This window comes from Mucilaginibacter pankratovii (assembly GCF_014773265.1).
Classification (GTDB): Bacteria; Bacteroidota; Bacteroidia; order Sphingobacteriales; family Sphingobacteriaceae; genus Mucilaginibacter; species Mucilaginibacter pankratovii.
Map to the genome: position 1 here is coordinate 115344 of NZ_JACWMY010000005.1, position 111918 is coordinate 227261.

Genomic DNA, 111918 nt, shown 5'->3' on the forward strand with positions numbered 1-111918 from the left:
TGAATAAGCTTGCTTTAAATAGGCAATGCCAAACGCGGATTTGGGTTTTTAAATTGTATCTTCGCGCCCCCTCCGGGTTAGCCTGGTATTTTAAACGTTAATGTAAATTGATACGTTTTGTCTTTATCATTATTAGAAAAGAGAGTGATACATTGCTTTAAAAATTTTACGATTTAAACTAACATTGGTGAACAATTCCGCCGTTTAAGCATTAATCAATTCTCTATATATAATCCAACTACTACCGATGAAAAAAGCTCTAATCACAGGAATTACAGGTCAGGATGGTGCTTATCTGGCCGACTTTTTATTGAAAAAAGGATATGAGATACACGGTGTTAAGAGAAGAAGTTCTTCATTTAACACCGATAGGATAGATAACTTGTACAAAGATCCGCATGAAAATAACGTTCGTTTTAAGCTTCATTACGGCGACCTTACAGATTCTACCAATTTAATACGCATTATTCAACAGGTTCAGCCGGATGAGATCTACAATTTAGGTGCTATGTCGCACGTAAAGGTAAGTTTCGACACACCGGAATATACCGCAAACGCCGACGGAATAGGTACACTAAGGTTATTAGAAGCTTTAAGGATATTAGGTCTCGAAAAAAAGACAAAAATATATCAGGCATCAACATCAGAACTGTATGGCCTGGTACAGGCAGTGCCGCAATCCGAATTGACGCCTTTTTACCCGCGCTCGCCTTATGCTGTGGCAAAGTTGTATGCTTATTGGATAACGGTTAACTATCGCGAAGCATACGGTATGTTTGCTTGTAACGGTATTTTGTTTAATCACGAGAGCCCTTTACGTGGCGAAACCTTTGTTACAAGGAAAATAACCCGGGCCGTGGCCAAAATAGCACTTGGCCTGCAGGAAAAACTGTTTTTGGGAAATTTAAATGCACAGCGCGACTGGGGCCACGCCAAGGATTATGTAGAAGCGATGTACCTGATCTTACAACAGGAGGTTGCAGAAGACTATGTAATTGCCACCGGTATTACCACTGCGGTTCGCGAGTTTGTGCGACTTGCCTTTAATGAAGTTGGTATAGCCATTGAATTTAAAGGCGAAGGTGTTGACGAGAAAGGCTATATAGTTTCATGCTCCAGTCCGGATTATCAGGTTGCCGAAGGAACCGAAGTAGTAAGTGTCGATCCACGATATTTCAGGCCGACCGAAGTAGAATTACTGGTTGGCGACCCAACCAAATCTTTTGAGAAACTTGGATGGAAACCAAAGTACGATCTGCAGGGGCTTATTAAGGATATGATGCAAGGCGATACAGACCTGTTTAAAAAAGATGCTCTTTTAAAACAGCATGGTTATGTTGTAAAAAACCAATTTGAATAATTACATTCATGGCTTTATCGGGCGGTGTGCAATCAAAAATATGCGCGCAACAAATGATATAAGCCTGGTTATAGCGAAAAAAGGTTAATGAGCCTAAGCAAAAGAGCGGTATCCGGATTATTGTGGACCTTTGCGCAGCAATTTGGCGCGCAGGCCATAACATTTATTACGTCGGTTATTTTAGCGCGTATATTATTACCATCCGATTTTGGTTTGATAGGTATGCTTGCGTTATTTATGGGCGTTGGCAACGTTTTAATAGACGGGGGATTAACCAATTCTCTGATCCGGTCGCAGGATGTAGACCAAAGCGACTATTCATCTGTTTTTTTCATAAATATTATCGGCAGTGTTGTAATATACCTCATAGTATTTTTTTGCGCCCCGTTGATATCTGGCTTTTATCATCAGCCTGTACTCACCGGTATTATACGTGTTTATACGCTGTCATTTATAATAAATGCCTTTGCAACGGTGCAAACTACGCGGCTTACGCGCGAGCTGAAATTTAAACTGCAAATGCTGATGCAGCTGCCATCACTCATTATTAGTGGCACCGTAGGTGTTATACTGGCGCTAAAGGGTTTCGGTGTATGGAGCCTGGTTTGGTTAAATATTATTAACAGCATTATATTTGTGAGTTTACACTGGTTGCTTAGCGGCTGGTATCCTCAGTGGATATTTAATAAGAAAAAGCTTTTGGTGCATTTAAACTTTGGTTACAAGCTTACCTTATCGGGTACCTTAGATATTGTTTTTGAGAATATTTACAATATCGTTATCGGCCGTTTTTTCCTCGCAAGCAGCTTAGGATTTTACACCCGTGCGCAAACAATAAGCATGCTGCCGGTGCAAAGTATATCGGCTGCCTTAAATAAAGTAACATATTCGCTTTTTGCAACCATACAAGACGACAATATCCGGCTTAAAAAGGCCTATAAAACCATTATGCTTGCGGTAGTTTTTTGGGTAACTATAGTAATGATATGCCTGCAGGTAGTATCCGAACCTTTGTTTAAACTGTTACTTACCACCAAGTGGTTACCTGCTGTGCCTTACTTTAAGGTGCTTTGTATTACAGCTATACTTTATCCGCTGCACTTGTATAACTTAAATGTGTTACTTGTAAAAGGCGAGGCGGGGCTTTATTTAAAGCTGGAGGTATATAAAAAAATAATAATTGTGATAGGTGTGATCACCGTAACGCAATTTGGCATATTTGGCTTATTATATTTTCAGGTCGTATTTTCGGTGATGGCATTCTTTTTAAACTCCTGGTACAGTGGCCGCTTAATAGGTTACCCGGTTAAAGAACAACTGAAGGACCTGTTACCCATTTTTATAACCGGCGTGGTTACGGCAGCCTTTTGCCTTTTTTTGCAAAACTTTTTTACAAGTTTAGCGTTGTTAAGCGATTTGGTTCGGATAATTATAATGGGCGCTACTTGCTTTGCTACTTATACGTGCATTAGCTACATTATTAAAATGCCTGCTTTATTTGATACTTTTACCCTGATTAATAAAACCGATAATACATGATACCAGTGACAAGGCCATTTTTACCCCCGAAACACGAATATGAGCAATATATAACCGGTATTTGGAAAAGGCAATGGCTTACCAATATGGGCCCGCTATCAAGCGATTTAGAATTAAAACTGAAAGATTACTTAAATCTTAAACATCTATTGTTTGTTACCAACGGTACGGTAGCGCTACAGATGGCCATAAAGGCGCTGAACCTTACCGGAGAAGTAATAACAACACCGTTCTCTTTTATTGCAACAACAAGCAGTATTGTGTGGGAGGGCTGCACGCCCGTTTTTGCTGATATCGATCCGTTATCGCTCAACATCGATCCAACAAAAATAGAAGCAGCCATAACACCAAACACCAGCGCTATTTTAGCTACCCACGTATATGGTAACCCCTGCGATGTTGTTGCCATTGAGCAGATAGCCAGGAAACATAATCTGAAAGTTATTTATGACGGCGCGCACGCTTTCGGCGTAAATGTTAACGGAAGATCGATTTTTGAATTCGGCGATATATCAACATGCAGCCTGCATGCTACCAAACTGTATCATTCAATTGAGGGTGGCCTGGTAATTACCAAGGATGAAAACCTGTTAAAAAAATTGGCGTATATGCGCAACTTTGGATTTGACGGCCCTGAGAATTTTGCCGAACTGGGAGTTAACGGGAAAAACTCGGAGTTTCATGCTGCGATGGGGCTCGCAAACTTAAAGTATATTGATAATATACTTACAAAGCGCGAAGAACTGGCACTGCACTATATACAAAGGATGAAAAATGTAAGGGTTACCATGCCGCTATGGCATAAAACAGCCACTAACAACTACGCTTACATGCCGGTTATTTTTGAGAGTGAGGAAGCATTGTTGAAATGTCAAAAAATATTAACGCTGCACGAGATCTTCCCGAGGAGATATTTTTATCCTTCGCTGTCTGCCGTATTGCCATATATCGATAAAGCCGCAATGCCTGTAACCGATGATGTTGCCAGGCGCGTACTTTGCCTGCCGTTTTATTATGATATGGATAACGAAGAAATAGACCTTGTTTGCCGCTTAATTTTAAGGGCTCAAAATAATTAAGAAATGGTTATTGCCGGTGCCGGCGGGCATGCCCGCGAAATAATAGATGTTCTTAAAGATAAACAACCTGATGCTGGGGTGTATTTATTTGAGGATACAGACGGTACCGCAAATGATTTGTATGGTTACCACATAATCAGAAGTATAGATGCGCTGAAGCCGATATTTAAAAACGATCCGGCTTTTGTGTTAGGAACAGGCACCCCCATATTAAGGCATAAATTAAAAGATTTACTGCAAGCAGCGGGAGGGGTACTTACCACCGTTATTGCACAATCGAGCTTAATAAGCGCTGTTAATGTGCAAATAGGCAACGGTTGCAACATAATGGCTTTTGCATTTATCAGCAATGCGGTTACTATGGGCGAGGGCTGCCTGATAAACGCACGGGCAAATTTGCATCATGATGTACAGATTGGCGATTACAGCGAAATTTCGCCCGGCGCAACCCTTTTGGGGTACGCCTCTGTTGGAAGTTTTACAGTAATTGGCAGTGGTGCCATCATTCTACCGAAAGTTAAAATAGGTAATAATTGCGTAATAGGCGCTGGGGCTGTGGTAACACATGATATTGCCGACAATGCGGTAGCCGTTGGGGTACCTGCAAAAGTTATAAAGATGATACCTGTGCACTAATTTGGCGCTGGTTACTAAACTAAAAAATATGGATAATGTGCCTGTGGTTTCGGTTTGTATGATAACCTATAACCACGAAAAGTATATAGCGCAGGCTATAGAAAGTGTATTGATGCAAAAGGTAAGTTTTAAATTAGAACTTATTATAGGCAACGATTGCAGTACCGATAACACTAACAACATTTGTTTACAGTATCAGCAACAATATCCCGATGTTGTTAAGCTATATACGCCGCAGAAAAACTTGGGCATGATGAAAAACTTTATTGCCTCGTTAAGCAATTGTACGGGTAAATATATAGCATTATGCGAGGGCGACGATTATTGGAGTGATCCGTATAAGCTTGCCAAACAGGTTGATTTTATGGAAAAGAACCCTCAGTATATGGGTTGCTTTCATAACACCGAAGAGCGTTATGAAGAAAGTGATACACTCGCATCCTTCCTTTATTCTAAATTTTCTTCGGCAAGGGCTATTGGCTTTAAGGAATTAGCTATAACCAATTACATGCCTACCTGCTCGGTATTAATTAAAAACTTCGATACCAAATTGCTACCTCCCTGGTATGAAACACTACGACTTGGCGATTGGACGCTGCATCTCATCAATTCGCTTAAAGGAGATTATTGGTATTTGCCAAAGGTAATGGCCGTACACCGCCTGCACAGTGAAAGTACCTGGATGCTGCAAGACCAAAAGAAAAACGACGGATATATTGTAGATGCCTACAACACAATGATCGGTAGCGGATTTTTCAGCGAAGAGCAAAACAAGCTATTGGAATTCAGGAAACAAAAATTCATGAACAAAGATTCGGCACTTGCTAAGGTAAAGCGCTACATGGTAAGCAAATTAATTAAAAACTAAAAGGCCGGCGCTGCGATGATCAGGTATATTAGAAATAAAGTACGGAAACTTATTTTTGACAGGCATGTTGAAGGGATAAAAAAATACATCAGCATTGGGAATTCGCACTTGTTTGAGAATTTCAGGCTCACGCTTATAAAGCCCCTTGCTGATAAAACCTTTGTGAAAATTGGAAACGATACCATACTGGATTGTAAAGTTATTTTCGAATCGGAAACCGGTCAGGTTATTATCGGCGACAAATGTTACATAGGCACCAGCAGTATAATATGCCGCACGAAAATTGAGTTTGGCAGCAATATTATGGTGGCCATGGGTTCTGTTTTTTACGACCATGATTCGCACTCCCTGAATTACCTCGAGCGGCAAAAAGATATAGAACAACAACTAAAAGATCATCGCGACGGAAACTTTTTTATTGAAAATAAAAGTTGGACGGATGTATCATCGCAGCCAATTAAAATAGAAGATAATGCCTGGATAGGCATAAATTGTATCATTTTAAAAGGTGTAACCATTGGCGAAGGGGCAATTATTGGCGCGGGCAGCGTGGTTACACGCGATGTGCCGGCATGGACAATAGCAGCGGGAAACCCTGCGAAAGTTATTAAAGAGATACCTAATGAACTCAGAAGAAAATAAAAAAACGGTACTGGTTACAGGCGCATACGGCTTCCTGGGGCGATATACCGCAAAGGTTTTTAATGACGCCGGGTACCACGTGAGTGGGATAGGGCATGGTAAGTGGCATAAGTATGAATATAACAAGTGGGGCATACAGGAATGGTACGAAACCACCATCACGTTTGAGGCACTTATTAACTTAAACAGATCGTTTGATGTTATAGTTCATTGCGGTGGTGGCGGCTCGGTGGCGTTTTCTTACCAAAACCCTTACGAAGACTTCCAAAAAAGCGTGCAAAGCACCTTATCGTTATTAGAGTATATCAGGCTGCAAGGAAAACCGTGTCATTTTATTTACCCATCCAGTCCGGCGGTACAGGGCGAACTGGGCAACAAACCCATTAAAGAGGATGATCCGTCTAACCCGGTATCGCCTTATGGTTTTCACAAAAAAGCGGCCGAGGAGCTTTGCCAATCGTACAGCAAAAGCTTCGATGTAAAAATCACCATTATAAGGTACTTCTCTATATATGGCGTGGGCCTGCAAAAACAATTACTGTGGGATGCATGCCTTAAAATTAAAAACGCCGAAAGTGATGTTACATTCTTCGGTACCGGCGAAGAAACCCGCGATTGGCTGTATGTTACCGATGCGGCGACGCTCATTTTATCGGCTGCAGATAATGCAACGGGCCATTTAAATATAATTAACGGTGGCACCGGTAAAAAAACTCCCGTGAAAGACACAGTTGAGTTACTGGTAAAATTATACAATAAGCCGGTTAATATCCATTTCAACCAATCTGTTAAGGAGGGCGACCCGAGATTTTACCAAGCCGATATTACTAAAGCTACAGCCTTGGGTTGGTCACCAAAAATTAATTTAAACGAAGGACTTGAACTGTATTTGCAGTTTTTTAAACAACTATTGAATGATTAAAGTAGCATTCCTGCTTAATTTTACTAAGGAATATAAAGGCGGAATAAACTATATAAAAAACTTGCTTTATGCCTGCTCTGTCAACAAGCGCAGCGATGTTGCTTTTTATTTATTCGTGCCCGCCGATATAGAGCAGGAGTATATAGATACTTTTTCGGCATATGCCACGGTAGTTAAAACCGGTATTTTAAAGCGGGGCACGCCAACCTGGTTTGTAGATAAAGTATTGGATAAGAAGTTTAGCGCAAGTTTTTTCCTGTTAAGGCTGCTCAAAAAATATAAAATCGACGTTGTATCGCACTCCAATTTTTTTAGCCGCTATAAAGGATTAAAAATTATTAATTGGGTGCCCGATTTTCAGATATTGCACTACCCGGCCTTATGGACCGATGCGGAAAGAAAACGCATACTTAACCAATACCGGGATATGGTTAAGTACAGCGATCTGATAGTGTTAAGCAGCAACGACGCCTTTAAAGATTACCGCACTTTTACAACCGAAAAAATTGATAAAGTGAGGGTGCTGCAATTTGTATCGCAGCCGGGAATTTTAACCAGGGCTCAATTTGAAAAAACACAGCAGGAAATAGTTGGCAAATACAATATTAACCGCAGCTTTTTTTACCTGCCCAACCAGTTTTGGAGCCACAAAAATCATATTACGGCGTTTAAGGCCGTTAATATTTTAAAACAAAAGGGGTTAACCCCGCTGCTTGTAACTACCGGCCACATGGCCGATTACAGGAATAATAAAGGGCTTGAGAGCACATTGAGTTATGTTAAAGATAATAACCTAACAAACAATATATTGCTGTTGGGCCTGATACCTTACCAGGAAGTATTGGTTTTAATAAAATCGTGTGCAGCGTTGATCAACCCATCCTTATTTGAGGGCTGGAGCTCTACGGTAGAGGAAGCTAAAAGCAGCGGTAAACAAATTATCCTGGCAGATATCCCTATTCACAGGGAGCAAAACCCCGAAAATGGGATTTATTTTAACCCGCTTGACGAGCACGAACTGGCAGCTATTATGGAGAACGTAATAAACCAAAATAGCGGAAAAGCCCTCGGCGAATATTGGGTTGATCAGCAGGTGGAAGATAACTTAATTAAGCGAACCAAATTATTTGCCGAAAAATACTACGAGATAATTGACGAAGCCGTTGCAGATAAAAGCTCATAATGAAAGATTTTATTGCAGTATTAGTATTATACAAAACCAGCTTACAGCAATCTGCAACCTTTACATCTATAACTAAGGGGTTAAAAAACAGCGGCCAGCATTTAAATTTGGTTGTTTATGATAACACCCCCGGCTATAATGCTGGCCTTACCAACGGCGATTTGCCAATGGAAGAAATAGGTGTAACAATTACCTATAGAGCAGATGCCGCGAACGGTGGTGTTAGCAAAGCATACAACTTTGGGGCAGCAGAGGGAAAAGCAAGAGGAAAGAAATGGATACTGTTGCTGGATCAGGATACGGAGTTCCCGGAAGGTGCCTTAAGCCGATACGCTGAAGCGGTAAGCAACTATCCGCATGATAAGTTATTTGCGCCCATAATGATGGCCAATGAGAAGATCATTATATCGCCATGCCGGTTTAAATTTATGCGTGGGTTTTCGTTAAATAACATAACGCCAGGCGTTAGCAGTTTACAAAACCTATCCGTAATAAATTGTGGCATGTGCATCCGTACAGATGCTTTTGAAAACAATAAGGGTTATAACCCGGCTATTAAATTAGATTTTAGCGATCATGATTTTATCTCGCGTTTTAAAAAAGTGAATGGCGAACGGTTTATAGTTATCGATATGAAGGTGCGGCACCAGTTATCTACTACTGAAAAAAATAGTGCAGAAAGCGACCTGCTAAGATTTGGCTACTATTTGCAAGGCGAGCGTAACATGACCGCCTCCGCGTACCAACGCGCGTTTTTAAAAACGAATGCTCTTATCAGGGCTGCTAAACTATCGTTTATCCATTTAAATTTGAGGTTTATATTAAAGCTGTTTAAATAGTGGATACACAACCCAAAAGCGTAACGGACGTAAATCCTTTTTTTACCTACATATTGGGGTTTTCCCTGGCGCTGCTGGTGTACCAGTTAGATTGGTCGTATCTGTATCCCGAAATCACCTGGCCTGTTATTATATTTCTCACATCCACTTTTCTCATCAGTGGTGTTATAGGCCTTTACATTTACCGGAAAAAAGTATTGCGCTTTTATGAGTTTAACAACAAGCTGAGCGTGATGAATTGGGTTATTGCCATCACTATAGGCTATATGCTTAATTTTGCTTACGCCGGTCGTATCCCCTTGTTTTCAATTGTAAATAACGACGATATAAACTATTTCGAGTTCGGCATCCCTACCTTTTATGTTATATTGGCAACCTTCACAAGCTTTTTCACTGTTTACCTGTTTAAATGTTACCTGGTTGAAAAGAAGAAAAAATACCTTTTCTTATGCTTTTACCTGCTCATTTTCCCAATTCTTGTTTTTAATCGCGGGGCGGTAATTCTCAATTTATCAAGCATGTTTTTTGTTTACCTGTTTTCTTACAAGAAGAACAAATTACGCGTTTACCTTGCCGTTGTGGGGATAGTGTTTGCCGTTTTAATGGCCTTTGGCATCCTGGGGAACATCCGAACAAGTAACCAGATAGACAAAAACGGCACACAAGAGCTTAGCCAAATTATGCTGAATTTAGGCGAGGCCAAGCCCGATTTTGTAAATTCGGCTATACCGAAGGAGTATTTTTGGTCGTACCTGTACATTTCATCGCCGCTGGCAAATATGCAGAAGAATATTGATGGACGGAATATTGACTACAGCGCATCAAATATTGCCCAGTATGTAAACGGCGAGCTCAACTTCGATTTCATATCCAAACGTATATTTTCATCTTTCAACATTGTTAAACCAGACAATAAGTTAATAGCCCCTTTTTTAACGGTTGGTACGGTTTACTCCACGTCGTACTCTTATCTTGGGTGGCTTGGCATGTGTATCACGTTTTTGTTTTTAATGGGCGTTACATTGCTTTACCTTGTTATTATGAAACCACGTAACCCATACTTTTCCACGGGCGTGGCTATTTTAAACACGTTTTTATTGTTCTGTATATTTGATAATATGTTTTTCTTTAGCGGCCTAAGTTTTCAGCTGGTATACCCGGTGTTATTGTCGCTCACCACAAAAAAAGCGGTAATTATATGAGTAAGATATGTTCGGTTTGCATGGCTACCTATAACGGGCAGGATTATATTTTTGAGCAAACTAAAAGTATATTGGATCAATTATCTGATAACGACGAATTGATCGTAAGCGACGACGGCTCAACCGATAACACGCTCAACATCCTGAATGCTTTTAATGATAACCGGGTAAAGATCTTTCACAACAAAAGAACCAAAGGCCCGGTAGGGAATTTCGAAAATGCGTTATTACACGCCAAAGGGGATATTATTTTCCTGGCAGATCAGGATGATAAATGGGCACCAAATAAATTAAGAAAACATCTTGAGCTGCACGAAAACCATGACCTTGTAATTTCAGATGCAGTAGTTATAAACGATGAGGGAGAGGTGCTATATCCATCCTTTTTCAGTCAAAGACAGTCGCGCGCGGGGCTTTTAAAAAACTTGTCGCGCAACTCTTATATTGGGTGCTGCATGTCGGTAAACAGGAGAATATTAAACCTTGCGCTTCCGTTCCCATCCTACATACATATGCACGATTGGTGGATAGGCCTTATTGCCGAGTTGAAAGGGAAGCCTGTTTTTTGTGATGATAAGCTTTTATACTATTTAAGGCATCAAAACAATGCGTCGCCTACGTTAGGGCAAAGTGGTTATTCAAGTTTTAAACGCATGAAAAACAGGGCACAGTTAGCTTTTGGCTTACTATCAATTTTATTTAAATAGCCGCTAATGATGTTTAATTTAAAGTCTCTGGTTTCTTTGTGCTTAACTTTAGCTTGGGCTTACAATGGTTTTGCGGTGTCAAAACTTAATGTTAAACAATGCGGGGCAAAGGGCGATGGCAAAACCGATGATACAGAGGCCATTATTTATGCAATAAGAAATGCCGATTCGGTAATTATACCCACCGGAATCTACATAGTAAGCAGGCGGTTGCATTTTTCGGGCTTAAGCAACAAAAACATCATTGCAACAGGGGCTGTTATAAAAAACACTGATATTACTACCGGTACGCTCCAATTTGAAAACGGTAAAAACATTAAAGTAACCGGAGGCATGTGGACGCGTACAAAAATTCCGGTGAAAGAAGGGAAAGGCGAAGAGCACACCTTCACATTTATAAAGATCAGCAACTTAACCGTGCAGGATGTTACCATAAACGGATCGCCGCAAATGGGCATTGCATTGATAGATGTAATTGAAGGGTATATAAGCCATAATAAAATAATTAATTGCTACCGCGACGGAATTTATGCCCATTACTCGGTTAAACTTACTTACATCAATAATTATTTAGAAAACATTAAGGATGATGCCTTGTCTATACATGATTATGGCCTCGCGGCACAAAAACAAGCAATTATAAAAGCCGGCTATTTACAGGCGGGGCAAAGCAAAGTACTCAACAATGTCGCCGTAAACGTATACCAGGGTTTTGCTTCAATAGGATGCGATAATATTACCGTTGCAAATAACAATTTTAGCAACACGGTTAACGCGGGTATTGCAATAGCCAATGCCGAAACACTTTTTAAAGGTGGCACAGCACGTGCAAGCAACATTGTTATAAAAAACAACGTGTTAAAATATAACGGTGGTTCGCAAACCATCATGAACGTTAGCTATAATAATTATGGGCAACTCACCACTGGCAGAAGCGCCTTGTTTGTGGGTGTGAGAGATAGCGAAAACTTAATTAATAATCCTAAAAGCAGGATAAAAAACATTACGATTACCGGCAATGCTATTTCCGGGTCGTTTGTAAACGGCGCATATATTGCACAGGTGGATAACATGGTTTTTCAAAACAATACTTTTACAAACTGTAACACCGATAATAGTGTTTACTGTGGCAAAATAGTTGAAATAAACAGCAGCACAAAATGCGCAATCGCGGGTAATACCGTAACCGATAACAGAGCGATAAAACATCATTTGATTGGTTATGAACTTAGAAACGTGAGCGGGACAACTAAAGGCTGGGCCGTTAACGGATATCTTTCCAGGGCAAATTCACTGGTAGGTTTACAAACGGCCTTTAAATAAAATTTATAAAAAAATACTTTGAACTATAGTTTACTAATACCAACCCTCAATGCAGGACCAGCCTGGAAAACTTTTTTAGAAGAGGTTGCTGTACAAACCCTTAAACCAGAAAAAAAGATCATTATTGATTCGGGCTCATCTGACGATACCGTTGTACTGGCAAAAGAAGCCGGCTTTGAGGTGATCCAAATCAGCAAGAATGAATTCAGGCACGGTGCGTCCCGTCAGCAACTTGTAAATAGTTCTGAAGGTATTGATATATGCGTTTTTTTAACACAGGATGCCATCCTGGCATCTCCCGACAGCTTGAAAAATTTGGTTCACAATTTTAAAGATATGGATGTAGGTTTAGCCTATGGCAGACAGCTGCCGCATAAAAATGCAACCACGCTTGAAACACATGCACGTCTTTTTAATTACCCCGACAGATCGGTAACCAGGTCGTTTGCCGATAAAGATACGCTTGGGTTTAAAGTATTCTTCTGTTCCAATTCGTTTTCGGCTTATCGCCGGTCGGCGCTGAATAGTGTCGGTGGTTTCCCTTTAGATCCTATTATGGGCGAAGATGCCATAGTTGCTGCAACAATGCTTAAGGCCGGTTTTAAAATCGCCTATGCTGCTGATGCTACCGCCTACCATTCTCATAGCTACACCCTTGCCGAAGAATACAGGAGGTATTTTGATACCCGCGTTTTTCACGAGCAAAATAATTGGCTTATAAAAGAGTATGGTAAACCAACAGGCGAGGGGTTGAAATTCGTAAGGTCAGAACTAAATTACGTTATTCGCCGGCAGCCGACGCATATTGTAAAATCAATATCATCTATCTTTGCCAAATGGCTTGGCTATAAAATGGGCGGTTTTTACAAGAAAATGCCGTTGGGCCTATTAAAAAAGTTATCTATGCACAAACATTATTGGAAATAATAGCTTAAAATGGCGCTAACTGTATGTACAACCCGCTGATGAAAAAGCATTTGTTACCTTGTAAAATATATGGATTATAAAATCAACAAAGCGATAAGGGTATTGGTAATAGGCGATATAATGGTCGATCATTATATATACGGTAATTGTAACCGCATATCGCCCGAAGCACCTGTGCCCGTTGTAGAAATTACAAAAGAATCTTATACGCTTGGTGGTGCGGGAAATGTGCTTAAAAACCTTATCGCGTTCCAGTCGCAGGCAAACATAGTTGCTGTTGTAGGCGAGGATGATAACGCTTCCATAGTGTTTAACGAACTTGCTTCTATAAACATAGCCAAACAGGGGGTTATAACAGACCCTAACCGCTGTACAATAATGAAAACAAGAGTGCTGGTAAGCAATCATCAGCTCATCAGGCTCGATCGTGAAGTTGCAACACCCCTGCTTCCACAAAAAGAGCAAGAAATGCTGGCTTATTTAAAAGATCATATTATGCAGCACGATATTGTACTGCTATCTGATTATGATAAAGGCTTGCTTACTCCGGTATTATTAAACGGCATATTTGCCATCTGCAGGGAGAACAACATTAAAACCATTGTTGACCCTAAGGGTGATAGCTTTTCAAAATACAAAGGCGCCAACATTATTAAGCCAAATAAAAAGGAGGCGATAGTTGCGTCCGGAATTAATATCACAGATACAGAAAGTTTAACAGCCGCCTGTGTTAAGATCAGCGAGACCACCGGTTGCGACAGTGTAGTGATCACAATGTCTGAAGCTGGTATGGCGATGTTTACCGACGGAAAACTTACCGTAATACCCACCCGCGCGCTTGGCGTGATTGATGTTACGGGTGCCGGTGATACCGTTTCGGCATCCCTTGGAGTAGCACTTGCGTCGGGATATTCGTTATACGACGCCTGTAATTTTGCAAATCATGCGGCCGCTGTAGTGGTAAGCAAGGTTGGTAGTGCAACAGCAACAGTTGATGAGGTTAACAAGCAGGTTATTTTAGGTTGATCTTGCCTTTTTTCAATGTATTTAAATAGTAACGCAACAAATGGCATACAATATCGCATCGGTTTTTGAAGAGCACCTGGAAACTACGAAGAATACGCTGGCCCGGTTAGCACCCGCTATAGCGCAAGCTTGCGAAACCATTATTGCCTGCAGCAAAAGCGGCAAAAAGGTATTGCTTTTTGGTAACGGCGGCAGCGCAGCCGATGCGCAGCATATTGCAGCGGAGTTTACAGGGCGTTTTGTGAAAGAACGCCGTTCTCTTCCCGCCATTGCATTAACTACGGATACATCCGCTTTAACAGCAATTGCAAATGATTACGGGTTCGACCGCGTTTTTGAACGGCAGGTAGAGGGCTTGTCTGTTGCGGGTGATGTACTGATAGGCATCTCTACCAGCGGTAATAGCCCAAATGTGGTAAAGGCGCTTTTAAAAGGTAAAGAGGCCGGCTGCAAAACTATAGGCTTATCCGGAAGGGATGGCGGCGAAATGAACAATTGCTGCGATATAAATATCGTAATACCTTCTAATGTAACAGCCCGTGTGCAAGAAATGCATATCCTGATAGGCCATATTATATGCGGTGCAGTTGACGACGCTCTTTAAGCAGGCATACGATGTTTGGCGTAATTAAGGTAGCGCCATTTTTTGGCTGGTTAAATATTCCTGATTGATATTTTGGCATTGTATTGGTAATATTATTGTTAACAATTATTAAGCAGGCCAATTTTTGTAATAAATTGTTATAAAAAATGTATTTTTGTGACATCTTACCAGGATAAATATCTATGACAACACGCTACTCTAAGCACCTCCCGGGGTTTGTTTTTTTGAGTGATCTACTGCTACTAAACATTGCACTGTACAATTCTCACTTTATTAAATTCAACACCTTTCGCCCGGAGAATACTTCTGTAACATTTATTTTATTAGTGAATATAGCATGGGTGGTGGTTTCAGCCTTGTCCAGAAGTTTTTATGTGTTCAGGCCCTTGCTACTGAGGGATAACATTAATAAATTTTTGCTTACCCTTATCTATCATCTGCTTTGCGTTTTTGCTATCATTTATTTCTTTAAGATCTTCAATATATCCCGTGCCGAGGTAATGCTTAGCTATACAATATTCTTTGCATTGGTAGTTGCGCAGCGGTCGGCACTGTTCTTTTTTCTGGACTATATTCGTAAAAAAGGATACAATCACCGCCAAATAGTGATCATCGGCGATCAAAATATTGCGCAAAGGCTCGTGAAATCTTTTTCTCAGCATCCGGAATATGGATACGATCTGAGTGATTTTATATCAGAAAAAGAAATGGCAGGCATGACAGAAGACGCCCTGGTACAACAACTCATAGAAAAAGCCCCTAACGAAATATTCATCTGCTATAAGCAAATGAATACCGAATTGTTAAACCGCCTTGTTAAAATGGGCGATACGTACCTGATAAAAATAAAGGTGGTATCAGATCTTATCCTGAGCAACAACTACGCACAGCTGGTAAATTACGATAATGTGCCGGTTTTGCATTTAAACTCGCACCCCGAGATCGGTTTAAAAATAAGACTTTTAAAACGGAGCTTCGATATACTGTTTTCCAGTACCGTAATGGTAACAGGTGCACCGGTATTTTTTGTATTATACATCGTCACCAGGCTTACCTCCAAAGGCCCGGCCTTTTTCAGGCAGGAGCGTATCGGTAAAAACGAAAAGCCATTTTACATTTACAAATTCCGCAGCATGCGCGTTAACGCTGAATTAGCTGGCCCGCAGCTGTCTAAAGACAACGACCCGCGCATTACCAAATGGGGTATGATCATGCGTAAAGCGCGGCTTGACGAATTACCGCAATTTTGGAATGTATTGAAAGGCGATATGTCGGTAGTAGGGCCGAGACCGGAGCGCCAATACTATATAGAGCAAATAGTTGAGAAAACGCCAAGCTACAGGAAACTGCTCCGCGTGAAACCGGGATTGACCTCTATTGGCCAGGTACACTACGGCTACGCCGAGAATGTTGACCAGATGTGCGACCGTGTGCGTTACGATCTGCTTTACCTGCAAAACATCAGCCTTAACTCAGACCTGAACATCATCCTGAAAACAGTTAAAGTGATGGTACAGGGGAAAGGTAAATAAACCAATGCCTGTATTTTACGACCAGCTAAACCGGGCTGTTTCGGTACCTGCTTTTCCAAAACGAATAATCTCGATAGTTCCGTCGCAAACGGAACTATTGTTTTATATGGGCCTGGATGCCGAAATAGCGGGTATCACCAAATTCTGTATCCACCCTGCAAACAAAGTATCGCTGGTGCCCAAAATAGGGGGCACCAAACAGCTCAACCTCGAGGTTATACATCAACTCCGGCCCGACCTGATCATTGCCAACAAAGAAGAAAACGAGCAAAGCCAGGTAGAAGAGCTGATGAAGCATTACCCCGTTTGGATCAGCGATATCCACGATCTGCCCGGCGCGCTGCAAATGATAAGCGGTATTGGGGCAATCACTGGAAGCGTAGAAGAAGCATCAAAAATTGATACAATTATTCAGCAACGATTTGATGAACTGAATAAACCTGTTATAATCACCCGCGCCGCATACCTCATTTGGCGCAAACCTTATATGGCAGCCGGCAAGGGGACTTTTATTGATAGCATGTTGCAGCGGTGTGGCTTTGATAACGTGTTCAGCGAAACCCGTTATCCCGAAATAAGCCCGGAAGCACTGATAGCCGCCAAGCCCGAATTACTGCTGCTTTCATCAGAACCATATCCTTTTGCCGACAAACATATAGCAGAATTTAAAGCATTATTACCCAACACACGGGTTTTGCTGGTGGATGGGGAGATGTTTTCGTGGTACGGGAGCCGCTTATTGGAGGCGCCGGCATATTTTACAGGACTTATAGAGCCTATTAACAATTTTAAAAGCTAACAAATGAGGCAGATAGCTAAAAAACCAAAATTGTGTTTTAATATTTATCAATAAAAGCTATCTTTGCACACTCTAAAAAACCAAAACGCGGAAGTGGCGTAATTGGTAGCCGCACCAGACTTAGGATCTGGCGCCGCGAGGCGTGGGGGTTCGAGTCCCTTCTTCCGCACATTACCGCCTTTACAGCAATGTAGAGGCGGTTTTTGTATTTATGCGTCACTATTTGCGGCACTGCCTGACAAATTCACACTGATAAAACCTGAAACCGGAATGCCTACTCCGCCTTACACTAAAGCCCACCTCGTTAACAGCCACAAGCCGGTAACAGAGCGCTGGTATATCGTTTTTTGGGTATGGAACGCGTTAACCGGAAAGAAGATCCGTAAGCGGGATTACAAGATCAATAACCACAAAACCAAGGCTACGCGCCTGGCCTTCGCTACAAAGCGGATAGCGGCTATAAACGCACTTTTGGAAGGCGGCTACCACTACAACCCTAAGAAGAAAAAAAACGAGCAGGTGGCGCTATACACCGACAAAAGCAAGCAATACACCATCCGGGAAGCTTTCAAGTTTATTTTGCCGGTGATCAAAAATAGTAAGCGCGGCGCTACCCATAACAGCTACAATTCTATAGCAAATCTTTTCCAGCAATTTTGTGAGGATGCCGGCTGGATAGACTGGAAGATCGACACGCTCGAAAAAACCGATATCATATCCTTTTTGGATTATGTACAGGCACCGCGCATTGATGCCGACAATAAAATCACGCCGGGCGTTAGCAATACTACCCGGAATAAATATAAAGATTACTTGGCCGCAATTTTTACGTTGCTGATCGAGCGCGGGAAAATGAAAACTAACGTAGCTCATGGTATAAAGAAAGTACGCCAGGATGAGGGCGGCAACACGGCTTACCTGCCAGAACAAATTGAGGTGCTTAAAGAAGCCATCACCGCGAAAAATAACCGGCTGTGGCTGTTTATCACCTTTATGCTATATGGGTTTATCCGGCCCGCCGAAATTGGCCGGCTACGTGTTAAAATGATCGATGTAACCGGGGGCATGATTCGCTTACCGGGCAGCATCACTAAAAACGGTTACGACCGGAACGTAAGGGTATCCAAACATTTTAAAGAATACATCGCCCAGCTCGAATTATCAAAATACAAATCCGAACATTATGTTTTCGGGCTTAATCTGGTCACCGGGCCAAAGCCGATACAAAAGAACCAGGCTAATTTTCTTCACCGACAGATTGCCCGGCCGCTCGGCTTTGGTGATGAGTACACGCTATACAGTTGGAAACATACCGGGGTAGTATTGCATTACCGTAAAGGGATAGATATTAAAACACTGCAGGCGCAAATAGGTCACCGGTCGATACAGGAAACCGATACCTATTTAAAATCGCTTGGTTTATATGAGAATACCGAAATAGAAGATAAAAGCCCGGCTATATAAACCACCGGTAATTTTTCTCAAATTCATTGGAAGGAACCCGATTTTCTCTTGAGGGCTTACCGTTGGTATAATGTGTTACAATGTAAACCTTTCCGCTTTTCAGCACTTTTGTCCGTATTAAACCAACGGTTTTTAAATACACCGCGTCGGGAGAGTTTTTGCCCGCTAAAGCATCTACATGTTTTCCGAACTTTTTCAAACTTGAGGCAAAAACTGACCCGTTCGCAGCTTTTTCACTTTTTTTAGTAGTAGCCATAGTTAATTTTGTTTTTGCTCGTTGCTTACGCTTACCTGGGCGGGCTTTAGTTCGTTTCTCATTTCAATGATGCTCACGCGCTTATCCAGGTTGTTATACAAAGCGCTATTGTTCTCCAGCTTGGATGTTAGCGTATTAACAGCATTGGTTAACCCGGTGATCATCATAGTCAAATTATCTACCTTGTAGCTGGATGATAAAAAACTCATGTACCAACCACCCAAAAAAGTCAATGCCGAAAAAATATACGGCAATACCTGCAGGAACTTATTTTGTGCTCGGGGCGCTACCATCGGTTACGGGGGTTGGTTCATCATCCTTTGTTAATTGCGCCACGGTTACCACGGTACCGGCTGCTAAACCGGCGTAACCGGCAACGGTAACCACAACTGCAGGAAGCGCCGCACCTGCCGTTATAATGCTTGCCGAAACCGCTCCGATTACCAAGGCGAGCTTTTGAACCTTTTTCCAAAAAGAGGGGGTGGGGGATGTAAGCCTGTCTACTACATTGCTTACGGATAATGTGTCTTTTTTCATATATAGTTTAAATTAATTAGGCGGTATTAGGCGATGGCTGTCCAGGCGATTGTGCAACCGATAGTCAACGGCGTATCTGTATAGTTATCAATGACAATATATTCGTTGCTATAATGTATTGTCGCGCTTTTAATTTTAGCGGCCCTTGCAGCCTCATTGCTTGCAGTCACACTAAAACTTTTGATCACAGTTCCAGCCGGGAAACCGATAGGAATAGAATAGCTGAATTGATCTGCTGCTACTGTGTATATCCCACCGGTGATCATCGATTTATCGACCAACTGAGTCCATGCAAACCAGCCATCGCCGCCCTCTTGGCCTGAACGGTACCAGGTAACGTTGCCATAAGAGCCATAACCATGCATCAGCTGATAAATAAGCCCGTTGGGCGCTTTAAAAGTGATCACCTGGCCCTGTACGGGGAATTGATCTTCACCACCAACTGAACCCGATACCATAAATTGGGTGACACCGGTGCGGTAATCCTCGGGTGCATCGGTACTGGCATATGGGTTTGCGCTCGCTATAGTATTAACAGCTGCAGGGCGAAAGATCTCGGGGAAAATAACATCAAAATAACGGCTGGCCTGCCACGCATAAAAAACCGATTGCGGGTGTACAGAATCGTTCATATAATCTGTGGCGTGCCGCGCATCCTGCCACATGGCATAGGTATCAAAAAATATACATTGATATTGCCGGGCCAAAGCTTTTAGCCCCCGGCGGTATTCTTCGATCCATATTTCGCCGCTCGGGTGGCTGGCGGTACTTTCCCGGTGTGTGTTGGGCGTACAAAGGATGATAGCCAGTTTATCGGCGGTAAAATCAGAATCGGCCCTGATAGATGCGAGCGCTGTATCTACTATATCAATCGAATCTTTCGGCGTTAACCCTGAATTGGCATCATTAATACCATAACGCAAAAGTAACAGATCGGGGTTTTGCGCCAGCTGGCCCGCCAAATACGTATCGGCCCAATCTTCATTGGTAGCACCCGGTTCGCCGGCACCTAACAGGGTTACGCCCGAAATATTGTGTTTTGCAATAAGCGAGGTTAAAAGGCTGGTTACATCGTAGCCCGCTTCCCCGCCATTGTAGGCCGAGGTGCTATCACCTGCAACTATGATTTTTACATCGGTACCCGCTATCAGTTTTTTATGAAATGATGACAAATATTCCAGGCCGAAAACATACTGGTACCTGTCAGCATCAGTATTTAGCTGTACCGGCTGGCCGCCAACATCCCCGGTTTTGATGATACGCACATCGCCATTTATCGGCGTTCCGTATTTATTGGTGGGTTCGGCTGATACATGAAAATCGCCACTATCTTCAATAACGCGTTCGGCCAACAAAGCGGTATTTATTGGCGTAAGGTCATCGGTTACCCCATCGCCGGCCGCCTCGTAGTCTACCTTAAAAGATGGTATTAGCCCGGATGGCTGAGGAATGAAGCCACTATCAACTAAATCTGAAATTTTTGCAAATCTGCTCATGTTATTCTATTTCTGTCCCTTCCGGGTAAATGATCACTGTAAAGCCTTCCTCCAAATCGGTTAGAGTGATATCGCCATCGCTGTCGATAATATCCCCGTTAACCAATAGCCTAACCGGTACCGGCGTGTAGCCATACACCGAATGCGTAATTATTTGCAGGCTGATATCGCCGAATGATCCGGGGATTTCCTTAACAACGTTCGGCACCAGGTAATCTATCAGGTCGGCGGTACCATCGGTAAGCTCGTAATAGCCCTTAATGGTGGCCTGTACGCTTATGGTTGAAACCGTTGGGCCGCCGCCGCCATCTATCACACAAGCGGCGTTATCGCCTTCATTGGCAAACGCCTGGCCCTCGGTATCAAACGCGGTATCGTTGGCGGCTTCCATATCGGCCGTTGCCTGGTCTACCGTGCTGGTATAGGTTTTTGTGAATAATACGCTTGTGCCATGGTAACCTTCGCCGCAAGTATTCCGGGTAAAGTTGTTACTGCGGGTGGCGGTGTACTCGGTTGGGGTTTCGGTTGTAATGTCCGGGTTATAAAAAGTATCGATGTAAAAGGGCTGCGTAGTTTCGCCGGCCGGTAAATTCAAACCATCCTTACTGAGCAGCTTTACATCGCCGTTTGTCTCGATCACCAAAAACAATTCGATGTTATTAGCGATAAGATATTTTTTGAGCTGCGCTTTTGGCCTGCTGTTAGCCGGCAGGGTGCCCAGGGTAATGGTAGTGCCCTCAAATTCGGCATCTAAAGAAAATTGCCCCTGCAGGTACGTAACCGCGCGGGTAGGGAAGGCCACCAAGTCGGTTTTAAAACAAAGCTCCAGCTGATCGACAATATCTTCGTTATAACTGCCGATAGGTGCCCATGCACCAAAGTTTCCTGATATCAGCTGTATGGTGCCGCTTTCGCCGCCGCTACCCGGTAAGGTGCTGCCGCCTGTAGCGCTGCCGCTTTGTACCCAGGTAACCAGGTCGTTTGCCAGTTTGTAGGTATTACCATTGGCGGTAACGTAGCAGGTCATCCCGGCTTCGCGTAGCCAATTGCCAATGTTATCGCGCTCATCCAGCGTAGCACGGGTATGGTGCCCGCCCTTTATTTCGGACTGGAAGGCCGCCGCGTATTCATCGTTGCTATCGTTGGGCCTTACCGGCGCACCTATTAAAGTTCCTTTATTTACGCCCATGGTTAGTTGATAATTAAGCTTGCGAGCGGTGAGCTATAAAAATTGTCCGAGATCCACACATCCATTACGATGGTAGCGCCCTCGGCATTTACAAAATTGCTGGCTGACCGGATTTTGGTAAAAGCGGTATTTGCCAGGCCATTGATAACGAAGCTGGGCGTACCAAAACTGGAAGGGAATGCAAATAATAAATATTCGCCATCGCCGCCAATGTTGGTGTAGCTTTTTAGTCGGTCGCTTCGCAGCTCGGAGCCGCTTAGCGCCAAAATATCGGCATCGGTTATGCCTGCGGTTTTGGAGGTATTGCCCCAAAACATACGCGGCAAGTAAGTTACCGTCGCGCTTTCGGTATCGCTCAATGTACCATCGGTAACGGTCATGCTTTTGCTATAGGTGCCGGTAGTGCCCGTCAGATCGCCGCTTTGTGTACCGCCCTGGCTTGCGCCGGTTGGGGCGATAACGTTGCCATCAACGGTAATGCCGGTAATATTGTTGGTTTGCTTTGTGGCCGCCCAGGTAAGCACGTAGGCAGGGTCGGCACCAATTTCCCGGATAGGGTTATTGAACGACAAAGCCGCGATAGGTGCTATGGCGGGGTAAAAAACATTCTCCAGCATTTCGATAACGGTAGTTGCGCCGGGGTTTACGCCAACTAAACCGGGGGTTTGCCGGCTGATAGGGCGCGATCCGTTAAAGGCTGCATCGCCGCCACTACCATCGCCGGCATTGCCCAGCTTAAGGCCTTCGTAAAGTTTTGATCTGACTGTGCCCATTACGCTTGACTAAAATATTGTACGTTAATTTTGTGGGTAAGCCCATCGGTAGTAATGATCCTGGTATTGTTCAGGTCTTCCATGCCCACAATTTCGATAACCGAGCCATGGTACATAGGCATACCGGTTACAGTGCCGGGCCATGTGCCATCGCTCCAAAATCGGCCTAATGCGGTAGACTTATCGGCACCTGGCGCGGCCTCCAGTACCAAAATTGCCGATTGTGCGCCTTGTGTAATGGTTGGCAGTGTAATGTTATCTGCCGGATCGAGCCGGCACGTACCGTTGCCTATGGCGCGTTTACGCACTATTGACAAAACACCCTGCGGGGTAGTGGCTGGCGCGGTTGGCGGTACCGGAAACTCCGGACCCGGGGTACCAACGGCTATTTCGCTATCATCTGTAGGTAATGGCATATTATCCGAATATATTTTGTAAAGTGAGTGTTACGGCCGGCTGCTCTGAATAAGCCAGGCCGTTTGTGTTTTTGCGGCGCTCCAGGCTTATCATTTCCCGGTCGTACTTTTGCAGATCGAGGCCTTTAATAATTTTAGAAAGCTTCAGCGCGTATTCATTGCGATCAGGCCCGGTATTATAGCCGGCCTTTTGAATTGCCAAAGCTTGCTCGAAAGGGGTGCGGGCTTTAAACACGCCTTTTAGCCGGTATAAGGGTTTTTTTAGAATATTGATGTGACCGGTTATGCAATCCTCTACGCTGTTGTAGATGCGCCAAAACCTACCGCCCTTAACCGTTTGGCCCGCCTTGCCCATATCCTTCCATTCTTTAGAGGCCATGTGCCCGAAAAAGTTTGTAAAGAGCTTAGCTTGCTTTGACTGGCCGGATCCGCTTTCCTGGATGGCCTGGGCTATTACCAACGAAGGAAACACCCCGGTATTTAAACAGGATGTTATTACACCAGGTGCAATTTCTTCGGCGAATGTTTTGGCTAAGGCTGACATCTTAATCTTTAAGTATATAGTAGGCGGCAATGGCGGCCACAATGGCAAGCGCTATTACAACTAAACTTTTTTTTTATCTACTGCAGGAAGCACCATACCATCGTACTGTTTAAGGTTGTAGGTATTAATGATGCTGATTATTTTTTGAGAATACAGCGGATCGGTAGCGTAACCGGCTGCCTGCAACGCTTTGGCCTGGGCTTCCGGGGTTGGCGCTGCAAATACACCGGCTTTGGCGTAACGCGGTTTTTTCTTTAAAAAGTTGATGCGATCTGCAAAGCCATCCAGTAAAGAACTATATGCCCGGAAAGATGCTACCACCTTTTTCGCAACGCCTTTGATGTATTCCGTTGTTGGCATAGCTGCTATACCACCCATCCAGCCGGTAGAGGCTTTAATGCCGAAATGGTTATTGTACTTCTTAGCCAATACGCTGGCTCCGTTGCCACTTTCCAGCGCGGCCTGGGCAATCATCACCGAAGCGAAAAGATTGGTACCAGCGGCAGCCCTGGCGGCTTCGGTGGCAATTTGTTTGATGTAGTTTAACCGTTGCGCATCCATCTTAGTGTTTTTTATAGTAGATATCCCAGATCAGGAAAACCACAACAAATATTAATACTGCGGGGGCGGCCAGTTTGTCTAATTGCTCGTTACTCATAGCTGTTGGTTTTAAAATTATACTTGACACCCGATACTTTCATCAGCACTTCGAAGGCGGCTATTGCCAAAAAGGCTGCTACCACCCAAAGAATTACCTTAAAAAGTTTATTGGCATCCATTATTTAAAAAGTTTATGGTAAATGATCATTACTACCAGGCCTGCCGCAATAAACGCGAAGGTGAGATCTACAACGGTTTTTGTGCTGAGATCAACTTTAACATTTACATCCGGTAGCTCTGTACTGCCGAATAAGCCGCCGAGTAGTGTTTTTGGTTTGTACATGGCTACGCAATGTTTAAGGAATACACCCGGTTAAAGAAATCTACTTTTTGATGTGTATCAAGCTTCGCCTTATACAGATTTGTTGAATACAGGTCTTTTGTGGCCCGTAATTCCTTCCAAGCTTTATAGGCCTGCCGGAAATCATTATCAGGTAGCGCGTTGATGGTAGTTAAAGTAGTATTGATAAACGCGGTAGTACCCAGGTTACTTAAAAATTCGCTTGCTTCCCTATCTGCCCGCTGGAGGTTACCAGCGTAAACCAAAATCTTATCAGCAAACTTGCTGGCAAAATCGGCATCGCCCGGGGTTTTATACTTCCCTTCGGAGCCGATTATCAATCCGATACCAGCTGCAATGCCATCGCGGATAGAGTTTTTTACTACGGGCGACAATTGCACCGGGCGGGGTTTAGGTTTAGCTTTGCTTTTTGCTTCGGCAACAGGCGCGGGCTTTTCTTCCAGCTTACTTTCGATTCCCTGGAATTTCTTCCAACCTAAGTACGCCAACGCGCCGGCCGCTGCCACAAAAAGCAAAGCCACTACACCGCCATTACCGTTATCTCCCTGGTACATGCGCTTATTTTTTTACGGCTTTATACTTTTTCCAAAGAAAATAGCCGCCAATTGCTACAACGGCTGCAATCAGAATGTACTTAGTGTTTTGTGACATGATCTGTGTTTTTATAGTTTATAATTAATTATTTGCAATTCAGTGATCGAAGCTTAGCTATCAGGGGCTTGCGTACAGAGGCACCCCAATTAAATACCAGCTCGCTATCTATCCATTTCGTCAAGGTCATACCGGCCTTTTTGCTGTACTTTTTATTGAATGTGTTGTAAACCAATACTTTCAAATCATCGTTAGGCAGATAGTACATTTTTTGGAAAGCATCTTCTTTCTCTCCGGGTGTGGCAAATGTTCTGTCGAGCACATCAAACAGCTCATCGGCCAGGAGATTAGGATTATAGCTTTTTGGTATTTCCTGTGTACCGGTTTTATAATCAACATCAGGGAAATCGGTTTTTCCCTCTTTTTTGCCACGGTAGTAAAGCCAAATGCCTACACCGATAACTGCCAGTACAATGATGATTGGCGTTTTATTTTCGGGCATAGGGGGATAGTACATAGCCATGATGTTAAATTTTTATTTTGTGAGATTTAACCAGGTAGAAACCGAGGCCCAAAAAAGCGGCAAGGGCTACCCATAACCAAATATTTGTTTTTGGCGGTTCGGGATCCAGCGCACCTGCAACTGCGGCCGCGGCATCCTGCCTCATTTGTGCATCTTCCTGGGCGGCCAGTAAATCTTCACGGTCGAAGCTGTTCTCATCGCTAAGGTTAGGCTCGTACTCCTGATCTTCGCCCAACTCGGGGTTCCAATTTTCATTATAGCTACCGGCACCGGCTCCCATGCCCCAACTCGGCGGATATACAACGCCGTTACTTTGGTCGGTAACCGTATCGCCTAAACCGGCCTGCGAGGCCAGCACTTTAAGCCCTAATTTTCCTGCAGCTAACACACCTTTGCCTAAAAGCTTAGCGCCCTTTCCAATGGTTTTACCGGTGAATACGGCGGCTTTACCCACCGCTTTACCTACCGCTTTGCCAACCTTACCAACTACTTTACCTACGCCTTTTATCGCCCCGCCAATTGCTTTACCTATCTTTTTGAAGTTGATACCCAAAAAATCGCTGTAGACTTCCTGCTCATACTCGCTTAAGCCATCAAAAAAGGCTTGATGCCTGGCAAGGTCTTCCGGGTGGATATCGTTAAAATTGGAATACTCATCCCCGGTATAGCTGCTGGCCTGTGTTTCGGTTAGATGTAAGTGGTATAGCTGATTGGTAAGAATGCGCGTAGGCACATGCAGTACGCCGCTTTCGGCCGCTTTTTTAAGGATGGCCGCGAAGTTTGGCGCTACCGCTTCAATATCGGTACCCATATAATCGCTAAAGTCATCATCGCCGGTATAATTATCTTTTGGAATGATAAAACCGAACGGTGAAACGTGCTTTACATAGTTTTTACGCGCTTTGCCTAACCTGCTGAAAATAAAATTACCGGCTTTGCCCAAATTTTTACCGAGGTTTTTAAAGTCGATGCCTAAAAAGGCGCTCTCATCTAAAATATCTTCATCATCCCAAAATATCGGCTCAAATTCGCTGTCATCATCAGCATCATAGTTATTGATCTTGCCAACAATACCGCCTTTGGGTACGGCGTAATTGCCTGTAGAGGCCATCGCTTTTGGCTCGGAAGGTATTTGGATGGTTGGGGCCTGCACTATTTGCCCAACATTGGGGATGTTTACCAGCCCCTGGGGCGTATCGTTGTTTGTTGGGTTTGCAAGCATGGTATTAAATTTTTGTGTTACCGTAATGTTCCCTGTCGTACTGCTTTGCCCTTTCGAGCTGGAGGTACATTCGCCAGGCGTGCTCCGGTTTTTGATCGTTCAAAATTTGGGTGAGCGCCTTTACCGAAGCATTAAGCGAGTAACCCATATCTGCATACTTATTAAAGGCCCAGTCATCTACCTGCGCCTCATCGGTACTTTGCAGTACCACGTGGCCCATTTCATGCAGCATGATAAACAACCGGTGTTCCATCGGCAAAGCCTTCATGTGCTTTACGCTAAGGAACATTTCGCCGGTGCGGCGGTTAACCCTTGCGGGGGTAGAACCTAAATCGGGTACCCTGGTAATTTTGGTGATCGAGGTGGCCCAGCCCTGCATTTATTTTTTGGTTGAGTACATGATAGCGGCCAAAAGCGCAACGCCGGCCAGTATCATAAATAAGGTTTTGTTAATGCCCAAAATGCGATCTGATCCGTAATTGTAATCATCGTAGCTATCCCTGTCGGCATAGCCTCGCGGGTCAACCTGGTAGCCGTTGCGGGTAGATAGCAAACGCTGTTTTCCCTGCACATCCCTTGCGATGTTACTGGCACCAAGGGCAACCCTGGATAGGCCATCAACTACACGGGTAAAGGTTACGGGGTTACCGTTGTCATCGTTAAAACCGCTTTGCTCGTTCAGGTGCATCAGGTCTAACATATCATCCACAAAAGGCCGGCGTATTACCGTAATGGCATTACCTACGTTTTTGGGGGTTGGCTCTGCCTGGATATCGTAGCGGGCAAATAACCGAGCGATAGCCTGGGGCTGTCGCTCGATAAATTCTATGATTTCCTGTATCATGTTTCAGCGGATTAACGGCCCCTGAAACTTGCTACTGCTGTGGCGGTTGTTTTAGCCCTTACTGCCTTAGAGCGTAATGCTTTGGCCGGGTTAAGCGAAGCGCCGAAGATCAAACCAATGTTAACCGAGGTTGAACCTAATACCTGGTAAGATATTTTGGTTTGGTTATCCATGTAGAAGCTTTCGCCAACGGTGATCAGCGTAGTGTTCGGGTTGGCTTCGCTTGCATAGATTGCAGGATTGATGATCTTGCTTTCATGCGTAGAGAAAGGGCTTTCCTTTTGGATGGTTAACACACACTCAAACTGGTTGATGTTTGAGGTAGATATTTTAAAGCCGGCTACCAGGGTAGGGTAGTTGCGGATAAAGTTGTTAAATATCAGGATGCTTTGCGGGTTACCGGTACCCGATAAGCCAGCACCAGCGCCACCGGCTTCGGCAAATGCACCATCGGCAATTAAGCCCAGGGAAGCGAAAACCAAACCAGGGCAAAGCAAAGCCGTACGGGTGGATGCATTGGCGTTGGTTAGGGTAAGGTTGAAAATTTTGCCTTTGTGGATGGCATCCATAAAGCTGCCGCTGTTTTCGCCGCTAAACTCTAAAAAGTCGTCGCCTTCGCCGGTGTAGCCGCTAAAGTTTGCACCGCCGCCACCGTAGTTAGATAATGCACCGGCTTCGCGTTCCAAATCTTCGGCGCTGTAAGCTGCACGGCCCATTGCCGCCATCGCTCCGCCTGAGTAACCTAAAATTGCCAGTGTTGATGCTTTTGAAAAGAGATTTTTCATGTTGATTTTAAAAAATAGTTTTTAATGTGTGGGTTGAAAGGGCTTTAGGGTGGGCTACAGGTTAGATATAGCTACCATCAACGCCGACATAATGGGCTACGCTGCCATCGGCTTTGGTTACTTTCTTTGTGAAATATTTAGTCAAAAAGAATAATGCAACCCCGGCCAATACGATGGTGAAGAATTGCTTTTTGTCAAGGAAATTGAACATGGGATTGGATTGAGTTTTGATTATTTAAACCCAAACTTATGCCCGGCCTAAAAGCGGCCTACCACTTAGGGATTGCAAAGGAAACCAACGGGTTACAACGGTAATTATTAGCGGGTAAGGCAAAGTATAAAGCACAAAAAAGCCCGGTTACCTTGGCGGGTACCGGGCCGATCTGCGCGAAAGTAGCGGCAACAAACGTAAGCGCAAATATTATTCTAACTGGCCGGCCAGCAGGAAGGTGAGGTATAAGTAGAGCTGCTCTCTCCTAATCAATTCTTCTTCCAGGGCTAATTTTATTTCGTAAGCGCCTCTGTAAATAAGGTTTTCGCCCTCTTCATAATTTATCAGGTAATAGACATAACCCAGCTTAGCCGGTTTTTGCAGATAGGTTAATGATCGCTGATATTTAAGATCGCCTTTTAGCCAGGCATCTTTCAGCGTTTTTATGGTTTCGATATGGGGTTGCTTGGTTTCGCTCATGGCTGGCCTAAATGGGTTACAATTTTTGCTACCTGGGCGGGTGTGTAGGCCTTACCTTCATACATACCCAGGTCGGGAATACGTTTGAGCCAGCTTTTAAAAGTTTTACAGGAAACCCCGTACCAATCCCGCAGCTCTTTTTTGCTGAGTGCTTTAATTGCAAATTCTTTGGTTTCGGGTGCTGGCATTTATTTTTCTGTTTTTTTAAGCTGAACAAAAGAAAGAATTGCTTTTAGGTGATTAAGTGCGAATAGTAATTTTTGCTCTTTAAGCGCGGCGCTGTATCTTGTCCAGTACGCCGTTTTATCGCACCGCCTTACTTCTTTTTGTATGTCATGTTCAGCCGAAAGCCCGTTTATCCTATCCATTAACAAGCCTTCAACCGTATCCGGCATTTTGGGAATATTTAATACCTCGGCAATTTGATCTAATACAATAGGGTTGGTAACGACCGATTGTATTTTAATAAAAATTTCTTCTTCAGTACTCATATCAATGTTTCTACGGTGATGCCGAAATATTCATCTTTGTGGCTTTGCACTTTCTCAAAGGCCTCGTAGATTTTCTTCCAGTTGGGCATTCTTCTTTTGTAAAAGCCCTGGTCAAATTCTTCCTGTGTTTTCAGGATGGTTACATAGCTTATCATCCCCCAAAAAAATGGCGGGACAAAGCGCAAAGCGTGGAAAGTAAATATCAGATCGCACTGGAACATCCGGTGATCTACCAAAAAGGTTTTGATTTCGGGCCGTACGTTACCTTCAATGTACTTAGTGCAATCCTCGAAAACGACCAGGCCACCGCGAAAATGAGTTGCAATTGCTATCAATGTTTCGTTGCTTGGCGTACCAACTAAGCGTACTACGCCCTTTTTAAGGCGCTTCATCTCATCGATAGTAACCTCTTTGAACTGATTGTACGCGGGAGATCTGTTTACATCGATAATGAGCACCTTGCTATCAGCAGGGTAGGAGGCGGCCACCTTTGCCAGCTTGGTGCTTTTACCGGTACCCTTACGGCCTACCATTAATCCCGAAACATGTAAATCGCGCGTTTTCGCCATTTCTTACCCCTGCTTTTGCTTTACATACAGATCGATCAGCGCCGGATCCTGTTTATTTTTCTTCCGGGCGGTTTTGTGGCCGGCTTTCTTCCAGGATGCCTCGTAGGCCTTTAGCTCATCGGTATCACCCGTATAGGTTTCGCAGTAATCGTACTGATGCCCGAACATGGTTACGGTTGCGGCGGGCTTGTTTTCGGCGTTATCTTCCATGAATGCTATTTTTTAAAAAGTCGTCAATTTCTTGCGCTTCCCGCTTCCAGTCCTCCGGGATATCTTCGCCCTGACACTGATACCGAAATATTGCTGCTTCAATTTCTTGCAGTCGATGTTCTTTGGCAATCCATTCGGGTTTTACACCCAAAGGCGGTTTTTTTGATTTGCGGAACACCTCTAAAAAGCTATCTATGCGCGTTTTCATAAAATCTTCTAACACGGATAGCTCATAGATCAGCAGGCCCTTTAGCCCGAAAACGCGGTGCATGATGATCAGCGAGATAATTAACGTTGCCATCGTAAATAGTAGAATTGCTTTTAATATCATGGTTTTACTTGCTTAGCTCTACATGGGGTTTGGTTTCGCCGGCCAGATCATCATTTTTGATGTTCTTTTCTTCCCACCACTGTATTAGCCGGTCGATATCTTCGGATAGCTCTGAGCGGCGTTTTCGGCGGTACAGCACTACGCCAACGGCCACAACCGCCAGTACGCCGGCTGCTATCAATAAAACTTTGGGCCGTAGCCAAACAGGGGTATTTGCTTCCATTAGTCGTTATCCCCCATAATGTTAAAGGCTCTGGTGCCCAGCACTTCGCTGTATGCCAGCAAAAGGCCCGTAAACGGACTAACCTTGATCTCGGTAGTGCGGGCGTAAATGATAGTTGCATCGGTTAGGCGCTGCTTTTCGCCGGCTGTAAACGGTAATTTGGCAACCGCCTCTTTGTGTTTACGGAACTTTGCCATCGCGATAGCTTCTTTGGTACCTGCCTGGTAAAGCGTATTCGCGCTGTGATCGAGCTGGTTTATCATTTCCAGTTCGGCGGCCTCAAATACTTTATTGCGGCGTACCAATGCAAACAGCGTGCTTTGCAGGCCATCCAGCAGGTTTACGCCGATAATTGCGAGGTCATCGGGCGAAAGGCTTTTAGGTTCCTGCTCGTACTGCTGTTCGTAATCGGGCTGGCTTGCCTGGGCTTGTGGCGCGGGATCGGGTGCCGGCTCAAATTCTACCTCGTTTACGGGCGCGGCTTCGTTAAATTCGGCTACCGGCACGCTGTTTACAACGGGGCGCTGTAGTACGCTCTCTAAACTTAGCGGCGATTCATCACCACCTGGTGTTTTAGTGCCTTTAGCTGTCATTTTCGTTAGGTTGAGATTTGTATTTGTTCATCACCGGCACTATGGCAGCTATTTGCTTCATACGCTCCGGATCTTTAATTAGATTGGTTACTACCGGTATGATGCTCATTAAGCCGCCACCGCCCGAAAACAACGCTTCCAGCCCGTTAAAAGTTGATACCAGGGTAATGATATCGGCTTTGTATTCCTCGCATTGGGCGATAAGCTTTTGCAGGTCATCAGTGTTTACAGTAGTGGTACCCGGAAAGGTTGGATAGCCAGGATAATTTTTTGGCAGATCGATATCATTTTCGAGTATTCCACCAAGTAAACCCGCAATTTCTTTGTCGGACATTTTATTTTTATCTTCCATCACTTAGTTATAAAGGTTTGTAAAAAATCATCCTCAATGTTATCCATCATATCCAGGCAAAAACGCACAATATCGTAGGTGGTACCTTCGCGTTTTCGGGCTGCCAGGGCGGCGTTTATGCGGTCGTATTCCTTTTGGGTAGCTCGGCCGGTAAACTGCTTGATCTTTGGCTCGGGCACCGAAACAAACTGATTTCGGGGTGTCGGTACCGGTGCAGGTTCCTGGGGAATCTCTGCTACCGGTACCGTTGGGGTTTCCTCTGCTATCTCTGGGTTGGGGTTATCGGTGATCATTAGCGCTTGCTGTTACGTTTGGCCCGTTGTTTCGCTTGTTTTCGGATGTGCAGGCGGTTGGTATGCGCCGCGTTTTTGTGGAACGCGGAAAAATTTGAGGTGGATGCAATTTTATGGGTAGCGTAGGGATGGTAAGGCCGCTCTGCTTTAAAAGCTACCTCCGTAGGAGCTTGTTTTCCGTAGTTTTCGGCGTTACCTGGGGCTGATCGCTCGGGTGCCGGGCTGTGTATGCCTGGGGGCGTGGCCGGTGGTGGAGGTGGCGGGGTATGCATAACAATAGTTTAAATTAATCGGGCGAATTTAATTTGGCGGTAAAAAACCACGTTTTCGGTACGTAATCAATAGAAAATCAAATTTAAAGGGATGCTACCGCCATGGTTACCCATTTATCCGACATATAAGAGCGACAAATGAGGGGGTAGGTCGTTTTCGGGTGATTTCGTTGTTCCGTTGTTCCAAATATTGATTATCAGCGCTTTATATCTTTTTCCTTATTCCGTAGTTGTTCCTGATATATTGCTTTAGCACCAATTTTTATTTTTGATAGGAATTATCAGGAAGTATTACGGAATAAGCTCGGAACAAGCAAGAAAAATGTAATCCGCTATCTCTCTTATATTTATACCCTTTTAGGAACTACGGGAGAACAAATAGTAATTAAGTGGGAAGTAATAAATTTAAGATGGGGGCAAAAAGCAAAAAGAAATAAAAATTTAGTGCAAAAACTAAAAATATTAGTAAACTTTGCAGCATGAAGGGCAAGAAGCGGCGGTTTAGGAAGGTGTGGTTTGTGTGCTGCGATAACTCGGTAATGAGCGAATACAAGTGTGTAAACGCCTTCAGTACACAGGAGCATGCCCTACAGCAAGAGGCGCTCCGCAATCGGCAGGAAATGGATAACGCAACTAAGATGTGGAATCAAGGAAAGGAGCGCCGTGTACACAAGGCCCAGGGCTTCTACCTGGTGCATGAGAGCTTGTTTGATGAGATATTGAAGGCCTGGGCTAAAAAGCAATAAAAAAGCCCGGCCAAATGGCCAGGCTTGCGAGGTATGAGGGTAGTGTAGGGCTAAAAGGCGCTAAGCTGCTTACTTTCTATGGTATAGTTCATTACCAGTAGTTCGGTTTTCTTTCCCCTGGTCATTACATCATCAATGAAAGTGTGTTTTGCGGTACTGGTTTTTGTAAATTCTTTTTTAACCCATCCGTAGCGATCGATATACTCCTGCAGTACGGCATTCGGGAAACCGCTAAGCATAAATTTTCCCTTCATGTGGGCGCATGCTTCCAGTAAAGCCGTATATTTTTCGATGCTGTAACCGGCATAGTGGCCCTGATCGGTGAGGATGTACGGCGGGTCGAGCTGGAAGTAGCTGTGTGCTTTATCGCGGCTTTTGATCACCTTAATGGCATCATCGCACTCTATTTGCGTTAACTCAATCCTGCGCACCAATTCAGGCGAAAATAGCGCCTTTTTATTATGCATCGTTTGGCAATCCTTGTTTTCTACGCTATCATACTTCCAGCCGCCGTTAAGCTTGCCTACAAAGCTGAAATTGGCCAGGTACCAAAGCGCCCAGGCTTTCTTCAGCTCGCAATAGATCTCGGGATTTTTGTAGATGTAACCGGCTTTGCGGTGTATGCTGCGGGATGATAGCGAAGCATCAACCTCTGCCTTTAGTTCCGGGTACCGTAATTTCAGTACCCGGTAAAAGTTTACTACAAAGTCGTTAAGATCGTTGATCACCTCTATTTGTGATGGCGGCTTTGCAAAGTATACCGCCCCGCCGCCAAAGAATGGCTCACAATACAGCTTATGTTCGGGAATGAGCGGCAAGATCTCGCCGATCATATTTTGCTTACCACCGTAGTAGCTTATAGGGGTTTTACAGTTGATGGTCATTTGCGCTTTGTTTTTGCCTTAGATTTTGCTTTGGTGTAGGTGTCCGGGTCATCTGCGAAACCGTAACGCGAATAGTAGTATTTTTTGCCCTTTAATATCAAATAGCCGTAACCAGGAATACCGCGGCTGGTATCGGCTTTAAATAATGCTTGTGTTATTTGCGTAGCCAGGGCAAAGGACTTGCAGAAAACAGAATACCCGCCGAAATCATACCGGCCGATCTTCTTTTGTGCTATAGGGATTTTTGAATAGGTTGGCATGGTTATGGGGTTTTACAGTTGATGGTCATTTATATAAGCTTCGGTTATTCTGTCAATTTCTTTCATTACGCCATAAACAAGCTGAGGAACTACACCGTTTCCGCCGGCCCGGATACCTCCGTTTCGTACACTCGGAGCCAACCTTTCGGCAGCCCCATTAGCTTCTCGTAAAATTGCACGGATAGAGGTGTGCCCGGCTTTAATCCCAACTGCAGGAGGAGTGAAGGATTTCCCTGAAAGTTTCCCTTTACCCTGCTGATCTGCGATCCTGGTAGCAAAGAGTTGTTCGAATCTCCAGCCAGGGGCGTAGGCCACCAAAAGAACCCTTTCCCTTTGATGTATGGTGCCAACGGCAGCTCCAGGGATAAGTAGGGGCGGCCAGCAGGTGTAGCCTTCATTTTCCAAATCGCTGATCTTACTATCCAATATTCCGTTAAAAATTGAGCCTGGAACATTTTCGTTGATGATCCATGCGGGGTACACTTCTTTAACAATTCGTAGGTATTCCGGCCAGAGGTATCGAGGATCCTGCTTTCCTCTGCCTTCGCCTTGTAAACTACTTGGCTGGCACGGGTCTCCCCCTGAAATAATGTCAATTGTTCCATAAAAAGGTTTTGCATCAAATTTTTTAATATCATCAAATAATTGGGGCCCTGTGAAATTTCGTTTAAGCAAGCGTTTGCAATACTTTTCTTTTTCGACTTGAAATACATTTTTCCAGCCTAACCACCGGGCGGCCAGATCAAAGCCGCCATAACCTGTGAATGTTGATCCGTGCCTCAGCTTCATATATCAAAAGGCATTTTTTCGCCTGCAGGGCCTGTTTTCGCTTTTCTAAAGCACATCTCTATAACATCATCGCTCCGCTTTTCATCGTTTTCCTTGTTATAGGTTTCGAACTCGGGGTTGTATTTGGTATAGAGCTTTACCCACTCGCTAAATTTCTTTTGCTTAAAGCGCTGATCGTTTTTATAGTCCTCGTACCGGTTGCAGAAGTTTGTAAACAGATCTTTTTTATTGTACCATTCATCGAAAACGATCTTTAAATCGGTCATGTAATCAATAAACTCGGCGCTGGTAGTTTCTTTCAGCTTGCGGGCGTTAAGGTTGATGTGCTCGGGTTCATCCAGTATGCAATTAGCTTTAAAGTAATCTTCGATACAGGAGAACATAAACCAATCGTATGCCGCCCATCCCTCGGCATTCCAGTCCCTAAAAAAGCGGTGTTTAAATTCGGTAATGGGCGTATGGTTTCGGCTGAAATAATCGGAAAATTCAAACTCTAAAAACCGGGCCTTGGAGCTGTCGCCCTCTATTTTTATGGTTTTATTGGTGGTAAAGATCATTTTTGATTTTACCTTATAGGGGGTCATGTTCTTACGCTCTACGGTTACGCCCTCTGTGATATCGTTGTAAACACAATCTACATCGAAACCGCGCTTTAGATCGTTAAGGCAGATAATTTTTGTTTCGAACCCTACGAGCTGATATTTGTGCTTTTCCTTCGGGTCGAAATCCTTGCCGTTGATATCGATAAATGTTTTGATACCGGGGTTTTCGGGGTCGTTGGATAGCATGTAGCCCAGGGATTTGCAAAACAGTGTTTTCCCGGTACGGCCATTCGCTTCGTTATCCTCGGTGATTTTGCTATCGGTAAGTAGCAAGGCCCGCAAATCGCAGTCGGTATAGCTGTGCAGGTAATACCCAATGATTTTTTTTATGGCCGTTACGCGGGTTTCGATATCGGCCGATTTACTGGAGCATATTTTTGTTATAAAAATCTCGAAAGGGGAGCTTGCTTCGGGCTTAGCAAGGTAGTTACGCTTTAAAATTTCGCTTTCCCAAATGAAGTTTTGCAGCTGGCTATAATCATTAAAAACTATACCGGCCTTGCTGATCTGCACAAAGCCGTTTTTGTAGTAGATGTATTTGTTTTCGAGGGTGTCCCTGTTAAATTCTATCGGTGTTTCGGGCTTAAGCCGGTATAATTTATCCTCTTTAAAATAGGTACCTGGGGATTTTAAAAACTTCTCCTTTAGCATGTCGCGCGTGAGGGTTTCTTCATCATCCAGGTAATACTCCTTTTCATCCAGATAATCAAAAAAGGTATCAACTACTACGGTGATGGTTACCCGCTTTACTACGCGGCTGTTTTCTATCCGTACAAAAATGTGCGCATCATCAATATCGAGGCGGCGAAACCCCAAAAGATAAAATACCCTAATTAGCTTAAGGTAACTGATAGTAATGTCTTTTACGAACTTCTCGCCGGTCTCCTGGTTCTCCTGATATTTTGTTTTCCAAAATTTGATATCATGGGGGCCTTGGTTTGCTTCGGCTTCGGTTTCCGGATCCAGCAGCTCTATATCCTCAGTCATATTTTAAGTTAAGTCGGGGGTGTTATTGTTTATGTATTCATCTACGGCCTTTACCACGGTATCAAAATCGCCTGATAGTTTTAATTGCTCTATCACTTCGTATTTTAACAGGCGCTCTTTTAGCGAGCCGGCGTAGTCCTTCAAAAAATCGTTTTCGGCCTGGATGATCTTCAATTTTTTGTGTATCCATTCCAGCTCCATCATGTAGCCCCAGGCGAATTTCATAGCGGCCAGTATACCGCTGTAAAAATCTATCGCCTTTTGGTTTTTGGTGGCGTTTTGCTTCGCTGATCGAAGCGTTAACTCCAATTCGCCGATTTTTTTTAAAAGTAGATCGGGCGCATCGGTACTGAAAGAATTTAAGTTAGTGGGTGACTTGCGCTGGTTCATTGGTTAGCAGTTCGTTGGGGTTACAGGATAAAAATTCGGCGATCTTGTAAAACTGATCGGAGGGAATGCTGAACTTGCTTCTACGGTCGGTTTTAAGCCACCTAACGAGCGTTTTGTCGTTAATACCTACTGCAATACACATTCTGTAGCGGTTGGTTTGGTAGTCACCGGATAGGCGAAGCAACCTGTTTTTGATGTTGTACTTCAATTCGGGCATGGTTTATAATTATTAGTAGGGGTATTGGTTTATGCTATAGGCTTATTTGTTTGCGCTTCGGGATGTGATCTTCTTATTAAATTCTCATCGTAATTTCTTTCTTTACAAGCTAAACATCTGAAGGGCAAATGCCATTCAGAACCGGGTATAGGGTCGTATATAACTTTCTTCTTATTACAAAAAGGGCATATTTGATAAAGCATAGCGGCCGGCACCCCAGCCGCTTCCGGGTGTTCTGCTCATTTTTTACCAGTTTTTTTTATCCTCAAAAGTCCATACCGCCATTACGCGCACCATCCAAAGCACCGCGCCAAATACAACCGCAAAGGCAAGCGGTAAAATCCATAGCGGCCAGCGTAAAATTGCTGATACCAGGTAAGCGCCGTACACCAGGGCGGCCCAAATGGTTGGGGCGGCGAAGGCAGTAAGTAGTTTAAAGTTTTGTATGCTCATTTTCTTGGTTTGGATAGGTGTAAGGGTAAAAAAGTAGCGGGTCGATGCTAATGGTGCGTTTGAAGGGCTGTTCTATCAGGATAAAGCTTAGTAGCTGCGTGTCCCAATTAACATTTTTGTTTTTGTACATTTTATGAAAAATGCCTTTGCAGTCCTCCAGCTCGTAACCGGTATCGAGCATGGCCATAATGGGCGTAAGCTGGGCGAGCTTAAAATCTTTTATATCCCGAATGATACCAGGCCCTAAGCTTTTGCTGTTGATGGCAATATCGTACTGCGTGCCTACCTGGTACAAAAAATCGTTTTTAAGCCGTATGGTCGTAAAAAACTTACAGTAAAGCTTATTATTCCAGTCGTGAGAAAAATTGATAGTGTGGCTCATGCCGGTACCTCGCTTTCGATAAATTGCATATCGGCAAATGCTACGCTGTATTTTATTCTTTTGCCCATCAGAAAAGCATACATGTGCAAATAGTTAGCGGGCATCTTATCTATATTACCCATGTGTAAAGGCTGTCCGTGATCATTATCTTGAAAAACGGCCGACACCTTTTCTGCCATTGCGAAAGCTGAAAAAATCTTTTTTTTATCACAGCCCGATAAGGTGAATTTATGCCCGGCTAAGAAGCGCTCTTTATTGCTCATCTTTATATTCCTCCGGGTATTTCTCCATATCCTCTTTAATGGCTTCGGTACAACCGGTGCAGTAGGCGTTTCCTTGCTCCGGGTCGTATGATCCTTCCTCGCCTTCGATAATGTATGCTCCGCAACCCTCGCAACGGTCAACGCTTATGCTTTCCCCTTCATCGGGTACCATAAAGTCGGCGATATGGTTCGGGAAAAACTTTGAGGCCTCCGCCAGGGCTTCTTTTGGGTTTTCGGCCTCTACTTCTATGGAGAGGTTCCAACTTAGATCGATACCGTATTTCATGCTGTTATCTCCAATTCTTCTTCGTGAATGCAAAAACTATATTCTACCCATTTGTATTTAAACTGAACATTGTAAAACGGCCCTGTCTTGGTTATTGTAAGAAACATTTGATTTTCTCCGCTTTCAAAAGAACCTACACCATAATGGGCAACCGCCCTTAATATTTCGGGGTACAGATCATCCGTTGTGGGTAAAGGCTTATTCATTTCTTTACCTCCGGCGTTTTAATATCATCGTAAAAGGTTTCCATTTCGTTGGTGATGGCCCGGTAATCGGCGCGTAGCTTGCTTGCGGCAGCCTGGTCGGTAGTATCGGGTATTTGCTTCTCCAATAGCGTTTTTTTGGCAAGCAGCTCGGCTTTGCGGGCCTCTGTGCCGGGTTGGCTGTTAAACTTCATCGTGAGCGGTTTTATTGAACGGGAATAACTGGATAGGTACAGTAAGCAGATCGGCCTTTATGCCTTGCTCCAGGTGATGCATACCGGCCAGTAAAGCGGCCATGCGTAACAGTACCCGCTTTTTTTCGTAGGCATTTTCCGGGTAGTGCATATCTTCATCTGCCAGGTAGCGCTGGCAGCCCTCAAATTCCGATTGCATGAGGTGTATCTCGGCCAGGGCGGCGTTAATGTTCTCTGTCATGGCTATGCGTGGTTAATGGAAATACACACTACAGCACACTTTTGGGCCAATCGGGGCGGCCGGCTTTCAGTTTTTAAAAACTTTTTATTCCTTTGGTTGTAATAACCTCTGAAATAAGGGAACTGGGGTTTTCTCATTTTAAATTTATTTTTACAAAGGCAGCGCGGATCCGGCAAGATGGCGCTGCCTTTTTTGTTACTTACTTAGGTTGAACTCTGCGGCGATATCGCCCTGGTTATCATCATCCGGGCGGTCGGCAATAGGCCGTACATCCGGGGTGATGTTTTGCAGCTGGCCGGGTTCCAGGCTAAAAAATTGCTCCAATTTTACCACCGCCATGTGTGGGATATCCTGCACATCTTCTACCGTAATTGCCCGGTAATTATTAAATGTGGCGGTGCTTACGCCCAGCTCGTTCGGTAAAATTTTAAGGGCTTGCTTATTTTTTTTAATCGGCAAGCGATCCAACATTTCGTTGATACGGTACTTTTTATTGTTCATTTTCCTTGTATGCATTTAATTGATGTTTGGATGACAATTAATCATTAAACCTTTAATCCTAAAGCAATTCATATTGGCTTAAAACTTAACCTTTATGAAACACAATTACCTTTTCTCTACCCCGCCTTGCTCTATCTTTAATTTTTTAGTCGCCTTGACTAATATTTTTCATATTTTTATTAAAATATTATGATGCAATACTAAAATTTTATCAGTTAAACTGCAAATATTTTGATAGTAAAACTGATATGTATTGTATAACTAACTGATTACCAATGAAATTATTTTTTAACGATGTCGTTAAAACAAGCCGTAGAAGTGATATTAGCGGAGCAAAAAAGGAACCTTACCTGGCTTGCATCCGAAATGGATAAGACTTACACCGGGTTTAAGCTTAGCCTGGAGAATGAAACTATTAAGTACAGTGATATAAATAAGATGCTCGACATTTTGGAAAGCCCGGTTGAGCTAATTTTTGAAGAAAATGTAAGGCGATACTCTAATAAGGGTAGCGAGTCAAATATTGTACGGGAGCCGGAAATAGTCTATCACTCCCTGCGAGATCAAATAGAAATTTTAAAAAGCACTGTTAAGGACAAGGATAGAATTATAGAGCTGATGAGCAAAAAATAATAATTTTTATAAACCAATAACCTAATTAATCACATGAGAAAACTATTACTTACCGCTTTCGCGGCTTTGTTATGCTGCAATTTATTCGCCCAGGCACCCGCGCCGGCGGTTACTACCAAACACCTTTCCGAGGGTTCGATGCTTACCGTAGAGCTTATGCAAGCCCTTTCAAGCAAAACCGCAAACAGCGGGGATGTGCTTGAATTTCAAACCACCGAGCCGTTAATAGTAGGGGATAGGGTAATATTAAATAAAGGATTGAAAGTAAGCGGCCGTATAACCGAATGCCAAAAAGCGCGGGGAATGGGCAAGGCAGGATCACTAAACTTTAGCATCGATTTTCTTACCCTGGAAGATGGCCGTATTGTAAAGCTTACCGATGTGGATATCAAAGAAACCGGCAAAACAACTACCGGCGCCGCCGTTGCTGAGGCGGTGCTACTTACACCGTTTTTTCTTCTTAAAAAAGGCAAAAACATAGAGTACGCGAAGGGCAAAGTATTTAAAGTATTTGTAGCCAAAGATTACGAGATCTAAGCGCGTCACTAAATAGCGGATATCCAGGCAACAAAATAAGCGTCACCAACAAATTAAATGATAACAATATTGCCTTTTTGGGGCCTACAGGGCATATATGAAATTGTGCAAGTAAAGGCCGCGTTACTGGAAAGTTATTTTCCCTTCTTCCGCACGAAAGTTTAAAAGCCGTTAACTGTACAAGTTAGCGGCTTTTTTTTGTTAGCCTAAAACAATGGCTTAACCCTGACTTAACAATTATTTGCTTTTCGCTAAATTGCGCTCTTCAAAAAAGCAGGAGCCCTAAATGCAGCCTAAATTTAGATTAACCGAATACAAAGCACTTTTATACCGCCTTTTGTTAAGCTATCTTTTCTACTTTGTTGCAAGGGTATTGTTTTTTGCTTTTAACACCAACCTGCTGGCTGTTGATGACCCGGGCACTTTACTAAAACTGTGTTACTACGGGATAGCCTTTGATACCGCCGCGCTGATGTACATTAACGTGCTGTTTATCGTTTTAAGCATCCTCCCGCTAACTATTAATACCAGGCCGGCCTACCAAAAAGGGCTCAGCATTTTATACTTTGTTACCAATCTGCTGGCTTACGCTACCAGTTTTATTGATATTATTTATTACCGTTTCAGCCAGGTGCGCTCCACCAAAGCAACGCTGGATGTAGTATCGCAGGAAAGTAATAAGGAAGCCCTTGCCGGTCATTTTGCCTGGGCGTACTGGTATATAATCGCTATTTACTTTTTATGCTGTGTTTTGTGGGTTTGGCTATACAGGCGCGTAAAAATTAAACCAGTTAATGTAAAACCGGGCCTGGCTTATTTTGCCTCATCTGTCGCGGTACTGCTCATAACTATAGCCCTGGTGATAGGTGGCATACGGGGCGACTTTAAGCACAGTACGCGCCCCATAAATATGGTGGACGCCTATAAACATGTTACCGTGCCCAACCAGGGCGATGTGGTGCTGAATACGCCTTTCGCTATTTTTCGTACGCTCAACAGTAATAACTTTAAGCTGCAGCATTTTACCGATGATGCTTATATCGATACCAATATCAAACCTGTAAAGCAATACAACAGCCACCCCACAGCAAAACCAAATGTGGTGATCATTATATTAGAGAGCATGGCCCGCGAATACTGGGGCAGCATGAACCGTGGCACTGCAATACCGGGTTTTAAATCGTACACACCGTTTTTAGATTCGCTGAGCGATAACAGCCTCATCTTCACCAATGCCTATGCCAATGGCCGGCAGTCCATCCATGGCATGTCTTCGGTTTTGGCGGGGATCCCATCGTTTCAAACTGCCTTTACTTCTTCGCCCTATGCCAAGCAGAAGATAGCGTCCATCGTTTCGGTGTGCGATAGCCTGGGTTATCAAACTTCCTTCTTCCACGGCGCAGCCAACGGCTCGATGGGCTTCCAGGGCTTTGGCAGTATTTTGGGCTTTAAAAACTACTATGGCCGAACAGAATATAATAACGACAAGGATTTTGACGGTATCTGGGGTATTTGGGACGAGCAGTTCTTTCAGTTTATGGGTAAAACCCTCGGCACACAAAAGCAGCCCTTTATGGCCACGCTGTTCACGCTGTCCTCGCACGACCCCTACCAACTGCCCGATAAGTATAAAAAGAGGTTTGCCGGCGGGCCGCTGCCAATACATAAAACCGTGCAATATTCTGATAACGCGCTTCGCCTGTTTTTCAATTACGCCAAAGCACAGCCCTGGTTTAGCAATACCATTTTTGTAATAACTGCCGATCATACCAGCCAAACACATTACCCCGAATATAGTAAGGAGATCAACCGGTTTGCGGTACCGATACTGTTCTACAGCGCCAACCCGGCATATGGGCTAAAGGGCCGACGTACCGATCTCGCTTCTCAAATGGATATCTATCCTTCGCTCGCCGATCTGATAGGTTACAACAAGCCGTTCCGTTCGTGGGGACGCAGCCTAATAAGCAACCTGTCGGCAGAAACACCGCGGGTGATCAATTCCACCGGTAATATTTACCAGTTTATGCAGGGCAGCTATACCTACCTGTTCGATGGAAAGACCATCACCGGAATTTTTGCAGCTGCCGACAAAGGCCTTGAGGAAAACCTGGTAACTGGCCAGCTAACGCCAGAAATGCAAAAAGGCATGATGGATTGCAAAGCGTTCATCCAGGATTACGCCGATAGGGTGGTGAATAAGAAATTGAACGCCTCACGTTAATATCAAAAACATAATTGCGAAGTAACACGTCTATTGATTAAAACCAAGAGGCATACACCTTTGTTACAGTAGTCTATATCAACATTATGGAAAACGAAAAAAAGGCACCAAAAACTTTGGGAGCGACGGAGGGCGAAACCCTTTCGATAATGGGCGGTAACTATCGCGTGCTAATATCGGGCAAAGAAACCGGCGGGGCGTTTGCTACTATCGAAATGCTGGTGCCACCCGGCGGGGGCCCCGGTCCGCATGCGCATCCGCAGTTTGAAGAATCATTTTACATTGTAGATGGCGAAGTTGAGGTGAGATCAGAAGCATCTACCTACATCGCTACAAAAGGCGCGTTTGTAAGCGTCCCTAAAGGCGGTATAGTGCATGGCTTTAAAAACAAAAGCGATAAGATAGCTCATTTGCTTTGTATGGTTGTCCCTGCGGGCTTGGAGGAAATGTTTTTGGAAATGGGGCAGCCGGTAAAATCGGGCGAATTTTTACCGCCGCCGCCAATGGATCCGGAGACAGCCAAAAAGATGGCCGCCATAGCCGAAAAGTACGGGCAAAAGCTGTACCCGCCCGATTTTTTAGACAAGAAATAATTTTAGTTGGCTTTCATTACTTCCGCAAATATTTCATACGATCGCAGCCGCGCATGGTGATCGAAAATATGCGAGGTAACCATTACTTCGTCGATATTAGTTAATTCGACAAAAGCCTGCATCTTTTGCTTAATGGTTTCCGGTCCGCCAAAAATGGAATAAGCCAACATCTGCTCTACGGCTTCCTGTTCAAAGTAATTCCAAACGCCATCCATGGTATCAACCGGGGGAGGCAGTAGCTGCATTTTACCTGTTACCACACCCTTTATAAATTGCTGAACGGATGTTGCTAAGCGATTTGCCTCCGCATCGGTATCGGCAGCCACTACGTTGATGCAGCTTAGCACGTAAGGCTTATTCAAAAACTCCGAAGGCTTAAAGTTTTGGCGATAAAGTTCTATCGCTTCTAAAAAATGAGCGGGGGCAAAGTGGCTGGCAAATGCATAAGGCAAGCCTTTTGCGGCTGCCAAACGGGCGCTATCGGTGCTGGAGCCCAGGATCCAGATAGGGATCTCCAGTCCTTCGCCCGGGATGGCGCGCACTTTACTATCCGCATTATCTGCAGAAAAGTAGGTTTGCAGCTTCTCTACATCTCTGGGGAAGTTAAAGGCCGCGTTCATATTTTCGCCGCGGATGGCAAGGGCGGTAAGCTGATCGCTACCCGGGGCACGGCCAAGGCCCAGATCAATTCTGCCGGGATATAAGGAAGCTAATGTACCAAATTGCTCGGCTACCACAAGTGGCGCATGGTTGGGCAGCATTACACCACCCGAACCCACACGGATGTTTTTTGTACCACCGGCAATGTAGCCGATGAGTATAGTAGGGGCCGAACTGCCTACGTTCGTCATATTATGGTGTTCGGCAAACCAATAGCGGGTATAGCCCAATTGCTCGGCAAGCCGGGCCAGCGCAAGGCTGTTTGGGAAGGTAGCGGCGGGTGTTTGGCCTTCAACAACTGTTGCGAGATCAAGTACGGAGTAAGATATATTTGATAGTGTAGATGACATAATTTTTATTTATCAAATCAAAATTACATTTTACGGGTTGTACCAATTGTCAACAAATTATAAATGACTTTACATACACATAGTTAATAACACCGTGTGAGTAAATTATAAGTGTTTGTTTTACACTGTAACTACAAATCTTTGTGTATCTTCGCAGATTGATTTGGAGCAGCGAAACACAAACACTTCTTGATTTAGGTTTATTTATTAAACATTACAAAATTTTGCTCTTTTCGTTTATAAGTAGCACTTATCTCCGAATCGTTCAATACCTTATTTCTTTTTTATTTTCTTTTTTACCTGCCAATACAGTTTTACTATTGGCTTAACAGTTGAACATTTTTTTATATGAGACAGCTTAAGATATCACAATCCATTACAAATCGCGAATCGCAATCTCTGGATAAATACCTTACCGAGATTGGCAAAGTAGACCTTATTACCGCACAGGAAGAGGTTATACTGGCACAGAAGATACGCGAGGGCGACCAGGCCGCTTTAGAACGTTTAACAAAAACAAACCTGCGCTTTGTGGTATCCGTTGCAAAACAATATCAAAACCAAGGGCTTACCTTAGGCGATTTGATTAACGAAGGCAACTTAGGTTTGATAAAAGCAGCACGACGTTTCGACGAAACCAAGGGCTTTAAATTTATCTCTTACGCGGTATGGTGGATCCGTCAGTCGATCTTATCGGCTGTTGCAGAGCAAAGCCGTATTGTACGCTTACCACTGAACCAAATTGGTTCGTTAAGTAAAATAAACAGGTCTGCTTCAAAACTGGAGCAAACATTGGAGCGCCAGCCAACTCCTGAAGAATTGGCTGATGACCTGGAAACCACTACTGAGCGGATCTCCGATTCGTTATCAAATTCTGGCCGCCAGGTTTCTATGGACGCCCCATTTATTACCGGCGAAGAAAACACGCTGCTTGATGTTTTGCAAAGTACCGATGCCAGCACCGATAGCGAACTGATGACCGATTCGCTTTCGCAGGAAATAAAACGCTCGCTGAATATTTTGGCAGAACGCGACAGGCAGGTTATTGTATTGTTCTTCGGTTTGAATAACAATGCCGCTCATTCTTTAGAAGAGATAGGCGAAAAATACAGCTTAACCCGCGAACGTGTACGCCAGATAAAAGACAAAGCGCTGATGCGTTTAAGGCAAAATTCAAAAGCGAATTTATTGCAGTCGTATTTGTAATACGCGCCGCCAGATACCAAAAGCCCCGGTTTATTTTAAGCCGGGGCTTTTTGCTTTTTATACTTTCGCATCTAAAACATCAGTTTTATTTATTTAAATAACGCCAACCTATTGTTTTTAAAATAGTTATTCGTAAATTCATAAACCCAAATAAACCTGTTATTTTATGAAAAGCGTAAAACACATCTTAGCCCGTAAGGGTAGTGCGGTTATTGCCGTGCCTGCCGATACCACAGTATTAAATGTGCTGAAACTAATGGCCGAAAAAAACATCGGCTCGGTAGTGGTTACTGATAACGGCCAATATATAGGGCTTGTTACCGAACGCGACTACGCCCGTAAGATAATACTGATGGGTAAGCATTCCGACGAAACAACCGCCGGGGATATTATCAGCACAAACCTGCCGCATGTTACACCAAAATCATCGGTAGAGAGCTGCATGATCATCATGAGCGAGAACAATATCCGCTACCTGCCTGTATTTGACGAAGCTGATAGCCTTTGCGGTATCATCTCCATTAACGATGTGGTGTATGAAACCATCCACTCGCAGCAGGAAACTATAGAGCAGCTGCACAGCTATATACACCAGTAACGGGTATCCTTAACCGGGTATTAACTGCAATTGGGGGAGATGAAGAACAAATTCGGTGCCTTGCCCCAATGTACTATTGATGGTGATAGCACCACCGAGGCTTTCCACCTGCGTTTTAACCATAAATAAACCCATACCTTTTCCTTCCACACTGGTATCAAAGCGCTTATACAGGCCAAATATCTCGTTCCCGTATTTCGAGGTATCAATACCACGGCCATTATCGCGATAGCTGATGGTAAGCCGGCCGTTGGCTATCGCCGTTTTAATGGTTATCACCGGGTCTATACGCGGGTTGCGGTATTTAATACTATTGAGGATGAGGTTATAAAAAATGCTGTGGATAAAGCTTTTCAACGACCGGATCTCATCTTGCTTCAGTTCGGTAATTAGGGTTACGTGCTCCTTTTCAATTAAATGCCCTATACTGAATTTAATATCGGCCAGCAGCTGAGAGATCAAAATAAACTCGATATTTTCATTTGCTACCTGGCTTACCTGTAAAACGCGATTAAGATCGGAGATGATCTCGTCCAGCTTATCGGCAGACCGGCTGATGCTGCTGCTTATCTGCACTGTTTCTTCATCGCCTTCGGAAGCAATGCCCGCCAGTAAGGAGGACAACCCGATAATATTGGCCACCGGCGCCCTTAAATTGTGCGAGATGATATAGGTGAATTGCTCCAGCGCTTTGTTGCGCTGCAACAGGTCGGTTGTTATCTGCTCACGTTCAATTTCGAGCGCTTTTTTGTCGGTTATATCCCTAAAGGTACATATGTAGCCAAAGTCTTCGTACTCACGGTCTTTTATGCCGGCCCAGGTAACATCAAACCATCTTGTGGCCCCATTTATTTCCCGGCTTTCTTCGTAGTGCAGCGCCCGTCCGTTTTTGGTATTCTTCAATATGTCCAATACAATATCCTGCCAATCGCCTCCCACACAATCCAGTACCGACGATCCTTCGGTAATAGAGTTACCGGTTACATCCTGCGAAAATTTTTGGGCAAGGTTGTTAAAAGATACAACGCTACCGTTACTATCCAGCAGCATAGATGCCCTGTCGGTATTATTAAAAATAGTACGCAGGCTCGCTTCCGATTTACGGATGGATGCCTCATCAAGCTTTTGTTTGGTAATATCCCGCGAGAAACACGACAGGCCGATAACCTTATCAGTTTCCCAAATGGGGTTTATAGAGTAACTGAGGTATACATGTTCGGGGCCAAAAGTATATTTGTTTATAAACTGCTGCGTTTCGCCGTTTAAGGCCCTGGCATAAATTGCCTTCCATTTGGCACCCATTTCGGCGTCGAAATTACTGATCAGATCGAGGGTACTGGCGCCGGTTACAATATCGAAACCGTAAACATGCTTTATTGTATTTTTAAAAAGCTGGTTGTAGGTGATCACCTTCAGGTCACGGTCGAGCGAGTAAACCAGGTCGGTAGTGTTCTCAATAATGGCCGAGAGGTTTGCTTCGGAACGTTTTAAAGCATTTTCGTGCGTTTTACGCTCTGTAATATCTGTAAGCATAGCCAGCGTGCCTATATACTTTCCATCCGCATCAAACAGCCCGTTGGTGGCTACTATACAATAAACGCGCTCGCCCGCCTTGGTTATAAAGGTAGATTCGTGCGTTTCGGTAATGCCAAGCTTTCTTTGGCCGGTACGGGCAATGGTGCGTTCCCGCTCGGCCTCATCTTTAAAATCTAAATTGCTCCTGCCTATAATTTCTTCGGCGGGATAGCCCAGCAGGTCGCAGGTTTTTTTGTTTACAAAACTGGTTATCAGGTTATCGTCCAGTATCCAGATGCCTTCCTGGGCGGTTTCTACAATTTGCCGGTAACTATGCTCGGTAAGTACGGGTTTCTGCGCTGTCGCCGGTTTATTTAGCGCGGCAAGTACTGCGCCCGGCAGTGTATCTATATCCTCTTTTAAGATGTAATCGCACGCGCCTTGTTTTATCACCTGCACAATGGCAGACGTATGCGCACCGGCTTCCGTTAATACGATAAGCGGGATAGATAAACCCATTTCCTTGATTAACGACAGCGCTTCCAGGGCATTTAAACCAGGTAGGGCATCGTCGGCAATAATGAGGCCGGGCGAAAAATTTGCAAGGTCGTCGAGATAGGCCTGCCTGGTATTAACCGGCCGGATATCACAAAATATGCCCGCGCTAAAAAGGGCATTGTTCACCAGCATAGCATCGCCGGCGATATACGCAATGTGAAGTATTTTAATTTTAGCGCTCACTAATTAATATAGGGTAAAGGCAAAGCCGCTATACAATACTAAACAAAAAAAATCAATAAAAGGCAATTAAAAATAGCAGGAATTTGATGTTGATATCGACAGGCAGCCTTAATGCCCGATGGTGCTTAACTATATTAGGCACAGGTAAAATCTCCTTTAATTCATTAAAAAAAAGAGCAATAAATTATTGTAATTTTAGTTTTAATTATTGTAACTTCATCATTACCAATTATTAACATTCTTAAAAAGGAGGCATCATGAATATGGTCCAAAAAGTAGAACATTGGGGTGATCTTCATCACCCGAGATGGCTGGACATTGTACGTATTTTTCTGGGGTTGATCATTTTTTGTAAAGGTGTAATTTTCATCAGCAGTACGGGTGTACAGCAGGACTGGATCTTCCAGAACAAAACCTTTGGTGGTTTGGGGCTGATGGCCGTAGTGCTGATACACGTTATTGCCTTTGTGCATGTGATAGGAGGGCTGCTTATTTTAACAGGGCTGCTTACCCGCATGGTAGTGGTTATGCAGATGCCCATTGTTTTAGGCGCCATATTTTTTGTGAACATTACTAAGGGGCTATCGTTCTTAAATACCGAACTATGGCTTTCTATAATCGTTTTCCTGCTGCTGGTATTGTTCTGGATAGTAGGTTCGGGCAAGTTTTCGGCAGATAGCTGGATAAGGGAAACGAACGATCATCAGCACAGGCATAAATAAAATTTTCTAAATAGAATTAAAAACCCGGGTGCTAAAGCATCTGGGTTTTGTCTTTTTATTGTAGGGGAATCTTTGTCTAATTTGCCGGCTTCGTATGTTCAGCCTTTGATTTTGGTACAGCAGCGACAATCCGGAAATTACCTTGAACGTTATTTACTAAGTCCGTCAGCGTGGACGCTGACAAAATTTTACACTCAGGCGTGGACGCCTGAACCGGGCGGGGGTAAGCTTTATTTGTTGAAGATTTATTTGCTCTTGCAATTTATTGATTTTGCCTTGCGCTCTGAAGGAAGCTGCTACGTAAAAGGTACCTGCTATAGCGACAAATAAGCCTATTACTGAGCATAAGGCTTGAATCTGGTCAGGGTCTTTAAACCCGGTGAATATTTGGGATAAGGCTTGCATTTTTAAATATACGATTTTCCATTTCGTTTACGTGCCAATTGCCGTTTCGCAATTTTGAAACATGGCAATTGCATTCATCACTTAATAGCTCGCCAACTCGAATATTCGTAATATCTTAAGGATGTTCGTATAAAATCCACGATCAAAAAAACAAGTAAAATCGCGACGGGTGTAAGGAAAGATATTTTTAACAGACTAAATGGTAGTAGTGTTAGTAGCATTGTACTGAATTTTGTTATTAATGTACCTTACAAGGTGAACTATCAATCTGTAAAGGAGGTCCATTCTCTCATAATTGTAATCAACTGGCTTTTGTATATCTTTCAACATTACAAATCTCAAGCTGCCTTTTTCTAATGGGAATTTATCCGGATCGATAAAGGAGTGCCTATCAAAAATTCTATGTGCCAAGATGTTTCTATCATTGATACAAAATTCAAAATCTTGATACATTGAGTATTTTTTTTGCCTATCAGGATGGGGCCTTAGAGATTGGTAATTATTGCACCATTCTCTATCGTGTTTCTCGGCAATTGATTTAAATATTAGAGCCGAACTTCCTAAATTAATACGTTCATCCCCCGCGCCCGTTCAGGCGTCCACGCCTGAATGATTTAATTGTCAGCGTCCACGCTGACCGGACCTTTAACACCATGAAGGTACGTGCAGGGAAGCGTGATGCTTAAACCCCCACCTTCTCCACCCGCTTTATCACCCTAAAAACATTACTCGCCCCGCAATTTACCTCGTTGGCTATTTGCCTCACGCTTTGGCCCTGGGCATGAAGGCTGAGGATCTGTTGTTCGAGCATCCAGCGCTGCTGGTTGGTATGCACCAGCAGGTGAGGGGCTTCGCTACCCTGGCCCTCAAACACGAAGTGGAGCGAGCTGCCCTGTTTTACAATGCGGCAAAACTGAACCATGCCGGCGTTAAATGCGGGCTCGCCGCTGCGCTGTTTTACCTGTTTCAGGTAGCGCAGTCCCGGTGTAGCATGGCTTTCGCCGATGGCAAAGGCGCTGTCGGCAAAGTTCATCAGCATTTTGCTGCCCTGCAGGTCGTTGCGGCTAATGGGCCGCGCGGGGTTGCGCTTGGGTGTATGCGCCAGCACTAATAAGGATAGCCCCCAGCGGTTTTTGATGGTATTGAGGCTGCTCATCAGTTGCACGGCGGCGGCTGTGCTCTCGGTACTGCTGCGCAAGGCGGTAATGTTATCGATGATGACCGTACGCGAGCCGGTGCTAACGATGATATTCTCGAGGGAGTTGATGAGGTAATCGTGATAACTGGCAAATTTACGCTCGTTGCCTGCGTTGGGATTGATGATAACGCGGTAAAAATTTGGTGAGAAGCGGTAAAGCTCACCATTGGGACCGGTATACCGTTTGGCAAACTGGGCAGCGCTCAGCTCGAAATCGAAATACAGCACGGCTTCGGGTTGCTGCTGCACGGGCAAATCGCCCACGGCCGCGCCGCGACTGATGGCATCACCCAGCTGTACCGCCAGGATGGATTTCCCCACATTGGTATCGGCAAAAAGAATGCACAGTTCGCCTTTAAACCACAAACCACCAAAAAGCATATCGCCGGCAACGGTTTCGCAGGGAGAGAGGTAGAGCCAGTCGTCGGCCTTTTTAATGATAAAGGCTTCATCGGCAGTTATGGCGCTGGCCTCCTGTTTCTGTAATAGCTTGCGTTGCCTGGCGGTAAGCTTGGTACCTCTCGCCATCGAGCGTATAAGTTCAATTTCGGGCGGGCGTTCAAACGGCGGGCAGTCCGTTGATATTTGTGTCATAAAATTTTATTTATGAATGCAAATTAGCCAAATACAAGCAGGCAAATGGTGGCGATGTTTTGTCAGTGGCGGGGGATGGGTGTCCCACAAAAAGTGTTTCAGCGCTTTTTTATCAACCCAAGCAATTTTTGATAAGAATTTTATATTCAGATACTTGCATCGATTATTTAAACAATAGGGATGTCCCAAAGTGTTTCACTGAATTCGTGTAAAGCGTTGACAATCAACGCAAAGTAAAAAACAGGTGTCCCGCTTTATAAAATGGGACACCTGCAATAAAAAAAGCCTCAAAACTTTCGTCTTAAGGCTTTTAACCGTGACCTGGGAGAGGATCGAACTCTCGACCCACTGATTAAGAGTCAGTTGCTCTACCGGCTGAGCTACCAAGTCATATTTTTACCGGGCTGCAAATATACAGCTTTATCTGAGGTAACAAACAGGTTTTTGGTAATACTCAGCTAATACATTAAAACTATCTTGACTTTAAATTTCATTTGTTCTTCTGATTTGCAAACAATTTGCAAACAAGTGACCTTGTAAATAAATTAATAAACTGTTTAGCTAATCTAAGCTAATTCTGTAACTGTTGCAATCTGTTCTAACTTGTGTCTTCCATAGTGATTTTGATTAAAGGTGAATAATGAATTATGATGCCCATGCACGATTATAGCAATCAAGAGCAAGGAGGAACGGAATAAATGTAGGGGAGAGGGTGGGCTTGTGTTTATGCCGTAGTTCCTTGCCTCGCTACAGCAGCTATAATCGTAACTTTGCTCAATAATTCATTCCTCATCCTCCAATTCCAATTCAAGAATTCTTACTTTTTTACTTTTATAAGGGTAGTTAAAATTCTGAATTAGGTGAATTTGGTTTGAATAGTGTATTGGCATTTCAACCTGACTTCTTAAAAGGTAACTACTACAAGTGCCTAGCAAGGCTGTTTTCAAAAGCTTATCAGGCTTACCTTTTAAGTTGAGCAGCTGGGCTTTGTTATTACCATCCCCAATAATAAAACAATCTGCACAATGACTATTCAATACCATTTCTGTCAATTCAGAAAAAGTGAAGTTTCTTACTTTATAGAGGGTGTTTGATCCTGAATTACAAATGCTATTTAGAAATTGATAATTACACTCTTCCCTCATTTATTAAAAGGTACAGAAGAGTATTTACGGCATAATATGTAGTCAAATGACTTTTCTTAGCATTATTTCAAACAATACAGCTTCTTAAATTCGCAAAAAAACCTTCAGGTTTGTGTTTAGCATCTATAAAAACAGAAATTGGGTTTTTTACTTTAAATGCACTTTGCTTAGCACCGGCAGTTCGGAGGCTGTTTACTAATATGTTTCCTGTTATTAGTGCCAAAGGTAAAATAGATACTGGCTGGGCAACCATTACAGGTATGACCGCAGCACTGATTGTTAAATGCTGTCTAATTATTGACGACTCTTTTTTTATTGCCGTCCACTCACTTTCAGTTTTTCTAATTTCGTCCTTAAAGCTTTCATATAGATAACCTACTTTTTTCTCATCGATCTGATTAATTTGAAGTTGATTTAATTCGCTAAATAATTTTTTAAGTTCAGTTCTTACTCCAGAGAGTCTATCCTCTTCCCTAAGAGATAGCGCAAAGTCTGTGCTAACGTTGTTTAGAAAGGGAATATCCACTTGAGAGTATATATGATTGAGCTTCAACCAAAATTCATTTTTGTTCACTTCTTGTAACATTTTCCAATTCAACTTATTAGGTGTATAAATGTTACCGCCAATTAATTCTGCGATTTCTGTAATTGACTCAAGTGGTCCGCCACCTTTAGTAGTCATAATTTGAGAACCATTAAAATGTTTTGGCAAGGCTGTATATAGAGGGTTGACTTTAGGAATAGCATCTTTGATTTCGTTTGCAAGTCTCACTGCCTGATCTTCAGAAAACTTTGGATTTTCCATTTTTAAAAGACCAGCCTTGATTTCTTCTAAAGTATTCTCTTTGCTGTAAAATGCTGCCAACTGTTCTGCTATCTGTAATTCCACTTCGTTAAAAACAACATCATCTTTATTAATTGTCTCAAATCGCATTTTAGTTTGTTCGCTAATCCTTTTAAACCAGTCATCGTTGTATTCAAACGGGTTGATGACAAGTTGTACGATTCCTGCGCGAACCCACTTTTGAATCACTATATAAAAGTATATAGCGTTAATAAAATCAGGAATCCATAATTTAGGATTTCGTCCTGGATTCATTTGTTGATTAGTTATAGCCGGATTTTGCAGAGGATGAAAAACTATGATAGAATCAGAATATAACGAAAATCGAACGATTTCGTCTATTATAGTAGTTCCTTTAAGTGTTGAATAGTGTATGGTTTTAAATCCGTCTGGCAAAGATGATAATTCAGAAACATAGTCATCCCTTCGAGGGAAAATTTCAGCGAATTTGCGATAGATTAATTTTATTTTTAATTCGGTCAGACTTTTAGATAAATCATCCCATGTTCGTAGCTGACGAAGATTTAATGTATGATTTATGAAATCGAAGAACTCTAAATTACGTAGATGAAAACTTTTGACCATTTCTTTAATTCGATATCTGTATAAACATGTGATATATATAGGTGGATGAAAGTACATATTTAATTGAATAAAGCACGCTTAGGGCTTTAGAGTTAACTTGGTTCGTAAACTATAGGTGATATGTACTCAGCAGTACCTTTTGTTTGAATTCTGAATTGAGAACTGTAGTAGTTTAATAATTACCAACCTTCTTTATTTTTTAAAAGGTACATAAGCTAATTTAGAATTCTAAAGCATCAGTTAAAATATTCGCTACATTTACGTTATGACCCGCAAGTATCCACTGCTTAAAATACTTATTCCGACTATTGGACTAATCATCATTGCCATTATACAATTTTACCCATGGAAGCATAAAGAATCGCAGTTTAAGTTAAGTAACAAGGAGTATCATTTAGCGGGAACCGTAGTTGACGAATTAAATAACAATAGCATTAGTGGAGCTGACATAACTATTGTCGGTAGAAATGAACATTATTTTACAGAACACAATGGAAACTTTTCAATTCCATTTAAAGATTCTGTTGCCTCCGTGAGAATTCGAGTGTATAAAAAGACGTACAAGATTTTTGATCAATCTATTGACATTCCTATAAATAATTATGTCATACCCCTATCGTCATCTATCAAATAACCAATGAAATACATATTTGCAATTTTAATTTTCACAAATCTTAATGCCATTGCACAAGAACTGCGGATGCCTGGTCAAGTTTTAGATGACAAGAGAACTCCAATCGAAAATGTTTCTGTTGGAGTGGTCGGTGATAATTCGTTTGCCTTAACGGACGCTAACGGCTTATTTCTTTTAATACTCAAAAGCAGCTTTCGGCCCGCGCAGCCTATAACTTTGAGATTTAGCAAAACAGGGTATAAAACTATAACTAAACACACCTCAGTATCTTCAGTGGTACTGTCAACCTCACTTATAAAACAAAAAACAAATAATCATACTCCAACTACAACAAATAATGGAATCAAACCCAAAGATTCACTTCCGCGTCAGTCGAATGATGGAACTATTGTAGGAGACAATTCCCATAACATCATTGGTAACGGAAATAACGTTGGTGTTAATGGGGATTTGAATATTAACACCGAAAAGCATTTGCTTGATTTGCAAAAAGTGGAAATTTTAAATTTCATTGAAAATTTAAAAAAACAGAAAAATTCAACAACTAATTCATTTCAACTTTCTCTTACATCAAATTCTAATGGTCGGACCTTTTCTAACGAACTTGTCGAATTTTTAAAGTCGAAAGGTTACACTTTCAAAGGCTTCGGCCTCGTCTCGTTTGGAAACCCTACCCATGTTGTAATTAATATTATGAATGATACCATAAATATTTTAGTGGATCAAATTTAATAGCGAGTGAGCTACTAGGGGAATGCCCAATAAAGATCTTAACCTAATTTTATAAATAAGATTGTATAATCGTCTACTCTCTGAGCCTGTAGCAGCTTCAATTATTAGTGTCTTGTCTTCTAATAATGCACAATAGGCTGTGGTTCATGTTTCCATACCGCCGTTTTATAGGGAAAGAATGTACTCCCCTTAGAAGAGCATCTAAAAGCTAAATTCCTTTTATCTATAAATTTGAGTTTAATAGTATCATATTGATGAACATTTCCGTGCCGAACTACGGTTGTCGCCAATTTAACTGAATTGTATCCCATATTCCCATTTAAGCCGAAAATTCCATGAGTTTCAGTTGCCCATTCATTTACCTCAATCATACCGATTACAGACCCATCTTCCTCATCAACTGTTATATCCATTACGATATTGTGAGATTCTTCTGGACCGCCGACGCTACCTTCATTAATCCATCTTCCAGTTAGTAGCTGGCGATAGCGGTTTCGTTTGAATTTATACTCTTTTATTAAGAAATAAGCGCCTCCAGACACAATGGGTATGATTGTAATGATTGCGACTAAATCCTGTATTGTAATGTTTAACATTGCGATTGATGGGGTTAAAATCTAAAAGTACGACTTAGATTTCCAATTCAGAAAAATTGATATTTTCATATTTATACAGGACGTATAAATTCTGAATTTACATTTTCCAAAAAGTTGATTGAATTACCTTAGTATAGGAGTTTTACAAGAATTTGAAATTTTTTGGAACTTCCTTAAGCTACGGTTGAATCAATGATTAGCTTCCTTCTTTATAAAATGTGGTTTTAATTGTCGGAGTACTATTTCTAACTATTTATTTACAAGGTAGACTGCGCGGTGCCAGGTGAACTACTTAGCCTCCTATCGTGTCATGTACCTTTTAATAAATTAAGTCGGCCTTGATTTAAACTTTTCTTAAGTGGCGGGTTATATTGGGCTCTTTATCAAATTGTTTTAACAATTCATTGTAAAGGCTTTCATGAACTAAATAAAAGCCTTCAACTGTGAATGGTGGCGGCACAAAGGAAGGACTGTTTATAACGTACGGTTTATATTCATCTTCATGTGTTTTTTTTAATTGTTCAGCATCTTTTTTAAAAAGGAATGACGGTTCAGTCCTCGCACTAGATGAGTAAACCTGATTGTTTCTACATACAAAATAAACCTTCCTAAAACGATACTTCTTTGGCATGAAAATAATTGCTTAACGTGTTTCAAACTGAAATGCTTTTAACTGCTCTCCGCATAAACTGGATGCCTTTGGGATATATTGGACATATAAATCAGTCCCCAATATCGAAGTAAAGAAAAAATCAACTGCGCTCTTAAATACATCAAGTTTAACATTACATACGGGTATATTATCACTGTCTATCGCTTCGAATAGATAGTTACAATCTCTTACAAATGCTCCTTCCTCCTTGTAAAGTGTCGCTTCAATCAAAGCTGTATTGCGTTCTAAACTTACTTGCCTGTTCCTTTGCACAATCATTTTAAACATATACTCAACACTCTCAATTATTGTGCTTCCACCCTCCATTTGTACTGTATACCCTGACATAGCAATTGTTTTAGATTACAAATCTATGCTAATATTATTAGCATTTCAAAACACTTTTTGTTATTTTTGTTAAAAGAAGATTGTGATATGGATAGTTCTGTAGTAATTCAATTAAGCGCCTTCTCGGGGTTAGCAGGCGCACTACTCACTCAGGCATTGACAGGCACCTTTCAGTATTTCGGAGACAAAAGGAAAGTACATAACGAGCTTAAAAGCACTTATAGAAGTAAGCAGATAGACATTGCCGAAAGCTTTTACTATGTAACGGGTGAGAAGATGGCCATTATCAAAAAAAATATTGATTACTGGCAGAGCCGAAGTAATTTGATTAGTGAAGCGAGTTTAACTTTTCTCAACAAGGAAATGCTTAAGCTAAACGCTTATATCGAAAAACTTGATTCAGAGAATTGGAAATGTAACCTGGTAGGCCTCTATTTTGATATTACGCTTACAAACGACCAACTTATTGCCCACAATGACAAGTCGAAATCTTTATATCTGAAAGTGTTAGAGATTACGGATCAAATGCAACATTCTCTTCCTGAGTCTAAATTTGACCTGTATAAACTTTACGCTGACGCGGTAAACGAAATGTGCGCACATTACGAGATACTTTATAATAGAATGTCGCATGATATGAACATCGTCAAAAAAGGACTGGCTGCTGAGTTCGGATTAAAGTAATTTTCAAAAAAAGATATCGTTTGATAGGTGTACCGCTTCTTAACCTACTGACTATCATGCGTAAGAATCATCACTTGATATCCAAGGTTACTATTAACGCAATACGCGAACTTTATCTCGGAGGTAATTTCAATCATCGGGCTGCGGGACGCTCATTAAGGATAAGTCCTAATACTGTCTCCAATTATGTAAAGCAGTTCAGGAAGATGGAGGAATTGTATCCAGGCAAAATACGTAATAACCGATTCTTTCTTCCAAGCGAGATTAAACTTCCTCAGCCTCCAGAAAGGAAATTAGTGCTTCTTGCTCTCTTACCCGACTTGGTTAAAGCTGACATTAATAAACGACTGACCGCTGTTAACTTATGGCGAGCATATAAACTCATCCACCCAAATGGGTATTCTGAGCCGGGGTTTAATTACATTTATTCAAGGTGGCGCGCCCTTAATAAGATCAATGTATTTGCAAATAGTAAAGTGCAGCACTTAACTGCCGATGAACTAAGGACATTGGAATCCTGGAGGCACCACAATATCAGAAGATACTGGCAGCAGGCAATTGTGATTAAAGGGTCTTTTGAAGGTAAAACACCTTTTGAACTTGCGGATAGGACGGGTTGTGCTATAGAAACGGTTGAGGAGTGGATAGCCTTATTTAAGGCAGAAGGGCTAACGGGAATCGAACGAAAAAGTAACTCTAACAAAGAGGAGGTGGCTGCAAAGGTGACAAGGCGGATTGATAATCTCATTAAAATACTACATCAAAGCCCATCGATATTTGGGATAAACAGAACGTCCTGGTCACTGGATACTCTTGCATCAACATTTGTTAGTGAATACAAGGATAATATGTCAAGTGCTACAGCCCAGGCTTACCTGAAAAGTAGAGGCTATGGATTTCGAAAGGCCAGGGAAGTACTTACGAGTCCCGATCCTAACTTTAAAGAAAAATTAGACAAGGTTATTGCAATTGTATCAACATTAGGGACTAATGATAAGTTTTTCTCTATAGATGAAATGGGGCCATTTGCCATAAGAATAAGAGGTGGTAGGTCAATTATGAAATTGGATAACAGGAAAACGATTCCTGCTCATCCCATACCGAAAGGGTATCTAATCTGTACTGCTGCCCTTGAGCTTTCAACTAACCAGGTTACCCACTTTTATTCCCCAAATAAGTCAACATCAGAAATGATTAAATTAATGGATCTGTTGATGATCCAATATCGAACGGCTGATAAACTCTACCTATCCTGGGACGCAGCAAGCTGGCACAATTCAAAAATACTAAAGGATCACATTAAAGAAGTAAACACAACTGAATACAGGGACATAAATCATACACCAATAGTAGCTATAGCACCGCTTCCGGTCTCCTCTCAATTTCTCAATGTTATAGAATCGGTATTTGCGGGGTTAGCTAAATCCGTTTTACATAACAGCGATTATGCATCGACGGAGGATTGCAAACGGGCGATTGATAAATATTTCGAAACAAGGAACGCTCATTTCATTGCAAACCCTCATAAAGCAGGCAACAAGATTTGGGGAAAGGAAATCGTTAAACCTTCCTTTTACGAAGCGCACAACTGTAAGGATCCGAGAGTAAGATAATCAATGCTAAATATGTACCTGCATTAATTTCAACAAATGCCAATCAACCAAGCCTGGGTTTTCTTGTATATTTGGATATGACCTTATACGAATTCAGAATGTTAAACGATGCTGAGCAAGCAAACGCAACTTGGGCTGGTACTTTTCTTGGTTACTGCGCAGCGCCAGCTGAATTAATTAGCTTCCTATTGTGCCAGGTGCCTTTTAATAAAATCAAAACATGATCGTATCTTTTACAACTTTGGTCAACCTAAACCAGGAACATAAACACAAAGATATCAAGTAAAGAGCCATTATAGCTCATATTTTTCATATTGCGTCTTAACGGCGAAAAGTACCTATTGGAATACCCTACCTAATTATTGAAATTTAAACCGATCGATAGCAAGCCGAAAAGGCGGCTTCTATTGTTTACAGTGCCCAAATCGTATCCTGCACCAAACATTATTAAATTGTCAAAAAAGCCTATTGTTGTCGCATATGACAAATTTATAGGCGTACTCGATGACAAATTACCATTAATTAATACTGTCAACGGAGAGAAACTAAACGTAGAATGCCACTTATTCTTCTTTTCATCCCAAGTTAGTTTTTCATAGGTAAGCCCACCGCCAACAGATGTTAAAAGCAGTGCATCTACTTTAGTATTAGGTAAGTCAGACCCTACAATTTTCAATGCAGGAATTACTACTGATGGCCGCCAAGCTGTAGTAGTTTCAGGAGGTGGAATTACTGAAGGACCATCTGGTGTACCCGTTTTAAACTCGTTTTGAACTGTTGGTCTCGGGATTGGTGAGAAAAATTTACCCAAGCCAGTTTTTTGAGCTTTTACAACGAAGGGAATTAAGCAGAGGAGGACGAGAAAAAAATTTTTCATGTTGAATAATTAGGGTTTATGATTAGTTTAATATTAAGTCGAAATGCATATTGAATACCAATTAAATTGAAATCATCTATCAATGCTACTAAGCCCAATTGATTTTGAATATCGGATTGCTACTAAATGAACTAATTGGCAATTGAAATTAAAGTAACTACTGTTGCTTTACTGATTGAGGATCGGTTGAGCAAAATCATTTACAAATACCGCAGGTTTTGCCATCTTTAGCACATCGCTTACAATATTTACAATTCTTGCAAGCTTTACAAGGACTATCGCCAACGCAAGTTGCTACAGTTTTTCGAGATTTAACAATCGGTTTAACATTGTGAGCACTGACAAGCGTACCTGCAGCCAGGAATAAGAGTAGGATTGATTTCTTCATGATGTGGTTTGGTTGAGCTATAAAGCTACTTATTATTTTCAAATATTAAATAAATAAAAACACCTGTTCTTGAACTGCTTAAACGAGCTATCTTTGTGTAACGCTAATTGATTTGAAAAGACTTACTACAATGCTGATACTAGTTGCTACAACATATGTGTGCAACGCCCAAGATATTACTAAATCCGACCTCTGTCCGAACTGTGTGGTTTGGGTTAATAAGTATTACATCAGTATAGCAGACACCGCAAAGCATAACCCAATCTTAGTATATCATGTTATTACAAGGCGACAGTTAGAAATGTCTGACAGTTTAAAAGCTAATAAGGCTACAAAGATTGATAGAGCGAAGTATCCATTTAAACCTGTAAAAGGATATCCAAACGAAACTAAGCTGTACAGCATCGCCAATAAAATTTATAAGAAGCTTAATCCAAAGAATGTTATAGCAAAAGGCCATATTGCCTCTGCAGATGATTACTCTTGGTCAAAAGGTGGAATGGACACATCAATGCGATATACATTTAACCTTGCAATGGAATTTCAAAGCCAAAATGCCGGTACGCAGTTAGGTACTGAATATATGTGTAGAGCAATGGCAAGGCAATATGATACTGTTAAAGTTTGGGCCGGTACTTGGGGTAGTCAAGGCACTGTTACTGATGGTAAGATTACAGCTAACTTTCCGGCTGTGTATTGGAAAATTGCAGTTTATAACAATCAGGTGCATTGTTATTGGATGCCAAATAGTGATGAAGGGGCAGGGCAAGCTAACTATGCTAGGTTCGAAATAACGCTAATCGAGCTAGGGTCAAAATTGGGCTTTAACCCCCTTGAAGTCATAATGGGAAATGTAGATCGTGCAGCGAATTGAGCTTCCGTATGACAACTTATTTTAAGCGCTTGGAAACATGCTATATATAGTTAGAAGAGGGTGTCGGCGAACTGTTTTTTTGTAGACAAGGGCAACTGTGACTTTCGAAGTACATAATGCTTTGGAGCGATTTCATCTTCTTTCCATACAATATCTTTTAGTACATCAATATACAACTCACGGAAGTTACGAACAAAAGTATTAAACCTCGTTATTTTTTCTTTTCGAATTGACGCTGGGTCACTATCCCTGATTGACTGTGCGTTTGTTATTGAATCGATGGAGATCGTAAACCAACTTGAGTCGGGATGAGCTTCCATTGACTGTATACCTTTTGACTCCCTGTACATAGATTTCCATTTTCCCCAGCTATTCTGATGTTCAATTAAGAAAGTACTTGTAAGTTGCGATTCTAAAAGTTTTTCTGCCTTACTGGCTGCTGCTATTCTATTTGTCGACATATAATTGCCAGTAAAAAGCCCACCGCTGGCATGGGTTAAATCTCCCATTAGTGATACAGTGTATTTAAAATTCAGAAATGCTGCTTTTCGTGATATCTTTCGGAACTGATTGCTTACTGCTTGTTCATCCGCTAAAATCGTCACTTGCCTATTCAGCAATTTTGATTGGTTGACCAATTTTGTGTTGGTGCTTTGGAGTTGAATAAGTCCACTATCGCTTAATTTATTTTGAAGTTTGGTTTCTTTAAGAATAAGTTCAAGTCGTTCCAGTTGTGATTGCTGTTGCAATGCAATGTTTGTAAGTATCTTTATTTGTTCTGTACTTTCCCCAAACCTATACGTCAGAGCAAGTGCCCAACACGCTAATATGATTGACGCAATGCCTCCGGTAGATGATATAACTAGGTTTAGATTTTGCATTGTATTTCCTGGCTTACGTTTCCACCAAGAAATCACAGCACCTTGACGCTGTCTCCTATCAGTATTAGCCATAGCGATTTTTATCCGATTAAGATAGTAATTCTTTTCGAACGACCTGCCACTTAGTAAAACGTCTGTTAAAGGAGATCCGAGAGGTGGCTTGAAATACTGCTTGAATGTATGTTATTGAATTGGTAATAATGTTAATGATGCTGGACAAGCGAACTGTCCAAAGTTTCAGGTGGCTCTTGACGAATTGGCTTTTAAGATAGGATTTAATCCCGAGAAGTTATTAAAGGCTCAATATGATCTAGTTTGAAACAAATTATTTCAACGTAAATAAACTCGCGACTATGAGGAATGTTGCGGAATGTCAGTAAAGCTAATCCTTCCCGTTGAAGGTGAAGCATTATCAGCATATACTACCCATGTAATCAAATTGATTTCTTCTAAGAAGTTACTGTTTAATTTAATTTCATTCCGCAAATTCATAACGGTTTTAGCAAGTATTGGGACATACCTTGCAGGTCCATATATTGGCATAGGTTCTAACATTCCACGCAAGTCAACATCTACAACGTCTCGATACGTATTGTCTAAATTGAATGTTTTAGCTGAATTGCCAACTTCACCATTGACCTCTAAAAGGCACCTTTTAGGAATGGTGATTGCACACATAATGTAATTCGCGTAAACTTCACCTTCATTGTGAGCCATAACCGTTAATTCATAAACACGTTCGTTGCCCAACAATGTGCTTTTAATGCCGAACATCAAATTTATTAAAGGATGCTTGGTTCTATTTAAGATGTCTCTAATTTCATAATCATACATAGGCAGTATATTGAAATTGTGTCTTCGATAGTAGCGTTGATCATTTGACTGATGTGCTGTGTTACTTTTTGGGACGTCAACCACATAGACTACTTTTTGCTTGCTGCCATCGATTTCAATAGGGTGGATGATCACACCCTCAATACGAGGCTGAATAGAGGTTTGAATAATTTGTTCCAGCCATTCCTTACTAATATCAATTCTTTCTAAATAATCAATTTCTGACACAATGTGTCTATTTGATACATCTTCTTTTAAACCATATATAATTATGCCTCCGTCTGAATTGGCAAAAGCTGCCACATCTTTGGAGATGCTATCCTTGGTTTTATTTAGGTTCGCTTTGTCAAGCGCTTTAGCAGCTTTGTAGTCGAGGTGTAGGTTTTCTTCAACTCGGTCCGCAATAAGAGTTTCTAGGTAAGTTTGTGTATATAACATGGTTAAGCCAAGGTACGAAAGGCATAGTTCAAAACAAGCTACCTTGAACACCATTAATAGGCTGTAATGCCCGAACCGGTGCAAATGGCGTGTTAAACGTTGATTTAGCTTTGTTACCTTTTAAATCATGTAGACAGATATAACTTAAATCAGGATCTGTAAATTCTGTATAGAATGGCATATTGTAACCATTGATAATCGTTGTAGCAGTTCTGTAACCTGTGTAGAAATCATTGCTAAGTGTATTCATGTGGGCAATTTCGCCAGTCAGGGAGTTGAGCATCATGTTTACTAAAGCCATTTTGCAACATGTACTATCAAGGTCAGCACCGTAAAAATGCATGTGCCGGTTTAGTTTAGCTGCAGCTAGCAGCATCCTTCCAGAGCCACAAGCCGGGTCGCAAACCGATTGGGCAGGTTTAGAATTACTATCAATATTGAATGCAGCAAGCATGTCGCAAATCGGTGTAGGAGTGAAATACTGGCCGTTGTGACCGTTTGATATTGCTTGCATGTATAATTCACCCAACGGATCATTAAAGTCCTCTGAAAGGTTGCCAATGATGTTAATCAGGGTTACAAGTTGGTTGACTTTTGGATGGGATTGATATGTTTCAAGTGCTTTGGACTGAAGTTCAGCCTTGTCCCATTTTTTAAAAGGTAACAAAGTCCAATCAAGAAGTTCAACAAACGCAGTGTGCAGTGATTGTCCATAGGCAAAACGCTCAAATGAAGTAAGTAGCTGTTTACTCTGTAGCATAGCAATAAGATTTAATGTCGAGTGAATTCTCGAACAGACTCACTGCTGAACAGCAGAATTAAAGGCAAGGTGGAGATATAAAAGCTGCGGAGGCTCCCGATAGGGATACCCTGGTTTTATATACTACCTTGAAACGAAGTGGCTGTATTATTGCTGTGAAGCTAACTTTGTGGAGAGAATGCACAACAACATCCTTTGGTTTTTTAATGATATATAGCAACAGGATGATAACTCTTTACTGCTATCGGTGTTAGTTCTAACATATTTTTGCTAAATAAATCGAGACCATTCGTTCCAATTATTTCCAGTAAACTGGCCAGAATCCATGTCATTGATAAGTTTATCGTCAATCACAGCCTTTAATTTATCAGAATATATTTCCAAAGTCCACCAAAAAGCCTTCCCCAACCCTGAACCTTCCAATTTGACTCCTTTGAAATATTTTGCGATTGGACGTAAAGTGGGAACTTGCCATGATATTTTACATAATAATCCTGTTGTCAATGCACCAATAGACTTAAAATCTGAGGCAGATTTGCTATACTGTCTCATGTAGCAAGTTGATGGTCGACTGTCCTTCCCAAAAACTTTCAAAAAACCCTCGTATTCAATTGAGCCTTTTTTAAACTGTCTCAAGCCGGAAGAAGCTACCTTGTTTACAGTCCAGCAGGATAAATTTGCTATACAAATAAAATCGGGAAGATAGACTGGGTGGTCAGAGGCAGAATGCCCTTGATTTATCGCTTCCTCAATAATTTCTATCGGCTTTGATTTTAAACCATTCCAAGAATGAGAATGAGCCAATAGGCCATATATTATTGGACTTTGCAGTTCCTTATATGGTGTTCCAAGTTCATACTGCATCCTTGATTTAACTTGCTTGGAGTTGTCAAAGAATGCCTTTAGATGTTTCGATTTCAGGGTCAGCTTACACTCAAACGCAGCTAAGACACCTCCCGCAAGATATAGTTTCTCGTTCTCCAAAGAAGGAGGATATTCTGGTCGCAATATAATTACATCAACTTGAGGGCTTGCAACTCCATCTATACCTACAATACGCCCCTTTGTGACAATTTTAAATGTGCTTGGTAGCCATTTACGTAAGAGTTCAGCCCAATTTTCTTCCCCTTGGTCGCCTGCTGTTCCGGGGTCCTCCAATGCTCTTTTTTGAATCCTGTTATATTCTGCCGACATCTCATCGGTTGCGGACTGCATAAAGTCAATTAAATCATTTGTTGGCATCGGTATTCAGTTTATTTAGGTTACTATCAAGGCAATGTCGCTCGATATTCTTACAGTTACATAACATACAAATAAGCATGTTCAGCACAGTGTTGTACCACAATATCGAACCATGTTTGATACCAATACCACATCTTATCAATTTGTACTCCGTATGTTTTACCTTTAGCTTTTGCATTTTTATCTTTCCATAAAACCGTATGATGGTGGATTTTAAACTTTACGAATCCCCTTGTTTGCATTTCGTTACAAATCTGGTGAGGTAGGTATTTCTTTTTTTCTGAATCTTTTAAAAACACATATTCTGTGTTCAACTTCTTAGCTTCGGGCGAATCTGCCTTTATGAACTCGATAACACGATCTGCCTGGCCTTTATTATTTACTGTTTTGGGTAGAAATAACACTCTGTATGAATATCTAATATCGTTAAAGTCTGTATCTGATAGATCGTTGTCAAATGCATTGATGTAAGATGCTATGTTGGGAGGTAAATCCTCGAATGTCCTTAACTGTCTCACATGGTCTTCGCATATGGATGAAAATTGCAATGAAAATGAAAGATGTTTGTCAATCCCGTATGTAGGGTCAAACAGTTCCTTAATCTCAGTATTGTAATTGACACAACAAGCTTGGAATCTTGCACTTAAATAATCGTCAATTTTGCTTGTCATTTGATGCTCAATTTCATGCCTTAATCCTATTAGAAACTTCAAGTTTGCTTTAGTTATATCGTTTATTGTGCAATTATTGTCATCCAAGCAGCGCTCTAACTCCCAAAATTTAAAGGCACCCCGCTTTGTTTTATCAAACCGCTTTCGATTATTGTTAATCTTGTGGTACCGATATTCTAGTTTTCTATCTCTATAATAAGCGTGGAGAAGGTACGTCCAGGCGATTACAGAAAGTACAATAAACGATTCTGATTTAAATTTTATGTTGGGATTATTAAACGTTTGCACTGCATTGAGCATTGCTTCCCTCGATTTAGTTAGCAATTCTTCTTTAATCGACCAAACTCGCTTTAGTTTAGACATTGCAATTGGTTTAGATTCCCAAGGTAACTAAAAAAAAGAAGCTTTCAGCGAACCGCCTGCGAACTGAGGCCGTTGTCTTTCAAAAAGAGCGCGATTAAAAGAACAGATTTTAAACGTTTCTTATATAATACTTTACGGCTAAAAGTTCGGCCTGTAGTCCCAAACAATTAGGTCATTTATAGATGTTCTACATTTTGTGGCTTTCGTTCTTGCACAAATCGATTCAATTGTGTTGACAATGCGTCAAGGTCTTGATATATTGTATATTCGTTTACTGAATATAATTCTAAAGCATCTCGAAATTTCTTTATCGATTGATACTCAATAACTATTTTGATAAAAGTATTGTTAGGTAAAAGTTCATTCAGCGGCGTAGAGGGCATATGAGAAATCGTGAAAACCCCTCTTTGACTAATTACTCTTGCTGCCAAACCTTTGGGATAAAACATACCGCTACTAATTATTTTGAACGGATCATATAACTCTGTAGTTATGGGTTGGTTGTTAAAGTCTAATATATATATACACGTATCTCTATTTTCGACAGGATGTTCAGTAGCAAAATAAAGTGCCACCAGTGGATTTCTAGTCCAATCTAAAAGTCTTGTTGCTAAACCATGGTGTTGAGCAAGGGTAAGCCAATCCCAATTGTCTATCGGCTGAAGTTTAAGATGAGGCTGACTGTACCTTTTCCAAGATTCTAGAACTGTCTGCTCATTCATGTTGGGGCGATAAGCATCATGAAATTCGGGTCTACCAGCTTTTGGCAAAAGTTTCCATTCAGTATCAGCGTGACCTCGATAGACATAATTGGTGGTATTATGCTTCGTAACTAATACGTGAAACTCTTCAAAACTGTTTATCTTGTATTCTTGCATAATAAGTTTAAGGAAGTTCCTTCTCCAAAGTTAACTTAAATTGGCGCACGCCTGCGAACTAAGAAAGGGTCTGTAACGAGTGAATTGGCTCCGTTAGTTAATTCTTCTACGTCTGATCAATTTGCTGTGAGCAGATGCCAGAGCGCGCTCATTTAAATCATAATATGTCGTTTCGCCTTCCATGATTGAGGCATTATGGTTAAGTTGCAAAAGATAAACTGTGTGACCAATCTCTCGGTCGTCGTCTATAATAGCAATTAATGATATTAAATCACCTTCTTTCCTTCCTTCTATATTGAATCGACGATAACCATGCTTTTTTTCAGGTGGACAGGTTGGTGAATCCTCGCCTATGAGGTGGCCGGTAATGCGCTCTCCTGTTTGTTTCAAACGGAAGGTTAAAATTTGTTCTTGACCGTTCTCTGGAAAATCTTCAGGAATATACCCCTCATCCCATGTATCGGTTAAAATACGGTCTTCTTTACTTAAGTACCGATATTCCTTAGTTATATTTTGTAAATAAGTGATTAATGCAGTAGTTATCAAGCCTCCCAATATTCCAAATAAGACATTTATGCCCTGTTCCTTGAAAAGGTTGGGAAATCCTGTTTCATTCCCTTTTCCAAAAATAACACCAACATAAAAACAGCCTATAATCAGCCCTAATATTAATATAATAAGCGTGACACGTCTTATTATTTCACGTACTCTTTTACTCATATATTCAATTTCTTAAAGATATTAATTTATAAATCGGTTTATTATTCTGTTTGATATTTCCTGCTCACCGCCTGCGAACTGAGGTCGTTGTCTTTCAAAAGGAGCGCGTTAGCGCGATTGAAAGAATGCTTCACAAAGGCTTGGCGTTGGTTTTGAATACTGGCCAGTGTGATTAGTTCCTCAAAACCTATGACAAGCCTGAAGCAACGGCCGACACGCAGGTGAGCCAAATTATAGATTAGCGACTGAATTTAGATCTGTTGAGCGTTGCAAGATTCACCTGGGCGACAGCCCAAGTGAGGCGCAGCATTAGTGAAACGAATCTAAATGCAGAGACAGCTAATGTGAAGTACGAGCAAGCGAAGTGGCAAGCAGCATGACAAGCCGGACGAAGGACGGTTAATCTTCAATATGCTTTGAAAAAGCTTTTTGAAGTTAACGCAGCTTGGCGGGTTGATTGACGAGCTTCCGAGGACGCAACACCTTTCTTCCTCGTCTTCCATTTGCAGAGCGGCTAAGAACACATTTCACCATACCCTCTTAAACAACTCTTGGGGGTTATGGTGAAATATGGTTCTGGTTGCAAGTTTTCCTAAAGTTAACTATGTTTTCGTTGAGATTCGAATACGTAGGCTTTAAATAGCTACTTGTCATAGACAACCATTGTTTTAGAAAAAATATCAACTGCAGTCCGCTTGTCTTTTTCTATAAGCATCCACATATGGCCTAATTGAAGCGTAAAAAAATTAAGAAGCATGAATACTCCTCGAATAAATCCAAGTTCATAATTAAGGTCGCCTTTTTCTTTTGTAACGACTTTGAGGCCAAGAGCACTCATGCCGGGTGTAGCACTGTTAGTACCTAACGAAATGCAATAATAAAGGAGGTATAATGCCAAGCAGCCTGCATCGTAGGCTGCATCCGTAAGCACTCCCAAAATGGATAATGACAATTGTAAAAGGTAGCATATCCCAAAAAACGCTAAATGGTCGATAACATACTGGCAGAGCCTGGCAACAAAAGAGGCTGGAGAATGTATTCGTGGTTGGTTTGCTACGTTATTTTTTGAGGACAAATAAGCAGTGTCGTAGCTGTGCAGTTCTACTTCTGACAAACCTCGGTCCAATAGAATTTCTCTAATTATAGGCATAACGCCAACTTCGTAATCATTTTGGCTGGTTGATAATATTTTGATAAGCTGGTCGTCAGTCTTCTTTATTAGACTTTGTTTGATGGCAGGGAGGTTGAGTGTGGACATTATAGGATTTATTTAGGTATTTAAAGGTACAGACTATTTAAATACTTAAAGAGCCTACCGAAGTAGGCTCTTTAAGTAATCATTGAAGTTTACAATACGCTGCTTGCTAAAATCGCTTTCCTGTAATAGTGTAATTCGCTGTTTGATACGGTGACTTTATTTGACGCACCCTCCAAGTAAATGTTGCTGAAGTCATTACAAAAGCCGTTTTTGTAACTGTAAGAGAATAAGTGTAACTTTCAGTTTGGTCTGTATTGTATGTTGTGTTTGAGTAGACGCTGTCGGAAACTTTTTGGAGATACACTAACTGCTCAACGCCAACTTTTACAGATGCGCTGTTATCGTATATTGCAATGACCATCGACTTACCTAATGTTCTTGGTGCGTGGTTGTCATAAAGCTTTTGTACCGATGCCTCTAATCCTGTTATCTTCAAAGTCTGTGAAAATGACGTTAACCCAATAAGCATCGATGCGGCTAGAAAAAAAAGTCCTTTCATAAGTAATCTTTTAGTTAAAAGTTTTGTTAATTTAATAATAGTGTGAATATGGATATGCTTAAGTAACTGGTTTAGGTAATCGCAGCTCAGTCGAATTACAAGCAGGGTACTTCATGCGAATATAAGAAATACTTAGTTATTACTAAGCAATAATTGGGCTTTGTTTTTCTTCTTTCGTTGTTTGATGGGAGCGAACCAGAAAACAGCTATTGAGGCTTACGTAATCGATAAGGTCAAAGAAAAAAGGGAGGAATTGGGTTTGTCCCAAGCTGAACTTGCTGCTCAATTAGATGTGTCTAATGGTTTCATCGGACAAGTTGAAAGTTCAAAATCGCCTACCAAATACAATCTTAATCACTTAAACAAGCTGGCAATAGTATTCAAGTGTTCAGTCAAAGATTTCATACCTGACAAACCTTTAAAGTAGGAGCCGAAGCTCCCACTAACTAAGCCACTGCAAGTATTAGTTTTCTCCTCGCTGCTGTCACTTTATATTTTATTTGTTTAAAAGTGTGGTGTTTATTCCGCTCTTCAATGTATTCATAAAGTTCAGAGCAAGAGTTAATAAGCCAGTCGGTTTTTACGCAACGTTCTATATTGATACCGGTTGCTTCCTTAGCTGTGTGCTTGTAAACCAACCTTATCAGCTTTGAAGTAATTGCGCTAAGGCCCTCTTGGTTGGTAACTTGTTCAATACCAAAGTGGATGCTCAAAACGTCCTCATTGCTGCATTCCAACCGCAAATAAATTAAGGGATTAACGAGTTCATGAATTATAGCGCCTGCTTGAGAAGTAGCATTGTCTTCGCGCTCTAATGTGTAGCGTAATTCTTCCGGCTCCAGCGTAGAAAGCATTTGTTTGGCTTGTTTAAGCACAACGAAGTATGCCAGCCCAACTGACTTATTATAAGTTAACTGGTTCTTTTTGAGTTTAGGGTCGTGTTTCATTTTGAATATTGTTAAAGGGTTTATGATTTGTGATAAAATGAAAAATGCCTGGTAAGGGACTTACCAAGCATTTTGAAATTGATTTGTAGAGGCAACTGTAGCAGTTACCTTTTAATGAGTTAGTGGGCCGCAGCCACTACTCCCTAACAGTCTTTGCAATGAGGTTTGCTTTTGGATCATTTTTGACCTCAAACAAGCGCTTAGCCGGCACAGCGTAATACCGATCCTGAAATTCAGAGTCGTAAAACTCGTTGTGCATTAAACACTCCCGCTTGAACCAGGAATAAGCTTGCAATTCGTTTGCTTCTGCCCACTGCACGTAAACGTATATGCGTTCTTGCGGTAACTCGCCTATAAAAGCTAATAATTGTTTATCCATGATTTATTTGAGTTAAGATTTTGTGATGATGTATTTAGGGTCTTGGTATGCAACCACGCCTTTAAAATATGCAGCTAAATCGCGCTCTTTTCGAGTTACAAATTGAGTTAAGTGAAACTCTTCGAATAGTAGCCAAATCTGCTGCTCGTATGGGCAGTTGTTAAACTCATATTCGAGTACCATTTGAAAGTCAAGTGTGCATTCAATGCACCACATAAATGTTGGCGAAATGAAACTGTAGATTTTGAATGGCTCCGAACCATCATCCTTGTAGTTCCCGAAGAAATAAGCACTGCCAGGCTTTATGTATAGTTCTACAACTTTGCGTGTAACCTCTTCATAAAATGAGATTTGAGCTTCAACGAGGGCTTGGTAGTTATTTGGATGCGTGCTGTTTGAGATAGCTTTCCAGCGTTTTTTGATGAATGATTTTTTAGACATAGTAGTTGTTGGGTTTTAATTGAAAAGTGATGAGGTGGCTTGTAATAGTTTTATAGAGGCGCTTTAGATGCACAGGAGATAGAAAGAGCCCGATTTTGGGTCGGGCTCTCAATTAGAATTTCTGAATGGATTGGGAACCAATCCGCAAAGTGCAAAGGGTAAAGAACTTAGGTAAGCTTCTTAGGTAAGTGGTTTCTTCGGCGTGCACGCTTCGCGGCAGCGAGGCGATTAGCGCTCTTATTTGCTGTTCAAGTGGGCAATTCTCGAACTGGAAACTTATTGCAAAATCCCAGCATTCATCGCAAGCGAGAAACCATCTGAAATCACGGGTAATGAAGTGGTGAATGGGATTGCCGAATTGAGATTCCTTATGGTCAACATCAAAATAAGCTGTGCCTGGTAATTGCTGATAGAGTTCTTTAATGTGGTTGAGCACAGCGAAGTAGTGCTTTTCCCGGATGGTATTGCGCCTCTTTTGCTGGGTCGACGTATGGTTAGTAAGCTTAGCTTTCTGATATTTCGATATCAGCTTTTGGTCTGTTTTCGGTTGTGTTTGCATGGTTTTGGTTTGATTTGGTGATAGAAATTGTGATGTTTTGTAGCCACAGGCTAAAGTGGCGACCTGAATTGGGCAGCATTGCTAATGGATTTCAAGTGGAATTTGAACGCAGTTCAAAGGGCATGCAATCTGCCCGATTGGGACAGTCACTGTGCTTGAAGGCTATAGAACATATCGAACTCCATCGGACACAGGCAAGGGGGTAATGTTTGGAACGATCAAATCGAGCGCAAGCCACTCAAAAAAAAATATATGTAGTAAAATTTGTGATAGAGCCATTTAATAGGTTATTGTTCCGTTATTCCGAATGGGAAGGGGAGGTTCTAAATTTCAGGTAGCTGTCCTGGTTACCTTTTAAATGAATGTATTGAACTTGGCCCAACTCTCGAATTAAAAGTCAACTTGTAAACGATAATTATAAGTGACTATTTAGTATCAATCTCGGCAGAAGGTCAGAAACAAAATAGGGCTACCGAATGGTAACCCTATTGCTTAACTCAAGATTTTATCTACCTGTATAAAGCATAAATTTTAAGAAATTCTGAATTGATAGATAGATAGATAGATAGATTCATTTTCCAACTCAGGTTTTTAACTTCCTATATAATATTAAAACTCAAAAAAACTGATTTGACTCTGCATACTCAAATTTTCGATCCCGGAGCTTATATACGTTTTTCTTTAACTCTGTAGACCGATCCCCTTCAAAGAATAACAGAATATGCTGACCAACCACTTTGCGTTTTACATTTGCATTTTGATAAGCTTGGTGCATTAGCTCAACTAATTCCGTTTGAACATGTGTATGATAAGGTTCAATCAACTGGTAGATATGAGGAGCTAGCGCTTTAACTTCTTTTAGATCTTTTGCCTCTGAAACAGCTTTTTTAATTTTCGAGCCTACAAAGTCGGTTTGTTCGAGGGTGGATTCGTCTAGATTGTCTACACCTAAGGCTATATCTGAAAACTGCTCACGTAATTTTGAAATTATGTTTGTCGGCTTAAACAAGATAAAATGAAAATGAGATTTAATCTTGTACCTATACAGCATCCTGGCAACTTGCTGATGCATCTCTTTTTTAGATGTGCTATGTTTCAAATCAAATAGGTCTTTATCGCCGGCATCAAATATATCTTCTGAGTAAGTGCTAACAAAGTATTTGCTTTGTTCTGCATATGCCGACTTTAAGTTACTTACATCTTTATAATATTCTTTTACCCTTTCTTCGTGAATAAAATTGTCTACCATAGCATCATTAAGGTTTCCATTTTCATCATAAAATGAGTGTGCCTTAGAGTCTGTAATTGCTTTTTGTAATGCATCCCTTTCGCCCAAGTTGGTTGCCCTCTTGTAACTTTGAACAAATCCTTGATAAGCATCTAAATGTCCATTAATATAAAATCGTGCCTCTTTTGGTGTTTTTGCCTGTAGATTAGGGTTGAAATTGGTAATGTGGGTATAACTGTTGATTCCGTTTCGGAAACGACCAGCAATCTGAATTATCTCTGTCTTAGGGTCAAGAATGCTGTGTGCAGCGAAAAAAACATCAGTTATAAGTATTACGTCAGGTTTATAATCGACCTTAATATCTATTGCAGAAAAGTACCTACTTGTAAAGAAATTTGATTTAAGCATCTTATTGACGTGGAAGTCGTCCGTTGCTCGTTCAAAAGGCACCCCATCTCTAATTAGTTTTACAACGCTATCCTCTGAGCAGAATGCCATATAGTTACTCTTTAGGTTTAAGGCTTTAACAATTGCATTTATTCCTTTAGTTGAATTAAAGAATATACTTACGTGGTCACTATTTAACTGTGCAAGTCTCATTTTTAAAGATTCAATTACATTATTCGTGTTCAAAATATTTATATCAACGGAATAGTCAAATTGTGGCACAATGATGTAGTTTTTAAACGGATTGAACCGCAGGTCACTAAACGGTAGGGTTGTCGCCGATACAAGCGCCCTTCTCTTGAAATAAAAAAAATGATTTAACGGTGCGGCAATATCCCCTCGGTAGGATACGTCAGTAACTATACGTTCAGATTCATCAATCAACATGAAATACTCGGCATACAATACCGCTAGGTCGCCATATATTTCACGGAAAGCTTCTACAACTTTATAAATAAAGCCCTCGGGGGTTGTAACTATTTTTTTGTATTTAATATCCGATAACAGGTATGCTTTGATTTTGGCTATGGTAACTCCTTGGTAGACAGCAATCACGGGCCGTTCAGGAAACAATTCATTATGCTCTTTCCCTTTAGCTTCAACTACCGGTCTGTTAGGTAATGTCTCTATCAAGTTACTTTCAAAATAGCGAATTGCAAAAGTTGTAATACCTACACCCGGAACTGTTTTATGATATTGGCTATCTGTGTCAATTCCTTGGCTTTTAAACGGTTCTATTTCACTTAGGTATTTTCCTGATGGGAGTTTTATTATGATGGGTTCCATATATTATAATTAGATGGTTAATAAAAAACCCGACAACTAATAAGCTGTCGGGTAGTGTGTTAAGCTTTTTCGGCTTCTTTTGCCAAATCCTCTAATGTAAAATTTATGGTGAAGAGACCCAAATGGTAGTCCCTAAGGAATTGGTCCATATTATCCAAAAGGACAACCTTAAAGCCCTCTGGTCCATTAGATTCAAGTACGCTAATATACTTGTAGTTTAAGCCGCCCTTGTCTTGGCGCACTTTACGAGGGAAGTTGTACTTTCCGTTTTCGTTGAGTTTAACGATAAACTTGTCCAAATCAGACACATCGTCGAAGCGTCCCACATCGACAAAATCGAGAAGTGTTTTGGGTTGGATGTACTTAGCCAAACACATCGCCGCAGTTAAGACGGATTTGTTACTTGTTGCAGAGGCGTTTTTGCCTCTGCGTTCATTTATAAAAGACATAACCGAATTCAACCTGCTTTAAATGATCAACAACATTGTTTCTCATTAAGGTTTGGTCAAATGTCGAAATGCTAATGCAAGTAAGAATTCAAAAACGTTTGGGTACCTTACTGGGCAGGCTTATCTTCACGAGTTAATAATTCTCTTAACCTTTCTTCTGAAAGAAACTTGCGAGATTTAGTTGAGGCGGTTGTAGGTATACGTTCATGCGTTGTAAAGTCGTCCATCTTAAATTCTTTTAAAATGTTGACGTAAACTGTTAAATGTGGTATTGTTATGTTATTAACATTAGGGGATGTATAATGACAGAAAACTTTATGAAGTTCCAAACAAAATCGCCGAGTTACTTTGCGTTTTGCATTAACAAAAACAGGAGGGTTGGAATTAGACAAATCTTTTAATTGCGTTAGAGCTTCGCTATCGGTCGAGTTATTTAATTTAGAAATGATATTTTTCAATTGTACACCATAGTAGTCAGTAGATATTGGTAATTTGTTATTAAGGATACTTTCAATCAATGACTGCAGAACCCAACTCGTTAGGATTGGGTCATTCTGAATATGAGGTTTATGATTTGAAATAATATTGATTTCCGCAGGAGCTTTACCTGATTTGTAATAACCATAAAGCAAGGTACTTATATATTTAACTTGTTGATGGGCTCTATAATAATGGGGCTGCTTTCTGAAATCTAGGTCACGAATGCTGTTATTCACTGAGACAGTACCCGCAAAATCAGTTTCATACGCATCCCATAGTTTATCATACAAAAAGAGCGTAGCAAATAGTAAGGTATCAAAATAATGAACTAGTTGGGATCCCAATTGCGACGTTGGGTTAATACAATTCATGAATGTATCCCTGATTTTATCGCTTATTCGTTTGTTGAGTTCACGGAGTGCTTCGCGATAACCGATTAAGTCACGCTCTGTCTTATTTGAGCTGGCATATTTATGATATATTTCATTATAATCTAGCAGTTGAGGGTCATGATTAACGATGCTTGACGGAAATTGAATGTCAAGACAAGTTACTTTCACTCCATTCAAAGTGAAATCATCTCTATCCAGATCCTTATACTCAGGATTAATTAACGTAAATATTGCCAAATCAACGTTTAGCAGGTCTATATAGGGAGTGGGGTCTATGAAGTCTATTACTGGTTCTGACATTGGCACCAAGATAAAAAAAGCAGGGCAGTTTCCCACCCTGCCGATTATTAAATTAACGTGTACAGTGAAATTTAATTGAGCTCAAATTGATGTGTAAACTTATTCGGTTAGGCTCCTTCAACACATATTTGCCTTGATAAACCACCCGTTTTGGACATGGTATCACGCTAGTTATAACCCTATCGTTCATATCTTCAATTAAGGTTTGGTCGAATTCATCCAAGTAGATGTTGGTGATTTTGTTTCCGTATTCGTGCCCCATACCTTCCGCAATCAGCTCATTTGAATAACCGAGACGCTTTGCTATAGTAGCCCAGGTATGACGTATAACATATGTTGTTATGTTACCGCCAACTTTTGATTGCTCTGCTATACGATTAAGATACTTATTGGTGGTCTTAATCCACTGACGTGTTATCTTTTTTGATTCCTCGCCATCCTCAATCATGCCTTTAGGAAATACCGGTAGGAGGTACCCGTTCTCGCCATTTTCATATAGCTTTAAGATGTTTAAAGCAACTGGATGTAGCCTTATATTATACAGCTTTTTAGTTTTCCTTCTACGGTAGACTACGCAACCGTCTTTTATGTTACCCGGTTTCAGGTATGCTAAATCAGTGAACGATATACCTCTCAATGTAAAGCTTAAGAAGAGGTAATTAGCTGCATGCCATTCTTGAGAGTTGGTCTTTTTAGGATAATCATAAAGCTTAGATACCTCATCCGCTTTGATAGCGCGCTTAGCCGTCTTTTCAGTTTTTATAGGGATATCATTAAAGGGGTAAAGTTCCCGAGACACTATCTTTGCTTTGATAGCCTTGTTGTATAAAGCCCTTATCGTGCGAAAGTAGTTACCGACACTGTTCTCTTTTAGTCCTTGTTGGTAAAGACTGTTTTTGAACTTTTCTAAGAACGTATAATCTATTTTACTAAACGTTATTGCCTCATCATCGCAATAATCTATCAAACGGTTCACGGCTGTTTGGTAAACGTATGCACCTCCAGTTCGCATGACCTTTTTCATATCGTTCATCACATCGTTCGCGAACTCTTTAAAGGACTTTTCTTTCATTTTTTTAACTTGCGTAGGGTAGAGGATATCCTTTAGTGCATCAAATGTGAATTCCCCTTCACTTTCAACTTTTAGGATTGCTTTTTGAATTTTGAGATATTCTTCTGTTGCTTTACTACTCAAAGCGAGTGCATTTGTGTTTGCTTTCGTAACCTGTAGAGCGAATTTGTCCCAGTGCTCTGTTTTGAGGTAGATACCGGTTTGATAAGCGTTTACCTTTCGATTGAAGGTAACTCGTACAACTAAAGGAAATGTACCATCTTGTTTAGCCCTACGTTCGTCGAGGGCCAATTTATAAGTAACCATAATGATTGAATTATGGTCAACTTCATTTGCAAACAGTGTGCAAACAAATCAGAAGAATCAAGTGGAAAATAGCTCGTAAACATCAAATTCAGACGTTTAACAACGGCTTTAACTGATTAAGAGTCAGTTGCTCTACCGGCTGAGCTACCAAGTCATATTTTTACCGGGCTGCAAATATACAGCTTTATGTTATTAAACAAATAGCAAATGCTAATACTCCGCCAATACATTAAACCCAACACCGGCAATTCCTTCTTTTTCCCATCCTGCCTGGCTGGTTTCGCGCGAGATAACGGCGCTGCTAAACAAACTCGCCGAAAACATAATGCCATGTCCGCGCGCATTTTTTATCCACTCCAGGCTTACAAAAAACTTATCCTCTACCACTATTAAATAAGGCTCAAGGTCTACAGTTATTTTTTTGTCGCCCTTTTTAACGGCAACAAAAATGCTTTGTAGCTGCAGGGGCTTATCGGGCAAACCGTCTTTCACGGTATAAAAGTTAAGGCGCAGCTGTACCGAATCGGTTACATCGCCGGCTATGGAAGCATTGAACTGTTTAAGATAAGTTGGCGCACGCTTTATTTTAATAATGGCTCCTATCTCATTACCCAGCTTATTACTGGTGAACCCCGCGTTGGTAGATTGCGATTTAGTTGTATTGCCCAATACAACCTGTTTCCATTTGTGGTTGGTAACACGCACCTCCTTTATTTCGCGCAGATCCGGCTGTAGGCTGATGCTTTTATAGGAGCCGTATCCTTTTCTGAAATCGGCAATTAAAAACGATTGCGGGCGATAACCGATAATCGAGATTCGCAAGCTATCGGCATCGTGGCCGGTTAAAGAAATACTGTATTTACCATCCGCATCAGAAACGGTACCAACCGCCTTGCCAATAATGCCTACGTTAACGTAGGGCAGGGGCTGGTTGGTTTTCGCATCTTTTACAATACCATCAAATACCTGCGCATGGGCAAATAAGGCTGTAAAAATAAACAGGGCAATAAAAACTAAATACTTCATACCTGCAAGACGGATAAATACAGCCTTTAGTTACGCCGTAGCGTACATTTCTTCGCGCTGTTTTTGTACCACATCGCTGTTGATATACTCATCGTAAGTCATCAACTTATCAATTGCGCCGCCAGGGGTTATCTCAATAATGCGGTTGGCAACGGTTTCTACCAGCTCATGATCCCGCGAGGTGAACAAGATGGTGCCACGGAAGTCTTTCAAGCCATTATTAAGCGCTGTGATCGATTCCAGGTCGAGGTGGTTGGTTGGCTCATCAAATAATAAAAGATTGGCTTGTTGCAGCATCATACGGCTAAACATGCAGCGCATTTTTTCGCCGCCCGATAATACATTACTTTTCTTCAATACTTCTTCGCCGCTAAACAGCATACGGCCTAAAAAGCCACGGATAAACTGATCGTCCTTTTCGCCGGGCGAATACTCGCGCAGCCAGTCTATCAGGTTCAAGTCCTTGCCTTTAAAGTATTCGGCGTTATCAATAGGGATATCTGCCGCGTTAATGGTAACGCCCCATTTAAAGCTGCCTTTGTAATCTTTATCGCGCCCGGTTAAAATATCATACAAGGCTGTTGTAGCCAAACTGTTGTTTGATAAGATAGCTATTTTATCGCCTTTGTTAACCAGCAGGTTTACATCGGCAAATAACACCTCGCCGTTAAGGCTTTTGCTCAGTTTTTCAACCTGCAGTATTTGGTCGCCAGCCTCGCGGCCCAGATTGTTGAAGATAATGCCGGGGTATTTACGGTTTGATGGCTGTATCTCATCCAGGTTTATTTTATCCAAAGCCTTTTTACGGCTGGTGGCTTGTTTTGATTTTGAGGCGTTTGCGCTAAAACGGCGGATAAATTCCTGCAGTTCTTTCACGCGGTCTTCGGTCTTCTTATTTTGGTCGCTGCGTTGTTTCAGGGCCAATTGGCTCGATTCGTACCAGAAGGTGTAGTTACCGGTATAGATGGTCATCTTAGCAAAGTCGATATCTACCACGTGGGTACACACGGTATCCAGGAAGTGCCTGTCGTGCGATACCACCAAAACAATGGCCTCGTACGATGCCAGGAAATCTTCCAGCCAGGTAACGGTATGGATATCCAAATCGTTGGTTGGCTCATCCAGCAGCAGGATATCGGGTTTACCAAACAAAGCTTGTGCTAATAATACGCGCACCTTTTGTGTATTATCCAGGTCTTTAACCAACTGGTAATGAAATTGCTCCTTAATGCCCAAATTGCTCAGCAGGGTAGCGGCATTGCTTTCGGCGTTCCAGCCATCCATTTCGGCAAAAAGATTTTCCAGCTCGCCGGCTCGTTCGCCATCGGCATCGGTAAAATCCTCCTTCAAATAGATGGCATCTTTTTCCTTCATTACGGCGTACATCTCTTTGTGCCCCATCATAACGGTTTCCAAAACAGTGTACTCGTCAAAAGCATAGTGGTTTTGGCTTAATACAGCCATGCGCTCGCCGGGCGTAAAACTCACCGATCCGCTGCTTGGATCGATCTCTTTTGATAATATTTTTAAAAAAGTAGACTTGCCCGCGCCGTTTGCGCCGATAATACCATAGCAGTTACCCTGTGTAAACTTAAGATTGACGTCTTCGAACAGCGTGCGTTTGCCATAACGAAGGGATAGATTAGAAACCGTGATCATTGCACTTATAATTTCCGCAAAAATACGGTTAAATACTTAATTTATTAGCATGAATATACATAGTGTATTGCTAACATGAAGAGATTTTAATACGTGTGAAAAATACACTTTTTATTTCCGTAAAAATTTGGCTAAAAAACCTCGCATTTAGCATTAAAATCCTCTATAAATTGCCAAGAAAAAAGTTTTTGGTAGCAATAACTGAAATTCCCCAAAAAGTAACGATTTGTGTGTAAAGTATTGCACAAATTAGTTTCAATATTGGAAACTAAATGTACTTTTAGGCCGTTAATAAACACATAAACCAATTCTACCTTTTTGGAACAGCCTTTGACTTGATATTTGTAAGAGTGTACTTTAATTTAACCGATTTTATTCAAAAGTTATGGGATCTGTCATTATCTGTTTAGTTGTCATCAACATTGTGATGGCCTTGCGCAACAATCACGAACGAGAAGTATATTAAGATATATAATACACTTTGTGCCCCCAAGCAAGCCCAAAGATCAGCTGAAAATCTCAGTTAGTCTTTGGGTTTCGTTTTCTGTAAGCTTTTGTAACGAGCCCGACGCCATCATTTTCATCAGCATATTAAGGTTAGCCGTTAAAGTAAAGGTAGCTTCGGTATCGGCGCCGCTCTCGGCAAGCACCCATTTCAATTCCATATCGAACGGTGGTTTTTCGGCAGGAATGATGATAATTTCTCTGTTGGTTATCCGGTGATGTATTTTGAGGCTAAGTTTGGTGATGTTCTGGATCTCGAAACTCGCCACATCGGCGGTTGATGTCCAGCCAATAACGTTTTCGGGCATTAGTTTGCCATGATTGCTCATATCTGCCAGGAAAGCGTAAACTTCGCTCACCGGTTTTTTTACGAGCACTTTACTTTCAAATACGCTCATATGTTATTGTCCCCAGGTTGAAGGTTCTTCACGCCATTTTTTCAGTATTTCTATATCACTTTCAGAAATGTATTGTTTTTCTTCGGCGTACTTAAGCAAGGCGGTATAGTTAGACAGCGTTACAAACGGGCATTTAGCATTTTTAAAATTCTCTTCGGCCAGGTCGAACCCGTAGCTGAATATGGCGGCCAGGCCGGCAACGTTGTAACCGGCATCGCGCAGGGCGGCAACTGCCTGTAAACTGCTTTTACCGGTAGAGATAAGATCCTCAATTACAACCACACGTTTATCGGTAGATATTTCGCCCTCTATTAAACTGCCGGTACCATGTTCCTTTGCCTTAGCGCGTACGTAAATAAATGGCAAGCCCAATTCCTGCGCTACCAATGCACCCTGGGGAATCCCCGCAGTGGCAACGCCTGCAATACAGCCAACAGCGCCAAATTTCTCCTGTATAACAGATGATAATTGCTGCCTGATGTAGGTGCGGATAGTAGGGAATGAAAGCGTAATGCGGTTATCGCAGTAAATTGGCGATTTCCAGCCCGAAGCCCATGTAAAAGGATTATTAGGTTGTAATTTTATTGCTTTAATTTGCAGCAGGAACTCGGCAACCTGCTGTTCGGTCTCACTATTGGTAAACATGGCTCAAAAATACAGAATTTATATTAACGAAAAAGTGATTTTGCTAACCGCCGAGGCGCCAGAGCAAATAGAAAAATTTCAACGGATTGATGCTGAGCATTTTGATCTGAAATTAATTTATCCGTGGGTAGATAATAGCCCCGGGCAATATTTTTTTGTATTGACTGATGACCCTAAGGATTTCCTGAAAAAAGCCACCAAAACCGTTAAGCTGGTTGAGGCCGCGGGTGGCCTTGTTCAGCATGAAGATGGTACGCATCTGTTTATCTACCGCAACGAAAAATGGGACCTGCCAAAAGGTAAGATAGAAAAAGGCGAGAAAACCAAAGTTGCCGCTGTACGCGAGGTAGAGGAAGAGTGCGGCATAAAAGTAAACAGCCTGGAGGATAAGATCTGCAAAACCTACCATATGTACCAGTGGAAGGGCAAAACCGTGTTAAAGAAAACCCACTGGTATTTAATGAAACACAAAGGCAAAGCCAAACTGGTACCACAGATAGAAGAAGGCATAACCGCCGTACGCTTTTTTAACCGCGAACAGGTGGCGGCCATTATAAGCAATACTTTCCCATCTATTATGGATGTGCTGGAGAAAGCGGAGCTGATTAAAGAAAGGGAAGCGCCTCTTTAGGCATAAACTGGGTAACATCGCCATTGTAGCGGATAATTTCTCGCACGATGCTGGAACTGATGGAAGAATAGCCCGGCTTGCTCACAATAAAAATACTTTCAATTTCGGGTTCCAGAGCGTGATTCATCTGGGCGATGGCTTTTTCGTATTCAAAATCGCTTACGGTGCGTATTCCGCGGATCATATAATCGGCACCGATGCTTTTACAAAAATTTACGGTAAGCCCCTCGTAGGCTATAATATGGATGCGCTCGTCATGCGCGAAAACCGCACGTAGCATATCTTCGCGCTTGCCTACGCTCAGCAGGCCCTGTTTACTGGTGTTTACGCCAATGCCGATGTAAAGTTTATCAAACAACCCTACACTCCTTTTTACAATATCCACATGGGCCTTGGTAACAGGATCGAACGAACCGGGGAAGAGCGCAATTTTCATATAGACGAGGGATATATCTACCCAAAAGTAACTAATGATTTGTAATGTGATACAGCTTAAGCCAAATTAATACGAATTAGCCTAAGCATTTAAAATCTCCTCCAAACTATAATAAACCTTCAAGCCCATATCTTCAGCAAACTTCACATCGCCATCGGCCCCTTTTGATGCACCTTCTATGCGAAAAATGGCATCGCAGCGGGTAATTAAACGGCGGGCGATGGGATAGGAGATCTCTTCATAAATTTCATCCCCGGCATATTTGCAGCCGGCTTGTTTTAGTAATGGCAGTGCAAACCATTCGCCAATAATAGGGATGTGCCCGGCACGGAATAAGGGTAGGGCAACTTCTTCCATACGCTGTAAATTTTGCGCCATCAGGATGGGGTCGTCATTTGTGCCGGAGCGGTAGGGGCCTGCGATGAGAATTGTTAAAGATTTTTTCATGACACTAAATTGTTTATTTGTGCGTGTTGTAAAAGCATAATGGTTTTTGCATCGCGGATCTCCCCGGTTTTTATCATGGCGATGGCATCTGCAAAAAGCAGCTCCATTACTTCGATGTTCTCGTGTTCATCGGCGGCGCCTCCGCCATCGTTCACCTTCATACCACTGGCGTATTCGGCCACAAAAAAGTAAAGGATCTCGGTTACCGAGCCAGGCGACATATACACCTCAAACACCTTTTGTACCGATGATAATTTATACCCGGTTTCCTCTTCAGTTTCCCGCCGGATGCATTCCTCCGGGTTATCATTATCCAGTAAGCCAGCACAGCACTCTACCATCATGCCATCTTCATTTCCATTAATGTAGGTCGGGATCCTAAACTGTTTGGTAAGTATAACCGTACCCTGCAGCTTGTTATAAAGCAGTATGGTAGCGCCGTTGCCGCGGTCGTATGCTTCGCGTACCTGCGTAATGGTTGTCCCATCGTTTTGGGTGGCCTCGAACGTCAGTTTTTTAAGCGTGTACCAGTTGTTGGAGAGGATTTCGGTTTTTAGTATATTGATATTTTTCATCTATATAAATGAACGAATTTGATTATTATTGATTATATTTGAACAAATTAAAGCATAATAAAATGAACTTTCAAAAAAGGAAGCAAAAAATATTAGCGGAGCTGGATAAACAGGGCGAGGTAGATATAAAAAAGCTGGCCACAGACCTGGCTATCTCGGAAATTACCGCCCGGCGCGACCTTAACCAACTGGCTGCCGACGGCCTGCTTTACCGTACACATGGGGGCGCTGTTAAGGTAAACCCAAATGAGAAGCCGTACACCTTTGCCAACAAAACCGCGCAGAACGCGGCCGTAAAAGATGCTATTTGCCGCGTAGCAGCATCACAGATACAGGATGGTGACATTATTTTTATGGATTGCGGCAGTACGGTATTCCGCCTTTGCCAGTTCATTAAAAACAAGAAGATAAAAGTGATAACAAACTCCCTTCCTGTAATTTATGAGTTACAGGATAGCACGGTTAGCCTCAATATTATAGGAGGCGAACTGGATGCCGAACGACAGGCTGTACACGGCACCACCGCCAATGAGCACATTGCAAAATACCGGGCAACCAAAGCTTTTTTAGGGGTTGATGGGATCTCCATTAACGGCCTGTTTGCTAATAGCGAGAAAGAAGCGGGCATTACCACCGCCTTCGCTACCCATAGCGCCTATACTTACATGCTTTGCGATGCGGCAAAGATCGGTAAAGAAACCTACCTAAACTTTGCCGGGCTCAACCTTATTAGTGCCGTCGTCACCAACGCAAGCGCGGATAAACTCGTCGGGTTCGAAGAGCAGGGCGTAGCGCTGCTCTTCGCCAAATCTTAAATCACAAAAGAATTGTTCCCTGCTTTTAATGGATATGTTTTCGCCTTCCACACAAATATTCCCGTTGTGGCTTTCGGCAGGCTGATGTTTATCGTCCACTTGCCCTTCTCCAGCTTATAACCGGCTGCTACTTTACCGTTGGGGTGCGGGATATCGCCGCTGATATTAGTAAGCGTACCCAAATGCGGTTCTATCTTCACTTTACTAAAGCCCGGCGCATAGCTGTCTATTCCCAATACCGTCCTGAAGAACTCGATGTTCGGACTTGCGCCCCAGGCATGGCAATCAGAGCGGGAAGTGTTAACATCCGAATACTCGGCCCAGGTAGTAAGGCCCATAGCGATGTTTTCGCGATAGATGCCCAGCCAGTTCATATAATCGTTACCCAGGCCTGCTTTTACCAATGCCTGGTTTAGGTAATATTTAAAATAAACCGAGCATTGGATCAAGCTGGTATCCTTCAGCATCCCGCTTGCTACAGCTTTCATATCCGCGCCGCTCACCACGCCGGTTAGGATAGCCAGCGAATTGGCGTGCTGGGAGTAACCATTTTTCTCTTTGGTATCCGCGTACAGTTTCTTAACCGGGTCCCAGTACTTACGTTGTATGGTTGCCTTTAACTGCGCAGCCTTTTGGTTATATAGTTTCGCGTAATCCGGCAGGCCAATTTTTGCCTCCATCTCTGCCGCCCACTGGTATGCCCACAGCAATTGCAAATCATAAATAGCTGCGGTGCCATCTTTCGCGTCTACACCACCTGCAAAATTGCCCGACCAATCTACAAAGGCCCAATACGGGGTGTTCTTTACCGAGCCATCTGCCTGCTGATACTTGCTAAAGAAATCGAGCACGCCGCGTTCGCCAAGCAGTTTGTTCCTGATAAAATCGTTATCGCCGCGGTACATCCAGTAATCGTGCAGCATACCGATGTACCATAGCGAGAATGGCGAGATCACCTGCGTGCCGCGCGACGGGTAACAACTGGCTGTTATGCCTTCGGGTAAGCGGGAATGATCCATTTGGTTGAGTGCGTTACGCGCCAGGCGGTCGTCGCTGGTGTTGTAGTACGATACCATGGCCTGGATGCGAGTATCGCCAATGTATTGCAGCTGTTCGTAGTACGGGCAGTCGGTATAGGTTTCCCAGGCGTTAAGTCTCGCTGTAAGCCAGCCGATATCCAGCATTTGCGTCATTTCGGTTTTATCGGTATTCAACACCGCGGCGCGTTTAAATGGATAACCGGTGAAAGTACCGTAAAGGTCATCTATAACCAGTGGCTCATCTTTGGTTCTTACGATAAGCCTGATGTATCGGTACGTACGAAAGTTTAATGTGGTGAATGTTTGTCCCGCGCTGCCATCGGCTGTGAGGCTGTCTATCCTCGCTACAAATTCTTTTCCGTCTACATCGTCGCGGTTACCTTTAATAACGCCATTACTGCCTTTTTTGTAAAGCGATTCGGCATAGCCAAGAGAGATGCCGGCATCTTTGCCACCGCTGAAGTTTAAGGTAACATAAGCATTGGTTAGAAAAGTTTGATCAAGTATTAACGTAGCAAGGGTATTTGCCGGGATGGTTACCGGCACCTTTTCCGCAGGGAACGCTTGTGGCCTGTTTACACCAGCTGCACGGCGTACCTTAACCAGGCGCTGGTATACCATATCCCTTGCAGGCAGCGACGATGGTACCAATGCCCATTCTATTCCCCAGGCCGTGCCTTTAGGTCTGCCATCGGCCAGCTTAGATGTCGATGGCCAGGCAGTGTCGTCAAAACCAGGGGCGGTCCAATCGCCTTTAACCGCTTTGTTCATATCTACCATTTCGCCTTTGCTGGCGGCAAAAAAGTAACCCGGGACCGGCTGATGACCAATATCGCGGATGCCTTTCCAGGTATCGTTGGTGTTTAATATTTCTTCTGCCGGCGAATTCCCCTGTAAAATAAAACCTGTGCGTACGCTTATCTGCGCGGCGGGACTATAATTTGCCTCGTTCCAAACCAGCGCGGCTACGGTATTTTTCCCTGCGGAGAGATATGGCGCAAGATCTACCGTTTCATAGTTCCAATAATAGGTATCGCCGCGCGCGGGGCCAAGGGAAACCAGGGTACCGTTCACGAACAGTTTATAACGGTTATCTGCCGATACATGCACAATGAAGGAGCCCGGCTTAACAGCCAGCTCAATATTCTTCCTGAAATAAAATACACCATAACTGGTGCCGTTATCGCCCTGCGCTGCTATCCAATAGGAGTGCCATTGTTTTGGAGCGGTGGAAGTAGGAGTAGTTTGCGCATTAGCAAATTGAACCGAAAAAGCGAATAATAAGAATGTAAACAAGGCTCTCATGGAGATTATGAATTGGATAGACAATAATAAGAAAAGATTTAATAAATCGATTTAGCAAATGTTTATTTTTTTTCGTCATTGCGAGCGAAGCGCGGCAACCCTCGGCAAGCAGAGTGACTTGCAAATCCGACCTGCCTGCCGATGATTGCTTCGTCGCTTCGCTTCCCTCGCAAGGACGACGTCATTAACGAGGTGGTAAAAATTAAGGTAACTATATATTAGTTGGGACAAGATACTTACATTAAGTATTTTTTGATTTTACTTTCTATAAAAGAATTATTGAACGCCATGGCAATTGCAATGGCGTTTTTTTTATATTTGGTACAATTTATTGTAATAGCGAACTCGTTCAGGCTGTCGAACCGACTAAATTCTACAAAGCAAAGAACGTACATGAGTTTGAGTATCGCATGCCGTATGGCGTGGGGTTACTTATTCGTGTATGGGCTTTTAGTCGGGCCTGACAGCCGATGAGGCCTCACGCTTAATTTTATCAACCCGCCAAATAGGGGCTATGGCCATAACCCTTATTCACATGAAGAAGTATAAAGTTTTAGTAATGGTAATCCTTGGGATTGTAGTATTATTCTTATTTTTTACAAACCCTACGACAGAAGACTTTAAAAAAGAATGCCCTTATTACTCCCCTCGACAGAAAGATACAACCTTCGGAAATTACGTTGACCCCCATTTTATTGTTCGACGGGAAAGAAACTATTTTTTATTCAGCCGTTTCACATGGAGTAATTTAGAAATTGTAGGGATTGCTGGAAATTTCTTTGTAGCGAAAATTATACCAGGTCAACACAAAGTTATCTCCGATGGTATTACAATTTATGACGGATTCTACCCAAGTGAAGCAGAGAAAAACAAATGATTTAATGTTATTGCTTTATCTTAGCTTGACATTACTTTTCCGCATCTTTCCCATTATTGGTTGGAGGTGCAGGCTTACCTAAGAAAGAAGCTTTTATAACATCGTCAAAAGAACCATTGATCGCCAGCTTTGAATCGTAATTTTCAGAGCGAATCTTTGGTTCTTTTTTCTTTTTTTCTTTTGCCATATTCAAAGCTACTTAATTAATTCGGAATATGTCAAACGAGCATTGTTTACGCGTTTGATCGCATCTTCAAACCGAATAACATCAACTACACCACGGGTATTGTAGCGATATGAAAACTCATCACAATAACGATGAAGATGCTTATGGCTAACTTGATGGTATATACCAATTATACCGCGCTTAAGCAGCGACCAAAAACCCTCGATGGTATTTGTATGCTCATCTCCAACCGTAATATAATTACCATCCGTGTGCTTGATAGATACGTGATCAAAGTTCTTAGATAGTCCTAAGTATGACCTGTAAGCATCTGTGATGATTTTACTATTTGCTTTAACTGATGATAACATAATTGGGTGCAGCGTGGCAGCTGATGTGTCCTGGACAACATCCAGCCGTACTACAGACTGCTTAATAATTACCTTTTCTTTTACCGTACGACCAGGTATTACTTTATGAGGCCTTTCTATAATCTTGTATTCTTGCTTCTGCACAATTCCGATAACTGGCGTTTTATCAGCGGAGCTGCGGCCTTGCGACCCCTCGATCTTTTTGTTAGCATGCCTGTTCTTATTCTTTCCACCTACAAACGTTTCGTCGATCTCAACGCCGCCCTCTAACATTTCCGGTGCATTGTTAGCCAGCATTTCGCGAACACGGTGCAATAAAAACCATGCAGTTTTTTGAGTGATGTTTAGATCGCGGCTTAGTTGTAATGACGAAATACCTTTCTTATGAGCTGTGCCTAAATAAATTGCCGCGAACCAATATCGTAAAGAGATCTTCGTATTTTCAAAGATTGTTCCTGTCGTAACAGTAAACTTTTTATGGCATTCTTTAGCCTTACATTTATATCCACGGTTAGTTGTATAAGCACCAACGTTACCACAATGGGGGCAGCAAGGGGTTTCACCCCACCTGCTTTGGGCTAAGTAACTAATGCATGTACTTTCGTCTTTAAAGTAATCTAATACCTGAATAAGACTTTTGAATTTTGTTGTCATTGCGGTTGATTTTACTGATGCAAATATAATACTATTGTCCCAATATCTTACTAATTATTTATAATTAAATTAGTAACTTACGCGGACAAAACCTTACCAAATGTCAGAAGATATAATAAAGCAAATTAATGATAGGGCAATCGGTTTCCGAGGCACGATATTGAATCAAACTGTTATTTTAGAGAAAGCAATAGATCAGTATATTTCAAAATATTTAACTCCGGATGTAAATAAACAAAATGAAATTATTAGTCTACTGTTAGACCGAATGAATTTTGAAGGTAAAAGAACTACGTTAAGGGCGATTTTGGAGAAAAAAGACCTGGAAAATAATATTGTTAAAACCAAGAATAAACCATCAAAGAATAAGCCATTACTTGAAAGCATAAGGCAAATAAACGACTTGAGAAACTACATGGCTCATTACCTTGTCTTAACAATTGGGGAAGCTTTAACAAAATTCCCGGAGGAAATAGGCTTTATAGAATTCAGAGATAGTGTAAAAGTACATTGGATTACGAATGAAGTATTCATCGATAATGTTCGAGAAATTCAAGAAATATCAAAATTAATTTCATCCATGACAACGAAATTGAAATCCACTTGATCCCCTCTTGCGCATCTTATGCATGCTTCAGAATTGCCGTCATAGGGGCTCAAATGCAATACAAATATACAATATAATTAGATTAATAAAAAGCAGGTAATTAGGGGTGACTAATTTTATTTATTAGTCGATTATCTTGTCCCAACTAATATATAGTTACCAAAATTAAATTCTTTTGTCAGACGGTTTCCTTTTCCTTAAAAAACGAAAACGAGGAATGCCCGTACTTGCGCTGCTCCACAAAGGCAGGATGGTTGCTCAGGTTCTGCATCGACTGGTGCTCTACAATGAGGAGGCCGCCGGGTTTTAGCAGGTTTTTATGGAATACTATTTTGGGGATCTCGGGGATCTTGTTGAGGTCGTACGGAGGGTCGGCGAATATGAGGTCGTATTGCTCGGTTTCCATATCGAGGTATTTAAATACGTCGGCTTTAAAGGTTTGTATCTGCTCTAAGCCGTGCTGGCGTGCGGTGTCTTTCAAATAAAACACGCATTGCTGGGTTCGGTCTACACTGGTGACCTGCGAGGCACCACGCGAAGCAAATTCCATGGAAATGTTTCCGGTACCGCTAAACAGGTCGAGCACGGTAATGTCTTCAAACTCTATTTGATTGAGCAGGATGTTGAAGAGCGCCTCCTTGGCCAGATCGGTAGTTGGGCGTACGGGTAAATTCGTTGGCGGGTTAAGCCGCAGTCCCTTTAGTTTTCCTCCGATGATGCGCATAGCGATAAAGCAGCAAGGCTGAGTATTTTATGAGGTACAACCTGCTCGGGCAGTACAAGTACTTTGGTATCGTTTATTTTCACATTGCCAAAAAACTCGGCCAGGTAGGTAAAGCTTTTATCAGAGGCGTTTACATCTCCACTAAGCACCAGGGTGAGGTTCTCGGGGCTTAAACCCAGTTCTTCAGCAACAAAGGCGCTGAAATAGGCCAGCTCTTCGTGGTTTTTATAGGGGAAAAGATTATAAAAACGCAGCTTGTTATCAGTAAAATTCAATATTTCTACCGTTCCGTTCTCAATATTGAGGTAAAGATCGGTGCTGGTAGGGTAGTTGTTGGCCACAGCGGTGATCCAGCCTTTAGCCCGGTAAACGATGGTTTCATTGGCAAACACGCCCTGCGCGGCAGATGCGGCTTCATCAACCTTATAAATAATGGTGTTTTTGCTATCCAGCGGCTGCGCGTAAACACTGTCGGTCTCGGCAACATCCAGTAAACGGGCAATATTGGCAGAATATTCGTTATCAAACAATGCCTCGGGTACCAAGGTAAAGGCGCCCGATGTTAAGCCCGTAATTACTTGCTTGTAGTTAGCCGTTAAAACGTCCTGCAGTTCCTGCGGGTTAGCTAGCTCGCCGAGCGGGCAATTTTCGGCCCAGGCCAAAAGTTTTTTGTTGTGGGCGATGGCATAGCTAAAGCTATGCGGATCAACTTGTAATAACAAATTGTAGTTAGCGGCCTCGCTAAGGCTCAATTGCTCATCGGTGTATTTGTAGTTATGCTCGCTCATGCAGGGTTTAACAAAAGTAATATTTTTTCGCAGTACTTAATTAAGATGTTTATCAGCATTTTTGCTCCGTGCCCGTATCAGAACAAATATCCGCGTCCTTTCCGCATCAGCCAAACGCACAGCAGGCCGAACTATTTGGCAAACTGCACCGCTTTTTGCTGAGCGATGATGGCGACGAGTGCTTCATCCTGCGTGGCTATGCCGGTACGGGTAAAACAACCGTTGTGGGGGCATTGGTAAGCGCTTTAAGGGCTTACGAATATAAGTCCGTACTACTGGCACCTACGGGCCGTGCCGCCAAGGTGATCACCAATTACAGCGGGCGCAAGGCTTTCACCATCCACAAGCGCATCTACCGCAAAAAATCGGCAGTGAATATGGATGAGGCCTTTAAGCTGAACGATAACCTGCAAACCAATACGCTTTTTATTGTGGATGAGGCTTCCATGATCTCTGATGAGCATAGTGGGTTCAATGGCTCTACCTTATTGCAGGACCTGGTAAGCTATGTGTACAATGGCCGCAATTGCAAACTGATGCTGGTTGGCGATACCGCGCAGCTGCCACCGGTTGGCTCGATAGACAGCCCGGCATTGGATGCTAAGCTGATGAAGGATAAATTCATGATGGCCATCCATAGTTACGAACTAACCGACGTATTACGCCAGCAGCAGGATTCGGGCATCCTGTTCAACGTTACCGAAGTGCGGGATATCATCCGCCGCGAAGAGGAGGAATATCCGCAAATTGTTACCGAAGGTTTTAAGGATGTGATTCGTATGACCGGCGCCGACCTGGAAGAAGAGTTAAGCACCGCTTATCACAAATACGGTTACGATGGCACGCTCATCATTTGCCGCAGCAACAAAAACGCCAACCAGTATAATATGCAGATCCGCAACCGTATTTTAATGCGGGAGGAGGAACTCACAGGCGGCGACCAGCTGATGATCGTACGCAATAATTATTTCTGGCTGCAAACCGAAGAGGAAGGCAGCACCGCCTTCATCGCCAATGGCGACATTGTGAAACTGCGCAAAGTACGCCGGATGGAAGAGATGTACGGCTTCCGCTTCGCGGATGTGCAGCTGGAGTTTATAGATTACGCCGAGGACCCGGTGCTGGATTGCAAGATATTAATTGATACGCTGTACTCCGAGGCGCCCGCACTAACACCCGATAAGCAAAAGCAACTGTACCTGGAAGTGATGAAGGATTACGACCATATCCCCAATAAACGCGCCAAGCACGAGGAACTAAAAAAGAATCCATACTATAATGCCCTGCAGGTGAAATTCGCATACGCCATTACCTGCCACAAAGCCCAGGGCGGCCAGTGGGAAGCCGTTTTTGTAGACCAGGGCTACCTCACCGAAGAAATGGTGAACACCGATTTCCTCCGCTGGTTCTACACCGCTTGTACCCGCGCAACGGAAAAACTTTATCTGGTGAATTTTAACGAGAAATTCTTTGTTGGTTCATAGTTTATGGTTGATAGATCATAGCAACTCCTGAACGCTACCGGCGACTGCAAACCACAGTCCGGCTATGAACCATGAACTATCACCTATGAACTACTATCTATTCCGCCTGCGGCAATTCTATCGTAAACATGCTGCCTTTGCCTTCCACACTTTGCACATAGATTTTGCCGTTGTGGCTTTCTACGATCTGTTTTACAATACTGAGCCCGATACCGGTAGACTGTTCGCCTTTTAAACCGGTACGGCCCGCGCCGCTGAAACGGTCGAAAATTTTGGGTAGCATCTCTTTGGGGATGCCCAGGCCGTGGTCGATTACTTTGATAATAACGCGCTCTTTTATCCGGTTCAGGTGGATCTCCACCTTATCGTTCTCCTTAGAGAATTTAAGGGCATTGCTCACCAGGTTATCAATCACCCTCGGGAATTTCTCGTGGTTTATCATCACGTAGACGGCCTTTACGTCACTCATCAACACCACGTTATTTTTACCTTTTTGCTGTATCAGCCAGGCGTTTACAATGTCCTGTAGCATTTGGTTAAGTTCGGTACGGCGGGTATCAAAACCGGCGCTGCCCTCGCTGCGCGCGGCTTCCAGCAGGTCATCAATAATGGTACGCGCCTTTACGCAGCTTTCGCGCATCATGTTCAGGTTATCCTGGGTATCCTCGTCTATATCTTCCAGCTCCATCATCATCGCCAGCGACTCTACCGCAGCTATAGGGTTGCGCAGGTCGTGTGCCACAGTGCCCAATACCTCGTTTTTAAAGATGTTGGCTTTCTCAATAACTGTATTCTTCTCGCGGATCTCGATGATCTGCAGGTAATAGCTTGCCTTGTAGGAGAAAAAGTAACGTGATGTTAAATAGAAACCCGCCAGGAGTATCATGGAGATCATCTGGTTGTACGTCATCTCGGTAGCGTCGGCCTGGGCATGGAAAAGCAATATGGTGAACAACAGCTCGATACTCACCAGCAAAACCACAGTTTCATAATACTCAAACACAAAAAGCACGCTCACCATACTTAGCGCCAGCAGGTAAAGCGTGAGGGCGTTGCTTGGGTCGGCAGTAGCAATAAAGCTGGAATACATGCCGCAGATGATGATATAAAGCGAGAACGAAAATACAAACAGGGCCATGCCAGCCGAACCTCTCTTGGTTTCGCGGAAGTTATTAATCAACAGGTGGCTGCCGAGGTAAAAGAATGGGGTAACAACAATATAGATCCAGTTGGTAAAGCTAAATTCGGGGAAGTTTTGGGCCTTGGTTAAGCTTTCGGGAAATATGTGATAAAGGATCCTCAGGATAAGGTTTAGTATCAGGAAAATAAAACTCGCGGTACGCACCCCCAGTAAATTCTGGTAAGTATAATAATTGCGATAAGCAACATTGTACTTTGCCGGCAGTTTCGAAAAAAAATGAGTATCCAAGGTTTAATTTAGTAAGGGTTCTCCAAAAGTACCAATTTTGTAATCAAAAATAATATTTTTCCGCTTAAAGAAATACAATATGGCCGATTACGAAAACTGGTGTTGCCAAAATGACCGACCCAAACAATTTTAAATGTCAAATTTTCCTGAACGTAACCGTGGCAATAGATTTGAGCTTACCTTGATACCATGAATTTCAACAATTTTACCATCAAAGCACAGGAGGCCGTGCAAAAGGCATCCGAAATAGCAACCGGCAACCAGCAGCAGGCCATCGAGACCGCGCACCTGTTAAAAGGGCTGCTTTTGGTTGATGAAAACGTAATAACTTACCTGCTGAAAAAGCTGAATGTCAACCTGAACAGGCTGAACGAAACGCTTGATACGCAGATAGCATCGTTCCCCAAAGTAAGCGGGAGCAATGTATACCTGTCTTCGGCAGTAAACAGCGCTTTGCAGAAAGCACAATCATACCTCAAAGAATTTAAAGACGAGTTTGTATCGGTAGAGCACCTATTGCTGGGCGTTTTAGCCGCAGGCGATAAAACCGCATCGGCGCTTAAAGATTTCGGCGTAAACGAAAAAGATCTGAAGAAGGCTATCGTGGAATTGCGCGGCGATAATAAAGTGACCGACCAAAACGCCGAAGCCACCTACAACGCGCTTAATAAGTACGCCCGCGATCTTAACGAATACGCCGAAAGCGGCAAACTCGACCCGGTGATCGGCCGTGATGAAGAAATTCGCCGAGTCATCCAAATCTTATCGCGCCGTACCAAAAACAACCCTATACTGGTAGGTGAACCGGGGGTTGGTAAAACAGCCATTGCCGAAGGTATTGCCTTTCGGATCATCAAAGGCGACGTGCCCGAAAGCCTGAAAACAAAAACTGTTTTCTCGCTGGATATGGGCGCGCTCATAGCCGGTGCCAAATATAAAGGCGAATTTGAAGAACGCCTGAAAGCTGTTATCAAAGAAGTGATCCAAAGCGATGGCGAGATCATTCTGTTCATCGATGAGATCCACACCTTAGTTGGTGCAGGTAGTGGCGAAGGTGCTATGGATGCGGCCAATATATTAAAACCGGCCCTGGCCCGTGGCGAATTAAGAGCCATTGGCGCCACTACGCTGAATGAGTATCAAAAATATGTAGAAAAGGATAAGGCCCTCGAGCGCCGTTTCCAGAAGGTGATGGTGGGCGAGCCGGATACTGCCGATGCGATATCTATCCTCCGTGGATTGAAAGAGCGCTACGAAGCACACCACAAGGTGCGGATCCGCGATGAGGCCATTATTGCTTCGGTAGAGATGTCGCAGCGCTATATATCTGATAGGTTTTTGCCGGATAAGGCGATCGATTTGATGGACGAGGCAGCTTCAAAACTCCGGTTGGAGATGGATTCCGTTCCCGAAGCGGTGGATGAACTCGAACGCCGCATTATGCAGCTGGAAATTGAGCGCGAGGCTATCAAACGAGAAAAAGACGACCGCAAGGTTGCCGAATTGAGCGAAGAAATTGCCAACCTGTCTGCCCAGCGCGATTCATTACGTGCTAAATGGCAGGGCGAAAAAGATCTTGTAGACGGTATCAACCAAAAGGTTGAGCAGATAGAGAATTACAAGCTGGAAGCCGAGCAGGCCGAACGTGCGGGCGACTACGGTAAAGTAGCCGAATTGCGCTACGGCACCATCGTACAGGCGCAGCAGGAAGTAGAAAAACTAAAGGCTGCTTTGGCCGAAAACGCCGACGACAGCCGTATGCTGAAAGAGGAAGTTACTGCCGACGATATTGCCGGTGTGGTAAGCCGCTGGACGGGCATCCCGGTAAGCAAAATGATCCAAAGCGAGCGCGAAAAACTGCTGCAGCTGGAAGAAGAATTGCACAAGCGCGTAGCAGGGCAGGAGGAAGCTATCGAAGCCATTAGTGATGCTATACGCCGTAGCCGCGCAGGGTTACAGGATAAACGCAAGCCGATCGGCTCGTTCATTTTCCTGGGGACTACCGGCGTGGGTAAAACAGAATTAGCCAAAGCATTGGCGGAGTATTTGTTTAACGACGAGAATTCGCTGGTGAGGATTGATATGAGCGAGTACCAGGAACGCCATTCAGTTTCGCGACTGATAGGAGCGCCTCCGGGCTATGTGGGTTATGATGAAGGCGGTCAGTTGACCGAAGCCGTACGCCGCAAACCGTACAGCGTGGTATTGTTGGATGAAATAGAAAAAGCTCACCCGGATGTATTCAATATCCTGCTGCAGGTGCTGGATGACGGACACTTAACCGATAACAAAGGCCGTGTAGTGAACTTTAAAAACACCATTATCATCATGACCTCCAACATCGGCTCCAACATCATCCAGGAGAACTTCCAGGATCTGGAGGACAAGAACCGCGACGAGGTGATCGCTAAAACCAAGAACGACTTGTTCAATGTTTTACGCGCTACTATCCGCCCCGAGTTTTTGAACCGGATAGACGAGATCATCATGTTTACGCCGCTAAGCCGCGACGAGATAACCGACATTGTGAAACTGCAATTCAAACAATTGCAAAACACATTGGCCGAGTTAGGCATCACCATCGAAGCATCGGAAGAAGCGCTCGACTGGCTGGCACAACTGGGTTACGACCCGCAATTTGGTGCCCGCCCGCTGAAACGCGTGATACAGAAAAAGATAATGAACGAACTGTCGAAACAGATCTTATCCGGTGCGGTAGATCGCGACAGCAAGATAAAACTGGATATGTTTGATAACAACTTTGTGTTTATGAACTCTTGATGGTGAGTGGTGAGTGGAGAATAGTGAGTGGTTAAAACACAAGTTGAAAATATAGTTCAGCATGGAGAGCTGCCCGGGAGGGCGGCTCTTTTTTGTTTGAGGGATGTCTACGCCAGCACCTCATTCTCCACCGCTTCTTCCTTTTTAACGGGTTCGCGGCGCAGAAACATGTAAGCGAGCGCTATTACTGTAATACCCGCCGTAGCGTAGATGATGTAGGGCACCTGGCTTATTACGTCCTGGTAATACCAGCCGGCAACCAGTGCGCCAAGCCCGATACCTGCTTCCAAAGAAATATACATGGTGGCAATGGCCTTGCCGCGATGGCTGGGCTGGCTCATGTCAATCGTCCAGGCGTTGAGTGCGGGCGACAGGATGCCCTGCGATACCCCATAAAGTGTAGCACCCAACAATAAACCCGTAACCGTGTGCGCATAGGCTACCACTATAAGTGCCAGTACAAGCAATACCAGCCCGACCTTAATAACAACTAAGCGACCGTATCTATCAGATACCTTGCCGGCCACAAAACGGATAACCAACGAAGCAATGGTGAACACCATAAAAAACAAACCTTTATTGGCGATGCCGAGATGGTGGCTCCAGTCGGGGATAAGCGTGAGGATAGCCCCGTATGACATATAGGATAAGAGCGTTACGATGGCTGCGGGCAAAACCTCTACCGCAATAATATCCTTGCGGGAGATCTTAAACATGCCCAGGTTAAAGCGCTCTCGTTCTTTCAGAGTCTCGCGCATATTCATCAGTATGGCGATAGACATCAGCGCGAAGAACGATGAGGTATAAAAAAGCGTATTAAGTGAATGTGCCATCCTGATGGCGCTGCCAATGGCGGGCCCAACCGCCATACCCGTGCTAAAGCAAATGCCGTGCATCCCCAAAGCCTCGCCCCAGCGTTCACGCGGTACAATGTCCGCTACATAAGCCGAGGTAGCCGTAGGTTTAAAGCCGGTAGAGAACCCGTGTAGTAACCGCAAAAACAAAAAGCCAGAAACCGTGCTGAGCACCGGGTATAAAAAGCCGCAGATAAAACAAACAACCGAGCCTACTGCCATCACCGGTACACGGCCAAGCTTATCGGTAAGGCGGCCGCTAAACGGGCGGGAAATGCCGGCGGTAAGCGTAAACAAAGCAACGATGAGGCCTTTGTGTTCGCCGCCGCCCATGCTACTAAGGTAGGCAGGTAACTCGGGGATGAGCATATTGTAACTTGCCGAAAACAAAAGCGAACTAAGGCAAACCAACCCGAAATGGAGTGTATAAATAGAATTTGCGGATTTAGTCATTAACCTTTATGCGTGTAAAGGGCGCAATTTAACCTTTCTGTTTTATTATTTACGATTGAAAATTCGTGTTTAACAAAAAACGCCCCTGCTTTTAGGCAGAGGCGCTCACCATTATTATACTAACAATTACTGCAAAAACACGTAGGTTTTTTTGCCAAATTCTTTATACACACTCAGTTGTTTGGTAACTACTTTGTTGTTTGATGTTACCGCCATGGTGTAGTTACCATAAGGCAGCTCAGACAGGTTGTAACCTTTTTCTACCGACTCTTTGCTCGGCAGGTAATCGGTCATTACTTCATTGTTTTCGCTATCGTAAAACCTTACATAAGCGCGGCCGGTTGTTTCTTTTTGGATGCTAACGCCAACCACCAAATTTTTAGGCGATGCCTGTACGCTGATCTCGTCTTGCGCAGCAGTGGTTTTTGCAGGGGTTGCAGCAAAAACGCTTGTACTTACTAATAATAAAAGGGCTGCTAATTTGATTGAATTTTTCATGATATTTTTTAATTTTTGATTGTTAAATAAATTGTTTCGTTTGTTTCAATACCCAAAGCAACAACAATAAATTCAACCCCAAAAACCAAATAGACCACCGCGGGGAATATATAGACGTACTGCCAATAACAGCCGTTAAAGCCTAATTATCAGTGTTTAATGTAAAAACAAGTGTTCGTCGACCGTTTTTAGGGCTTCGTCGGGCAGGAGCGGAGCCTCATCGAATTTAGGAGGAATTTGGCCTGTAAAAGGGGTGATATAATATCGAATGATGATTTGGAAGCTGCCTTCATCATTCAGCCTCCAAAATTCATTATTCGATATTCAACACACTTAGTGCCTTGCCCGTTTCTTGAGCACACCGCCGGCAGCCTCTTTAATAGTGCTGGTGAAGATAAAAGCTTTGGGGTCAATCTCGTGCACCAGGTTGCGAAGGCGCCTTACCTCTAAGCGGGTTATTACGGTAAAAACAATATCCACCGGCTGGCTGATGTCGAAACTTTCCTTTAAAAAACCACGCTCGCCTTTATACACGGTTATCCCGCGGCCAAGCTCCATCACCAAACGTTCTTTTACCAGTTGGCTTTGGGCAGATATAATGGTTACCCCTGTGTATTCCTCCAAGCCCTCTATCACAAAGCTGATGGTTTTGGAGGCGGTGTAATACGTCATGATAGAATATAGCGCGGTAGGCAGCCCTAATTCAAAGGCAGCGATCAGGAAGATGATAATATTGATGCCGAGGATAATTTCGCTGATGGTGAAGCTGATACGCTTACCAGTATACAATGCCAACACCTCTATACCATCCAGTGCGCAGCCGCCGCGAATAGCCAATCCAACGCCAATCCCCATAAACACCCCGCCGAATATCGATACCAGCAATTTATCTTTTGTTATATCATTGGGGAACGGCATAAATTGCAGGCATAAGCCAAGCACAATAATGGCCGCCAGGGTTTTCGCCGCGAAGGCTTTATTTACCTGGAAAGCGCCCATAATAATGAATGGTATATTGAGCAACACGATCACTACTGCAATATTAAAGTGTGTTAATTCGTGCAGCAGCAGGCTCATACCGGTTACACCGCCATCAAAAAAAGCGTTGGGGATTAAAAAGCTTTTAAGGGCAAACCCGCAGAACAGGATGCCCGCTAAGGTGTAGGCGGTATCGGTTAACCAATGTGCAATGTTAGAGCTCTTCATTCAGTATGCTGATTTACAGTAACTTTCGATGTGATAATTAAAGCATTAAAATCGCAGGGCTATTGAGTAATTGCCCGTACGTTTTAAGGGCTAAGATATTAAATGTTTGTTTCTTTGCCCTGTTAAGTTTTCAGTTTTCATAAATTAGAAAAATATGGCCTGCAATGCAGCTAATTACGGGTCCGGATTTGATTTTTACCATATTAATTAGTTAATTAAGCAATTCATTTAAACCATCCTTTCTCATGAGAAGAACTTTATTGCTGGCCTTGTTGCTTATTGCCGGTATTTGTGGCAAAGCGCAAACATCTCATGTTTATTTCGATAGGCTGGACATTAAAAAAGGCCTGCCCGAATCGTACATCCGCGCCATGGCAGAGGATAGCGAGGGTTATATGTGGATAGCAACGCAAAACGGACTGGTGCGCTACGATGGCTATAATTACAAGGTTTATAACCTCGGCAGCGATAAAATTAACCTTTCGCCGGTAACCAACGTGCTAAGTGTAGCTGTAGGCGGCGATAAAAGCCTTTGGGTAAGCGCGGTGGGTAACGGGCTGTTCAGATACAATAGGGCAAAGGATAGTTTCGACCAGTTTGTTTATCCCACCAACAAGTTTCAGCAGTATTTTGGCATACGGCTGATAGATAACGATGGCAACGTATGGGGTATGATCAATGATAAAGTTATCCGCATCACAAAATTCGACCCGAAAGCAAAAAAATACGAGTTTTACAGCGTCTTAGATAAAGGCCCTAACTACCTCAACGCTTCGGCGCTGATGGGTGTGACCAAAACTGCCGATGGCAAGGTTTGGATAGGCACCAACAATGGGTTGTACAGCTACGCAGGGCCAGGCAAACCGCTAAAGGCATACCTCGCAACTACCGATACCGCAAAAATGACGGGGGCTAACCCGGTGTATGAGGCACCGTCACAACCCGGGCTGCTTTGGATGAACTTGTTCCATGGTAATAACCACGATTTGAGGATAAGCTGCCTTGATACAAAAAGCGGGCGCATTATTAAAGAATATAGGGCAGCTAAAAATGTTGATAGTATTTCCGATGCAGCCGTGAACACCATCTACGAAGATAAAAAACAACGTTTATGGCTCGCCTGCGAAAAAGGGCTCTCACTGCTCAATCGCCAAACCGGGAAATTTACAAACTATCTTACAGCCGATACAGCCATAAGACAGCTAAGCCGCATAGTAGAAGATAAAAATGGAAAATTATGGGTCTCTCCTTTAGAGAATCTCCTCTATTTCGACCCGGAAACCGGCTCTTTCCAATACTATAAAACAAACCCCACCGAACCGGGAGGCCTAATCTCGGGCGATATTACGGTGAAACTGATAGACCACAGCAACGCGCTGTGGCTGGGTTTTGGATATGGCGGCGTAAACAAGATCAGTAAATTAAAAAGCGCTTTTGAAGCTATTAAACAAACCGCCGGTAATGGCTACCCGGGTGGCTCGGGCAGGCTGCTATCGTCTGATAAAGCACGTACGCTTATCTATAATACGTTAAAGGGTATATATATGTGGAAAGCGGCTACCGGTAAGTTTAGCAGGATCTTTGCCACAGTTGCAGGGCAAACCATCCAGCATGCCTGGGCAGACGAGGATATGCTGTACCTTGGCACGAACAACGGTTTTATAACCTACGATATTGCCACCGGTCGTAAGGACACCTATCGGAACGGCCCCAGAGACGGCAAAAGCATGGTAGGTAGTGATGTGAGAACAGTATATAAAGACCATACCGGCACCGTTTGGCTTGCCATGGCCGATAGCATGGGTATAACCTCTTTCGAACCGGCTACTAAAAGATTTACGAGATACCCCTTCCGGAATAATAACGATAAGATTTTTAGCGAAAACGACGGCTCCTTAGATGATGCACGCGTAATTAGTATTTACGAGGATATGCAAAACACGCTTTGGGTAGGTACCAACGGCGGCAGTATTAATAAATTCGACCGAAAAACGGGCAAGTTCTTTTCGTATTACAATCGCCAAAACCAAAAAATGAGCTGCATCTCGGAAATGTTTGAGGACCGTGCCGGCAGGTTTTGGGTTGGCACCTACCAGCAGGGGCTGTTCCAGTTCGATCGTAAAAAAGGTACTTACATCCGCCAGCTAAACGAGCGCAACGGGTTATTGTATAACGGCATAAATTGCGTCAAGGAAGATTCGGTTGGCAGACTATGGATAGCAACCGACCGGGGCCTATCGCGGCTGGACCCGAAAACCATGGCCCTTACAAATTTTAAATATGATGATATTTTGCCGGGGGTAGAAATTGGCTCGCTGCAAACCGCTACCCTCGCCGACGGTCGCTTTGCATTGAGTACCCGCGAAGGAATAGCCTTTTTTAATCCGCAAAGCCTTAACGATGACGAATATCCGCCTATAGTGCATATAGAAAGCATCCGCTATAACGCACCCGGTGCAAACGATAGCCTTTCTAAACAATCGTTACGTTACGGGCTTACCCGGTTGGAACTTTCTCACAACCAAAATAGCGTGCAGTTTAATTATATAGCTCTACATTTTGAAAACCCGGAAGGTAATACCTATGCTTATATGCTGGAGGGGTACGATAAACAATGGGTGCAGGCGGGCACCAACCGTACGGTAACTTATAATAACCTGCCGACAGGCACCTATACCTTTAGGATAAAGGCCGCCAATAGCTCCGGCGTTTGGGACGAAAAGGGGGATAGCATTGTAGTGGTTATCAGTCCGCCGTGGTGGTTTACCTGGTGGGCCTGGATCTTGTGGGCGCTTGTTTTTGTGGCAGCTATATATTACTATGTAAAATACCGGTCGCAGCAACTGATTTACGAAAACCAGTTGTTGGAGGAAAAGGTAGAGCAACGTACCGACGAATTGCAGGTTGCCAATAAGGAATTAAGTGAACAGCAATTAGAGATCACCTCGCAGCGCGATCAACTGGCATCTACCGTTAATGAGCTGAAGGCGGCGCAGCAGCAGCTTATCCAATCGGAAAAACTGGCATCGCTGGGCGAGCTTACCGCCGGAATAGCCCACGAGATCCAAAACCCGCTCAACTTCGTCAATAACTTCTCGGAAGTGAGCATCGAGCTGGCCGTAGAAATGAAACAAGAACTACGCAGCGGCAGCAAAAAGGAGGCGTTATCGCTTGCCGATGATATCGTGCTGAACCTGGAAAAGATAGTCCTCCACGGCAAGCGCGCGGATGGCATCGTAAAGAACATGCTGCAACACAGTCGCACCAACACCGGCGAAAAGCATATTACCGATATGAATGCTTTGGTAGACGAATACCTGAGGCTGAGTTACCATGGCTTACGTGCAAAGGACAAAAACTTCAATGCGGATATGGTGCTGGACCTGGACCCCGATCTGCCGAAGATCAGCGTTATACCGCAGGATATAGGCCGGGTGATGCTCAACCTGTTCAACAACGCTTTTTACGCCGTGCAGCTAAAAAGGAAAACAGCAGGCAAGAAGTATAAACCGCTTGTGGAGGTATCAACCAGTTTATTTACCCCGCCAAAAGGTAAAAGCGAGATCCGTATCTATGTAAAAGATAACGGCAACGGCATCCCCGAGGCAAATAAGGACAAGATAATGCAGCCCTTCTTTACCACCAAGCCCACCGGCGAAGGTACCGGGCTGGGTTTGTCATTAAGCTACGACATTGTTGTAAAAGGACACCGCGGCAAAATGGATATGAGCAGTAAAGAAGGAGAGTACACCGAGTTTACCATACATCTGCCGGTTGCGTAATAAAATAGTGCAGGCAAACTGGTAGCAAAAAATATTATCTTTAGTGCCATAACTTAATCTATCTCTTAGAGCATGCATATTTTTCTCTTTATAGCCATTTTTTTACTCTTAAGGCGAATAATCAAAGTAATTAAGTTTACGCCGTTACGGGCAAGGTGGAGTTCGGTACTCAATATCGCAAGCGGGGTTATGTGGCTTGTATTTTACTTAAACGCCCAGGAAGTAAAAGAGCCCTATGATATGCTGGTCAGCGTGGTGTTCCTGGCCGGCGTACTATACTATTTTAAAAAGAACCCGGATTTTGATATGATGCGGTTTTATATCGAATCTCATTATCCGCTCGTAATCGTAACGTTTATAGATGTAATTGCAGAGATTTTCTTTTCAGATTTCGTTGACAAACATGAGGTCATTTTTGTGATGGCAATCCTGCTCAGCTTCTCCTGGATCTTTGTACGCTGGGCCAGTTCGAAAAAACAGGAAGAAGAATTCAGGGCCATTAACCAGCAAAATGTTATTTTAGATAAGCTGGTTGCCGAACGCACCGCCGAGCTTACCAAACAAAAAGACGAATTGCAGGAAGCAGTAAAACTACTGCAAACTACGCAGCAGCAGCTGATCCAATCGGAAAAGCTCGCTTCGCTTGGCGAACTTACCGCCGGTATTGCGCACGAGATACAAAACCCGCTTAACTTTGTAAATAACTTCTCTGAAGTGAGCATGGAACTCATAGACGAGATGGGCGAGGAGCTTGCCAAAGGCGATACCGAAGAGGTAATGGCCATTGCTAACGACATCAAACAAAATCTCGAAAAGATCCGTCACCACGGCAAACGTGCCGATGGCATTGTAAAAGGCATGTTGCAGCATAGCCGTTCCAGCAGCGATGTACAGGAACCCACTAACGTTAACAACCTGGCTGATGAGTACCTGCGCCTGGCTTACCACGGTTTACGTGCGAAGGATAAAAGCTTTAATGCCGAACTGGTAACGCATTTTGATGACGCGCTGCCGCTGATAAAAATTGTTCCGCAGGATGTGGGCAGGGTGTTGCTTAATATGTTTAACAATGCCTTTTATGCGGTGCAGCAAAAACAGAAAAAAGGTATTGTGGGCTTTAAGCCTACAGTGGAGGTAAGCACCGTGAAAATTGGGCAGTTTTTAGAGATTAAGGTAAAAGATAACGGCATCGGCATCCCCGAAGAAATTAAAGATAAGATACTGCAGCCCTTTTTTACCACCAAACCTACGGGCCAGGGTACCGGGCTGGGCCTTTCGTTAAGTTATGATATTATTGTTAAGGCCCATGGCGGCCAAATAGATATCGATTCGGTTGAGGGAGAATTTACTGCTTTTATTATTAAATTACCGTTGTAATTCTAGGCCGGTTATATGAGGAAACTTTACCAGCTATGTTTTTTATTTACTTTGCTACCGCTTTGCCTTCTGGCGCAAACGGTACAGCCGCAGGTTTATGAAATTAAAATCGACAGCGCAAGTTTTACCGGGCTGGAAGATCAGAACTATCAAATCCTGCCAGATCCATCAGCAAAACTTTCCCTGGTGCGGGTTAGAGCCATGCCATTTAAGCCTATTAAAACCGACGGCTTCCGCATCAAGGATTTTAACACAAAAGTTTACTGGTGTAAATTCAACGTTAAAAACACGTTACCCAAGCCTGTAAATGTTGCCTTTGTCGGATCAATTTCGCGCATAGATGTTTTTGGAATTGATAGCGCGGGCGCAATAACACAAAAAACAACCGGGCATGATGTGCCGTGGTCGCAGCGGTCGGGTTTAAAACGCTTCAGGCAGGTGGTTTACACCCTGCAGCCGGGCCAGCAGATGAGTTTTTTTGAGCGGCAATACTTCGATTTCAAGTTAGACAGGCGAACCAGCGTAGACGTGGTATTTAAATTGCTTAAAAATGAGCAACGCGACGCGATCAATTTTTACGAGGATAGGTTAAAAGATGTGAGCATCATCTCATTCCTGTGTGGTGTTCTCATTCTCGCATCGCTTGTAAACCTGTTTTTTTACAGCGTAAGCCGCGAAAAGGTACATCTGTACTTTGCACTATTTGGCCTTTTTTACTCACTGCTTGCAGGTAATTACCCGCTGTATGATGTCTTTTTTAAGGAGATGCCGGTACTGTCGCGGTTCAATTTCGTTATCGCATTATTTTGCGGCCTTTTTCTTTGGAAATTCCTGTCGGTTTTTTACAAGGCTACAATGTTTTACCCTCGTTGGTATAAGGTAAGCAATTACCTCAGCTATTGCATATTTGTATCGGCTATTAATATGCTATCGCCTTCCATAATAACTAATATCGCATTATCGGGAGTTTTGGCCAGTATAGTTGCTTTATTTATTTTAAATGCATTTGTAATACTCTCCTTTAGCCTGTTCAAAAGCAAGGAGGAGAAAGTGTTTAAACTCATTACCGCGCTGCCATTTTTGTTTATCGGCATTGTTTACCTCATTGCAGATATTATTTACGGTACCGGCGCGGGTGCTAACAACGGCTTCGTAAAATTTGTGCATACCTATGGCGGCGATATAACCCTGCTTTGCTTTTACTGGCTGGTAATATTGTTCCTGTGGAAGATGATACAGCGTTTCCAAACCCTGCAAAAGCAAATATTGCAGGAAGCTCTTGAGCGCGAGGTACTGGCACGCGAGCACGAGGCCGAGCGCATGCAAATGATAGCAGGGCAAAAAATAGAACTGGAGCAACAGGTAGCTGAACGCACCGCCGAGTTGCACCGATCGCTAAACGATCTGAAGCAAACACAAAACCAGCTGATCCAGTCGGAAAAAATGGCCTCCCTTGGTGAACTGACGGCAGGTATTGCCCACGAGATCCAAAACCCGTTGAACTTCGTCAATAATTTTTCGGAAGTAAGTGTAGAGCTGCTTGATGAACTGGAGATAGAGCTCAGCAACGGCGATAAGGACGAAGCCATAGCCATAGCGAATGATGTTAAACAAAACCTGGAGAAAATACTGCATCACGGCAAACGCGCCGATGGCATTGTGAAGGGCATGTTGCAGCACAGCCGGGCCAGCAGTAGCGCAAAAGAACCTACCGACATTAACAAGCTTGCCGATGAGTACCTGCGCCTGGCTTACCACGGCCTGAGGGCAAGGGATAAAACCTTCAACGCCGAATTGATAACCGATTTTGATGAAAGCCTGCCAATGGTAAAGGTTGTGCCACAAGATATTGGCAGGGTGCTGCTTAATTTGTTCACCAACGCGTTCTATGCTGTTCAGCAAAAGCAGAAAACCGCGGGTCCGGATTATAAACCTGTTGTTACTGTTACAACTTTTTCTCCTCCGTTAGCTAACGGCGGGCGGCAGGCTGTGCTCGTAGTCCGCGACAATGGTATAGGTATCCCGGAAGGCATCCGGGATAAAATACTACAGCCCTTTTTTACCACTAAACCAACCGGCGAGGGTACAGGCTTGGGCTTATCGTTAAGTTATGACATCATCGTAAAGGCGCACGGCGGCAAAATAGAGATAGACAGCAAGGAAGGGGAGTACACAGAATTTACAATTTCCATCCCGGCTACAAGTTAAAAGACATATATTTACAAAGCTTATGAAAATATTGGTAGTGGATGACGAAGCGGACGTGCAACCGCTCTTTTTACAACGTTTCCGCAAGGAGATACGCAGCAACGAGATAGAATTCAGCTTCGCCCAGTCCGGCGAGGAAGCCCTCCATTACCTGCACGAAAAGCAATCTGAAGTGGTGCTGATCCTCAGCGATATCAATATGCCGGGCATGAGCGGTATCGAGCTGCTTACCCATATCCGCGAGGATTTTGATACCCCACCACCACCCGTGGTAATGATGATAACCGCTTATGGCGACGAAGAGAACCACCGCCAGGCAATGGAAAAAGGCGCAAACGACTTTTTAACAAAGCCGCTGGATTTTACCCTGTTAAAAGAAAAACTTAAAACCTTTACCGAGCAATAATAAAATGGCCAAGATATTAGTAGTAGATGACGAGGCTGATTTGGAGCTATTGGTTAAACAAAAGTTCCGGAAGAAGATAAGAGAGAACATTTACGAATTTGTTTTCGCGCAGAATGGCGAGGAAGCCCTCGAACGTGTAAAAGAACACCCCGACCTGGATATTATCCTGAGTGATATTAATATGCCCATTATGGACGGCCTCACGCTGCTTAGCCGCCTGCCCGAAGCTAACCCCATGGTGAAAGCGGTGGTAGTATCCGCCTATGGCGATATGCAGAACATCCGCGTAGCCATGAACCGTGGTGCCTTTGATTTTGTAACCAAACCGGTAGATTTTGAGGACCTGGACCTTACCATGGAGAAAACCATCCTCCACGTAAAACAGCTGCAGGAAACCATTAAGGCCATTAAAGAAAACAACATCCTAAAGATGTACGTGGATGAGAATGTACTCAACTTTATGACGCACAAAGAGTTTGAGAACAGCCTGCTAAAGAACGAGGTAATTGATGCAACCATGATGTTTGTGGATGTTTGCGGCTTTACTGCCATAACAGAGAACGTACCGGCCAACACGGTTGTAAACCTTATCAACAGCATTTTTGATAAAATAGTAAAAGAGATTGTTGCCCAGGGCGGCCTGGTAGATAAATTTATGGGCGATGCGGTAATGGCTGTTTTTCGTGGTGATTATCACCTGGATAGGGCGATAGATGCTGCCCTGGCTGCCCGTGCCCACATAGCACAGATGGATGCGGTACATGCCGGCGAAAAATCTTATCAGCCGCAAATAGCCGTAGGAATCAACTCCGGCGAAGTAGTATCTGGTAATATTGGCTCGGCATCCTTAAAACGCTTGGATTACACTGTTATAGGCGATGCCGTTAACCTGGCGCAGCGCTTGCAATCAGCCGCCAAAGGTGGGCAGATCATCATCTCCGAAGAAACTTACCACAAAGCAAAAGAATCCTTCCGTTGCGAAAAAATAGGGGATGTGAACTTAAAGAACAAAGCCAAAGCGGTTACTATTTACGAGGTGGTTGAATAGATCATTGGTGATGGTTGATAGTTCATGGTAGCTGCCCCGTTTTATAAGGGCACATTTTCTATGAACTATCGACTATGAACCATGAACCAAAAATCAATCCGCCAGCGGCACATGTTTGGCATCTATTTCTGGCTTTGGGTAGTCCTCGTTTATCTTCTTCACGTATAGCTCATCTGCCAGTATCACAATAATGGCCAGCAGGGGCACCGCTAATATAATACCCAAAGCGCCCGATAATGTACCCATAATTACCTGGCTGATAATGGTTAACGCCGGCGGCAGGTTGATGATCTTGTTTTGAATAATAGGTGTTACAATATTGCTTACAACGGTTTGCGACACGATATATATCAGCGTTACAATAACAGCCGTATTGGTGCTCACCGTTAAGGCCAACAATACCCCCGGTATCATAGCTATCAGCGAGCCAAAATTGGGGATGATCTTCAACATCGCGGCTATCAGTGCCAGCACCAGTACCGCGGGTATCCCCATAATAGTGAGCCCTATCGTTAGCATAATAAATATCAGTACAATGGATAGCAGCGTGCCTTTCAGCCAGCCTTTGAGCGAAAAATTAACCCGATTCATGATGCACTGCCAAAGTTCCTTTTTATCCGGCGGGATGATGATCATAAAACCGTTTTTGTAAACCGTGGGACTAACGGTAAAAAATATCCCTAAAAACATAATGATGTAAATATTGCCCAACACCCCAAAACTGGTGCTGAAAAAATGCTGCGCGGTAACGAATATTTTGCCCGAATTATCGTCAAGATAAGTAAGCACCTGCTGGCCAATCGGGGTTTCTGCAAGCTTACCCCGCGCGGCATTGATGGTATTAGGCAGCGTATGGCTCAATTGCGCCACCTGATGCTGAATTTTTGTGCCCATAAACCAAAGCAACGCCGCTAAAATGGCAAAAGTGCCGCCTACGGATATTGCCATGGCCGGCTTGCGGCCCCATTTGGTTTTACGCTGAATGATATTGCCCAAGCCATGGAAATAGGTGGCAATAAGGGTAGCGGCCAATATCATCAGCAACACGTTAAACGCCACCCTTGCAATAAGTACCACAATTACCAGCAGGGCAACAATGCCCACGGTGTGCCACACTTTTTGGATGTAGGTAAGTTCTCTCTTTGGGCGGGGGGTAGTTTTCTGCGGTGTTGTATCCATATTGTCCTTCACGTACTAAAGGACAATGTTTACTCTTAAATGTTTTGGAAGTTTAAACTTGTGTTGCATAGTTAAAGTAAACTGCTATAAAACAATCCTGTTATCGATACGAAAATGTCTCTGCATGCAGTACATTTTCCTCATAATGTAAAAGGTATTTGGCATCCTCGGGGTAGTACTTCGCTTTCTCGTAATCTTCCCCGGCAAATTTTTTGATATCCTCGTACGACCGCCATTTGGTGACTGTCCAGAAATGGCAGATATCGCCCTCAATCTTCCGCGACACTTCAACCGAGAGGTTTCCTTCTGTATTTTTATAATCCGTTAAACCGCTTTCCTCCAGGAAGGTAAGGTAGGCATCGCTGTGTTCGGCTTTTGTGGTGCCGTGCCAGATGCGGGTAATGATTTGCGGCATGGTATTAATATTGTGGTTTTTATGGCGCTCTCGCCGCTATAAAACGCCCTTAATCGCACTAATGTTTTCATACCCCGCCATTTATAAATATATTCGGCCATATTTCAACCCTCATGAAAACCTTATTCATAATACTCTTCTCGCTATTAACTTTACAACTAAGCGCACAGCATAAAAAGTACAACTACTTTTACCAGTACGGCATAGCCGATGCCTTTTTGGCCGGGCTTTATCATGGCACCTTGCCGGTAAAAGAAATGAAAAAGCATGGCGACTTTGGCCTTGGCGCCCCCGATATGCTCGATGGCGAACTAATGATACTGAACGGGAAGGCTTATCAAAGCCGTTCAACTGGCCTTACCACGGTAATGCCCGATACCGCAAAGGTTCCATTGGTTTTATCTACCTATTTTAAAACCGATACTACCTTTTACATCAATACACCTGCCGATAAAAAAGAAACGTTTGCACAGATAGATAAATACCTCACCAAAACCAACGGACTTTACGCCATCCGCGTCACCGGTGATTTTGCCCTGATAAAAACAAGAGCGTTCCCGCCGGTAGATAAAGAGCCTTTTTTGCCGCTGGCCAGTATGCTGGAACGCCAGAAATTCTTCACTACCGAAAACGTGAGCGG

General features: G+C 42.9%; 129 protein-coding genes and 2 tRNA genes (1 of these 131 cut by a window edge). 44 read left to right on the top strand and 87 right to left on the bottom strand.

All coding sequences use genetic code 11. The features are described 5' to 3' along the window. Positions 1-247: 247 nt before the first annotated feature. The 19 genes from gmd to IDJ77_RS11170 all read left to right on the top strand — a co-directional run bounded on the left by gmd (position 248) and on the right by IDJ77_RS11170 (position 18652). On the top strand, positions 248-1360 hold the full coding sequence (gene gmd / locus IDJ77_RS11080) for a GDP-mannose 4,6-dehydratase (protein WP_191189015.1): 1113 nt from the start codon (positions 248-250) through the stop codon (positions 1358-1360). An 87-nt stretch (positions 1361-1447) separates the two neighbouring features. Continuing rightward, the gene (locus tag IDJ77_RS11085) at positions 1448-2899 is read left to right on the top strand and encodes a lipopolysaccharide biosynthesis protein (protein ID WP_191189016.1); all 1452 of its coding nucleotides are present in this window, start codon (positions 1448-1450) and stop codon (positions 2897-2899) included. After that, on the top strand, positions 2896-3978 hold the full coding sequence (locus IDJ77_RS11090; RefSeq protein ID WP_191189017.1) for a DegT/DnrJ/EryC1/StrS family aminotransferase: 1083 nt from the start codon (positions 2896-2898) through the stop codon (positions 3976-3978). The genes IDJ77_RS11085 and IDJ77_RS11090 overlap by 4 nt, the downstream gene beginning before the upstream one ends. A 3-nt stretch (positions 3979-3981) precedes the next feature. Beyond that, a complete protein-coding gene (locus IDJ77_RS11095; RefSeq protein WP_191189018.1) occupies positions 3982-4614 on the top strand; it encodes an acetyltransferase in 633 nt (210 codons plus the stop codon). Positions 4615-4642: 28 nt separating this feature from the next. Further along, entirely contained in the window at positions 4643-5482 is an 840-nt protein-coding gene (locus IDJ77_RS11100) for a glycosyltransferase (protein ID WP_191189019.1), read from the top strand. Between the two features lie 15 nt (positions 5483-5497). Further along, positions 5498-6124: an acyltransferase gene (locus tag IDJ77_RS11105; protein WP_191189020.1), complete on the top strand. Its 627-nt coding sequence runs from the start codon at positions 5498-5500 to the stop codon at positions 6122-6124. Continuing rightward, positions 6105-7046 carry an NAD-dependent epimerase/dehydratase family protein gene (locus IDJ77_RS11110; RefSeq protein ID WP_191189021.1) on the top strand — a complete coding sequence of 314 codons (942 nt, stop codon included), beginning with the start codon at positions 6105-6107 and terminating at the stop codon, positions 7044-7046. Before IDJ77_RS11105 ends, IDJ77_RS11110 begins: the two co-directional genes overlap by 20 nt. Further along, entirely contained in the window at positions 7039-8229 is a 1191-nt protein-coding gene (locus IDJ77_RS11115) for a glycosyltransferase (protein WP_191189022.1), read from the top strand. Before IDJ77_RS11110 ends, IDJ77_RS11115 begins: the two co-directional genes overlap by 8 nt. Beyond that, entirely contained in the window at positions 8229-9068 is an 840-nt protein-coding gene (locus IDJ77_RS11120) for a glycosyltransferase (RefSeq protein ID WP_191189023.1), read from the top strand. Before IDJ77_RS11115 ends, IDJ77_RS11120 begins: the two co-directional genes overlap by 1 nt. After that, positions 9068-10270 carry an O-antigen polymerase gene (locus IDJ77_RS11125; protein ID WP_191189024.1) on the top strand — a complete coding sequence of 401 codons (1203 nt, stop codon included), beginning with the start codon at positions 9068-9070 and terminating at the stop codon, positions 10268-10270. Before IDJ77_RS11120 ends, IDJ77_RS11125 begins: the two co-directional genes overlap by 1 nt. After that, on the top strand, positions 10267-10977 hold the full coding sequence (locus IDJ77_RS11130; protein WP_191189025.1) for a glycosyltransferase family 2 protein: 711 nt from the start codon (positions 10267-10269) through the stop codon (positions 10975-10977). Before IDJ77_RS11125 ends, IDJ77_RS11130 begins: the two co-directional genes overlap by 4 nt. A gap of 75 nt (positions 10978-11052) precedes the next feature. Then, positions 11053-12300: a right-handed parallel beta-helix repeat-containing protein gene (locus tag IDJ77_RS11135; protein ID WP_191189026.1), complete on the top strand. Its 1248-nt coding sequence runs from the start codon at positions 11053-11055 to the stop codon at positions 12298-12300. An 18-nt stretch (positions 12301-12318) separates the two neighbouring features. Continuing rightward, positions 12319-13227 carry a glycosyltransferase gene (locus IDJ77_RS11140; protein ID WP_191189027.1) on the top strand — a complete coding sequence of 303 codons (909 nt, stop codon included), beginning with the start codon at positions 12319-12321 and terminating at the stop codon, positions 13225-13227. Between the two features lie 69 nt (positions 13228-13296). After that, a complete protein-coding gene (gene rfaE1, locus IDJ77_RS11145) occupies positions 13297-14253 on the top strand; it encodes a D-glycero-beta-D-manno-heptose-7-phosphate kinase (RefSeq protein ID WP_191189028.1) in 957 nt (318 codons plus the stop codon). A gap of 40 nt (positions 14254-14293) precedes the next feature. Then, on the top strand, positions 14294-14857 hold the full coding sequence (locus tag IDJ77_RS11150; RefSeq protein WP_191189029.1) for a D-sedoheptulose 7-phosphate isomerase: 564 nt from the start codon (positions 14294-14296) through the stop codon (positions 14855-14857). Positions 14858-15039: 182 nt separating this feature from the next. Then, positions 15040-16389 carry a sugar transferase gene (locus tag IDJ77_RS11155; RefSeq protein WP_191189030.1) on the top strand — a complete coding sequence of 450 codons (1350 nt, stop codon included), beginning with the start codon at positions 15040-15042 and terminating at the stop codon, positions 16387-16389. 4 nt (positions 16390-16393) lie between these two features. Further along, positions 16394-17188 (top strand): ABC transporter substrate-binding protein, encoded by a 795-nt coding sequence (locus IDJ77_RS11160; protein ID WP_191189031.1) that lies wholly within the window; start codon positions 16394-16396, stop codon positions 17186-17188. Positions 17189-17275: 87 nt separating this feature from the next. Further along, positions 17276-17357: transfer RNA gene (locus tag IDJ77_RS11165), tRNA-Leu, on the top strand. 101 nt (positions 17358-17458) lie between these two features. Further along, on the top strand, positions 17459-18652 hold the full coding sequence (locus IDJ77_RS11170) for a tyrosine-type recombinase/integrase (RefSeq protein WP_191189032.1): 1194 nt from the start codon (positions 17459-17461) through the stop codon (positions 18650-18652). Here the strand turns inward: IDJ77_RS11170 and IDJ77_RS11175 are convergent. From IDJ77_RS11175 to IDJ77_RS11310, 29 genes are all read right to left on the bottom strand, one after another. Beyond that, complete coding sequence (locus tag IDJ77_RS11175; RefSeq protein ID WP_191189033.1) at positions 18645-18908, bottom strand: Rossmann-fold NAD(P)-binding domain-containing protein; 264 nt, start codon at positions 18906-18908, stop codon at positions 18645-18647. The two genes, IDJ77_RS11170 and IDJ77_RS11175, sit on opposite strands and share 8 nt — an antisense overlap. Positions 18909-18910: 2 nt before the next feature. Further along, complete coding sequence (locus tag IDJ77_RS11180; RefSeq protein WP_191189034.1) at positions 18911-19201, bottom strand: hypothetical protein; 291 nt, start codon at positions 19199-19201, stop codon at positions 18911-18913. Continuing rightward, the gene (locus IDJ77_RS11185; RefSeq protein WP_191189035.1) at positions 19176-19445 is read right to left on the bottom strand and encodes a hypothetical protein; all 270 of its coding nucleotides are present in this window, start codon (positions 19443-19445) and stop codon (positions 19176-19178) included. The genes IDJ77_RS11180 and IDJ77_RS11185 overlap by 26 nt, the downstream gene beginning before the upstream one ends. 26 nt (positions 19446-19471) lie before the next feature. Beyond that, positions 19472-20941 carry an SGNH/GDSL hydrolase family protein gene (locus IDJ77_RS11190; RefSeq protein ID WP_191189036.1) on the bottom strand — a complete coding sequence of 490 codons (1470 nt, stop codon included), beginning with the start codon at positions 20939-20941 and terminating at the stop codon, positions 19472-19474. Position 20942: 1 nt separating this feature from the next. Then, positions 20943-22130: a DUF5977 domain-containing protein gene (locus IDJ77_RS11195; RefSeq protein ID WP_191189037.1), complete on the bottom strand. Its 1188-nt coding sequence runs from the start codon at positions 22128-22130 to the stop codon at positions 20943-20945. Positions 22131-22132: 2 nt separating this feature from the next. Beyond that, a complete protein-coding gene (locus IDJ77_RS11200; protein WP_191189038.1) occupies positions 22133-22903 on the bottom strand; it encodes a hypothetical protein in 771 nt (256 codons plus the stop codon). Further along, positions 22903-23319 (bottom strand): hypothetical protein, encoded by a 417-nt coding sequence (locus IDJ77_RS11205; RefSeq protein WP_191189039.1) that lies wholly within the window; start codon positions 23317-23319, stop codon positions 22903-22905. The genes IDJ77_RS11200 and IDJ77_RS11205 overlap by 1 nt, the downstream gene beginning before the upstream one ends. Position 23320: 1 nt before the next feature. Beyond that, positions 23321-23863: a glycoside hydrolase family 73 protein gene (locus IDJ77_RS11210; protein ID WP_191189040.1), complete on the bottom strand. Its 543-nt coding sequence runs from the start codon at positions 23861-23863 to the stop codon at positions 23321-23323. A 60-nt stretch (positions 23864-23923) separates the two neighbouring features. After that, positions 23924-24424: a glycoside hydrolase family 73 protein gene (locus IDJ77_RS11215; RefSeq protein WP_191189041.1), complete on the bottom strand. Its 501-nt coding sequence runs from the start codon at positions 24422-24424 to the stop codon at positions 23924-23926. Positions 24425-24513: 89 nt separating this feature from the next. Continuing rightward, a complete protein-coding gene (locus IDJ77_RS27835) occupies positions 24514-24642 on the bottom strand; it encodes a hypothetical protein (protein WP_262892795.1) in 129 nt (42 codons plus the stop codon). Beyond that, the gene (locus IDJ77_RS11220; RefSeq protein ID WP_191189042.1) at positions 24642-24806 is read right to left on the bottom strand and encodes a hypothetical protein; all 165 of its coding nucleotides are present in this window, start codon (positions 24804-24806) and stop codon (positions 24642-24644) included. Before IDJ77_RS11220 ends, IDJ77_RS27835 begins: the two co-directional genes overlap by 1 nt. 2 nt (positions 24807-24808) lie before the next feature. Continuing rightward, complete coding sequence (locus IDJ77_RS11225; RefSeq protein WP_191189043.1) at positions 24809-25378, bottom strand: hypothetical protein; 570 nt, start codon at positions 25376-25378, stop codon at positions 24809-24811. A 125-nt stretch (positions 25379-25503) separates the two neighbouring features. Then, positions 25504-25938, bottom strand: coding sequence for a hypothetical protein (locus IDJ77_RS11230; RefSeq protein ID WP_191189044.1), 435 nt, complete (start codon positions 25936-25938; stop codon positions 25504-25506). A gap of 4 nt (positions 25939-25942) precedes the next feature. Then, positions 25943-27160 carry a hypothetical protein gene (locus tag IDJ77_RS11235; protein WP_191189045.1) on the bottom strand — a complete coding sequence of 406 codons (1218 nt, stop codon included), beginning with the start codon at positions 27158-27160 and terminating at the stop codon, positions 25943-25945. Between the two features lie 4 nt (positions 27161-27164). Next, a complete protein-coding gene (locus tag IDJ77_RS11240; RefSeq protein ID WP_191189046.1) occupies positions 27165-27539 on the bottom strand; it encodes a hypothetical protein in 375 nt (124 codons plus the stop codon). Further along, positions 27540-28004 (bottom strand): hypothetical protein, encoded by a 465-nt coding sequence (locus tag IDJ77_RS11245; protein WP_191189047.1) that lies wholly within the window; start codon positions 28002-28004, stop codon positions 27540-27542. An 11-nt stretch (positions 28005-28015) separates the two neighbouring features. Then, positions 28016-28789, bottom strand: a complete 774-nt coding sequence (locus IDJ77_RS11250) for a hypothetical protein (protein WP_191189048.1) — start codon at positions 28787-28789, stop codon at positions 28016-28018. A 61-nt stretch (positions 28790-28850) separates the two neighbouring features. Beyond that, complete coding sequence (locus tag IDJ77_RS11255; RefSeq protein WP_191189049.1) at positions 28851-29000, bottom strand: hypothetical protein; 150 nt, start codon at positions 28998-29000, stop codon at positions 28851-28853. 210 nt (positions 29001-29210) lie between these two features. After that, positions 29211-29480 carry a hypothetical protein gene (locus IDJ77_RS11260; RefSeq protein ID WP_191189050.1) on the bottom strand — a complete coding sequence of 90 codons (270 nt, stop codon included), beginning with the start codon at positions 29478-29480 and terminating at the stop codon, positions 29211-29213. Next, positions 29477-29668, bottom strand: coding sequence for a hypothetical protein (locus IDJ77_RS11265; protein WP_191189051.1), 192 nt, complete (start codon positions 29666-29668; stop codon positions 29477-29479). The genes IDJ77_RS11260 and IDJ77_RS11265 overlap by 4 nt, the downstream gene beginning before the upstream one ends. Then, positions 29669-29971 (bottom strand): hypothetical protein, encoded by a 303-nt coding sequence (locus IDJ77_RS11270; RefSeq protein WP_191189052.1) that lies wholly within the window; start codon positions 29969-29971, stop codon positions 29669-29671. Continuing rightward, positions 29968-30504, bottom strand: coding sequence for a hypothetical protein (locus IDJ77_RS11275; protein ID WP_191189053.1), 537 nt, complete (start codon positions 30502-30504; stop codon positions 29968-29970). The genes IDJ77_RS11270 and IDJ77_RS11275 overlap by 4 nt, the downstream gene beginning before the upstream one ends. A gap of 39 nt (positions 30505-30543) precedes the next feature. After that, positions 30544-30750, bottom strand: a complete 207-nt coding sequence (locus IDJ77_RS11280; protein WP_191189054.1) for a hypothetical protein — start codon at positions 30748-30750, stop codon at positions 30544-30546. After that, the gene (locus IDJ77_RS11285; RefSeq protein ID WP_191189055.1) at positions 30740-31081 is read right to left on the bottom strand and encodes a hypothetical protein; all 342 of its coding nucleotides are present in this window, start codon (positions 31079-31081) and stop codon (positions 30740-30742) included. Before IDJ77_RS11285 ends, IDJ77_RS11280 begins: the two co-directional genes overlap by 11 nt. A 4-nt stretch (positions 31082-31085) precedes the next feature. Then, entirely contained in the window at positions 31086-31304 is a 219-nt protein-coding gene (locus tag IDJ77_RS11290) for a hypothetical protein (RefSeq protein ID WP_191189056.1), read from the bottom strand. After that, entirely contained in the window at positions 31304-31897 is a 594-nt protein-coding gene (locus IDJ77_RS11295) for a hypothetical protein (RefSeq protein WP_191189057.1), read from the bottom strand. Before IDJ77_RS11295 ends, IDJ77_RS11290 begins: the two co-directional genes overlap by 1 nt. Then, positions 31887-32249, bottom strand: a complete 363-nt coding sequence (locus IDJ77_RS11300) for a hypothetical protein (RefSeq protein ID WP_191189058.1) — start codon at positions 32247-32249, stop codon at positions 31887-31889. Before IDJ77_RS11300 ends, IDJ77_RS11295 begins: the two co-directional genes overlap by 11 nt. After that, on the bottom strand, positions 32249-32542 hold the full coding sequence (locus IDJ77_RS11305; RefSeq protein WP_191189059.1) for a hypothetical protein: 294 nt from the start codon (positions 32540-32542) through the stop codon (positions 32249-32251). Before IDJ77_RS11305 ends, IDJ77_RS11300 begins: the two co-directional genes overlap by 1 nt. Next, positions 32542-32814 (bottom strand): hypothetical protein, encoded by a 273-nt coding sequence (locus IDJ77_RS11310; RefSeq protein ID WP_191189060.1) that lies wholly within the window; start codon positions 32812-32814, stop codon positions 32542-32544. The genes IDJ77_RS11305 and IDJ77_RS11310 overlap by 1 nt, the downstream gene beginning before the upstream one ends. Positions 32815-33293: 479 nt before the next feature. On the opposite strand from IDJ77_RS11310, the gene IDJ77_RS11315 reads away from it, so the two are divergent. Then, a complete protein-coding gene (locus IDJ77_RS11315) occupies positions 33294-33560 on the top strand; it encodes a hypothetical protein (RefSeq protein WP_191189061.1) in 267 nt (88 codons plus the stop codon). Positions 33561-33610: 50 nt separating this feature from the next. Here the strand turns inward: IDJ77_RS11315 and IDJ77_RS11320 are convergent, their stop codons facing one another. From IDJ77_RS11320 to IDJ77_RS11385, 14 genes are all read right to left on the bottom strand, one after another. Continuing rightward, positions 33611-34444 carry a DNA adenine methylase gene (locus tag IDJ77_RS11320; RefSeq protein ID WP_191189062.1) on the bottom strand — a complete coding sequence of 278 codons (834 nt, stop codon included), beginning with the start codon at positions 34442-34444 and terminating at the stop codon, positions 33611-33613. Further along, positions 34441-34704 (bottom strand): hypothetical protein, encoded by a 264-nt coding sequence (locus IDJ77_RS11325; RefSeq protein ID WP_191189063.1) that lies wholly within the window; start codon positions 34702-34704, stop codon positions 34441-34443. Before IDJ77_RS11325 ends, IDJ77_RS11320 begins: the two co-directional genes overlap by 4 nt. 12 nt (positions 34705-34716) lie before the next feature. Then, a complete protein-coding gene (locus IDJ77_RS11330) occupies positions 34717-35493 on the bottom strand; it encodes a DNA cytosine methyltransferase (RefSeq protein WP_191189064.1) in 777 nt (258 codons plus the stop codon). Beyond that, a complete protein-coding gene (locus IDJ77_RS11335; RefSeq protein WP_191189065.1) occupies positions 35490-37082 on the bottom strand; it encodes a primase-helicase family protein in 1593 nt (530 codons plus the stop codon). The genes IDJ77_RS11330 and IDJ77_RS11335 overlap by 4 nt, the downstream gene beginning before the upstream one ends. A 3-nt stretch (positions 37083-37085) precedes the next feature. After that, the gene (locus IDJ77_RS11340) at positions 37086-37472 is read right to left on the bottom strand and encodes a hypothetical protein (RefSeq protein WP_191189066.1); all 387 of its coding nucleotides are present in this window, start codon (positions 37470-37472) and stop codon (positions 37086-37088) included. Further along, positions 37447-37689, bottom strand: a complete 243-nt coding sequence (locus tag IDJ77_RS11345; RefSeq protein WP_191189067.1) for a hypothetical protein — start codon at positions 37687-37689, stop codon at positions 37447-37449. The genes IDJ77_RS11340 and IDJ77_RS11345 overlap by 26 nt, the downstream gene beginning before the upstream one ends. A 246-nt stretch (positions 37690-37935) precedes the next feature. After that, positions 37936-38142, bottom strand: coding sequence for a hypothetical protein (locus tag IDJ77_RS11350; RefSeq protein ID WP_191189068.1), 207 nt, complete (start codon positions 38140-38142; stop codon positions 37936-37938). Further along, positions 38123-38524: an ASCH domain-containing protein gene (locus tag IDJ77_RS11355; RefSeq protein WP_191189069.1), complete on the bottom strand. Its 402-nt coding sequence runs from the start codon at positions 38522-38524 to the stop codon at positions 38123-38125. Before IDJ77_RS11355 ends, IDJ77_RS11350 begins: the two co-directional genes overlap by 20 nt. Further along, positions 38521-38787, bottom strand: coding sequence for a hypothetical protein (locus tag IDJ77_RS11360; RefSeq protein ID WP_191189070.1), 267 nt, complete (start codon positions 38785-38787; stop codon positions 38521-38523). Before IDJ77_RS11360 ends, IDJ77_RS11355 begins: the two co-directional genes overlap by 4 nt. Then, positions 38777-39073: a hypothetical protein gene (locus IDJ77_RS11365; RefSeq protein ID WP_191189071.1), complete on the bottom strand. Its 297-nt coding sequence runs from the start codon at positions 39071-39073 to the stop codon at positions 38777-38779. Before IDJ77_RS11365 ends, IDJ77_RS11360 begins: the two co-directional genes overlap by 11 nt. Further along, positions 39070-39279: a hypothetical protein gene (locus IDJ77_RS11370; protein ID WP_191189072.1), complete on the bottom strand. Its 210-nt coding sequence runs from the start codon at positions 39277-39279 to the stop codon at positions 39070-39072. The genes IDJ77_RS11365 and IDJ77_RS11370 overlap by 4 nt, the downstream gene beginning before the upstream one ends. After that, positions 39276-39470 (bottom strand): hypothetical protein, encoded by a 195-nt coding sequence (locus tag IDJ77_RS11375; protein WP_191189073.1) that lies wholly within the window; start codon positions 39468-39470, stop codon positions 39276-39278. Before IDJ77_RS11375 ends, IDJ77_RS11370 begins: the two co-directional genes overlap by 4 nt. Continuing rightward, a complete protein-coding gene (locus tag IDJ77_RS11380; protein ID WP_191189074.1) occupies positions 39460-39711 on the bottom strand; it encodes a hypothetical protein in 252 nt (83 codons plus the stop codon). The genes IDJ77_RS11375 and IDJ77_RS11380 overlap by 11 nt, the downstream gene beginning before the upstream one ends. A 195-nt stretch (positions 39712-39906) precedes the next feature. Continuing rightward, positions 39907-40227 carry a hypothetical protein gene (locus IDJ77_RS11385; RefSeq protein WP_191189075.1) on the bottom strand — a complete coding sequence of 107 codons (321 nt, stop codon included), beginning with the start codon at positions 40225-40227 and terminating at the stop codon, positions 39907-39909. Positions 40228-40506: 279 nt separating this feature from the next. On the opposite strand from IDJ77_RS11385, the gene IDJ77_RS11390 reads away from it, so the two are divergent. From IDJ77_RS11390 to IDJ77_RS11405, 4 genes are all read left to right on the top strand, one after another. Then, positions 40507-40845, top strand: a complete 339-nt coding sequence (locus IDJ77_RS11390) for a hypothetical protein (RefSeq protein ID WP_191189076.1) — start codon at positions 40507-40509, stop codon at positions 40843-40845. 33 nt (positions 40846-40878) lie between these two features. Continuing rightward, on the top strand, positions 40879-41382 hold the full coding sequence (locus IDJ77_RS11395; RefSeq protein WP_191189077.1) for a hypothetical protein: 504 nt from the start codon (positions 40879-40881) through the stop codon (positions 41380-41382). 286 nt (positions 41383-41668) lie between these two features. After that, complete coding sequence (locus IDJ77_RS11400; RefSeq protein ID WP_191189078.1) at positions 41669-43606, top strand: LTA synthase family protein; 1938 nt, start codon at positions 41669-41671, stop codon at positions 43604-43606. An 86-nt stretch (positions 43607-43692) separates the two neighbouring features. Continuing rightward, entirely contained in the window at positions 43693-44199 is a 507-nt protein-coding gene (locus tag IDJ77_RS11405; protein ID WP_191189079.1) for a cupin domain-containing protein, read from the top strand. Positions 44200-44201: 2 nt separating this feature from the next. Here IDJ77_RS11405 and IDJ77_RS11410 read toward each other — a convergent pair whose 3' ends face one another. After that, positions 44202-45209 (bottom strand): LLM class flavin-dependent oxidoreductase, encoded by a 1008-nt coding sequence (locus IDJ77_RS11410; protein WP_191189080.1) that lies wholly within the window; start codon positions 45207-45209, stop codon positions 44202-44204. 348 nt (positions 45210-45557) lie between these two features. Between IDJ77_RS11410 and IDJ77_RS11415 the strand changes: the two genes are divergently transcribed. Further along, positions 45558-46415 (top strand): sigma-70 family RNA polymerase sigma factor, encoded by an 858-nt coding sequence (locus IDJ77_RS11415; protein WP_191189081.1) that lies wholly within the window; start codon positions 45558-45560, stop codon positions 46413-46415. 166 nt (positions 46416-46581) lie between these two features. Next, positions 46582-47013, top strand: coding sequence for a CBS domain-containing protein (locus IDJ77_RS11420; protein WP_191189082.1), 432 nt, complete (start codon positions 46582-46584; stop codon positions 47011-47013). A 9-nt stretch (positions 47014-47022) separates the two neighbouring features. Here IDJ77_RS11420 and IDJ77_RS11425 read toward each other — a convergent pair whose 3' ends face one another. Then, the gene (locus IDJ77_RS11425) at positions 47023-49269 is read right to left on the bottom strand and encodes a PAS domain S-box protein (protein WP_191189083.1); all 2247 of its coding nucleotides are present in this window, start codon (positions 49267-49269) and stop codon (positions 47023-47025) included. 257 nt (positions 49270-49526) lie between these two features. Between IDJ77_RS11425 and IDJ77_RS11430 the strand changes: the two genes are divergently transcribed. Continuing rightward, complete coding sequence (locus IDJ77_RS11430; protein ID WP_191189084.1) at positions 49527-49991, top strand: DoxX family membrane protein; 465 nt, start codon at positions 49527-49529, stop codon at positions 49989-49991. Positions 49992-51078: 1087 nt separating this feature from the next. Here the strand turns inward: IDJ77_RS11430 and IDJ77_RS11435 are convergent. The 4 genes from IDJ77_RS11435 to IDJ77_RS11450 all read right to left on the bottom strand — a co-directional run bounded on the left by IDJ77_RS11435 (position 51079) and on the right by IDJ77_RS11450 (position 54762). Continuing rightward, positions 51079-52188, bottom strand: coding sequence for an AAA family ATPase (locus IDJ77_RS11435; protein ID WP_191189085.1), 1110 nt, complete (start codon positions 52186-52188; stop codon positions 51079-51081). A gap of 317 nt (positions 52189-52505) precedes the next feature. Continuing rightward, positions 52506-52578, bottom strand: a tRNA-Lys gene (locus IDJ77_RS11440). Positions 52579-52970: 392 nt separating this feature from the next. Next, on the bottom strand, positions 52971-53333 hold the full coding sequence (locus IDJ77_RS11445; protein WP_191189086.1) for a hypothetical protein: 363 nt from the start codon (positions 53331-53333) through the stop codon (positions 52971-52973). A 67-nt stretch (positions 53334-53400) separates the two neighbouring features. Beyond that, positions 53401-54762, bottom strand: a complete 1362-nt coding sequence (locus IDJ77_RS11450; RefSeq protein ID WP_191189087.1) for a hypothetical protein — start codon at positions 54760-54762, stop codon at positions 53401-53403. Between the two features lie 637 nt (positions 54763-55399). On the opposite strand from IDJ77_RS11450, the gene IDJ77_RS11455 reads away from it, so the two are divergent. After that, positions 55400-56128, top strand: coding sequence for a carboxypeptidase-like regulatory domain-containing protein (locus IDJ77_RS11455; RefSeq protein ID WP_191189088.1), 729 nt, complete (start codon positions 55400-55402; stop codon positions 56126-56128). A 119-nt stretch (positions 56129-56247) separates the two neighbouring features. Here IDJ77_RS11455 and IDJ77_RS11460 read toward each other — a convergent pair whose 3' ends face one another. Both IDJ77_RS11460 and IDJ77_RS11465 read right to left on the bottom strand, forming a co-directional pair. Further along, on the bottom strand, positions 56248-56724 hold the full coding sequence (locus tag IDJ77_RS11460) for a hypothetical protein (protein ID WP_191189089.1): 477 nt from the start codon (positions 56722-56724) through the stop codon (positions 56248-56250). A 643-nt stretch (positions 56725-57367) separates the two neighbouring features. Next, positions 57368-57724, bottom strand: a complete 357-nt coding sequence (locus IDJ77_RS11465; protein WP_191189090.1) for a hypothetical protein — start codon at positions 57722-57724, stop codon at positions 57368-57370. A gap of 87 nt (positions 57725-57811) precedes the next feature. Between IDJ77_RS11465 and IDJ77_RS11470 the strand changes: the two genes are divergently transcribed. Continuing rightward, a complete protein-coding gene (locus IDJ77_RS11470; protein WP_191189091.1) occupies positions 57812-58408 on the top strand; it encodes a hypothetical protein in 597 nt (198 codons plus the stop codon). A gap of 56 nt (positions 58409-58464) precedes the next feature. Beyond that, a complete protein-coding gene (locus tag IDJ77_RS11475) occupies positions 58465-60021 on the top strand; it encodes an IS630 family transposase (protein ID WP_224751060.1) in 1557 nt (518 codons plus the stop codon). A gap of 355 nt (positions 60022-60376) precedes the next feature. Here IDJ77_RS11475 and IDJ77_RS11480 read toward each other — a convergent pair whose 3' ends face one another. Continuing rightward, positions 60377-60898 carry a hypothetical protein gene (locus IDJ77_RS11480; RefSeq protein WP_191189092.1) on the bottom strand — a complete coding sequence of 174 codons (522 nt, stop codon included), beginning with the start codon at positions 60896-60898 and terminating at the stop codon, positions 60377-60379. A 518-nt stretch (positions 60899-61416) separates the two neighbouring features. On the opposite strand from IDJ77_RS11480, the gene IDJ77_RS11485 reads away from it, so the two are divergent. Beyond that, on the top strand, positions 61417-62160 hold the full coding sequence (locus tag IDJ77_RS11485) for a DNA/RNA non-specific endonuclease (protein ID WP_191189093.1): 744 nt from the start codon (positions 61417-61419) through the stop codon (positions 62158-62160). Positions 62161-62210: 50 nt separating this feature from the next. Here the strand turns inward: IDJ77_RS11485 and IDJ77_RS11490 are convergent, their stop codons facing one another. From IDJ77_RS11490 to IDJ77_RS11530, 9 genes are all read right to left on the bottom strand, one after another. Then, entirely contained in the window at positions 62211-63113 is a 903-nt protein-coding gene (locus IDJ77_RS11490) for a hypothetical protein (protein ID WP_191189094.1), read from the bottom strand. Positions 63114-63392: 279 nt separating this feature from the next. Then, a complete protein-coding gene (locus IDJ77_RS11495; protein ID WP_191189095.1) occupies positions 63393-64313 on the bottom strand; it encodes an AlbA family DNA-binding domain-containing protein in 921 nt (306 codons plus the stop codon). A 28-nt stretch (positions 64314-64341) separates the two neighbouring features. Further along, positions 64342-65073 (bottom strand): N-6 DNA methylase, encoded by a 732-nt coding sequence (locus tag IDJ77_RS11500; protein WP_191189096.1) that lies wholly within the window; start codon positions 65071-65073, stop codon positions 64342-64344. 270 nt (positions 65074-65343) lie between these two features. Then, positions 65344-66315: a DUF6602 domain-containing protein gene (locus IDJ77_RS11505; RefSeq protein ID WP_191189097.1), complete on the bottom strand. Its 972-nt coding sequence runs from the start codon at positions 66313-66315 to the stop codon at positions 65344-65346. Between the two features lie 56 nt (positions 66316-66371). After that, positions 66372-67349, bottom strand: a complete 978-nt coding sequence (locus IDJ77_RS11510) for a DUF3644 domain-containing protein (RefSeq protein WP_191189098.1) — start codon at positions 67347-67349, stop codon at positions 66372-66374. A gap of 176 nt (positions 67350-67525) precedes the next feature. Continuing rightward, complete coding sequence (locus IDJ77_RS11515; RefSeq protein ID WP_191189099.1) at positions 67526-68227, bottom strand: FRG domain-containing protein; 702 nt, start codon at positions 68225-68227, stop codon at positions 67526-67528. 93 nt (positions 68228-68320) lie between these two features. Next, positions 68321-68947, bottom strand: a complete 627-nt coding sequence (locus tag IDJ77_RS11520; RefSeq protein ID WP_191189100.1) for a hypothetical protein — start codon at positions 68945-68947, stop codon at positions 68321-68323. A gap of 643 nt (positions 68948-69590) precedes the next feature. Then, entirely contained in the window at positions 69591-70205 is a 615-nt protein-coding gene (locus IDJ77_RS11525; protein WP_191189101.1) for an RDD family protein, read from the bottom strand. A 106-nt stretch (positions 70206-70311) separates the two neighbouring features. Beyond that, entirely contained in the window at positions 70312-70704 is a 393-nt protein-coding gene (locus tag IDJ77_RS11530) for a hypothetical protein (protein WP_191189102.1), read from the bottom strand. 184 nt (positions 70705-70888) lie between these two features. Between IDJ77_RS11530 and IDJ77_RS11535 the strand changes: the two genes are divergently transcribed. Then, positions 70889-71131 carry a helix-turn-helix domain-containing protein gene (locus tag IDJ77_RS11535; protein WP_191189103.1) on the top strand — a complete coding sequence of 81 codons (243 nt, stop codon included), beginning with the start codon at positions 70889-70891 and terminating at the stop codon, positions 71129-71131. A 19-nt stretch (positions 71132-71150) separates the two neighbouring features. Here IDJ77_RS11535 and IDJ77_RS11540 read toward each other — a convergent pair whose 3' ends face one another. The 12 genes from IDJ77_RS11540 to pyrE form a co-directional block, all read right to left on the bottom strand. After that, a complete protein-coding gene (locus tag IDJ77_RS11540; protein ID WP_191189104.1) occupies positions 71151-71651 on the bottom strand; it encodes a hypothetical protein in 501 nt (166 codons plus the stop codon). A gap of 136 nt (positions 71652-71787) precedes the next feature. After that, positions 71788-72030 (bottom strand): hypothetical protein, encoded by a 243-nt coding sequence (locus IDJ77_RS11545; protein WP_191189105.1) that lies wholly within the window; start codon positions 72028-72030, stop codon positions 71788-71790. A 12-nt stretch (positions 72031-72042) separates the two neighbouring features. Next, a complete protein-coding gene (locus IDJ77_RS11550) occupies positions 72043-72471 on the bottom strand; it encodes a hypothetical protein (RefSeq protein ID WP_191189106.1) in 429 nt (142 codons plus the stop codon). A gap of 112 nt (positions 72472-72583) precedes the next feature. After that, positions 72584-73030 (bottom strand): hypothetical protein, encoded by a 447-nt coding sequence (locus tag IDJ77_RS11555; protein ID WP_191189107.1) that lies wholly within the window; start codon positions 73028-73030, stop codon positions 72584-72586. 616 nt (positions 73031-73646) lie between these two features. Continuing rightward, a complete protein-coding gene (locus IDJ77_RS11560; protein ID WP_191189108.1) occupies positions 73647-75491 on the bottom strand; it encodes a hypothetical protein in 1845 nt (614 codons plus the stop codon). Between the two features lie 59 nt (positions 75492-75550). Next, a complete protein-coding gene (locus IDJ77_RS11565) occupies positions 75551-75940 on the bottom strand; it encodes a hypothetical protein (RefSeq protein WP_191189109.1) in 390 nt (129 codons plus the stop codon). Between the two features lie 107 nt (positions 75941-76047). Beyond that, positions 76048-77112 carry a hypothetical protein gene (locus tag IDJ77_RS11570; RefSeq protein ID WP_191189110.1) on the bottom strand — a complete coding sequence of 355 codons (1065 nt, stop codon included), beginning with the start codon at positions 77110-77112 and terminating at the stop codon, positions 76048-76050. Between the two features lie 52 nt (positions 77113-77164). Continuing rightward, positions 77165-78490: a site-specific integrase gene (locus IDJ77_RS11575; RefSeq protein ID WP_191189111.1), complete on the bottom strand. Its 1326-nt coding sequence runs from the start codon at positions 78488-78490 to the stop codon at positions 77165-77167. A gap of 210 nt (positions 78491-78700) precedes the next feature. Further along, positions 78701-79516: a carboxypeptidase-like regulatory domain-containing protein gene (locus tag IDJ77_RS11580; protein ID WP_191189112.1), complete on the bottom strand. Its 816-nt coding sequence runs from the start codon at positions 79514-79516 to the stop codon at positions 78701-78703. Positions 79517-79546: 30 nt separating this feature from the next. Beyond that, positions 79547-81175, bottom strand: coding sequence for an ABC-F family ATP-binding cassette domain-containing protein (locus IDJ77_RS11585; RefSeq protein WP_191189113.1), 1629 nt, complete (start codon positions 81173-81175; stop codon positions 79547-79549). A gap of 506 nt (positions 81176-81681) precedes the next feature. After that, positions 81682-82077: an SRPBCC family protein gene (locus tag IDJ77_RS11590; protein ID WP_191189114.1), complete on the bottom strand. Its 396-nt coding sequence runs from the start codon at positions 82075-82077 to the stop codon at positions 81682-81684. Positions 82078-82080: 3 nt separating this feature from the next. Continuing rightward, positions 82081-82722 carry an orotate phosphoribosyltransferase gene (gene pyrE / locus IDJ77_RS11595; RefSeq protein ID WP_191189115.1) on the bottom strand — a complete coding sequence of 214 codons (642 nt, stop codon included), beginning with the start codon at positions 82720-82722 and terminating at the stop codon, positions 82081-82083. Between pyrE and IDJ77_RS11600 the strand changes: the two genes are divergently transcribed. After that, positions 82721-83353 carry an NUDIX hydrolase gene (locus IDJ77_RS11600; RefSeq protein WP_191189116.1) on the top strand — a complete coding sequence of 211 codons (633 nt, stop codon included), beginning with the start codon at positions 82721-82723 and terminating at the stop codon, positions 83351-83353. The genes pyrE and IDJ77_RS11600 overlap by 2 nt on opposite strands. Here the strand turns inward: IDJ77_RS11600 and coaD are convergent. The 3 genes from coaD to nudK form a co-directional block, all read right to left on the bottom strand. Beyond that, a complete protein-coding gene (gene coaD / locus IDJ77_RS11605; protein ID WP_191189117.1) occupies positions 83328-83789 on the bottom strand; it encodes a pantetheine-phosphate adenylyltransferase in 462 nt (153 codons plus the stop codon). The genes IDJ77_RS11600 and coaD overlap by 26 nt on opposite strands. Before the next feature lie 81 nt (positions 83790-83870). After that, a complete protein-coding gene (locus IDJ77_RS11610; RefSeq protein WP_191189118.1) occupies positions 83871-84236 on the bottom strand; it encodes a DUF4406 domain-containing protein in 366 nt (121 codons plus the stop codon). Beyond that, complete coding sequence (gene nudK / locus IDJ77_RS11615; protein WP_191189119.1) at positions 84233-84811, bottom strand: GDP-mannose pyrophosphatase NudK; 579 nt, start codon at positions 84809-84811, stop codon at positions 84233-84235. Before nudK ends, IDJ77_RS11610 begins: the two co-directional genes overlap by 4 nt. A 62-nt stretch (positions 84812-84873) precedes the next feature. Between nudK and IDJ77_RS11620 the strand changes: the two genes are divergently transcribed. Continuing rightward, on the top strand, positions 84874-85626 hold the full coding sequence (locus tag IDJ77_RS11620) for a DeoR/GlpR family DNA-binding transcription regulator (RefSeq protein ID WP_191189120.1): 753 nt from the start codon (positions 84874-84876) through the stop codon (positions 85624-85626). On the opposite strand, the gene IDJ77_RS11625 is transcribed toward IDJ77_RS11620, so the two are convergent. Continuing rightward, positions 85623-87971: an alpha-L-rhamnosidase-related protein gene (locus IDJ77_RS11625; RefSeq protein WP_191189121.1), complete on the bottom strand. Its 2349-nt coding sequence runs from the start codon at positions 87969-87971 to the stop codon at positions 85623-85625. The two genes, IDJ77_RS11620 and IDJ77_RS11625, sit on opposite strands and share 4 nt — an antisense overlap. A gap of 535 nt (positions 87972-88506) precedes the next feature. Here IDJ77_RS11625 and IDJ77_RS11630 point away from each other — a divergent pair. Next, the gene (locus tag IDJ77_RS11630) at positions 88507-88848 is read left to right on the top strand and encodes a hypothetical protein (protein ID WP_191189122.1); all 342 of its coding nucleotides are present in this window, start codon (positions 88507-88509) and stop codon (positions 88846-88848) included. A 31-nt stretch (positions 88849-88879) separates the two neighbouring features. On the opposite strand, the gene IDJ77_RS11635 is transcribed toward IDJ77_RS11630, so the two are convergent. Together IDJ77_RS11635 and IDJ77_RS11640 are read right to left on the bottom strand one after the other, a co-directional pair. Continuing rightward, on the bottom strand, positions 88880-89035 hold the full coding sequence (locus IDJ77_RS11635) for a hypothetical protein (RefSeq protein ID WP_191189123.1): 156 nt from the start codon (positions 89033-89035) through the stop codon (positions 88880-88882). Positions 89036-89043: 8 nt separating this feature from the next. Beyond that, entirely contained in the window at positions 89044-90039 is a 996-nt protein-coding gene (locus tag IDJ77_RS11640) for an IS1595 family transposase (protein WP_191189124.1), read from the bottom strand. Between the two features lie 100 nt (positions 90040-90139). Here IDJ77_RS11640 and IDJ77_RS11645 point away from each other — a divergent pair, with 100 nt between their 5' ends. Then, the gene (locus tag IDJ77_RS11645) at positions 90140-90646 is read left to right on the top strand and encodes a hypothetical protein (RefSeq protein WP_191189125.1); all 507 of its coding nucleotides are present in this window, start codon (positions 90140-90142) and stop codon (positions 90644-90646) included. Between the two features lie 178 nt (positions 90647-90824). Here IDJ77_RS11645 and rsmD read toward each other — a convergent pair whose 3' ends face one another. Both rsmD and IDJ77_RS11655 read right to left on the bottom strand, forming a co-directional pair. Then, positions 90825-91370 (bottom strand): 16S rRNA (guanine(966)-N(2))-methyltransferase RsmD, encoded by a 546-nt coding sequence (gene rsmD / locus IDJ77_RS11650; RefSeq protein ID WP_191189126.1) that lies wholly within the window; start codon positions 91368-91370, stop codon positions 90825-90827. After that, positions 91346-92158, bottom strand: a complete 813-nt coding sequence (locus IDJ77_RS11655; protein ID WP_191189127.1) for a DUF3822 family protein — start codon at positions 92156-92158, stop codon at positions 91346-91348. Before IDJ77_RS11655 ends, rsmD begins: the two co-directional genes overlap by 25 nt. A 68-nt stretch (positions 92159-92226) precedes the next feature. Here IDJ77_RS11655 and IDJ77_RS11660 point away from each other — a divergent pair, with 68 nt between their 5' ends. Continuing rightward, entirely contained in the window at positions 92227-93642 is a 1416-nt protein-coding gene (locus tag IDJ77_RS11660; protein WP_191189128.1) for an ATP-dependent DNA helicase, read from the top strand. Between the two features lie 97 nt (positions 93643-93739). Here IDJ77_RS11660 and IDJ77_RS11665 read toward each other — a convergent pair whose 3' ends face one another. Next, complete coding sequence (locus IDJ77_RS11665) at positions 93740-95071, bottom strand: sensor histidine kinase (RefSeq protein ID WP_191189129.1); 1332 nt, start codon at positions 95069-95071, stop codon at positions 93740-93742. A gap of 189 nt (positions 95072-95260) precedes the next feature. Here IDJ77_RS11665 and clpB point away from each other — a divergent pair, with 189 nt between their 5' ends. After that, on the top strand, positions 95261-97852 hold the full coding sequence (gene clpB, locus IDJ77_RS11670) for an ATP-dependent chaperone ClpB (protein WP_191189130.1): 2592 nt from the start codon (positions 95261-95263) through the stop codon (positions 97850-97852). Between the two features lie 107 nt (positions 97853-97959). Here the strand turns inward: clpB and IDJ77_RS11675 are convergent, their stop codons facing one another. The 3 genes from IDJ77_RS11675 to IDJ77_RS11685 all read right to left on the bottom strand — a co-directional run bounded on the left by IDJ77_RS11675 (position 97960) and on the right by IDJ77_RS11685 (position 100863). After that, positions 97960-99159 (bottom strand): MFS transporter, encoded by a 1200-nt coding sequence (locus IDJ77_RS11675; RefSeq protein ID WP_191189131.1) that lies wholly within the window; start codon positions 99157-99159, stop codon positions 97960-97962. Between the two features lie 126 nt (positions 99160-99285). Beyond that, positions 99286-99657 carry a hypothetical protein gene (locus IDJ77_RS11680; protein WP_191189132.1) on the bottom strand — a complete coding sequence of 124 codons (372 nt, stop codon included), beginning with the start codon at positions 99655-99657 and terminating at the stop codon, positions 99286-99288. A gap of 333 nt (positions 99658-99990) precedes the next feature. Next, the gene (locus tag IDJ77_RS11685) at positions 99991-100863 is read right to left on the bottom strand and encodes a YitT family protein (protein ID WP_191189133.1); all 873 of its coding nucleotides are present in this window, start codon (positions 100861-100863) and stop codon (positions 99991-99993) included. 245 nt (positions 100864-101108) lie between these two features. Here IDJ77_RS11685 and IDJ77_RS11690 point away from each other — a divergent pair, with 245 nt between their 5' ends. The 5 genes from IDJ77_RS11690 to IDJ77_RS11710 all read left to right on the top strand — a co-directional run bounded on the left by IDJ77_RS11690 (position 101109) and on the right by IDJ77_RS11710 (position 109684). After that, positions 101109-104645 (top strand): sensor histidine kinase, encoded by a 3537-nt coding sequence (locus tag IDJ77_RS11690; RefSeq protein ID WP_191189134.1) that lies wholly within the window; start codon positions 101109-101111, stop codon positions 104643-104645. Between the two features lie 189 nt (positions 104646-104834). Next, positions 104835-106022, top strand: coding sequence for a sensor histidine kinase (locus tag IDJ77_RS11695; protein WP_224751061.1), 1188 nt, complete (start codon positions 104835-104837; stop codon positions 106020-106022). 15 nt (positions 106023-106037) lie between these two features. Continuing rightward, complete coding sequence (locus tag IDJ77_RS11700; protein WP_191189136.1) at positions 106038-108230, top strand: sensor histidine kinase; 2193 nt, start codon at positions 106038-106040, stop codon at positions 108228-108230. Positions 108231-108252: 22 nt separating this feature from the next. Further along, a complete protein-coding gene (locus tag IDJ77_RS11705; RefSeq protein WP_191189137.1) occupies positions 108253-108636 on the top strand; it encodes a response regulator in 384 nt (127 codons plus the stop codon). A 4-nt stretch (positions 108637-108640) separates the two neighbouring features. Next, a complete protein-coding gene (locus tag IDJ77_RS11710) occupies positions 108641-109684 on the top strand; it encodes an adenylate/guanylate cyclase domain-containing protein (protein ID WP_191189138.1) in 1044 nt (347 codons plus the stop codon). Between the two features lie 93 nt (positions 109685-109777). Here IDJ77_RS11710 and IDJ77_RS11715 read toward each other — a convergent pair whose 3' ends face one another. After that, positions 109778-110863, bottom strand: coding sequence for an AI-2E family transporter (locus tag IDJ77_RS11715; RefSeq protein WP_191189139.1), 1086 nt, complete (start codon positions 110861-110863; stop codon positions 109778-109780). Positions 110864-110963: 100 nt separating this feature from the next. Further along, complete coding sequence (locus IDJ77_RS11720; protein WP_224751062.1) at positions 110964-111278, bottom strand: hypothetical protein; 315 nt, start codon at positions 111276-111278, stop codon at positions 110964-110966. Positions 111279-111391: 113 nt separating this feature from the next. Here IDJ77_RS11720 and budA point away from each other — a divergent pair, with 113 nt between their 5' ends. Beyond that, a protein-coding gene (gene budA / locus IDJ77_RS11725; RefSeq protein ID WP_191189140.1) for an acetolactate decarboxylase crosses the window boundary here: on the top strand, positions 111392-111918 show its 5' portion. The gene runs 253 nt beyond the window's last position; 527 of the gene's 780 nt are visible here — the first part of the coding sequence; the start codon lies at positions 111392-111394; the stop codon falls past the right edge of the window.

Coding starts and splice junctions, on each gene's coding strand:
- IDJ77_RS11505 (WP_191189097.1), bottom strand. CDS start 66,315: ATGCCAACAAATGATTTAATTGACTTTATGCAGTCCGCAACCGATGAG.
- IDJ77_RS11705 (WP_191189137.1), top strand. CDS start 108,253: ATGAAAATATTGGTAGTGGATGACGAAGCGGACGTGCAACCGCTCTTT.
- IDJ77_RS11625 (WP_191189121.1), bottom strand. CDS start 87,971: ATGAGAGCCTTGTTTACATTCTTATTATTCGCTTTTTCGGTTCAATTT.
- IDJ77_RS11535 (WP_191189103.1), top strand. CDS start 70,889: ATGGGAGCGAACCAGAAAACAGCTATTGAGGCTTACGTAATCGATAAG.
- IDJ77_RS11545 (WP_191189105.1), bottom strand. CDS start 72,030: ATGGATAAACAATTATTAGCTTTTATAGGCGAGTTACCGCAAGAACGC.
- IDJ77_RS11280 (WP_191189054.1), bottom strand. CDS start 30,750: ATGGAAGATAACGCCGAAAACAAGCCCGCCGCAACCGTAACCATGTTC.
- IDJ77_RS11510 (WP_191189098.1), bottom strand. CDS start 67,349: ATGTCTAAACTAAAGCGAGTTTGGTCGATTAAAGAAGAATTGCTAACT.
- IDJ77_RS11360 (WP_191189070.1), bottom strand. CDS start 38,787: ATGAGCAATAAAGAGCGCTTCTTAGCCGGGCATAAATTCACCTTATCG.
- IDJ77_RS11580 (WP_191189112.1), bottom strand. CDS start 79,516: ATGAAGTATTTAGTTTTTATTGCCCTGTTTATTTTTACAGCCTTATTT.
- IDJ77_RS11305 (WP_191189059.1), bottom strand. CDS start 32,542: ATGATCACCGATAACCCCAACCCAGAGATAGCAGAGGAAACCCCAACG.
- IDJ77_RS11130 (WP_191189025.1), top strand. CDS start 10,267: ATGAGTAAGATATGTTCGGTTTGCATGGCTACCTATAACGGGCAGGAT.
- IDJ77_RS11150 (WP_191189029.1), top strand. CDS start 14,294: ATGGCATACAATATCGCATCGGTTTTTGAAGAGCACCTGGAAACTACG.
- IDJ77_RS11295 (WP_191189057.1), bottom strand. CDS start 31,897: ATGACAGCTAAAGGCACTAAAACACCAGGTGGTGATGAATCGCCGCTA.
- IDJ77_RS11250 (WP_191189048.1), bottom strand. CDS start 28,789: ATGAAAAATCTCTTTTCAAAAGCATCAACACTGGCAATTTTAGGTTAC.
- IDJ77_RS11610 (WP_191189118.1), bottom strand. CDS start 84,236: ATGAAAAAATCTTTAACAATTCTCATCGCAGGCCCCTACCGCTCCGGC.
- IDJ77_RS11720 (WP_224751062.1), bottom strand. CDS start 111,278: ATGCCGCAAATCATTACCCGCATCTGGCACGGCACCACAAAAGCCGAA.
- IDJ77_RS11100 (WP_191189019.1), top strand. CDS start 4,643: ATGGATAATGTGCCTGTGGTTTCGGTTTGTATGATAACCTATAACCAC.
- IDJ77_RS11190 (WP_191189036.1), bottom strand. CDS start 20,941: ATGAGCAGATTTGCAAAAATTTCAGATTTAGTTGATAGTGGCTTCATT.
- IDJ77_RS11325 (WP_191189063.1), bottom strand. CDS start 34,704: ATGCCAACCTATTCAAAAATCCCTATAGCACAAAAGAAGATCGGCCGG.
- IDJ77_RS11315 (WP_191189061.1), top strand. CDS start 33,294: ATGAAGGGCAAGAAGCGGCGGTTTAGGAAGGTGTGGTTTGTGTGCTGC.
- IDJ77_RS11195 (WP_191189037.1), bottom strand. CDS start 22,130: ATGGGCGTAAATAAAGGAACTTTAATAGGTGCGCCGGTAAGGCCCAAC.
- IDJ77_RS11335 (WP_191189065.1), bottom strand. CDS start 37,082: ATGACTGAGGATATAGAGCTGCTGGATCCGGAAACCGAAGCCGAAGCA.
- IDJ77_RS11465 (WP_191189090.1), bottom strand. CDS start 57,724: ATGTCAGGGTATACAGTACAAATGGAGGGTGGAAGCACAATAATTGAG.
- IDJ77_RS11495 (WP_191189095.1), bottom strand. CDS start 64,313: ATGTTATATACACAAACTTACCTAGAAACTCTTATTGCGGACCGAGTT.
- IDJ77_RS11215 (WP_191189041.1), bottom strand. CDS start 24,424: ATGGATGCGCAACGGTTAAACTACATCAAACAAATTGCCACCGAAGCC.
- IDJ77_RS11515 (WP_191189099.1), bottom strand. CDS start 68,227: ATGCAAGAATACAAGATAAACAGTTTTGAAGAGTTTCACGTATTAGTT.
- IDJ77_RS11235 (WP_191189045.1), bottom strand. CDS start 27,160: ATGCTTGCAAACCCAACAAACAACGATACGCCCCAGGGGCTGGTAAAC.
- nudK (WP_191189119.1), bottom strand. CDS start 84,811: ATGAAAAATATCAATATACTAAAAACCGAAATCCTCTCCAACAACTGG.
- IDJ77_RS11445 (WP_191189086.1), bottom strand. CDS start 53,333: ATGAGGGAAGAGTGTAATTATCAATTTCTAAATAGCATTTGTAATTCA.
- IDJ77_RS11475 (WP_224751060.1), top strand. CDS start 58,465: ATGCGTAAGAATCATCACTTGATATCCAAGGTTACTATTAACGCAATA.
- IDJ77_RS11170 (WP_191189032.1), top strand. CDS start 17,459: ATGCCTACTCCGCCTTACACTAAAGCCCACCTCGTTAACAGCCACAAG.
- IDJ77_RS11185 (WP_191189035.1), bottom strand. CDS start 19,445: ATGAAAAAAGACACATTATCCGTAAGCAATGTAGTAGACAGGCTTACA.
- IDJ77_RS11585 (WP_191189113.1), bottom strand. CDS start 81,175: ATGATCACGGTTTCTAATCTATCCCTTCGTTATGGCAAACGCACGCTG.
- IDJ77_RS11635 (WP_191189123.1), bottom strand. CDS start 89,035: ATGGCAAAAGAAAAAAAGAAAAAAGAACCAAAGATTCGCTCTGAAAAT.
- IDJ77_RS11600 (WP_191189116.1), top strand. CDS start 82,721: ATGGCTCAAAAATACAGAATTTATATTAACGAAAAAGTGATTTTGCTA.
- IDJ77_RS11105 (WP_191189020.1), top strand. CDS start 5,498: ATGATCAGGTATATTAGAAATAAAGTACGGAAACTTATTTTTGACAGG.
- IDJ77_RS11490 (WP_191189094.1), bottom strand. CDS start 63,113: ATGGCTAATACTGATAGGAGACAGCGTCAAGGTGCTGTGATTTCTTGG.
- IDJ77_RS11225 (WP_191189043.1), bottom strand. CDS start 25,378: ATGTACCAGGGAGATAACGGTAATGGCGGTGTAGTGGCTTTGCTTTTT.
- IDJ77_RS11715 (WP_191189139.1), bottom strand. CDS start 110,863: ATGGATACAACACCGCAGAAAACTACCCCCCGCCCAAAGAGAGAACTT.
- IDJ77_RS11355 (WP_191189069.1), bottom strand. CDS start 38,524: ATGAGCCACACTATCAATTTTTCTCACGACTGGAATAATAAGCTTTAC.
- IDJ77_RS11120 (WP_191189023.1), top strand. CDS start 8,229: ATGAAAGATTTTATTGCAGTATTAGTATTATACAAAACCAGCTTACAG.
- IDJ77_RS11680 (WP_191189132.1), bottom strand. CDS start 99,657: ATGAAAAATTCAATCAAATTAGCAGCCCTTTTATTATTAGTAAGTACA.
- IDJ77_RS11095 (WP_191189018.1), top strand. CDS start 3,982: ATGGTTATTGCCGGTGCCGGCGGGCATGCCCGCGAAATAATAGATGTT.
- IDJ77_RS11430 (WP_191189084.1), top strand. CDS start 49,527: ATGAATATGGTCCAAAAAGTAGAACATTGGGGTGATCTTCATCACCCG.
- IDJ77_RS11205 (WP_191189039.1), bottom strand. CDS start 23,319: ATGCCATTACCTACAGATGATAGCGAAATAGCCGTTGGTACCCCGGGT.
- IDJ77_RS11090 (WP_191189017.1), top strand. CDS start 2,896: ATGATACCAGTGACAAGGCCATTTTTACCCCCGAAACACGAATATGAG.
- IDJ77_RS11560 (WP_191189108.1), bottom strand. CDS start 75,491: ATGGAACCCATCATAATAAAACTCCCATCAGGAAAATACCTAAGTGAA.
- IDJ77_RS11700 (WP_191189136.1), top strand. CDS start 106,038: ATGAGGAAACTTTACCAGCTATGTTTTTTATTTACTTTGCTACCGCTT.
- IDJ77_RS11345 (WP_191189067.1), bottom strand. CDS start 37,689: ATGCCCGAATTGAAGTACAACATCAAAAACAGGTTGCTTCGCCTATCC.
- IDJ77_RS11570 (WP_191189110.1), bottom strand. CDS start 77,112: ATGTCAGAACCAGTAATAGACTTCATAGACCCCACTCCCTATATAGAC.
- IDJ77_RS11435 (WP_191189085.1), bottom strand. CDS start 52,188: ATGACACAAATATCAACGGACTGCCCGCCGTTTGAACGCCCGCCCGAA.
- IDJ77_RS11520 (WP_191189100.1), bottom strand. CDS start 68,947: ATGAGTAAAAGAGTACGTGAAATAATAAGACGTGTCACGCTTATTATA.
- IDJ77_RS11285 (WP_191189055.1), bottom strand. CDS start 31,081: ATGATATTAAAAGCAATTCTACTATTTACGATGGCAACGTTAATTATC.
- IDJ77_RS11410 (WP_191189080.1), bottom strand. CDS start 45,209: ATGTCATCTACACTATCAAATATATCTTACTCCGTACTTGATCTCGCA.
- IDJ77_RS11275 (WP_191189053.1), bottom strand. CDS start 30,504: ATGGTAGGCCGTAAGGGTACCGGTAAAAGCACCAAGCTGGCAAAGGTG.
- IDJ77_RS11330 (WP_191189064.1), bottom strand. CDS start 35,493: ATGAAGCTGAGGCACGGATCAACATTCACAGGTTATGGCGGCTTTGAT.
- IDJ77_RS11420 (WP_191189082.1), top strand. CDS start 46,582: ATGAAAAGCGTAAAACACATCTTAGCCCGTAAGGGTAGTGCGGTTATT.
- IDJ77_RS11450 (WP_191189087.1), bottom strand. CDS start 54,762: ATGGTCAAAAGTTTTCATCTACGTAATTTAGAGTTCTTCGATTTCATA.
- IDJ77_RS11620 (WP_191189120.1), top strand. CDS start 84,874: ATGAACTTTCAAAAAAGGAAGCAAAAAATATTAGCGGAGCTGGATAAA.
- IDJ77_RS11155 (WP_191189030.1), top strand. CDS start 15,040: ATGACAACACGCTACTCTAAGCACCTCCCGGGGTTTGTTTTTTTGAGT.
- IDJ77_RS11370 (WP_191189072.1), bottom strand. CDS start 39,279: ATGAATAAGCCTTTACCCACAACGGATGATCTGTACCCCGAAATATTA.
- gmd (WP_191189015.1), top strand. CDS start 248: ATGAAAAAAGCTCTAATCACAGGAATTACAGGTCAGGATGGTGCTTAT.
- IDJ77_RS11340 (WP_191189066.1), bottom strand. CDS start 37,472: ATGAACCAGCGCAAGTCACCCACTAACTTAAATTCTTTCAGTACCGAT.
- IDJ77_RS11630 (WP_191189122.1), top strand. CDS start 88,507: ATGAAGAAGTATAAAGTTTTAGTAATGGTAATCCTTGGGATTGTAGTA.
- IDJ77_RS11240 (WP_191189046.1), bottom strand. CDS start 27,539: ATGCAGGGCTGGGCCACCTCGATCACCAAAATTACCAGGGTACCCGAT.
- IDJ77_RS11290 (WP_191189056.1), bottom strand. CDS start 31,304: ATGGAAGCAAATACCCCTGTTTGGCTACGGCCCAAAGTTTTATTGATA.
- IDJ77_RS11525 (WP_191189101.1), bottom strand. CDS start 70,205: ATGTCCACACTCAACCTCCCTGCCATCAAACAAAGTCTAATAAAGAAG.
- IDJ77_RS11210 (WP_191189040.1), bottom strand. CDS start 23,863: ATGTCAGCCTTAGCCAAAACATTCGCCGAAGAAATTGCACCTGGTGTA.
- IDJ77_RS11390 (WP_191189076.1), top strand. CDS start 40,507: ATGTCGTTAAAACAAGCCGTAGAAGTGATATTAGCGGAGCAAAAAAGG.
- IDJ77_RS11255 (WP_191189049.1), bottom strand. CDS start 29,000: ATGTTCAATTTCCTTGACAAAAAGCAATTCTTCACCATCGTATTGGCC.
- IDJ77_RS11365 (WP_191189071.1), bottom strand. CDS start 39,073: ATGAAATACGGTATCGATCTAAGTTGGAACCTCTCCATAGAAGTAGAG.
- IDJ77_RS11455 (WP_191189088.1), top strand. CDS start 55,400: ATGAAATACATATTTGCAATTTTAATTTTCACAAATCTTAATGCCATT.
- IDJ77_RS11350 (WP_191189068.1), bottom strand. CDS start 38,142: ATGAGCATACAAAACTTTAAACTACTTACTGCCTTCGCCGCCCCAACC.
- IDJ77_RS11180 (WP_191189034.1), bottom strand. CDS start 19,201: ATGGTAGCGCCCCGAGCACAAAATAAGTTCCTGCAGGTATTGCCGTAT.
- IDJ77_RS11380 (WP_191189074.1), bottom strand. CDS start 39,711: ATGACAGAGAACATTAACGCCGCCCTGGCCGAGATACACCTCATGCAA.
- IDJ77_RS11395 (WP_191189077.1), top strand. CDS start 40,879: ATGAGAAAACTATTACTTACCGCTTTCGCGGCTTTGTTATGCTGCAAT.
- IDJ77_RS11220 (WP_191189042.1), bottom strand. CDS start 24,806: ATGTACAAACCAAAAACACTACTCGGCGGCTTATTCGGCAGTACAGAG.
- IDJ77_RS11695 (WP_224751061.1), top strand. CDS start 104,835: ATGTGGCTTGTATTTTACTTAAACGCCCAGGAAGTAAAAGAGCCCTAT.
- IDJ77_RS11540 (WP_191189104.1), bottom strand. CDS start 71,651: ATGAAACACGACCCTAAACTCAAAAAGAACCAGTTAACTTATAATAAG.
- IDJ77_RS11300 (WP_191189058.1), bottom strand. CDS start 32,249: ATGGAAGATAAAAATAAAATGTCCGACAAAGAAATTGCGGGTTTACTT.
- IDJ77_RS11480 (WP_191189092.1), bottom strand. CDS start 60,898: ATGAAAAATTTTTTTCTCGTCCTCCTCTGCTTAATTCCCTTCGTTGTA.
- IDJ77_RS11230 (WP_191189044.1), bottom strand. CDS start 25,938: ATGGCTATGTACTATCCCCCTATGCCCGAAAATAAAACGCCAATCATC.
- IDJ77_RS27835 (WP_262892795.1), bottom strand. CDS start 24,642: ATGGATGCCAATAAACTTTTTAAGGTAATTCTTTGGGTGGTAGCAGCC.
- IDJ77_RS11575 (WP_191189111.1), bottom strand. CDS start 78,490: ATGGTTACTTATAAATTGGCCCTCGACGAACGTAGGGCTAAACAAGAT.
- pyrE (WP_191189115.1), bottom strand. CDS start 82,722: ATGTTTACCAATAGTGAGACCGAACAGCAGGTTGCCGAGTTCCTGCTG.
- IDJ77_RS11675 (WP_191189131.1), bottom strand. CDS start 99,159: ATGACTAAATCCGCAAATTCTATTTATACACTCCATTTCGGGTTGGTT.
- IDJ77_RS11415 (WP_191189081.1), top strand. CDS start 45,558: ATGAGACAGCTTAAGATATCACAATCCATTACAAATCGCGAATCGCAA.
- IDJ77_RS11160 (WP_191189031.1), top strand. CDS start 16,394: ATGCCTGTATTTTACGACCAGCTAAACCGGGCTGTTTCGGTACCTGCT.
- IDJ77_RS11710 (WP_191189138.1), top strand. CDS start 108,641: ATGGCCAAGATATTAGTAGTAGATGACGAGGCTGATTTGGAGCTATTG.
- IDJ77_RS11550 (WP_191189106.1), bottom strand. CDS start 72,471: ATGTCTAAAAAATCATTCATCAAAAAACGCTGGAAAGCTATCTCAAAC.
- IDJ77_RS11685 (WP_191189133.1), bottom strand. CDS start 100,863: ATGAAGAGCTCTAACATTGCACATTGGTTAACCGATACCGCCTACACC.
- IDJ77_RS11270 (WP_191189052.1), bottom strand. CDS start 29,971: ATGAGTACTGAAGAAGAAATTTTTATTAAAATACAATCGGTCGTTACC.
- IDJ77_RS11565 (WP_191189109.1), bottom strand. CDS start 75,940: ATGTCTTTTATAAATGAACGCAGAGGCAAAAACGCCTCTGCAACAAGT.
- IDJ77_RS11470 (WP_191189091.1), top strand. CDS start 57,812: ATGGATAGTTCTGTAGTAATTCAATTAAGCGCCTTCTCGGGGTTAGCA.
- IDJ77_RS11640 (WP_191189124.1), bottom strand. CDS start 90,039: ATGACAACAAAATTCAAAAGTCTTATTCAGGTATTAGATTACTTTAAA.
- IDJ77_RS11320 (WP_191189062.1), bottom strand. CDS start 34,444: ATGACCATCAACTGTAAAACCCCTATAAGCTACTACGGTGGTAAGCAA.
- IDJ77_RS11655 (WP_191189127.1), bottom strand. CDS start 92,158: ATGAGCGAGCATAACTACAAATACACCGATGAGCAATTGAGCCTTAGC.
- IDJ77_RS11310 (WP_191189060.1), bottom strand. CDS start 32,814: ATGCATACCCCGCCACCTCCACCACCGGCCACGCCCCCAGGCATACAC.
- rfaE1 (WP_191189028.1), top strand. CDS start 13,297: ATGGATTATAAAATCAACAAAGCGATAAGGGTATTGGTAATAGGCGAT.
- IDJ77_RS11400 (WP_191189078.1), top strand. CDS start 41,669: ATGCAGCCTAAATTTAGATTAACCGAATACAAAGCACTTTTATACCGC.
- rsmD (WP_191189126.1), bottom strand. CDS start 91,370: ATGCGCATCATCGGAGGAAAACTAAAGGGACTGCGGCTTAACCCGCCA.
- IDJ77_RS11645 (WP_191189125.1), top strand. CDS start 90,140: ATGTCAGAAGATATAATAAAGCAAATTAATGATAGGGCAATCGGTTTC.
- IDJ77_RS11200 (WP_191189038.1), bottom strand. CDS start 22,903: ATGGGCACAGTCAGATCAAAACTTTACGAAGGCCTTAAGCTGGGCAAT.
- clpB (WP_191189130.1), top strand. CDS start 95,261: ATGAATTTCAACAATTTTACCATCAAAGCACAGGAGGCCGTGCAAAAG.
- IDJ77_RS11245 (WP_191189047.1), bottom strand. CDS start 28,004: ATGATACAGGAAATCATAGAATTTATCGAGCGACAGCCCCAGGCTATC.
- IDJ77_RS11085 (WP_191189016.1), top strand. CDS start 1,448: ATGAGCCTAAGCAAAAGAGCGGTATCCGGATTATTGTGGACCTTTGCG.
- IDJ77_RS11590 (WP_191189114.1), bottom strand. CDS start 82,077: ATGAGCGTATTTGAAAGTAAAGTGCTCGTAAAAAAACCGGTGAGCGAA.
- IDJ77_RS11530 (WP_191189102.1), bottom strand. CDS start 70,704: ATGAAAGGACTTTTTTTTCTAGCCGCATCGATGCTTATTGGGTTAACG.
- IDJ77_RS11555 (WP_191189107.1), bottom strand. CDS start 73,030: ATGCAAACACAACCGAAAACAGACCAAAAGCTGATATCGAAATATCAG.
- IDJ77_RS11265 (WP_191189051.1), bottom strand. CDS start 29,668: ATGCCAGCACCCGAAACCAAAGAATTTGCAATTAAAGCACTCAGCAAA.
- IDJ77_RS11115 (WP_191189022.1), top strand. CDS start 7,039: ATGATTAAAGTAGCATTCCTGCTTAATTTTACTAAGGAATATAAAGGC.
- IDJ77_RS11485 (WP_191189093.1), top strand. CDS start 61,417: ATGCTGATACTAGTTGCTACAACATATGTGTGCAACGCCCAAGATATT.
- IDJ77_RS11500 (WP_191189096.1), bottom strand. CDS start 65,073: ATGCTACAGAGTAAACAGCTACTTACTTCATTTGAGCGTTTTGCCTAT.
- IDJ77_RS11690 (WP_191189134.1), top strand. CDS start 101,109: ATGAGAAGAACTTTATTGCTGGCCTTGTTGCTTATTGCCGGTATTTGT.
- IDJ77_RS11405 (WP_191189079.1), top strand. CDS start 43,693: ATGGAAAACGAAAAAAAGGCACCAAAAACTTTGGGAGCGACGGAGGGC.
- IDJ77_RS11460 (WP_191189089.1), bottom strand. CDS start 56,724: ATGTTAAACATTACAATACAGGATTTAGTCGCAATCATTACAATCATA.
- IDJ77_RS11110 (WP_191189021.1), top strand. CDS start 6,105: ATGAACTCAGAAGAAAATAAAAAAACGGTACTGGTTACAGGCGCATAC.
- IDJ77_RS11385 (WP_191189075.1), bottom strand. CDS start 40,227: ATGCATACAAGGAAAATGAACAATAAAAAGTACCGTATCAACGAAATG.
- coaD (WP_191189117.1), bottom strand. CDS start 83,789: ATGAAAATTGCGCTCTTCCCCGGTTCGTTCGATCCTGTTACCAAGGCC.
- IDJ77_RS11375 (WP_191189073.1), bottom strand. CDS start 39,470: ATGAAGTTTAACAGCCAACCCGGCACAGAGGCCCGCAAAGCCGAGCTG.
- IDJ77_RS11175 (WP_191189033.1), bottom strand. CDS start 18,908: ATGGCTACTACTAAAAAAAGTGAAAAAGCTGCGAACGGGTCAGTTTTT.
- IDJ77_RS11260 (WP_191189050.1), bottom strand. CDS start 29,480: ATGAGCGAAACCAAGCAACCCCATATCGAAACCATAAAAACGCTGAAA.